Raw genomic sequence first — 115343 nt, 5'->3', positions numbered from 1 at the left:
TAGCTGGAGTTAGTAGAGGTTACATACTTATAACCATGAGAAGTCTGGTACTTGTTGAAGTATGTATTCATATCATCCATACGGCTGAAGAAACCACCGTAAGAATTCAATACATCGCTCAGCGTAGTAGGACGGTTATGAGTGTAGTTGTTATTGAAAGTAGAAATGATGTCTAAAGTTACTTTCTTGTGCAGTTTCAGCGTAGCGTTCAGGTTAAAGTTATTCTTGTTCAGGTTAGATCCTGGGGTGATAGCTTTATAATCCGTACGGGTATAAGAGAAACGGTAAGAAGCAAATTCGTTTGCGTTAGCAACAGCAGCGTTGAACTGAGAGTTGTAACCAGTCTGGAAGAAATCCTTATAGTTATTCTTGTTCGCTGAATATGGACGGGTAGAACCATCCCAATATTTAACACTTCTGCCATCGAATTTAGGACCGAAAGACTCATACGCTCTGTAGAAAGGACGAAGAGAACCATCAGTGTCAGTAATCCAACCTTCAGCATTTGCACCGGAAGATAAGTTGTAAGCTTCTGCATAACCAGGACCATATTCGTTCTGATAGTCAGGGCTGTTCTGCAGCATCTCAGCAGTGTAAATATAGTTCAGATCAACACCTATACCTCTTGATTTGGTACCTTTCTTGGTAGTGATTACAACTACACCGTTGGTAGCTTCAGAACCATACAGTGCAGATGCAGAAGCACCTTTCAGTACAGTCAGGCTCTCGATATCTTCAGGGTTGATATCCAGTGCACCGTTACCATCGATACGGTTGTTAGTAGTGTTGAAGCTTGATTTGGTAGGATCAGCCATGTTTCTGATAGGCACACCATCCACAACATACAGTGGCTGAGAGTTACCAGATACAGAGGTGATACCTCTCACCTGGATAGATACACCAGAGCTGGCACCACCTGGAGCAGCAACTACCTTTACACCGGCAGCTTTACCGTACAGGGCAGAAGCGAAACTAGGAGAACCAGTTTGAGAGATGTCTTTTGCGCTTACAGTACTTACAGAGTAACCCAGGGAACGGGCTTCTCTTTTAATACCCATCGCGGTTACCACCACTTCGCCCAGATTTTTGTTGTCAGTAGCAAGGGCAACATTAATTGTCGATTGGCCACTTACCGGAATTTCCTGAGTAGCGTAACCTAAAAAGGAAACAACCAGAGTTCCTTCAGGAGCAACAGAGATTTTAAAGGAACCATCCGGAGCAGTCATTGCTCCGTTCTTAGTGCCCTTTTCCAGGATGGTAACTCCTGGAAGAGCCTGTCCTTTGTCATCTTTAACAGTCCCGGACACGACTTTTTTGTTCTGTGCCAAAGCAGTAAAGCAGCAGAACAAAAGAAGCAGTGTGCTTACTAATAGAGATCTTCGCATAGCTTTCTTTTAGTTAGATTTTAAGTATGATAAGTGTTTAGTCACAAGTGTAATTACATACAGATACGCATGGCATAGACCTGCTCCTTTTTTTAAGAAGCTTACAAGCCTATTGTTCCCTGAATGTGATGTTATTTTCTCTTTTAGTCTTGGGTACCTTTACCTGGAATTGTAATCGTTTTTTAGTACACTCCGGTGGTCACCGTTTACGTTTTATTTAACTTTATTGTCGGTATAGGACATTTTAACTCTCTTCTTTAACTGGTGTTATTTTCACCGCTTTGTCCCTCAGTACAAGCCACTCTTCCAAAATGCCATAGTTTTTCTCTACATTCTTTTACTTGACAGCGCCAAACTACCCAAATAATTCTTAGAAACAAAAAAGATTTAACATTTTTTTATCGAATCTTTCATTATCTGTTAACTTCGGTAAATTAGCACACCTCCACGAGAAAATACTATCGGAGAAATACACTCAAATTGAAGAAATCGTAATATGAATTCCATTCATGCCCCAAGACTTTACGAAAATTTAATAATGGAAATTTATCCGTAATGCGATGATAGAAGATATTTCGCTCTTTTCATGGTATAATGATTTCCTGTTATAAAAAAGCAGATTATGGGTTCTAGGCATTTTCACAGTTTCCCGGCATAGGTCATTTTTTGCAACTTATAGAAAGTTTTCATTATGAGCAAATTATATTTGTATGGGCGGTAATATTTAGGGCTAAAAAAATCGCTTCTGCTTGCGGCAAAAGCGATTATAAAATGTAAAAAAATTAGGTAAACGATTACATCATGCCTTCGTTAACTGCTTATCCGGCATGGACGATTCACGTTCTCTCAGTTCCAGTGGCAGTACTACCTGTTGCGGCCCTTCTGCTGTTTCATCCAGTTCCGCCATCAGGATCCTGATCAGCATTCTCCCTATCTCTTCTACCGGCTGGGCTACGCAGGTTACTGCCGGACTTAGCAGACGGAATATGTCGTGGTCATCGAAACTCACCATACCCAGCTCACTACCTATCTGCAATCCGAGGGAGCGAATGCTTTCTATACCACAAATACCGAGGTAGTTGGTGGCAAAGAACACGGCATCCAGTTCCCGGTTGTTCTGCAGGTATTTGGTGATCTCCTGAGTATACCCGGGCCTATCCAGGTCAAAAGGCAGCCGTTTGATCACATTCTTACCCGATGGCAGGCCATGTTTCTTCAGGGCAGCTGTAAAGCCTTCCAAACGCTGTTGCATCTGTATCTGGTGCGAGGTAGTGGTAATGATTCCAATATGCTTATAGCCCTTTGCCACCAGATGATCGACCGCAGTGACAGCCCCCTGGAAGTTGTCTACTACCACATAAGACAAGTCTTTGACGTTCGGAAAATAACGGTCCATGAGTACGACGGGCTTTGCCAGGGAGGCAATGTCCTTGTCCAGGTTGAGGGTGGGCGTAATGATATACCCGTCTACCTGGCGGTATCGGAGCACCTCCAACAGGCCACGGGCCTTTTCTTCATTGTCTTCGGTGCTGCCGAAGAGTACTTTGTAGCCGTACTTGTCGGCTTCGTCTTCTACTACTTTCGCTACGTTGGCAAAGAAATTATTGGCAATGTCTTCTACGATTAACCCGATTGTTTTGGTTTTACCAGTGCGTAAACCACGTGCCAGTTGGTTAGGTTTATACTTTAGCTTGCCGGCAATCTTCAAAATACGTTTGCTTACCTGTTCGCTTATTCTTTTTTCTTTTCCTTTACCATTGAGAACGAAAGAAACGGTGGTTGGAGAAACGCCGGCCTGCTGGGCGATATCTTTAATCGATATTCCTTTCACGTGATTCAGATTTGGTTTGATTCTTTAGAAAATTATAATCTTAGTAGCAAACGACCAAATTAATTCCAGCAGAGACTGTCCGGGAACGAATGATACGTATCATCCCCCGTTAACCCGCCCGGATGGGCGTTTCAACAGGAAATAAATGATATTTACTAAAAAATGATGTTTTTTTAACCAAAATTTGATAATTTGGCACTTTCACAGGAAAAGTTTTGTCAGGGGGAATGTATAGAAGACTGCATATCCATTTGGGACACAGTCATGGAATATTACTATATAAATTGAATTGTTTCGGGAAGATAATGTCCCGTCTGGGGCTAGAAGACGAATCATCATCACAACGGAGCTAGAATAAAAACAGCTTAAACTTATACTACATGAAACCCATTCTGATTAAAGTGGGGGCGTTTGCCGACAATCAGATCACCATCATTGAGAGAAGTGATCCTTATTTCAATACTCCATTCCATTTTCACCCGGAATGTGAGCTGGTATACGTTACGGAGAGCAACGGTAAAAGAATTGTAGGCGACAGCATTGAGAGTTTTGATGTAGGAGATATGGTGTTTCTGGGACCACACATTCCACATGTATGGTACAATGATGAAAGCTACTACAAGAACAACGAAGCGCTGAAAGCAAGATCTGTGGTAATTTATTTTCCGAAAGACATTTTCGGGGATAAGTTCTATGGATTGCCTGAGACAAAGGCATTGACTGACTTATTTCATCGTGCACAACGTGGAATGAAGATTATAGGCCCTACCTATGATCTGTTGAAAGATCAGATCCTGCAGCTACCAAAGAAAGAAGGACTGGAAAGGATCATTTCATTGCTGAGTATCCTGAAAGTATTGACAGAGACAAAGGATGTACAATACCTGGCAAGTACAGGTTATTCACATGCTTTCAATGCGAAGGATAATCATAAAATTGATGAAGTATTCAAATATGTAATGAGTAACTTCAGCAAGGAGATCTCTTTGCAGGATGTGGCAAGTATTACGAATTTGTCTCCGCAGTCTTTTTGCCGGTTCTTTAAGAACAGAACAAAGAAGTCGTTTGTGCAGTTTTTGAATGAGGTGAGAATTGGGCATGCGTGTAAGAGATTGACAGAAGAGGATTGGTCAATAGCGGAGATTGCTTATTCGTGTGGCTTTAAGAATTTGTCGAATTTTAACAGGTTTTTTAAGGAAATAGTAGGTAAAACACCTAAAGAGTATAAGAATGAATTGCGATTGAAGGAGGCTTAAATAAGCGCTTACTGCTTCAGGCATTTAAGCCTGCCACAGGCCCCGCTTCCAAAAACAAACGCTTCTGTCTATGGCAGAAGCGTTTGTTTTTGGGGAATTGACATTGAATGGAAAATGCTTTCTTTTGCTTTTTGGTATTATCAATAAATGTGGTAATTTCCCTTCATATATACGCTTGTTGAGAACCTTAACCAAATCTATGTCACGACTGTAATCCATGTATAGTAATTACTCAGACACCCAATTACTTTCATTGCTTCAGGAAGATAACATAATGGCCTTCAACGCTATCTACGCACGTTATAGCCAGCCCTTATACCTCTATATCCTGAGCAAGATTGAACCTGCCGAAGCAGGCAAGGATGTATTACAGGAACTCTTTACCTCCCTCTGGGAAAGAAGACACACGCTGAGCGTCAACGAATCGTTGAAATCGTACCTCTACCAGTCGGCCCGACATAAGATCATAGACATTTACCGCAAGAACAATACTTACCGCAAATACCTGCAACAACTCATCGAACACTTTGATGTGCAACCCGGTAGTATCACAGAACTACTGGATAGCAAAACACGTACAGAAGATGTGTTTGAAACCATCAACCAACTCCCTGAACGAATGAAGGAGATCTTCATCCTGAGCAGGGTAGAACACCAAACGGTGGAACAGATAGCCATACGCCTTGGACTGTCTCAGCAAACGGTTAAAAACCAGATTACCAAGGCATTAAAAATCCTGCGTACCAACCATGCCCAGACAGACATCGTTTTGCTGCTGCTGACCGCCGCTTTTTTTTACAATTGATGGTACTTGTTGCAACTTGAAACGACACCATTAAGAGCATCACTAACGTTAGGGACAAACATTGATACATTAGGACATTATTTTAAATTACAACGCTGTGAACCTTGATCAGATAAAGCACATACTGGAACGTTATAACGAAGGACAGTCCACAGCCGGGGAAAAACAGTTGATAGAAGAGTGGTTTGAAGGGATACAACAGCCTGTTTCGCACATTCCAGAAACTGTCATCCAGCAGGACCTCGCAGATGTACAAGCTGCACTGCACAAAAATATCAACGTGCCCCGCCGGCGCTCATTGCGCCCGTGGTATTATGCCGCAGCCGCTATCACTATGCTGGTAGCTGCCGCCAGCTGGTTTTTCCAGCACTATACCCGCTCCGCAATACCTGCGGACAATGCCGCTATGGCCAAAGTTGACAACCATAAAGAAATTATCAACGGATGCTATATCGTCACTACCGTAAAAGGTAAAACCGAACACCTGAAACTGGAAGATGGCAGCACCGTCGTGCTCAATGCCGGCAGCCGCCTCAGATATCCCATACACTTCAGCGAAAGTCGCGACCTCTACCTCGAAGACGGAGAAGCCTTCTTTGACGTAGCCCCCGACCCCGCACACCATTTCACCGTACACAGCGGAGGTCTCAGTACAACAGCGCTGGGCACCTCTTTCAATATACGCGCTTACCGCAACGAACAGAAAATCACCGTGGCCCTGCTAAGTGGCAAAGTAAAGGTATCCGCCACCGGCACTAAGCCTGTAGTACTTGAATCCAGTGAACAGTTGAGTTATGACCTGCAAAGCCTGAAAGTGACCAGAACGACCTTTAGCACCCCGGAAGCCACCGGATGGCAACAAGGTACCCTGGTCTTCAAAGATGCCTCGTATGAACAAGTGCGCAATGCCATTGAAAACACCTTTGCCGTAACCGTCATCAACCAAAGCGACAAAAAAGCATGGACCTATACCGGTAGCTTCCGGCAGGAAACCCTGCAAAATGTGCTGGAAACAATCTGTCTGACTGAATCACTGTCCTGGTCGATAGCGCGCGACACTGTAATTTTAAAAAATAAGAAATAATTTATGGGGTTAGCCCCGGCACTACAATCAGGTGGCCGTATACACATGTAACGGCCCTTTAACATCTAACACGTTTTGGTACTATCACAAAGGTTCCTCCCGTAAAACGGAGGACCCCCAGCTATTTTATAATTCGCTCCCCAGAGCATTCCTGCATGTAGTATTTGGGTAGCCCCATAAATGTTTATTGCTGCTTTACTATGTTAAAATCACCGGGGCTGAAATGAAGGGAAGATCATACTTAATGAAAGTATGTATTGTCGTAATATTCCTGTTAATATCACTATTACCAGGCAGGAAAGCTATTGCCCAGATCAGCATTTCACTTCACAACAAACCCGTCACGGAAATTATGGATGCCATTGCCACCAGGCAACACATTAGTTTCCACTATGATAAAGCCACCGTTGATGTGGATAAACCCGTTTCTTTCAATTGTAACAATCTTACCCTTACACAGGCACTGGACCAGCTGTCTGCATTGACTGGTTTTCAATTTACACTCAGAGGTGAGAATGTGATTGTAAGCGCTGTACCAGAAAATATACAGCTGCATAACCCCCTTGCATTGCAAAAGGAAATCAGTGGCAGAGTGCTGTCTTTGCATGGTTCACCACTACCCGGTGTGACCGTCATAATTAAAAACACCACAAGAGGTGTGAAGACGGATGATGCAGGGTATTACGCAATTAATACCGGTTTGAGCGACGTGCTCATCTTCCGCTCTGTAGGTTATATCAACAGAGAAATAATGGTGCCCGTAGCGACTACCACACTCGATATCACACTTACTGAAAATATCAAAGGCCTGAATGAACTCATCGTGACCGCACTGGGTATTCCTAAAAACAATAAAGAACTCCCCTACTCTACCGGCTTACTCAACAGCGATGATATCTCTACCGTAAAAGATGCCAATGTGATCAATAACCTCTCAGGCAGAATAGCCGGTGTGATGGTCAACAGAAGTGCTTCTGGTATTGGCGGCTCTGCAAGAGTAGTATTGAGAGGGAATAAATCTACCCGCGAGAATCAACCTTTGTATATCATCGATGGCGTACCAATGGCTAACTTCACCCCTTCTCAACCTACTGACATCTGGGGTGAATCATCGGGTATCACTGGCAATGGTGGCCGTGATGGCGGTGATGGGATCTCGAACCTGAACCCCGATGATATTGAAAGCATCAGTGTATTAAAAAGCGCCTCCGCGGCAGCCTTGTATGGTAGCCAGGCAGCGAATGGCGTGATCATGATTACGACTAAAAAAGGTCATTCAGGCAAAGGGCATATTGAAGTATCTTCTGACCTTACGGCCGAAATACCTTTACTCCTGCCCGCCCTGCAATATCGCTATGCACAAACTACACCTCCTTATACTGATGAAAAGCAAGCCGGTTCTGCCGATAGCTGGGGTGCACCTATTCATGCCAAAGACCATGTGAAACCATTCTTCAACACTGGACGGACTTCTATGAATGGATTATCTATCAGTGGCGGGATTGAAAAAACACAGTATTACATATCGTATTCTAATACCATGAACAGGGGCATCATGCCCATCAACAGACTACAAAAACATAGCTTCAATATGCGCGTCACCAGCGACCTGCTCAAGAATAAACTGCATATTGATGCAAATATCTCTTACCTGGTACAATACGCTGTAAACAGGCCCTCAAGTGGTTTATATTTTAACCCGCTTACTGGTTTATACACATTTCCACGAGGACTGGATTTCAATAGTTACAAAGAGTACCAGTACTTTGACAATAGCAGGAACATGTATATGCAGAACTGGTGGAATATCAACAACAGCCTGGGATGGACCGGACAGGATGATCAGCAGAACCCCTATTGGATCCAGAAAAGAGATGAGCGGGAAGATAACCGCCACAGAGGACTGGCTTCTCTCTCCGCCAGGTACCGTTTCAATGACTGGCTCTCATTACAGGGCAGAACTAACTTTGATAAGAGCGACGACCAATACGAAATGAAAGCCTATGCAGGTACCCAACAGGTGCTCTCTCCACCCAATGGCAGGTATACCCTTGAAAAAGAAAGTAACAAACAGTTCTATGCAGATATGATGCTGACCGCTGCCAGACAGGTATCCCCTTCCTGGAAACTACAAGGCATGCTGGGTGCCAGCATCACCGATATCAGGGCACACGACAGAAGCCTGATCAGCACGAATGCCACAGCGGCGGAAGGATTGATCGTAGCCAATAAATTCTCTGTAAAAAACATTGCATCCAATGCACTGGATGCACAGCAAAGTGTAGAACGAAAACAACTACAGGCGCTGTTTGGGAGTGCACAGGTGCACTTTAAAAACAGCATCTTTTTAGACCTTACAGGGCGTAATGACTGGAGCAGCACATTTGCTTTTACTCCTATCAAAGACAAAGGTTACTTTTATTATTCCTCAGGTATCAGTACCATTATCAGTGAACTGGTAAAACTACCTGCTATCATCAGCTTCGCGAAGGTACGGCTTTCGTATGCAAAGGCAGGGAATGACATTGCTCCTTATTCCTCCCGGCCTGCAAGGTTTATCTTACAAACCACTGCTGGTGTATCAAGAGTGAATTTCAATACACGTACACCTTATCCCGGTATTTACCTGAAACCGGAAGATAACCGTTCGCTGGAAGCCGGTACGGAGATCAGATTACTGAAAGACAGGATCAGCCTTGACTTTACCTGGTATAAGAACAATAACTATCAACAATACATGGAAGTGCGTGCACCTTCCGGTTCCGGTTATCTCTACTACTATCTGAACCTTGGAAACATCCAGAACAAAGGTGTGGAGGCCACGCTTACCATAGTGCCTGTACAACATAGTAATATCCGCTGGTCTACGACCATCAACTGTACAGTAAACTGTAACAGGGTAAAGCAGCTAAGCAGCAATACCATTCCCGGTGCTGGCCCTGACAACTACTATATCCTCACTGACTTCAATACCAACATGTATGGCTCCTTTATCAAAGAAGGTGGCAGCTGGGGTGATATTTATACCAACAAAGAACTGTATAAAAACGAGAAAGGTCAGTATGTGATAGATGATCAGGGCAACCTCGTGACGAGAAATGTATTCAAAAAAGTAGGCAACCCCAATCCACGCCTGATCACCGGTTGGAGCAATACCCTCGAATACAGACACTTTACACTCAGCTGTCTCATAGACGGCCGCTTTGGAGGCGAAGTGATGAGTGTGACCAGCTCTGTGCTGGACAATTACGGAGTAAGTGAACGTAGTGCCAAAGCCAGAGACAACGGTGGTGTGGCGCTGAATGCGGTGTACGAAAATGGAGTGCCTCTCACCGTACCATACGATGCCCGTAAGTTCTTCTCCACCATCGGAGGCAGAGCCGGCATCGGAGAAATGTATATGTATGATGCTACCAATATAAGATTAAGAGAACTGTCATTGACTTATGAAGTACCTGTCAAAAATAAGTACATCAACCGCCTGCAAATAGGATTGTTGGGAAAAAACCTGTGCTTCTTTAAACTGAAAGCCCCCTTTGATCCGGAAGTGGCAATGAGCAGTGGAAATGGTTTGCAGGGCATAGATGTATTTGGGGTATCGGCTACAAGAAGTATTGGCATACATGTGAAGGCCGCATTTTAAAACGATTCTATGCGTAACATGATTCTGGTGTGTATGGTGGTTCTGCTGCATACTGCCTGCACACGAAATTTTGAAGAGATCAATACGAATCCTTATGACCTGTATGACGATGAGCTGAAAGGAGATTTTAAACTACTGGGCGATCCGCTTACCCAATCCATGCTGAATATATTATCCAGCAGTGATGTAAGTGTGGCGCAATTACAGCAGAACCTGATGGGTGATGTATTCTCAGGATACATGATGACACCTAATCCCTTTCAGGACAACAGGAACAATATGACATATGACCTGCTGGATAGCTGGAATGACGATGCATGGCTCACTGCTTATGGCAGCGTAATGCCTAACTGCAAATTTGTGATGGACAATGCACGGGGGAAGTATATAGACTTTTATGCATGGGCACAGCTATTGAAAGTGATTGCCATGCACCGCATCAGTGATATCTATGGACCGGTGATCTATACACATTATGCTATGATCAATGACGATCATAGTATTGATTACGATTCTCAGCAGGATGCTTATACAGCCTTCTTTCACGATTTGGATTCTGCCATTACAACGCTCTCCAATTTTGCAGATAGTACAGGTACAAGGCGGTTTGCCGACTTCGATCTGTCATATAAAGGGGATTATAAGAAGTGGGTGAAACTCGCAAATACATTGCGCTTGCGGCTGGCGATCCGTATTTCCAAAGTAGATCCTGTCAAGGCACAGGAAGAAGGTGAAGCAGCCCTCTCTCACCCTTATGGATTGATCAGTACAGTGGCAGATAATTTCAATATTGATATCAGTCCGGCTACGCACCCGGTGAATGTGATTTGTAATTCCTGGAATGATATCAGGATGGGTGCGCCAATGGAATCTATATTGACAGGGTATCATGATCCCCGGTTGCCATATTATTTCAATTCTACAGAAGCAAAGGATTCTGTTTATCATGGCATCAGGAATGGGATTGCTATTCCCGGTAAAGACGTGTATATAGGCTTTTCAAAGCTGGCATTGCTGCCATCGCATATTCAGTTATTAACAGCAGCAGAAGCTTATTTTTTAAAAGCAGAAGCCGCCTTGTATGGATGGAAAGGTGCTGGCGATGTACAGGACAATTATGAACAGGGTGTGTATATGTCTTTCCAGCAATATGGAATTACAGCAGCTTATAATGAATATATCCACAATAGTACTTACGTACCTAAGGCTTATGTTGACCCTCAAAATGCATTGAATAATGTTGACTCTCCTTTAAGTAAAATTACTATTCAGTGGGCCCCCAATGCAACGACGTCCTGTAAACTGGAAAGGATCATTACACAGAAATGGATTGCTATGTTTCCTGATGGACAGGAGGCGTGGTCCGAGTTTCGGCGTACGGGGTATCCGAAGTTATTTCCCATTGTGGTAAATAATAGTAGTGGAAAGATACCGACGGAAACGTTTATAAGAAGGATACCTTTTATACAATTTGAATATACCACGAATCAGGCGGGGGTGAACAGAGCGGTAGCAACATTGAAGGGAGCAGATAATGGAGGAACAAGATTATGGTGGGATCTGCCATAAATTTACTTTTATAAAAACCTTCATGAAAGAGGGAATTCACCAACGGGGAATGAAAACCACTTTCAGAAAAAAAGGCCGCAGCCAGATCAAAATATTTTTTTCTCACACGATGGTACTATTTTAATTTCCACACGACACCTCATTATGCACCTGAAAAAATTCCTGTAGACACTAAGGGGGAATCAGGGCAGCACGTATTGAACATGTTAGTAAAACATCGCAATGGTATAGGTGAAATGCGCAGTTAACGGCGCATTGTATCACATTATTTTATTTCTGCTACACGGGCCCATAGCTGAAAAGATTATGTTATACTGCTTATCAACCAGAATCTAAAATCGACAATCAAAATTCACTAACAGTTACGTTGGAATTGCCAGGATGTACTACATCCTCTGGCATTCCTATGGGAAACAACATCCATTTAGGTCAATTTTTAAAGGCAGTATCTATGAAACGTACACTACGCTTGACAAAAGCATGCAGTGCCACAGGCATTGTGCTGGGCCTCATGCTCGCAACCGGCATACAGACCGCCGTTGCAGCTCCTTCTCTTTCAACTTATGCTGCAAGGCAACAAAGAGACATTACGGGTATTGTGCGTGACGTTCAGGGCAACCCTTTGCCTGGTGTGACCGTAACGCTCAAAAATAGTAACAGGGGTACTAAAACAGATGTCAGCGGCACTTACCGCATTGCCGCAGGGACAGGCGATGTACTGGTATTTTCTTACGTTGGCTTTACCTCTAAGGAAATCACTGTAGGTGCTGAAACTACCGTCAGCATTGTTCTGGAAGAAACTGTAAAAGGTCTTAATGAACTGGTAGTAACTGCACTTGGTATACGAAGAGAAGCCCGTAGTCAGGGTTATGCCGTATCCAAAGTACAAGGTGCAGATATGACCAAAGCCCGCGAAATCAGCGTGGCCAATGCACTGGAAGGACGCGTAGCCGGTGTGAACAGCACCCCTCCTTCCACAGGTCCAGGTGGCTCATCACGCGTGACCATCAGAGGTAACTCCTCTTTGAGTGGCAACAACCAGCCGCTCTATGTAATAGATGGTATCCCCATGAACAATGCGAACCTCGGTTCTGCTACCATGTGGGGTGGCGCTGACCTTGGCGATGGTATATCCAGCATCAACCCTGATGACATCGAAGATATGACCATCCTGAAAGGCGCTGCTGCCTCTGCCCTCTATGGCCAGCGTGGTGTAAACGGTGTGATCCTCATCACTACCAAATCAGGTAAAGCCGGTCAGCTGGCAGTAGAACTGAACAGCAATATCACGGTGGATAAAGTGAACGACTTCCTCGATTTTCAGGATGTATACGGACAGGGTATTCAGGGGGCACATCCTACCGATAAACAGTCTGCCCTGAACAGTGGTCTTTCCAGTTGGGGTACCAAACTGGATGGCTCTGCAGTGACTCTCTTCGATGGACTGACACACCCTTACTCCAAACAAGGTAACCACTTAAAAGATTTCTATAAAACAGGAAATACGCTCAGCAACACCATTTCTGTAGCTGGTGGTAATGATAAAACCACCTATCGCGTAGCTCTCGGAGACCTGCGTAGCAACGGTATCTATCCGAATACACAGTACATCCGCGACAACGTGAACCTGGACCTCAATTACAAAATGTCTGACAAATGGAGCGGACAAACCAACATCACATACGCCAAAGAATTGACCAACAATCGTTCTAACCTGAGTGATGCACCTGGCAATGGTAACTATGCCATCGCCTTCCTGCCAGCGAATGTGAAAGCGTCTTATCTGGCACCAGGCTATGATGCACAGGGCAACGAAACCGTGTTTAGCAGTGACCTGTTCAGCACCAATCCTTACTTTGCCGCCTACCGCTTTATTAACAATACGAAGAAGGACCGCGTGATTGGTATGACCAGTTTACGCTATGCGCCTACTTCCTGGTTGTACATACAGGGTCGTGTGGCAAATGACTTCTTCAGTTTCAATGCCACCTCTATTACGCCGACTGGTACCGCTTACCGCCCTAAGGGTAGCTTAGACCTGGAGCGTAACAGACAGTTCAACGAAATGAATGCAGACGTGCTGATTGGGGTGAATAAAAACATCACCCGCAACCTGAGCATGAACCTGAATGCCGGTGCAAACCTCCTGCAAAAAAATGATAAGGTCAACGATGTGACAGCGTCTAACTTCGCTTTCCCATTCGTGTACAATCCATCTACTGCAGGTACGAAGAACAGCACTATCGTTGAATACAAAAAAGAAGTACACTCTGTGTATGGTGCGCTGGAATTGGCTTACAGCAATTTCCTCTACCTGAACCTGACAGATCGTAATGACTGGAGCAGTACCCTGCCAGCGGCAAACAACTCCTACAATTATCCATCTGCTACTATCTCTTATGTTTTCTCTGAAAATGTAAAAGCAAACTGGCTCAACTTCGGTAAACTCCGCGCAGGTTTTGCACAGGTAGGTGGTGATGCGGATGAATATAAAACGGCATTGTACTACAGCACGCTGGGTAGCACCATCAACGGCGCTCCGATCGGTGACATTGACAACAAAATTCCTAACAAGGCGCTGAAACCACTGAAAGTAAAAGAACTGGAAGTGGGTGCTGAATTCAAGTTGTTCAACAACCGTGTGTTTGGTGACTTCAGTTATTATAACAAGAAAGCAACGAACGATATCGTGACTGCGACCGTATCATTAGGGTCTGGGTATTCCAGCGCACTCGTGAATGTGGGTGAACTGCAGAACCAGGGTATTGAGTTAATGATTGGTGGTACGCCAATAAAATCCGGTGCATTGACATGGACCACAACATTCAACTTTGCCCATAACCAAAACAAGGTGATTCAGCTGGCACCCGGTCAGAATGAAATGGTGGTAGAAAACGGGGAATCCCGCACAGAAGCTGCCTTCATAGAACATGTGGTAGGTAAACCATATGCGCAGATCATGGTGTACGATTATAAGAAAGATGCGAAAGGCAACCTGGTGGTGAATGCTTCAGGTCTGCCACAACGAACAGATGCACTGGTGAGTGCAGGTACAGGTGTAGCGCCTTTCAGCGGTGGATGGAGCAATGATCTGGCTTATAAGCAATTCCATCTCTCCTTCCTCATCGACTTCAAATCAGGTGGTCATATTTACTCAGGTACAAATGCGAACGCTTACGGATATGGGCTGCAGAAAGAAACATTGCCAGGTCGTGAGACGGGAGTTACTGTAACAGGTGTAGATGATTCCGGTGCACCGGTAACCACCAACATCAGTGCACAGACTTATTATAGCCAGCTGGCAACGATCTCAGCCCTGCATGTATATAAGACAGACTTCATCAAGTTCCGTTCTGTAAGCCTTACATACGACTTCAGCACCAGCGCCCTGCACAACAAACTGCATGGTGTGAGTGTATCGCTGGTAGGACGCAACCTGTTCTACTTCAAGAAGTCTACACCTAATATTGACCCTGAATCCAACTATAGCAATAGTAATGCGCAGGGTCTTGAATATGCCGGTCTGCCTACTAGCAAATCCTTTGGCGTTAACCTGAATGTTAAATTCTAAAACCAGCTGCAATGAACGCTCTATATAAAAAGATAATTGCTTTTTCTTTTTCTGCTATCATGCTGTTGCCAGCTTGTACCAAGAACTTTGAAAGCATTAATACAGATAAGAATAAATCCAGTGAGAACACCGGTGTACCTGAGTACAACTTTACCCGTGCACTGCTGGAATATACTGGTAACAGTGATTACAGTTATGATACCTGGCGTGTGAACATCATCTATTGTGCGATGATGATGCAACAGTTGTCAAACGTATCCTGGTATGCAGGTGATAAGTATATGCAGAATGATGCATGGTCCAATGCCTTGTTTGATAAGGCATACACCGACCAGGTGAAATACATCACGGATGTAATACGCCTCACGAAGGATGATACATACTATAGCAACCAGTATAACATGGCGCGTATTGCCAGGGTAATGATCTTCCAGCGCCTGACAGACGTGTATGGAGATATTCCTTATTCTGAAGCAGGTGAAGGTTATAGTGACCAGAACTATGCACCTAAGTACGATGCGCAGCAGGACATCTATACGAATATGGTGACAGAACTGGACGAAGCGGCCAAAGCCTTGGATGCCACGAAAGCCATACCTGGACAGGGCGACCTCATTTACAATAAAGGAGGTAGTTCCACTGCAACAGTAGTGGTAAAGAACTGGCAAAAACTGGCTTATTCACTCATGCTGAGAATAGGGATGCGCCTTACAAAGGCAGATGTAGCCACTGCACAACAGGTAGTAGAGAAAGCTTATGCCGGTGGTGTGATAGCTGACAATAGTGAGAATGCCTATATCCTGCACGATGCAGCAGGTGGCAGAACCACTGTGAACAGAAACAGTAACATCCTCTCTGGTGAGTGGAATGCAATCGGCAATGCAGGTGAAGCAAGTTTAGGCACAACTTTCATTGATTTTCTACGCAATAACAATGATCCACGTCTTGCATACATCGGTACAGTGCCTGCTACAGGTAGTACGGCAGCGGCAGATCAGCTGGGTATGCCGAATGGGTTTGATACAAACGGAGCATCAAGTGCTACAGATATTACGAAAGCGCCGAATTATCCCGGTGATCTGAAAAAGTATTCAGTACTGAATAAGAACGTATTTCTGAAACTGGATGGACCTACTTTTTTAATTACTTATGCACAGGTAGAACTGCTGTTGGCAGAAGCTGCTAAAAGAGGCTGGAATGTGGGAGCAAATGCCGCGACACATTATGCCAATGGGGTGAGCGCTGCAATGGGTCAGCTGGCGCAGTACGATGCGTCAGCGGCCATCAACAGTACGACTATTCAAACTTACCTGACAGCACATCCATATAATGATGCTGATGGCTACAACCAAATTAATACGCAGTATTGGGCCGCAAGTATGCTGGATTGGTATGAAGTGTGGGCTAACTGGAGGAGGAGTGGATATCCGGAATTAACGCCGGTGAATTATGTAGGGAATGCAACTGGTGGACAGATTCCAAGGAGGATGTTGTATCCTGCATCAGAGGCGGCGAGCAATGCAACGAATTACCAGGAGGCGATTGCAAGGCAGGGTAGTAATTCGTTGATGACGAAAGTGTGGTGGGATAAGTGATGAACTAACTTATGTATAGCCATCTATACCGCTATAAAAAGCAGCAATAACAAGCCGGACCTGTTCAGGTCCGGCTTTTATTTATTTACTTGAGTAACCACATTGATCCATTGATATCATCACTGCTAAATCCCTGATTGCTCAACGCTGCTTTCCAGTTCGCTGCATTCAGGTTCTGTTCCGAACTTGGATACCCCCATCTCTTTGGAATCACCCCATTATTCCCGATACCAGTTCCTTCATCAAAAACAGGTACTCCTGTTCTGCGATAGTTAAAATAAGCCTCCCAGCCGGAGTTCTGGAACATGGCAATGTACTTCTGTGTCAGGATCTGTGTCAATCCTGCATCAGCACCTGCATACTTCACGGAAGACTGGGCTAAATATGTACTTAAATTGAACGTAAAGGCATAAGAGGTATAATCACCCAGTGAACTACCAAACTTCAGGAAATAAGCTGTATAACTGGTCTGTGAAGCGGTAATACCATAGAACTTCATAGACTCTGTAATACCTGTATTATACCAGGTCTCCGCATCACCACTGATCCAGCCTCTGTTGATCGCCTCTGCAATGTTGAAACACATTTCTTTGTAACCTACCAATACATCCGGCTCACCAGTGTAAGTATCATAATAATGCTTACGATTGATCAGGGAAAGGTTACCAGCGATGGCATCAGAATACATGTTCGCAATGGATTCACCTGTGCTCGCACCTACAAATGAACGATAGTCTACCGCGCTGTAACCTTTTGTAGCAATGATATTCCATGCCGGCTCACAGGTGATGAACACACGTGCATCGTTCAGATCAGTGAGGTTATGCACATATGTATTCGCCATGTTGTAACGCTGTGCATCAGATCCAAAGTTGTTTGGACTCTGTGGATAAACATTATAGGTTTCTACATAAGTGAATTTGAAATCATCATCTACACTGGTGAAGATCGGATAAGTTGAAGGATTATTGATAATAGTGGCAAACTGAGATATCACATTCAGTTCATCGTCAGACGTCTTATTACTCAGACTGATCAGCACACGGAGCTTGAAGGTATTTGCCAGCTTGCGCCATTTGGTCAGATCACCTGCATAATAGATATCCTGTGTAGAACCGTCGATAGTATTATCACCAGCATTAATCAGTGTAGTCAGGTGGTTATTTACAGTATCCAATGTATTCAGCACAAAGGTAAATACATCTTTCTGTGAAGCATAAGCCGGGGTAAGATTATCCGTACCCTGCACTGCACCATCCAAAGGAATATCACCCATCATGGAGGTCATATTGTAATAGTAGTATGCACGTACAAATTTACCAATCGACTCATAAGGATTGATTGAATCTGCACCACGGGTAGCAGCTTCTTTCTCCATCTGTACTACGTTTTTCAATACGATGTAGCTGTCAAAGCTACCACTTGACCAGCCATACTGGTTATCACCATAATATTCATAGTTACGGCAATAGTACTGGTTCCAGCGATGTACGGCGCCCCATGATCCATAGTCTTCCAGTGCACCATCATCCTGCGTACCCGACATATCAGTCAATACAGCGCCCAGCAGTAACTCTGCCGTCACACTACCCGGCTCGTTCGGATTGGCCTGTAGTTCTTCAATCTTTTTATTACAAGCTGCCATCATCAGACAACTCAATGCGATGATTAATATATATTGATATCTTCTCATTGTGTTTGGGTATTAAAAGGTAATATTCAGGTTCACACCATAACTGCGAGTCGTAGGCGTCTGCAGACCGGAACCACTATCCTGTGTGTACTGGTCAACGTCCATATCCTTGTAACGACTCGGGAAGAAGTACAACAGGTTACGACCTACCAAAGACACGGATGCATTCTGGAACACAGTCCGCTTACCAAAAAGGTCGGCAGGCAGGCGGTAAGTAAGCGTTACTTCTCTCAGCTTGGCATAGGTCTTCTTGATATTGTTCAGGTCATGAATAGAAGCCATCCTGGTTACATACTGCTGTACAGATGTCTTTGTCGCATTTTTAGATACAGTCAATTCATCTTCATTAGTGATCTTACCTGTGATCGGATCCAACGAAATGGTTCCACCCGTTAGGTTTACACCTTCACCCACATAAGAGAAACCAGTAGATCCAAGTGCGTCGTCAGGGCGTGCTTCACCAAATTTACCCTGTGTACTTTCGATATGACGGCCACCCTGCAGGGATTTCTGACGTACGTAGTCGTGTACCACACCACCTACCATACCATCGAATCTGAAGCGGAAAGAGAAGTTCTTGTAGCTGAAAGTATTGGTAATCCCCCACTGCCAGTCAGGATCTGAGTGACCAAACACTTTCTTGGCGTTTACACCCAGGTCAGTATAACGCAGCAGCAAACCAGATGACTGGTCGATGACTAACTGGCCACCAGAAGTTCGAACGAATGCATTGTCATACACCAGGTCAGTACGGGTACCGCTATGTACCCAGTTGTCACCACTTGGGTTATCAATCCATTTGCGTACGAATTTGAACCAGTTTACATTCACATCCCAGTTCAGACCAGTCTTGTTGCGGATAGGAGAACCACCCAATGTTACTTCCCAACCGTCATTCTGTGTCTTACCCTGGTTCTTGATTAACTGTGAATAACCTGTTGATTCAGAAACATCCGCTGTATAAATCAGGTCGTCTCTGTAACGGTAACGGGTTACATCCAGGCTCAGCCTGTTTTCGAGGAAACGTACATCCAGACCTGCTTCGTAAGCTTTTCTTTCAGCAGTTCTGATATTGTTACCCACCAGTGTATTGGTATAGGAAGCGCTGTTTTGATTGCTATAGTAAGGCTGCAGGGTGTAAGTCTGTGAGAAATCGTATCCCGGACCATCGTATGGAGAATAGTAAGTATATCCATAACCACCACCTGCCAGGTTAGATACATTTGGCGCAAAATAGGTATCAGTACCACCCGACTTACTGCTGGCAAATGAACCACGTACTTTCAGGAAAGAAATACCTTTTGGTAACTTCACATAATCAGAGATCACAGTAGCCAGGTTGAACGAAGGATAGAAATAAGTATTGTTTTCAGCCGGTAGTGTGGAAGACTTATCGAAACGGCCGGTAATGTTGGCAGTCACATAAGATTTGTAACCCAGATCCAGTGAATAATAACCACTCAGCACCAACATTTCAGCATTATAAGAAGCTGCCTGTACAGAGTTAAGTGAGTTAGAAAATGAATATACACCAGGTACATTCAAATAGTTGGTAGTAGTATACTCTGAATTGAAACGGAAAGTTCTGGCATTACCACCAAACATGCCCTGTACATCGAGGAAACCAAGGATAGCGTTTCTATGGTACTTAGCCTGAAACTCTACGTTCGATTCGAAAAGAGAACGGTTATCCACACGGTAGTCACCTTTATGCTCAGGTCTGTCGTATACTGTAGCAGAATAAGGCAGTTTCTCTGTATTGGTAAAGTTGTAAGTAGTTATGCTAGGACGTAAAGTCAGATCAATGTTGTTATTAACATTATAGTTCAACGCTGCATAACCATTTACGTTATTTACGTAGTGACCTCTCAGCCACTCGTAACTCATGAACCATGGTATTCAGCGTATTTCTGCTGTACACCTACTTTACCTGGCTGCCAGTAATCACGCATATCGTCTACGCTCCAATCCGCACCACCCCACAGGATCATATTGTAGATGATACTGTTAGGACCATAGTTTACATCCGGAATGTTCGGCGTAGACTGGCGGCTGTAGTTGATATAGGTCTGGATGGAGAAACGCTTTGTAAATTTATACCCAATGCTGGCAGAAGCATTGAAGTTGTTCAGTTGTGTATTGGGTACGATGCCTTTCTGGTAACTGTTACCCATAGAGAAACGCAGGTCAGCTTTGTCGGTAGAAGAGCTGAGTGCCACGCTGGTGCTGTTCAGGATACCAGTTTGCAAAAAGCGTTTCAGGTTATCCTTACCACGCGCCGTCCAGGCAGTTGGTTTGATATGACCCTGAAAAGATGTACCATCTTCGAAGTTGGTAGTATAAGTAGTGTTTGCATCATATTCACCATCATACTGTGGCAGCATACGGCCATCCAGCTTAGGGCCCCATATGTCGTAGTCATAGTCGTTTACACCCCCACCCTGGCCATCGCCAAATGCATATTTACCATATTCACCTGCACCATATTCATCCTGGTATTTAGGGAGCGCAATGAAACCACCATTCCACTGTGTACTGTTGTTTACATCAATGGTATAGCCACGTTTATTTTTAGTACCTTTTTTAGTGTTGATTATGATCACACCATTTTTACCTCTGAAGCCGTATAATGCCGCAGCACTAGGGCCTTTCAGCACAGTGAAACTTTCGATATCATCCGGGTTAATGTTGTAAGTATCAGAGCTTAATGGTACCCCATCTACCACATACATTGGGCTACCATCGCCACGCATAATTACGCCGGGTGAGTGACCAATTTCAGGTGTGATATTGATAGAGAGACCCGCCACATTTCCTTTCAGTGAATTGAGTACACTGGGTTCGCGTGCCTGTGTCAGATCATTGGCTTTTACATCCTGGATAGCGTATCCAAGGCGTTTTACCTCTTTCTTTACCCCGGTAGCAGTTACCACTACTTCATTGAGGTCTTTGGTACTGGCATCAACCGTGATCGTGATGTCCTCACCATTTATAATAAATTCAGATGGTGTGATACCGAGACCAGAGATAGCTAAAATATCTCCTTTTTGAGCCCTGATCGCAAAACTGCCATCTACATTGGTTACTGTTCCATTTTTTGTGCCTTTTACAATGACCGTCGCACTAGGGATGGGCGTCTGGTCTGATTTAGCCAGTACATGGCCGTTTATTAGTTTTTGCGCAAGGGAGGAAAAAGGTAACAATAGCATTACCATTAACATCCATGCGAATGCATTACATCTTTTTGGCATAACTGTTTTTTAGTTGATGTGAATTACTATAAAGCGATTTAATTGATTTAGACTCTTTTTGATAACTATCTACTCCAATCCCTGTGATGATGGGTACAAAGATCTAAAAGGAGTTTTAACAATTTGTTTAGTATACCTTAACTAATTGTTAAGTATTTATAAATAGGGATAAACAAAAAAAGCGCTTTTGCCGGTGGCAAAAGCGCTTTTTTATTATACGTTACAACTACTATTTACGAGCCTGTTGCATTGGATTACCACCTGTGGAGGTGCCTCTTACCGCCTGTTCACTGCGGAACAACTCAAACCTGGTTGGTGTCAGTGCCCTTGGCCAGCTGTTATTGGCTTCGTCTATATCACCTGTCTCTCTTTGTGGATCCAGTTTAATTGATACGACTTCCTTATCTTTTGCAAATACCTTGGTCACATGGTTTTCATCATGACGCCAGATGTAAGCTGAAATACGCTCTGTTTCCTTCGTACCATCTACATATGTCCACTCTATAATTAGTGGCATTACCAGCCCACCTACATTCGTGAATGATACCTGGTAGAAGTTCTTTTTGCTGTCATACAATCTCTTTTCTTCAGGGCTCAGGCCTGCATAGTAATTACCATATGTCTTTTTATCTTCTTCACTTACATCAAAACGATTCCATTTATAATAGAAATCCTGTAATGCAGTATCCTGTTCTGCTACGAATTTCATGCCCTCTGCTTTGTTGCGTGCGCGGGAAATATGGTCTGCATTGCGATCATATTTTGCTTTCGCTTCTGCTTTTTCTACCTGTGGTTCTTTCGTATCCAAACGGAACATCTTCACACTATCGATAGAGATATCCACCGGATCAATACCATAGAACCATCCTCTCCAGAACCAATCCAGGTCTACTGCAGATGCATCTTCCATCGTACGGAAAAAGTCGGCAGGTGTAGGATGCCTGAATGCCCAGCGACGTGCATATTCACGGAAAGCAAAGTCAAACAGTTCACGCCCCATCACGGTTTCACGCAGTATGTTCAGTGCTGTACTTGGTTTAGCATAGGCGTTCGGACCAAACTGCTCAATGTTTTCAGAGTTGGTCATAATCGGTTCCAGCTGATCCTTCGGCATGCGCATATAATCTGCAATCTTGTAGGCAGGTCCACGGTTGGAAGGGAAGTTGTTATCCCACTCCTGCTCTGCCAGGAACTGGCAGAAAGTATTTAGACCTTCATCCATCCATGTCCATTGTCTTTCGTCAGAGTTTATGATCATAGGGAAGAAGTTGTGGCCTACTTCGTGGGTGATCACACCGATCATACCATTCTTCACTGCTTCTGAATAGGTACCGTCTTTTTCAGTACGGCCATAGTTAAAGCAGATCATTGGGTATTCCATACCATTGGCAGCTTCTACTGAAATCGCTACTGGGTAAGGGTATGGAATCGTATGTTTAGAATATACTCTCAGGGTATTTGCCACTACCTTCGTTGAATAGCGTTTCCACAGCGGGTAAGCTTCAGGACCATAGTAAGACATGGCCATTACTTTCTTGCCTTCTACATTTGTCGCCATGGCATCCCATACCAGGCGGCGGGAAGATACCAGTGCAAAGTCACGCACATTTTCTGCGTTATACACCCATGTTTTACGGGCGATGGCATGGCTGCCCATGTTACTCTTCATTTCATCAGGCGTCACGATTTCCAGCGGTTCTTTTGCACTCTGTGCCTGTTGCCAGCGCTGGTACTGTGCACCTGTCAGCACTTCTTTGTAGTTCTGACATTCGCCAGTAGCACCTACGATGTGGTCAGCAGGTACATTCATGCTTACATGGAAATTGCCAAAAGTAAGTGCGAACTCACCCCGACCGGTGAACTGATGGTTCTGCCAACCCTGGAAGTCAGAATATACAGCCAGGCGGGGATACCATTGCGTGATCGTGTAGAGGTAGTTTTTATCTTCAGGGAAGTACTCGTATCCACCACGACCACCTTCGATCATACGATCGGAGATGTTGTACCACCATTCCACCTTGAACCGGAACTTCTGGCCGGGTTGCAGGGTTTGTGGCAGGTCCATACGCAGCATGGTCTGGTTAATGGTATACGGAATCTCTTTCCCGCTTTCGTCGGTGATCTTTACGATGTTGGTACCGAAACCAGGGCGTGGGCCAAGGATCTGGTTTACATCCCTCATCGTCATTCTGCTCTTAATGGCGCTACCGTCAAAGCTATTGTTATCGCTTTTCGGATTGTGCTCATTTTCATCCAGTTGCAACCAGATGTACGTCAGCGGATCGGGAGAGTTGTTGTAATAAGTTACGGTCTCCTTCCCTGTCAGCTTTTGCTTGTCATCGTCCAGGGTAGCGGAGATGTCGTAATCGGCTCTTTGTTGCCAATACTTAGGACCTGGGGCACCGGATGCAGAACGGTATTCGTTAGGCGTCTGGAGAATGGTTCCTAATTGCTCAAACTTATTACCATGGTTAGAGCCGGTAGGTGGTAAGGATTGTGCGCTGGCGCCGGCAGTGATACAACAGGCCGCCAGAGCCAATTTGATTGCTTTTTTTCTCATAAAAAAACCTGGTGACAGTTGGTTGTCCCTGTCTATTTTGTTATAAATTCTTTACATCTTTCAATGGTTATCAGAACGGCTACGCCAAAGATGGCAGCAGAGAGGTAAATATTCCAGTCCCTGCGTTTTACCCCTGTAACATTTACAATAATACCGGCCAGTAATAATACGCCTGCTACGACCATCATCTGCCCTACTTCCAGCCCCAGATTGAAAGCCAGCAAGGGTGTAAGGATGTTTTCCTGTGTGCCGATCAGACTCTTCAGGTAGGCAGAGAAGGCCATACCATGAACAAGGCCGAAAAACAATGCGAACAGATAGTTCAGTTGGACTCTTTGTGGCGACAGCTCTTTTTTAAACATATTGAAAAGAGCGGTAATCCAGATAGTGATTGGTATGAGCAGTTCTATCAGACTGCTTTGGATATATACGACGTTTGCGACACTTAAAGCCAGTGTGATGGCGTGACCAATTGTAAAAGCTGTGACAAGAACAAGCACTTTTCTCCAGTCCTGCAGCATATAAATAGCTGACAACGCCATGATAAACAGGATGTGATCGTAGCCATCCCAGGCAATGATATGCTGCCACCCCATTTGAAAATACATCCCGAATTCGGTGCTCACAATTTCCTATTTTTGGTAATTATACAAGGATACTGCTAATATTTAAAATTTTTTAGGCAAGTGGGTTTAATATTATATAAATGGTTATTGGGGTCTTTTTTCGCATTTCACCCATTCTATGTGAGTGTCACTGAGATCGAGCATGTAAAGACTAAAAACGAGGTCCAGGTCAGCTGCCGGATCTTTGCCGACGACCTGGAAAATGTACTGAAAAAGGAATCAAAACTCCCGCTGGACATCATCCACCCAACCAATAAGGCACAAATGGATAGCCTCATCGCCGGCTATATCAATAAACATTTATATATCAATGTGGATGGAAAAGCCGTAAAGCTTACCTATCTCGGCTATAAAATTGAAGAAGAAGCGGCCTGGTGCTTTTTGGTGGCACAGAACATCACTCCTTTCAAACAGGTGAAAGTCAAAGACGATATCCTTTATAGCGAGCATCCCAACCAGATCAACATGATCCATGTGATCCGGGATGGCGTGAGAAAAAGCAATAAACTGGATAATCCGAAAGCCGCGGTATCTGTGAGCTTTTAACCGCGGTTATCCACAAATTTCACGGGTTTGCGTAGCCCTTCAGGCATCAGCATCTTCATGATCTCCGTTTGCCCTACATACCTGATCTGAGGTATTACCCTCAGTTTGGCTTGTAGGTAAGAACGGATCTTTCTGTCTATATCTTCTGATTCCTGTATTGGCCACAGATGCAGTAAGATCTCGTCTGTGCCTATTTCGTTGGAGAATACTTCTACTACAAACTCTCTCACTTCTTCCATATCATTCAGCAGGTCAAACAGCGCAGGTGGATACAACGTGGTACCCTTGTACTTGATCATCTGTTTACGACGGCCTATCACAGGTGATAAACGCTTCGTCTGGCGACCACAGGAACATGGTTCTTCAAAGTAACGGCAGATGTCTCCTGTCTTGTAGCGCAGCAATGGCATCCCTTCTACACCGAGTGTCGTAATCGTCACTTCGCCATCCTGGCCAGGGCCTACAGGTTGATTATTATCATCCAGCAGTTCTACATACAGCAACTCAGGATGGTGGTGCCCGCCATGACCTGCATTACACTCTGTAAATGCCGTCTGCATTTCTGTACTGGCATAGGTAGAATAAAGCTTGATATCCCATTGCTCTGTAATCCTCTTGCCCAATACATTGTAAGTGAAATCCGCATTACGGATATTCTCTCCTATACACACCGCCTTTTTTACTGAAGACGAGTTAATATCGATATTATGTTCTTTTGCAAATGCAATCAGCTTCACGATAAATGAAGGTACTGCTACTATTGTGGTTGGCTGTATCCGCTGTATATTCTCCCATTGCAGAGAAGGTACACCCGGCCCCACACGTAGCACACCGGCCCCTAACTTGCGGATACCATTATAATATGCCATCCCCGCCATAAACTGTCTGTCCAGCGTAAGCATCAGCTGAAAGATATCATTCTCCGTACCATCAGCACAGCAAAAAGAAATGTATTCATTATACGCCAGCCGATCCTGATCTTTCTGTGTCAAAGCAATGATCACTGGTCTGCCCAGCGTACCGGAGGTAGTGGTATATTCTGCAATCTTGCTTTTATCTACGCACAGAAAATCCCAGTTCTGTTCCTGCAGGTGCTCCTTCGTGACAGGTGGAATACGCCAGAGGTCATCCAGCGATTTTACGTCGGAAGGCTGTATGCCATGTTCGGCAAACCAACTCCGGTAAAAAGGTGAAAACTCCCGCAGGTAACCCAGCAGGTGAAGGACTTCTTTTTCCTGAAATGCCCTGATGGAAGTAGCGGGCTGCAATTCAATATTGGGTATGTACATGGTATCAGGTTTTCAGACTTCAATGATCACAGTCGCCACCGCAGTGGTGTTAATGTGTGACAATGAAACCAAAATCTGTTTGATCTGTAGCTGTTCGTAGTAGGAGCGGGCATTACCTATCAGCTCTAGCAATGGCTTGCCGGTAGCATCATTGGTAATCTCTATTTCATTGAAATGTACCCCGCCATGCATGTAACCGGTACCCAGTGCTTTCAACAGGGCTTCCTTGGCTGCAAACCGGGCGGCATAGTGCTCTTCGCTATGTACCTGCTGCTCGCAATAGGCGATCTCGTGAGGGGTGAACACAAGTTCCTTAAAACCAATTCCCTTGGCTATTTTGGCGCCTATGCGTGCCACGTCAACGATATCTGTTCCTATGCCGTAGATCATGATTTTTTATTACACAATTCTATTTGTTTCCGGATATGGATCTCTTCTGATTTGTTCGCGATCACCTTAGTGAGCGCTCTTTCATAAAATACTTTTGCTCTTTGAAGGTCACCATGCCTGAATGCATAATCACCAGCCACTACATAAGCATGGTAAAATTCAGGATCCAGCGCTGGTATCATGCCAGGATCCAGGTCCACTCCTGCTTGTGCAGCAACTTTTAAAGAACGATATACTTTAAAATTAGTAAAGGCTTTTGTTTGCATGAATGGATCAGGTGCTATCATGCGGCTACTATCGTACACCTCATGATCCGTTTGTAAACCATGCATGCTAAAAATGGAATCCAGGTTGTAGCATACATACTCTCCCAGCTGCCATGGCGCTGTAGATACCCATACCAGCTTCTTCTTTGGTTCAAATACTACGGAGTGATGTGCAATGAACTGGTTGATTGCTTTCTCATTACCTACACCAATATCTTTACCATGCAGACCAAAACGGTCGCGCAGAATATCGACAGTGTTTTGAACTGTATTCGGACCTTTCTCTTTTAGCAGTTCGGTCAGGCGCTCAAAGCGGTAACCGGAAGCTGTTTCATCTCTCTGCCTGATATTTTCAGGCGTCGCTTTAAAGTTCTCACCCTGAAAGTGATTGGTGCAGGTGATGAAGTTCTTTTTAGGATCATACAACTCCATGCTGTCCGGTGTCTTTTCAATGATGGCGGCACGGTTGTCAAATGCTGAACCAATCAGGAAAGACTCAGATACGAACATGGTATGCTTCTTTGCGATCGCATATGCTTCGTCGATGTTCTTTGCATACTGCAGGATCTCTCTCGCGACCAGCGATACAGGCGTTGCTGAACCGGTAGGGATCTTACTCTTATCTGCATTGATGGTCACTGTCAAACCTGCCTGGTTCATACCTGATGCACAACCGGTGAAACCAGCCCAGGTCACAATCATAAAGTTGAACCCTTTGTCAGGATGATAGAAGGCTATCACTTTGTCTTCTGCAAACTTATCGCCTACATAAAAGTCGAAGTTACGGCCTATGATCAGGCTACTATCAGCAGAAGCGTCATTCCAGGTAGCGAAGCTGGTACAACCCACCAGTGCCATATTCTGCAATGCGTGACCAATGTCGTGTGCAGCGTGGTAGTTGAGCAAGCGCTCATAGTTAGTGCCAATGAAATCGTATTTGTCAGAAGCAGAGAAAGAGATCCCGTATATTTCTTCCTTATTCTCTTCTTCAATATTATTAGCCAGGTTACGGTTGAAGAATCCTACGAAGTAGCGCAGGAACTTCAGATACGACTGGGAAGGGATCATCTTCTTGATCTGATCCGTGAAGTTGTCTTCCTGTCTTTTTACCAGTTCTGCAGAGAGCTTGCCATAGATCACTCCTCTGTCAAAAGGCTTTCCTTCTATATACATTTCATACAGACCACTGTTGCTCTTACGGAACCAGTTGTTGCCAATGGTATACGCCGTTGAATCCAGTGGTTTACGCTCCAGTTTCAGTGCACGCTTGTCAGCAATATCCGGTGGATGGATATGACCTACGCTCACTACATAAATGATCAGCGCTATCAGCAGCAATAAAAAGCTACCAAAAATAAATAACAGCGCTCTCCCCAATTTGCGCCATCCGCTCCGTTTTTTCCCCTTATTCATATATAATTTCTTAACTCTTATTTATCTCTTCCACGATGGTTTCAATATCTACTAACCCCGCACAGGTCAGCACCGCACTCATCGTTACACCCAAAATACCATGTAAGTTCAGATTTTGGCCTGTAAGATACAAATTAGGTATTCTGGTTGCTGCAGGAATCATAGACTTTAACGGTTCTCTAGCATCTTTGACTACGCCGTACATACTACCTTCCGGAATGTTCAGGTAGTCGCGGTACGTGAGTGGTGTGGCCACATACATGGAATGGATGCAGCTACGCAGGTGTGGATATTGCTCCGAGACCATATCCAGCAGCTTTTCAGCTTTCTCCGTTTTAAATTCCTGGTAACTGGCATCCCGTTCGTGTGGCTTATCATCAGTATTAAAGGTATCATGCCATTGCGCCACATCTTCGTAACGCATATAGGTCATAATAGACAGGTTATCAGCATATTCCTCGTGACCGTTACTCGCCGATACGAACATGGCGTAAGTCAGCGGCCAGTTGTCCGCTGTATAATTAATGCCATCCCATGCATTGGAAGTGGCGTGATGATATATGTTGTGATTCAGGTATGGGAAAGTATTGGGCTTCAGTACCACATTGATCATAAAGGTACCGGGCGTATTTTCCAGTGAGTTAATGCGGGACTTGTAAGCATTACGCAATCCGTCACCTTTTAACATACCGATGGTACGGGCAGGGTGCAGACCGGAAATGAAATACTTTCCTTCTATTTCCTTACCGTCTTCCAGTACGATATGGCTCACCTTCCCATCTTTCTCTACGATTTCCTTTACTTCCGTATTGCGAATGATGTCACCACCCTGTGCACGGATCGTCTTGTTCAGGCTACGGGCAATGATGGAACCACCGTCTATACATTTCCAGGCACTTTCTATATAGCTGTGTTGTACCAGGGCGTGTACATACAACGGTGTTTTTTCAGGAAAACCGGCATAGAGCATGTTATTCCCGGCAAGTACATGTTGCAGGCGTTCATCATCCGTGATACTTCGCAGAAATGCGCAGACCTCTTCGCCCATTACACTTTCCTTTTCAGCGGCACTACCCATTCTCAGGTTAAAGAGTGGGAATTTGCCACATACTTCTTCCAGTTTGTTTACATAGGCATGCAAGGCATCCTTTTCTTTTGGAAAAGATGTTAACAGTTGCTGAATAAAGTTATCACGTCCCTGGGCTATTTTGTACACCTGCGGCTCGTTGCCGAAATGGATATGATCGAAACCATCCATCTCCATACGAAGCAGCTTCATGTTGTTCAGTACACCCAGGTACCTGAACACTTTGTGAAGGGTTTGTCCATCTTCCAGGCCACCCAGATAGTGTACACCGGAATCAATAATTGCCTTGTCGCGCGAATAAGTTTGCAGACATCCACCTATCTGCCTGTTCTTTTCATATAAACAAACGCGATAACCATACTTGCCGAGGATGACTCCGCAAACTAAACTGCCCAGGCCACTTCCGATAATTATGACATCATATTGCTGCATCTTCAGGGGGTAACTTTTTGATAATAAAAATAACATTCGAGGTATAACGCGTGTTATCAATTTTCTCCATCACGGCGCCATTAGCTGCTACAATGTTGGCGATTGCGGATGAGGAGAAGAAAGACAAGGGTTTATCTTTTGTCTTGTTGAACCCAAGCAGTTTGGTAGAAAAGAATTCAGTGAGACGGGTACCTTCATGCCTTTCGGTGAGGTCACTATCTCCATCCCTTACTATGATCACGCCACCCGGTTCCAGTTGATTGATGCACGCTGACAGTACTTTTGCCTGCTCGTCCGCTTGCAGGTAGTGCAATACATCTGTAATTACAAATGCATCGTACCTGTCAAATGTATAATTGGTTACGTCTACGCATTCAAATGACAGCTGCTCTCCTTTCAGGTAGCCATGCTGTGCAGTGATGATCTTATCTTCATCATAATCAATACCCTTAATCACTCTGTCAGGCGACATCCAGTGGAGCATATAACTCAGGAATCCATATCCACAGCCTACATCCAGTATACGCCCTTTCTTTGGCAACAGCTCATCGAACAGTTCATAGTTACCTTCCAGTTTGGTTTTGATACGCATGTACCATTCCAATACCGGGCCTTTGTAGATATAGTTATAGATCATCTGCTCACGATAGTAGGCAGGCGTTTCTATGGACTGACGCAGCACTTCGTACTCTGCTTTGAAATAACGGCTCACCTCCTTGGTACGTGCAGCATAGCTATCGCCGGGTGCAATACGGGGCAGGTATTTCACCGTGATATGACCATCCTTGAGCAGGAAGTCATTCTTACTCATGGTGTAACCCGTGCCATGAATAATGATTGGTAAAATATCAAGTCCTAACTGTTCTGCAATATAGAAAGCACCTTTGTGGAAGCGTTTCATTTTACCGTCAGGAGAGCGGGTACCTTCAGGATATACTACTATAGAGTAGCCATTGTCTACCTGTTCTTTCAGTTTCTCAATACTACCTTCTGCACCATCTGCCACCGGGTAGTAATCAGCCATTCTCACCACTGCACCAAATACAGGTGAGTTCCATACCCACTTACTGGTGAGCAGCACCACATTCGGATGCAGCATAGTAGACACCAGGATATCGAGGAATGACGTATGATTACTGATGATGACAGCTGGCTTATCCAGCTTTTCACCCAAAGGATTGATGATCTTCTTTTTTACATTGCCCATGATGTATATCACAGACCATGTGTATTTTGATAATACGCGATGATATAATTGCTTACCAACTTTTCTATTGAATGGATTGACACGGAGCAGGAACCATCCTATCACCGTCATAAGCAGACAACCGAATACAAAATAAGTGAAAGAAAATACTGACTTCAGCCAGCCATGCAGTGTCCACGGCGCCCTGCCTTTATTGACCCTGTTGGTAATGAGCCAGTTGAACAGGAACGGAATCAATACCTGTGATACCAACACTACAGAGGTGATACCAATGATAGAGATCAATGCCAGCGACTTCAGGGAAGGGTGTTTTGCAAAGATCATCACCCCCAGACCTATGATAGTAGTGATCGCTGACAGGAAAATGGAAGAACGGAATGAAGACAGATTCTCTTCTTTCCCTGTCTTGTATCGTTGCAATAACCCATCCATGGTAAAGATGCTGTAATCGTCACCCAGACCAAAGATGAATGTACTGAGAATAATATTCACAATATTGAAACGGATACCAAACAGCCCCATGATACCCAATATCCACACCCAGCTGATGGCCATGGGGATAAAGGTGATGATGGTGAGTTCTATACGACCGTATGAGAGTAACAATGCAAAGAATACCAGCAATGAAGTCATCCAGGCAATGCTGCTGAATTCATTTTGTAATACGACCACTAAACGGTTCGTTACATATTGCTTGTCGAGAATGGTGGTATTGGGATCGTGTTCCAACTTTTCGTAGACTGTCTTTTTCTGTGCAGGATCTACTTTCAGCAGCGTTACGAGCGATATTTCGCCATGCTTTTCTGTGATAAAATCGCCTAATGACCCTGTACGCAGATTCTGTAAGGTCGCATCCGGTATATGTTCGAAGTGCTGGGTGAGCCAGTGTGCAAATGGTTCGAAGGCAGCGGGTTTAAAACCTACAGCAGGACCATGCTGTTGCAGATACGCAATGACCTGTTGTTTCTTCTCAGGTGTCCAGTATGCGTTCCATCTTTGGATACGACGTTGTTGTTCCTGATTCGAAAGTAACAATACATTCACACCAGTATACTTTTTCACAACACCCTGTTGTTGTAACTGATCCACCTTTGGCAGCAATGCTTCGCTGCGTTGCAAGGCGGTTTCCAGGTCGGGACCTTCGGTGATCAGGTATACGGATTGCGCAGTGTAAGCATTGACCTTATTGAGGGTAGCTTCTGCTTCTTTCAGCTCAGGACGCATAAAGTTCATACGCATCATATCGCTTTCAAAAGCTACATTCTTCATAGTAAAGAAGAAGATCACCGTCAACACAAGAATAGCACCTACCAGCCATTTATTTTTCTCCGGTTTATAAGTAGAGATCTTATCTAACCAGGTGTCATGATGAGCTACTTCTTCTCTCTTCCCTAATACAATCAGATGCGGTAAGAAAATAAGGGAGAATAATGCAGCCCCTATCAGACTGAATGCAGCAAAGATGCCCACATCCTGCAAAATAGGAGATGCTATGAACTGTAAACAAAAGAAACCACCGATCGTTGTAAAGCTACCGATCGTCATCGGTGTCGCAAGGTCATTGATCACCTCACGGATATCGGGGAAATGTCGGTAATGGTTAAATACATGCAGGGAGTAGTTGATCGCAATCCCCAATACCACCGCACCTACACCCAATGCAATACCAGAGATGCTACCCTGTACCAGCCAGATGCAGGCCAGTGAAAATAAGCCACCGAATACTACCGGCAGCATCAGTAATACCGCTGCTCTCTTCTTACGGAAATACAGTGGAATCAGTATCACAAATACAACAATGGTAATGCTCAGTGTAAGCACCAGGTCCTTTTTCAACTGTATCGCATTACCTGCTGATACAGCCGTTCCTCCAAAATAAGAAGCGGTCGTAAATGAATGATATCCCTGCAATGAATCGATCTGCGCCTGTAGTTCATCTAAGAAAACAGTGTTCTTTCCCGTTGCACTGGGAGGATACCTGGGAGTGATAAACATTAAGATGTGCTGATGGTCTTTCGTCATGATGTAACCATCATACAGCTCAAAATGGTCGTCGTATTGTAAGTGTTGTAATTTCTTGATACCCAGCCAGGACATGCCGGTAGGATCCACGCCGATCACTTTTTTCACCACCAGTCCTGCCGGTGAGATCAGGGTGTTATAATTGCTTTGCAATGATTGCTGTAATCGCTCAGGTGTGATGAGTGAATCGATACGTGCATAATCCTGTTCTTCCAGGAATACAGGCAGATGATCCTGCATTACCTGCATCATATCCAGCACGGTACTATCCTGTACCTGTGCCTGGATCTGGTTCATCCAGGGAGCCAGGTGTATTTTTGCACTATCGGCAAGTTCACCGGCAAATGCAGTAAGACTATCAGGTTGTGCAGCAGCAGTACTGTCTTTTTGTGAAATAGTGATGACCAGCTTATCAGCAAAGTGTGAATCATTGAACACCTGCTGTAGCTTATCGAGGGTTTTATCCTGGGGCAGAATACGGGTAATATCCTCTTCCAGCCGGATCTGCCATGCCCCTACGCCTACCAGTACAAAACTGAATAGCATACAGGCCCAGCACCATGCTTTGTGACGATCAAAGAAATTGTATATGCCTACGAATAATTTGCCCATACTGATAATGCTTAACTAAATTGGCTGGTCTTGTTTTACAGGATCGTTCCTGAATATAGAAAGTAATGCATACACTATCAATCCTGCCAGCAAGCCGGCCACGATCGAAAGCGTAATACTACCATAGAGATATTGTTCAAAGTTCAGCTTCACCGTTTCAAAGCTCAGTTGCTTGCTAAAGTTGATGGTCATACTGCCATTTTTCATCCAGAACTTACCTGTTGCAAAGCTGACAAAGATGATAAAAGGGATCATGGGCGGTACGCTGATATTACATGCTATCAGTACCAAAGCCTTGTTGAGTTTTAATCTCGCTGCCAGCAGGTAAGCGCTCAGTAGCTGAAAACCCCAGATGGGTACGATACCCAGGAACACCCCCAACGCGATGGCTGCTGCCTTCTTCGCATTGGATTCATTCCTGTTCAGAATATGATCATTCCAGATACTCTTCCAGCTCTCCTTTTTGAAGAGGTAGCGGATAAAGTCACGTGGCTTGATATACAGAAAAGTGATCAGCACCAATACCGTGTTCAATACACTGATACGGGAAAAATCACGCAGCGGGCGGAAGTGAGAAACCCGCTCTTCTGCTGGCGGATAATATACCTTTACAGGCGCTGAATCGATGCCTATACCCTTCCAGGCACTGCGCACCATTACTTCTATTTCAAATTCATATTTTGTACACCAGAAGTGCATGCCCTTCATGGCATATATTGGATACAGGCGATAACCGGATTGTGTGTCCGGCATTTTCAACCCTGTTTCCACATAGAACCAGAAGTTGGAAAACTTGTTGGCAAATGTATTTTTGCCGGGCATGTTTTCCTGTTGCAAATTACGTGCACCAATCACGATGGACTTAGGATGCGTGCTCACCATGTCCAACATCACCGGCAGGTCTGAAGCAAAGTGCTGCCCATCAGCATCCATAGTGATCACATAATCATACCCCTGCTGCATGGCGTACTTAAAGCCTCTGCGCAGGGCAATACCTTTTCCTTTGTTAGGCGTGTACTCCACCCGTTGAAGGTGCGGAAACTCATCCAGGATAGCAGTAGTACTATCCGTGCTGCCATCGTTCACAACAATCACGTGGTGAGTATAGGATAATACATCCTGTAGCACAGCTTTGAGTGTGCCGGCATTGTTGTAGGTAGGAATCAATACGGCTACTTTGCGTGCCGAAAACTGATCGTTGTATATTGGCTGTTCCGTCATGAAGCGGTTACGAATGATCCCTGAAATTTCATAAATGTGAGCACATCAAACTTCAGCGAGGCTGTCACTTTGATTTCTCCTTCCTGTTCCTTGTGCTGAATAGTCACGTCCACCTGCGGGTTTGCATTTGGATCGATCATGTTCAGGAACTTCATCTGGCTGGCTTTTTTCAGCACCACCTTCTGCTGTAACTTGCCTTCCAGTAGTTCCTGGATGGTTTGAATCATCGTTACACCAGGTACCACAGGGCGCCCGGGGAAATGGCCTTCAAATACAGGATGCTGCGCATTCAGCACGATACGATAAGTGGCGCTGTCTGCTGCCTCCTGTAATGTCTGTTCCAGTGTATATAATTTTCCTGCTAACATTATTTCTGTACGCGTTGTAGTGAAATATTAAATTTGAATCCCTGATGTCTGATCAGGATTGTATCCGGCACACCATTTTTATAATCCGTGAGCCAGGCTTTTACTACCGGTTTGCGGGAAGATGATTTTTCAACCCTTTCCAGCTTTGTACAGGTAGTGTCGGTGATATAATAGTTGTTCCCTTTTGCTGTAGGCACGACTACATAGCGAAACTTATCATCCTTCTTAACTGTTGCCTGCCGTAAATCAGGATGTAATAATACCAGCTCAAAATCCCCTCTCAACGTCTTCACGACCGCCTTCTTATCCATCTTTTCCATCATGTAATGCTTGATGAACTGTCCGTCTTTTGTAAACTCAAAGTCGAAGAATTTAAAGCCCATCTCATTTGCAAACACCACCCGCTGACTGCTATCCGGCATTTGCTTGAAAAACAGTAAACCACTCAGGTGATGTTTCATCACATCTACCTGTGTGCTGTACAATGTATTGTCAAACTGTGGTCTGAACTGCGTAATGCAGGCAGGATCGCCCGTTGTCTGTCGCAGGTCTTTGTATACATTGGTACAGCTGGTCAGTATGCATAGTAGCAACAGACTATTTAGCAGCAAAAGTCGCATCCGGTATATTTACATTCAGTTGTTTGTGCAGAAAGCTGATGGTGGTATTGTCTCCACCGGCTTCGTACATCTCAATCTTATTCACAGTCAGATCTTTCTTGTCTACCAGCAGTACGATCGTCTTGAAGTACTGTGCCAGCTGTTTGTTCACTGGTGTCATTTCCAGCAGGTAACCAGCGGTGCTTTCAAGGATGGTGGTTTTAAAATCTGCATTGTCCACTACATTCCCCTGTACACAATCCACAGTGATCTTGTTGATCTGCTCGAACAGTTTGTTGCCCTTTGTAGATACATGACTTTCTTTCTGACCATCTTTAGTTTTGATGTCTTTGCCATTCATCACCAGCAGGTAGTACGATGGAGTGGTATACTCCATTCTTACCTTATTTTCTTTCTTGAACCAGAACTTACCTTTGGAAGTGATCTTGTCTGCCAACATGCTCAGGTTCTTTTCCTGCACGAAATCACATTGTATAGACTGCGTCTGACGGGAGGCTGTGGCAAACTGCTGCTTGAAACCAGCTATGTCTGCTACCGGTTTATATCCCTGATGCTGTTGGGCATTTGCCTGCACCACACCACACATCATTATCAATGCTATTATCCATCTACGCATATGCGGGTATATTTAGTAATTGATCAATTCTTTTAATAGTATATCCCTGTTCACGGATGTGCGCGATCAATGCCGGCAGTATTTCTACTGTGAGGGGGATTGAATCATGCATGAGAATGACAGCACCAGGTTTCAAACCAGACAAAATCCTGTTCATCAGTTCATCTGCCTGTTTGGCCACTGTATCCAGCGAACGGATATTCCAGCCAATGGCCGTGTATTTTCCTCTCTGTACAGCCCTGCGTACATTCGGATTTGTCACACCATAGGGTGGGCGGAAGAGGCGGGGCCTTTTGCCTGTCACCTGTTCAATAGCGGAATCTACCTGTTGTAATTCTGCCAGCATTTTCTTTGCAGGAAACAGGTCAAACCAGAAGTGATGGGAGAAGCTGTGATTCCCGATCACATGTCCTTCTGCATCTATTCTATTCAGCAAAGCTTCCTGTCCTGCTATCCTGTTGCCAATGCAAAAGAAAGCAGCAGGTGCCTGTGCTTTGTGTAAAATATCGAGTATCTGTGGGGTAAATTCAGTGAGTGGACCATCGTCAAATGTCAGGGCCACTACTTTCTCTGAGGTCTCTGCAGCACATACTGCTTTCAGAAAAAAGCCCGACTGAATCTGCATGGCGCCCCATACGAGTGCGCCTGAATAAGGAATAAACAGCAATACAAATGCCCACCATGGCAATGACAGCCATAGAAACAGTGCAATAAGTGCAATCAGGACGATATTTGTATTCCGGTGTGTCAGCATATTGATAAGAGGATCATCGAATGATGCGTAGCATCATGATGATTGTACAACAATACCTTCTTTATCGATGATGGCGCATTTCCCTTGAATAATACAGCAGGTGAAACTTCCTGGCTGGCAATGATTCTGCTGGCCATCCAGGTACCGAATGCATTGGCAGTAGGATACTCTCCGCACAGATGTTTAAAATGCGCCACAGGCAACTCACTAAATAACTTATTCTCCACATGCTCATACCACGCATCCCCTGCCGGGTCACCGTTACGACCTGTAATAACCAGGTCTACATCTTCCTGACTACAATTATGTGCGGCAAGAAAACCAACGATATCAGCAGCCACTTCTTCAAAAGAATCCGGTTTATACAACACAGACACTCCTTTCAGTTTCGCAATGGCATTCGGCCCCTGCTTTGTGCTGAGCACAAAGCAGGCGGCGCCTTCTCCGGCATGCGCATGTTTAAATAAATTGAAACGGGAAAGGATATTAAAGCTGTGATTCGTCAGCTCATCCATCGCCCCTGCCAGTATGTTGGATATCTTTCCTTCGCGCAGCTGCATGATACTATCTATGAGTGCATGTTCGAAAGAAAAGCCCTTGTGTACAAAAGTATTATTATAAGCATGGCATTCCAGTAGAAGAGCTATCTGTCCAGCCACTGTATTGTGGGTAGACTGTATGAATGCCGTTGGTGTCAGCATTTCTTCGTTCTGGTTAACCATTTTGGTGAGGAACACACCTGTATCATCCAGGCAACCATATGCAGTGCCTGTGATGATGCCTTCCGGTTTGGAAATCCCAGCTTCCTGAAGACTCAATTGTGCTGCAGCTACGCCCATTTTAATGACACGGCTCATCCTGCGGATCATCTTGATGTCGATCCATTGCTTGTAATCAGGTTCTGCCGCTTTGAGACGGATATTGTCGTACAAAGGCGCGGCCGATGGCAAACGCCCTTCTATCGCTGTTTCCAGCGGCGAGACACAACCCGTTCCATTTATGTAAATGTTCATAGTTCCTAACTATTTTCCTTCGAGAAGACAAGGCTGGAACAGTTTCCGCCGAATCCAAAAGAGTTTGACATGACATTGTTGATCACATTGCCTTCTGAAAATTTTGTCACCGGCGAAAAGTTCAGTTCCTTCATCTGATGGCTGAATTGTGCATTGGGGTAAAGATAACCCTCTTTCACTGCCAGTGCAGCAAATACAGCTTCTATACCACCACTGGCACCCAATGTGTGACCGGTGAACGATTTGGTGCTGCTGGCCGGAGGCACGGCATTCCCAAATAAACGCTGAATGGCAGTACCTTCTGACAGATCATTGTTGAGTGTACCTGTACCATGCAGGTTGATATAACTCATGTCCTCAGTAGTGATGCCTGCCATTTCCATCGCTTGCTGCATAGCCAGGTAGTTACCAATACCATCAGGCGAAGAAGCCGTTTGGTGGTAAGCATCATTGGCATTGGCATAACCCGTCAGTTTACACCATGGCTGGATGTCCATCTTTTGTGCAATGGCATCGCTGACCATTACGATGTAGCCGGCGCCTTCTCCAAGGTTCAGACCAGTGCGGGTATCGTCAAATGGACGACAGGCTTTCTGATCGAGGATCATGAGGGTGTTAAATCCATTGAGGGTGAAGCGGGTCAGGGCATCCGTACCTCCTGCAATCACAACGTCGACCAGGTTGTTTTTGAGCAATCTGGCGCCATACATAATCGCATTTGCAGAGGAAGAACAAGCTGTACTGATAGTAGATACATGATGGCGGATGCCCAGCATATCGGCTACCAGTTCAGTGATGCTGCCACATTCGTGGTTGACTACATCGCGCAATCTGCCGGATTGATTATCCTGCAGGTATTCGGCGAAGAAGTCTTCCGTTTTGTCCATACCCCCTACGGTATTGGCTGAGACGAGACCTACCCGGTATTCGCGGATATTGCCCAGCCTTGCGCTCTCCCATGCTTCCTTTACAGCAACGGCACTGAGCAGTGCTGTTCTACTGATGTGGGCAGGGAGACCTGACTTTGCTGCCAGCGTAGCGTTGTCAGCCTTTACTTCTACTACCGGAAAGCTGTCGCGATGTGTAGAGGTCAGGTATTGCATAGTGGTCATGCCCGGCTTCATTTGCCGGAAAGCCGCAATACACTCCGGTACGTTGTTACCAATACCGCAAATGACGCCACCACCTAATACCCAAACATCGTTTCCGCCCATGGTCTATTGATTTTGTTGCTGATGTGCTGTGATGAAATTGGCAATAGAGCGTACGGAATGAAAGATTTCAGGTCCCTGCTCAGGGTTGGCAATACGAATACGATAATGCTGCTGTAGCAGAACGATCAGTTCCAGTGCATCGATGGAATCCAGTCCCAGTCCGTCTTTGAACAGGGGGGTATCGTCGCCGATATCCTCCGGTTTTACTTCCTGCAGGTTCAGTTGCTCTATGATCTGGGCTTTGAGTGTAGCCATCAAATTTTCCATGATATTTTTATTTTAAACGGCGTGCCCCACTGTGTGGGCCACGGAAAGAAATTATTTTTCTATCTGATGAAGGATCACTTCGTACTCACTTCCCATCACCTCTACCCATCCGCACAATACGGCACTTACCGCTCCTTCTGTCAGTAACTGTTTTGTATAATCCATGAGCAGCACCTCATCATAAAGATCCGAAGTAAAGAACGCATTCTCTCCTTTGAATCCATGACGGATGCTGATCTCCCCCATTACTATATTGGCCAGCGTGTATACAAACAACGCCGGACTGGGAAATTCCTTTATTGAATCAAAATAGCGCAGGTCTGTATCCAGACTGGCGCTACGATTGGCTAATATCAATCCGACCTGCTCAGGTGCATACCTGGTAAACGGTCGGTGCTGTAACAGGACTTCTGCCGCCAGCCATCCCAGCTTGCTGAGATGATCCATCTTATGAAATTTGGGATACTGCCCTGAAATATGATCATACGCCGCCCGCAAAAAGTCAGGCAATGGCTGATTTTCAGGTGTCTCCCAGATCACCTCATTATTCCTGTAGATCCGGTTGTTCCGGATCACCACACTTCCTGTTATATTTAGCCCGGTGCTATCCAAATCTTCGCTATTAAATGATACTATGCAAGGTTTTTACCTTCTTCCTCAATCTTTTCCATCAGTTCGATGGTACGTGCCAGACGTTGCAATCCTTTTTCATGGTTCTTTACATATGGATTGGTTTCATCCCATACATAACCTGCCAGTACTGAACATATCTGGTTTTTCATATCCTGCTGAATATTCTTTGCAAAGAAGATCTTGTCCAGGGTACCTTCATACCATGCCATCACATAAGAGCGGAAGGTGTTCACCCCCTGCATAGTGGGTTGCATGTATTCCTTTTCCCAATCTACAGCTTCGCCTTTCAGCTTACGAATCACCAGTTTAGATGCCGTCTGTGCAGATACACAAGCCAAAGTTACGCCAGATGAGAAGATCGGATCAAGGAATTCGGTCACATTACCTGTTAATACAAATCCTTCTCCATAGAACTTATCTGTGGTGGCTGACCATGATTCCAGTACACGTGGTTCAAACACCAGGTCTACGTCTTTGAAGCGCTCTCTGGTATATGGTTCTGCTGCCAGCATAGCCCGGAACTGCTCTTCTGGTGTACCTGAAAACTCATTATGGAAAGATGGATCACTTACAAAACCTACCGAAGTATTGCCGGAACTGAATGGAATAATCCAGATCCAGGTTCCTGGACGGTGCACCACCGCTGTAATACGGTTAGGCTCGTCATATTGCAACCTGTTTACATCCACTGTGTGGGCAAACAGTGCCTTACGAGGTTGTAAGTTAGAGTTCTTTTCGAGATTGAAGAGGCGTGGAATCACACGACCATAGCCACTTCCATCTACTATAAAACGGGCTTCGATCTCATACTGTTTACCTTCTGCTTCTTCTACAGTAGTAACAGAACCGGAGCCATTAAATTCGATATTGGTCACAGTGGTATTGTAGCATACCGGCACACCCATTGCTTCTACAGCATCTGCCAGTGCTTTATCAAAATCGGCCCTGGTTACCTGCCAGGTCCAATCCCACCCCTCTGTAAATTGCTCTTTAAAAGTAAAATCACAGATCTTGTCGCCCTTTACGAACTTGGCGCCAAACTTCTGCTGAAATCCCTGAGCAGTAACTGCATCAATGAATTTGGCTTCATGCAGGGCTTCCATACAACGGGGCAACAAACTCTCCCCGATCACAAAGCGGGGGAATTGTAATTTCTCGACGATTTTCACAGAATAACCTGCCTGCTTAATGATAGAAGCAGCTACAGTTCCTGAAGGACCGGCACCAATGACCAGGACGTCTACTTTTTGTCTCATTTTTGACACTTTAAGAGGGTATAATTTAAGCCCATTTGGTTGTTTTCCTCTACGATACGCAGACCTGCATCAGCAATGCATTTGAAGAAATCGTCAGTGTGGTACATCTGACTGTTTCCATTGGCCATAGCGGTAAAGTAAAGGCTGGTCTGCTGCAGACTGAATGCCGCTGACTTAAAACGCTGCCTGTTCCAGAATGGTTCCAGGATATAGATAGTACCGTTTTCGGTCAGCGCTTCACGGCAACGTTTCAGGATAGATACAATTTGCTCTTCGGAGAAGCAGTCGAGGAACTGACTCATCCAGATCGCATCGAATCCCTGTGGAAAAGGCAGGCTTTCATCCAGGATATTCGCTTCGTGGAAAGATACACGATCTGCTACACCCTCATCTTTCATCTTTTGCGCAGCAATTTCAATTTCACCAGGCAGGTCAAACATGGTCACACGAACATCGGCGTCATGTTTTGTACATGCCAGTGTCCATTTGCCGGTATTACCGCCAATGTCAAGCAGGGTGCGTGGTTTATTGGCAAATACGATCTGTAATGCCTGTGGAAAGGCCAGATCGGAATAATAATGGTCAAAGTCGAACCAGCTCTTGCCAATTTCAGGTGGCAGGAGTGGTAAACCCGGGTAAATGGTATCCCATGGACCCAGTTCTTTCAGACCTGCAGGGCGGCCTTCTTCCAGACTTTCCTTCAGGTGGTTCATACCCAGGTAACAGATATCCTGGGAGAAATCCATATTGATGCGGGTCAGTCTGTCGTGTTGAATAAAGTAACCTGTCTTGGTCAGGGCATACTTCTTCTCTTCACTTACAATCAGCAATTCCATACCGAGCCCCGCCTCCAGCAATACACGTACAGCATAACGAGACAGTTTTACTTTCTCTAATACTTCTTCAATCGTCAATCCCTCAGGACCACTGTTGCTGATCACTTCCAAAATGCCAAAGTCACGCAGTGCGCGGGTGGCCTGAAATGCGATCGGCGCAAATGCCAGTCTCAGGGCTGCTTCCTGTGCCTGTAGGGCTGTCTTTGTTTCTTTACTAAAAAGCTCCATGCTGTATGTATATCTATTTAGAAAATACCATTGCAGCATTACACCCTCCAAATCCCGACACTGTTTTCAGGAAATGCTGCATTGGTTTATGTGTTATCTGATTACTAACCAACACTGGCTGACTTACACCCAGTGTTTCAAATCCCAGTGTAGGTATCACTGTATCCTGCTGTAGCGCCTGCATACCAATGATAGCTTCTATCAGGCCGGCGGCACCCAGGGTATGTCCATAGTATCCTTTCAGACTGTTCACTGGTGTTTCCAGCAAACCTGCCAGGTGTAAGGCTTTGGACTCCATCTCATCGTTGTACATTGTAGCAGTACCATGTGCGGATACAAATCCTATATCCGATGGCGTTAATCCCGTTCCTTTCAGTGCCTGCAACATCGCATAACTCAGTTCTGCACCTGTACGGCTCGGACCAGAAATGTGATTGGCATCGTTTGTGACAGCGCCCGCACCCACACGAATGCCCATTTCGCGAACAGTCAACAACACGGTGGCGGCTCCTTCTCCCAATGTCACACCTTTGCGCGCTGCATCAAAAGGACGACAAGCTTCAGGACTTACAGCCTGGAATGACTGGAAACCGGATAATACAAACTTCGTCAGCACATCTGCTCCCGTTACAATTGCCTGGTCATACCTGCCTGAGAGGATCAGTCTTCTGGCGGTGAGTATCGCCAATAATCCGGAGATGCAGGCATTGCTTACCACAATCGGATCAGCTGTATAACCAAAGTGAGTGGCTACCTTGCGGGCAGTATGGAATAGTTCCATCTCTGCCATCACTGGGTTTTCCTGTTCTTCCAGCAGTTCTATATTACCCTTTGTAGTGGATACGATGAAAGCAGTACGCCCATCGTTTATATCAATATTGGTTTGGTCCAGTACCTGCTGTACAGAACGGATGAGCATCTGTTCAAAACGTGTATGGGCAGTCATCTTCAGCTCTCTGGGTGCAAACATGGCAGCATGAAAAGGACCCGGTGAAAAGGCCGGATCATCATGCAGGCGAATGCCGCTCTGCCCATTGCATACCTGTGCAAAATTTTCAGCTGTCGTACTACCCAGCGGAGAAAAGATATTATCTGCCGCTACATACACATTCCTCATGTCCGCTCATTTATTTAGTCTGCTCGAGCTGACCATGCTCCCTTTTCCATTCCTCGAAAAAGGGAGGCAGGGTCAGTTGCAATGAATTTGTCTCAATGTCCAGAAATACCTGCATGGAACTACCGTCCGCCACCAGTTCTCCGGTGGCAGCATTGTATAGTTTATACTCAAACTTCAGTTTGGCTGCCCGGGTATTTACATAGGTGGTTTCCACAATGACACGGTCTCCGTAGCGTAAAGAGCGTTTGTAATTACAATCTACCTTTACAACCGGCACCGAATATCCGTGATTATATATATCGAGGTAACGGAACCCATACTTTTCTCCAAAGGCTTCGCGGCCGTCTTCAAAATAGCGTATGTAGTGACCATGCCATACTATTCCCAGTGGATCTGCTTCATTAAACTTTACCAGTATATTGGCCTTTTCCGTTAGTGTCGGGTACATATATTCATCAGTTTTATCACACGGCCTTCTTGCCTTTCTTGACGGCTTTCGGCTTTGCTGTATCAGCTTTTGGTGCTTCTGCTACCTTTTCTTCAGGAGCTGATGCAGCGGTTTTTGCCCAGTCTTTATATTTATCGGAACTAATTGTGTGCAGTACTTTGTACACGGTATATGCCCAGTAGTTGCGGAAACCGAAACCCTGTGCCTTACCGGTTATTTTTTCTGTGAGCAGCACTTTCTTTGTGCTCAGGTTAATCAGGGTCGCATACATTGCTGCTTCCTTGTTTGTTTTGCTCATGCCATCCATGATGAATACCAGCCCAATACCAGTCTTACCACTTAGGTTATACACCTTTACGTGCTTGCTGATGTCGTCAGGTGTCAATGTGCCCAGATCGCTCACATTATCAGTCTTCATTTTGGTCACATTCGCGTCTCCATTTACTTTGTTTACCGCATCAGGGTAATTAATAACAGCTGCAGCTCTTTTGAAAGAGCCTGTTACGTCATATTTTTTTGCTTCAGTAATGATGACAGAATTAATAGGTTCAAATTTTGTGCTGATTTCCGTTGGAGTAGCAGCCTCTCCCTGAATCTTCGTCAATGAAAAGTCTACGCCCAGATAGGTTAGCGGAGTAGCAGTGTTGGCGAAAAATTCTTTTAAGGTTTGTGCATAACTGGTTATGGTTGCACTACATAACAGGAACAATGTCAGCAGAAGAAAAGGTTGTTTTCTAACATGCATCATAAAGAATGGTTTTAAGTGATTAGGGGTTTATAAATATTTTGAGCTCACACTGAGCCATCACTTTTCCGTTTAACTGAACTTTGGCAGCTACCATGGTAGCATTGAACACCTGGCTCACGATCTCCGTGGTAGTTTCGATAAAGGAGCCTGCAGGTGGAAATTCAAACACTTCAAAATCTTTTACCGCACCGATAAAACCGATTGGGACCGGGGTATTTTCCTGTTGTGCCACATAACCTACTCTGGCAGCAGCAGTCTGTGCCATATTCTCCAGCAGACCTGGAGTTTTGAGTACACCATCTTCTACAAACAGGTTGTCCGGCGCTATCTGAAGGCCGGTACGGGTGATATTATCTTTTACTTCCAGGATACCACTGATCATCACGATCGGTGCACGCTGCGGAATATATGCTGTAATGTCGTCAGTATGGATGAACATCTTTTTTAATTGTTTTTAGGCTGTTCCCAGAAATCGTAATAATTAAACCATTGCTCCGGATACTTTTTTACCATACCCTCCAGCTCCTGCACAAAATCCTGTACAGCCAGTTCTACCCCCTGCCGGCGCCTGCCATGATATTCATGTGGTGGCGTAGCATAGAGGTGGTAATGGGTATTTGTCTCCTTAAATGCAAAAACCAGTGATACCGGTACCCTGAAGGTGGCTGCCAGCAGGAATGGTCCTGCAGGAAAACTGGCTTCCTGCCCCATAAAGGTAGCATTCACCGTTTTGTTGCCTGTCAGAAACCGGTCCGCATGCATGCATACCAGCTCCTGATTGCTCAGCGCTTCATTAATGGCGTAAATGTGCGACAAATCATCCTTAATAACAATGATATTCACATTACGCTCTCCCGTTATACTGGATAAATAATTTTTGATCCTTTCATGCTCCCCGTCAAACATCACAATATTAATGCGGGTCTCCAACCTTGTAAACAGGTGACCTGCTACCTCCCAGTTACCCAGGTGGGCACTGAGCATGATTCCGCCCTTACCTGCTGTGGTAATTTCTCTGAGGTATTGTTCCCCTTCAAACTCAAAGGTAAATTTATTTGACAATCCGGACATGACAATGACCTTATCGATCAGTACCTGTCCGAATACATAGTAATTCCTGTACACACTCCACAATGACTTCCACCAGCCATAACCTACCTTCGTATGAAAATATTGAAAAATAGGGCGAGATGAACTATAGGAAAATAAGAAATAATATGCGGCTACAAACCTTAATAAAATGTAGGCAGGCAAAACGCCTCCATAACGTAATGTCCCAATGAAGATGCTGTACCCCAGTTTATTCCCTTTCGACTTTCCCTCCCAGGAAGCCATTATACCAGTTCTTTTTGTTTAAGACGATTGGCTACGTAGTCATAAAAGTCCTGGAAGGTAACAATACCCTGGAAATCTTCAGGGTTTACCTTGAAACCAAAATTATTTTCAATTACAACTACCAGATCGATGTAGTCCAGGCTATCCAGATCCAGGGTAGCTTTCAGGTTAGCATCAGGCGTCAGGGAAGCCAGATCAGCCTCAAATTCCTCTACAAGGAATGCATTCGTCGTTTGTATAATCTCTTTCTTATCCATAATCAAGTGTAAACTAACTCAGATATAGGTTGTGTGTTTAAAAATTGGTTTGAAATAGTTCGCGTCACCTAATCGTCTTTAGTATTCCTTTATCTGTCTGTACCCTTCTTAATGTTGTGCGTTGATCTTTGCCTCAAAGTTATAATAAATACTCTAAAGTGCTGACAGTTAACAACAAGCTATTCATTATTCCACTTGCGGACTATCAAAGAACTGTTGGTTCCCCCAAATCCAAAAGAATTAGACAAAAATATATTAAAATCTTTATTAATGGTAGTATCAGCTATATTTAATCTGGCTGCCGCCCCATCAGGGTTTTCCAGGTTAATATTCGGCGCTATAAAGCCATTTTGCATCATCAGCATGGAGTATACAATCTCACTGGCCCCCGCCATCCAGCACTCATGCCCCGTCATTGATTTGGTGGAGCTCACATGCGGTCTGCTCTCGCCAAATACCTGATCGATGGCGGCCGCTTCGCTGGCATCACCGGCAATGGTACTGGTAGCATGTGCATTGATGTATTCCACATCTGACGGTTTTAAACCAGCATCTTTCAAAGCGATTTCCAAAGAACGCACCGGCCCTTCGATAGTCGGGTTAGAAATGTGCGCACCATTTGATGAAAACCCGTAACCAATCACCTCCCCCAGGATCGTTGCCCCACGGCGCTGTGCCGATTCCATACTTTCCAGTATCACAGTTGCCCCACCACCACTTGGTACCAGGCCATCTCTGTCTTTATCGAACGGACGGCTGGCCTTTGCAGGATCATTTTCCCTTACTGAAAAGGCGGCAATACCGTCAAAGTTGCCCATGGAATAAATATTGATTTCCTGTGCTCCCCCACAGATCACACAGTCCTGCATACCGTTGCGGATGAACATGTACCCCAGTCCAATAGCATGGGAACCACTGGCACAAGCCGCACTCACACTGAAGTTGATGCCTTTCAGTTTGAAAATGGTGGCCAGGTTCATATTGATGGTAGAATTCATGGTCTGGAACACAGAACCCGAACCAACCAGCATGGTATCTTTCTTTTCGCGCATAATGTCTGTCGCCTCTATCACTGGCTTGGAAGAACTGTCATTACCAAACAACAGGCCCACTTCCTTCTTTTCCAGATAATCCTGATCCAGTCCCGCCATAGCCAGGGCTTCGCGGGTACTCATGTAGGCAAACTCCGCCTGCTCCGGCATCATGAGACGGGAACGGCGATCCAGCATACCTTTCAGGTCCGGACGGTCTACATAACCCGTCAGCCCTGAGCGATACCCAAACGCTTTCCTGGCAGGATCCAGGATAATACCGGACTTACCTTTATATAATGAGTCTCTTACAGCTTCCAGGTTTTTTCCAATACACGAATAAATACCCAATCCGGTGATCACAACTCTGTTCATGATAGCAAATTTTTAGAGCAGCCTATATGCGAAAATATAAAAGTATACGGGTTTTCTACCCGTTTAGCAGGCAGGTTGATTATGAGTGGGTGTGTGACAGTAAGGTACATTGATCTACAATGAATTATACTTTTATCAGGTGTACAGGCCACCATTGATGGACAGTACTTCACCTGTGATATAAGCAGATGCTTTGCCAGCAAAAAATGCCACTGCTTCTGCTACTTCCTCGGGGGTTCCGAACCTGTTCATAGGTACCTGGGCGGCCAGTTCCTTTTCATTCAGTTCAGCTGTCATATCTGTTTTGATAAAACCGGGCGCAACTGCATTCACAGTCACACCACGTTTGGCCACTTCCTGCGCCAAAGCCTTGGTAGCACCAATTACCCCTGCTTTTGCTGCAGAATAATTGGTCTGACCAGGCAATCCTTTGATTCCTGATAAGGATACAATATTAATGATACGTCCGTAACGTTTCATCAACATGTTGTTCAATACCTGCTTGGTTACATAGAAAAATCCATCCAGGCTTGTGTTTACCACATTGCGCCATTGGGTGGAATTCATCCAGAACATCAGGTTATCTTCACGGATACCGGCATTGTTTACCAGTATTTCGATTTGTTTTTCTTTATTGGCTTCTACCCATCCTCCCAGTACTGCCTGTACTTCCTGCTCGTTGGCTACGTCAAACTGTAAAACTTCTCCGTTACTTCCTTTCGCACGTACTGCTTCCAGCGTTTCATTGGCAGCAGCCTCGTTTCCTTTATAGTTAACAATCACATAGTAACCCATTTCGGCCATCTTCACACATATCGCTCTGCCTATACCCCTGGAGCCACCTGTTATTAAAGCACATTTCATCCTTTAGTATTTTAATCCTTTTAGATATTCACTTTTGGTTCGTGCTGCTGCAGGTATTCCTTAATCCTTTTAGCATCCTTGTATTTAGGGCTGTCCTGGATAAATTTAGGGAAAATTGCCCTTACTTCCTGGTAGATCAGGTGTGAGAAGGATGACAGTTTATCCTGACAATTCAGGTAATCCACTGCCTGGAGCATCGTCATCACCTGGATAGCCAATACCTCGAAGGTGTTGTCTATTATCTTCTGCGTCAGGAGCGCTGAGTTCGTACCCATGCTCACAATATCCTGGTTATCATTATTGTTAGGAATACTATGCACATACATCGGGAATGACAGCGTCTGGTTCTCCGCTACAGTAGAGGTAGCAGTGAACTGAATACCCTGCATACCGAAGTTGAGACCCAGTTTACCCAGGTTCATGAATGGCGGGAACTTGTGATTCAGCTTGTCGTTCATCAGGTAGTTCAGCTGCCTTTCAGAGAGCATGGACAGTTTGGTGATCGCAATCTTCACCTTATCCATTTCCAGGGATATATAATCACCGTGGAAGTTACCACCATGAAATACGTTCTGCTGATGATGATCCACTACCGGGTTGTCGCTCACGGAGTTCAGTTCCTGTACCACGATCTGCTCAGCATGTGCCAGCGTATCGTAAACCGGACCCAGCACCTGTGGTACACAACGCAGGGAGTAGTACTCCTGTACTTTATCTTTAAAGATCTCTTCTTCCAGTTCTTTGTAGAAGTGGTCTGGACGGTGCCTTACCATCTTACTATCTTTCAGAATATCGCGCATAGCGGCCGCCACTTTGTTCTGGCCGGCATGTTTCTTTACGGCATTCAGTTCGGCAGAAAGGTGGTCGTCAAATGCTTCCACCACTTCATTGATCATAGCAGACAGGATCAAACTCCATCCCAGCAGTTTCTTTGCCTGGATGATGTTCACCAGACCAATACCAGTCATGGTAGAAGTACCGTTAATCACTGCCAACCCTTCACGTACATGCACACCCATTGGCTTGATGCCAAGTTGCGCAAATACTTCAGCTGTAGGGCGCAGCTGGCCTTCATATACTACTTCTCCTTCACCGATCAGTACCAGGCCCAGGTGAGCCAACTGAACCAGGTCGCCGCTGGCACCTACTCCACCATGCTCATATACACAAGGGGAAACGTTTTTATTGATCAGGTCTCTCAGTAATATCACTAACTCAGGATGTACGCCTGAATGTGCCTGCATAAAACTGCTGAGACGTGCTATCATCAAACTTTTGGTCAGTACAGGATTCAGATAGTTACCAGCTCCTGAACTATGGCTGCGAATTAGATTGTACTGCAATTGAGTTGTATCGCTTTCGCTGATGCGGTATTGTGCCATAGGGCCAAAACCGGTATTGATACCATAGATCAGTTTTTTGGCGGAAAACTGTTTTAAGAATGTAAAATTCTCCTCTACCTGTTGTAAAGCCGCTGTATCAAGGGATAACTCCTCCCCATTGAACAAGATCCGGTGCACTTCTTCCAAAGAAAGCTCTTTACTTCCTAATACGACCATTGTATTGTATTAAATTAAATTATTTACTTATGTAAAAGAGAGCGCAAAATTAATAAATTCACTCAATTATCCCCTCCCCCCTGGGAGTTAACTCATTTTTTGCATTCAAGGTTATCCTTCCTCCACTTCTGGCGACGGGGCAGCTACAAGTACTTTATCAATTCTGTGGGCATCCATGTCAACTATCTCAAAGGTAAATCCTCTCCACTCGAACTTCTCCCCTACTTTAGGAATGTGTTCCTGGTGATGCAGGATAAAGCCGGCCATCGTGTCAAATTCCTGCTCAAACTCCGTCATCCAGCCCTCTTTGTCAAACTTGCTGAGGAAGTCATAAAACGGGATCTGGGCGTCTACCAGGAAACTGCCATCCTCACGTTCCACAATCTCCCAATCATCGTTCTGACCTGTTTCAGGCATGTCGCCCACGATCGCTTCAAGGATATCGTTCAGGGTGATCATACCCAGGAAGGTACCGTATTCATCTACAATAAAGGCTGCACGGCTTTGGGTTTCCTTAAATTTTTCCAATACCTGATAAGCTGAGTTGTTCTCCGGAACAAACAGGGGCTTTCTCAGAATGGTACTCAGGGAATAATTATTGGAAGCGGCAGCCATGTAGAGATCCTTAATCTTAATGATACCTACGATGTGGTCTACCTGTCCTTCACATACAGGGTATACTGAGTGAGGACTGTCAAATATTTTCTTCCTCACAACCTCTTTATTATCATGGATGTCCAGCCATTCAATATCTGTACGGTGGGTCATGAGAGAGGTAATATTCCGGTCTCCGAGGTGAAAAACACGCTCGATGATCTCCTGCTCGGTTTCTTCAATCGCGTCTGATTCTGTGATCAGGGCCTTGATTTCATCTTCCGTGAGGTTATTGTCTGATGGCTTCACATTGAAGATCTTTACCAGCAGATTGGTGGAGATTCCCAGAAACCAGATAAAAGGATACGTGATTCTGGATAACAGGATCATAGGCCTGGCTACGCTCTTCGCAATACCTTCCGGACGCGCCATTCCCACCCTTTTGGGCAGTAGTTCTCCCAGCACCAGGGTCACATAGGACACTACAACCACGATAATCGTGATGGCAATGCCATTGCTGTATGGGCTAAGCAGTGGTGATCTTGAGATAATGTCGACGAGTGTCGCTCTTAGGAAAATACCAGATAGAAGTCCAATGGCAATACTTGTTAGGGTAATGCCGACCTGTACTGTGGACAAAAATCTGTCCTGATTGTTTGCAAGCTTTAATGCTGCTTTTGCTTTTTCATCCCCTTTATTGGCAAGGTATTCCAGCCTGGCCTTCCTCGAATATTCCATAGCTATTTCTGCCATGGAGAAGAGACCATTCAGTAAAATAAGGATGAAGATAATGACGACGACTTCCATATTAAAAGCCTAAAAATAAAGAATTATTCAAATATTAAAGTAAGAAATGCTAAAAGGAGTCCTGCCATTATGGCCAACACCTTCCGCTTGCTCAATTCATGATGACGTGTACCACTTTCATAGAAAATGGTTGTGGATATATGCAAAAACGCTCCGATCACCAACGCTACCAGGTAAACGATAATGTTTGTAATATACACGGAGTGACTGCCCAGAACGGCTGCCAGTATTGCGGCGGCCGGAGTGACGGCCGAAAAGATAAGAAGAATACGCCATAGTTTCGCTCCATGCTGATGACTATGCATCATAACAGTGATCAAAGTCATCGCCTCCGGCAACTTGTGGGCAGCTACCCCTATCACCAGCGAAGACAGTGCTGCAGGGTCTGCGAACTGAAACCCCAGTGGAATTCCTTCCATAAATGCATGTACGGAAAGTCCCAGCAATAAAGGGGTAATAGACACATGATCATGATCCCCCTGTGGCAGGTGGGTATGCCCATGCTCTGTACCATGTGATAATTGTTGTAAAGCTACCTGAAGAAAAAAACCGGCTACTATATAAATACCAGCCTTGTGCCCCAGTTCGTGATACACTTCCGGCACCAGGTGCAGGATAGTGATGCCGAAGAGGCAGGCGCCGGACATTGCCAGCAGGTAAATGGGCAGGTTGGGATTTGCCTTCCTGACCACCATTGGAATAATACCACCACCTATTGTAGCAGCAAATATGATGATTAATAAAAGCCAGTTCATGTCGTTAGTTCAGGTTCCAGTCGGATACGGCGCTGGAAAAAGCTGCCGCTCATTACTCCTAAAAATATCCCTAATATGGCACCGCCAGCTACATCAAACGGATAATGCACCCCTACGTATACCTGAGCATAGCAAATAGCAAGTGCCCACAGGAAAAACAGGGAAGCCAACCATTTGTTGATATGGCGAAAAGTTAAAAAACAAAAGGTACCCAGGGCAAAGTGATTAGCTGCATGGTTGGAAGTAAAGCTACCACTCTGTGGGCAATAACTCACCAGAATGCGCACGGTACCCGCCAGGTCCGGATTACGGCAGGGCCTTACCCTGTCGAAAAAGTCCTTAATGTGCAGACTGCCCTGGTCCGAAAGACCAAAAGTGAGCAGGAAAAAGGCAATCCACCAGAAACCTCTCCAACCAAAGTTGATAGTGACAAACAGACCGAGGAAAAGGTATAATGGCGCCCACATAAAGGGTTCCCTTAGCATGGGAATGAAGGCATCCATCCACGGCGTATGCCATTGGCCATTGATCAGGTTGAACAACTGATGGTCCAGGTGAAGCAATGCTTGTTTCATGTCTAAGGTTTTGTAGCAATAATGATCAGTCTGGGTGACAATTGCTCATTATAAGCATTGAAATGATAGTCACCAAACACCTCAGTTATCTGTAAACCCTGACGGGCGAACATCTCTTCAAAGTCGGCTAAAGTATAGGCGCATACGCTTTCGGTGAAGGAAGCACGCTGCAGGCGGGCACGATCCAGGATATTGATCTGCTTGTGGAAGTGACCGTCTACCAGCTCACGCTGTATGTCGAAGACTACATCGTCCACTTCCTTTATCTCGCTGCCTACCAGGTGCTTAGCTACATAAGTGCTGTTCAGGTAGTCCAGAACGAGTTTTCCTCCCGGTTTGAGGGCGTTTTTAATGGTGCGGAGCGCATTGTCGTTTTCCCTCTGGGACTCGAAGTAGCCAAAACTGGTAAAGAAGTTGAAAACCTGGTCGAAGTAGTTGACCCAGAATGGGAGACGCATATCGTGCTGGAAAAAGGTCAGGTGATCATTTTCCAGTTTTTTGGCAATATTGATACTGTTGATGGACAGGTCGATGCCTGTAACGAAGAAGCCCTTGTCCGCAAGATAGCGGGAGTGACGGCCACGGCCGCAGGCTACATCCAGCATGGTTGCGCTGGCGGTTGGTTGCAGGTATTCCAGCAACTTGTCGATAAATGAGGCAGCTTCTTTATTATCCCTGTTGTTGTACAGCAGGTGATAATAGGGAGAATTGAACCAATCTTTGAACCACTGTTTTTGTACTTCCACGTCCGTATCGTTATATGCTTCTAGTATCATAATTGGGAGTGCAAGATACTAAATATCCGGTTGGAGTTTGCTTTCACAAACGTCAACCGGATATTAAATACAGAGGTGGATGACAATGTCATCCACCTCTGGTGCTATTTAGCGTTTGGTTTCTTATTATTAAACATCAGATACCTCGTACTCTCATACATCGCCTTCGCCAGCCTGTCCAGCCCTTTTGCCGTATCCGGCAGCTCCTTCACCACATTCTTCATGGGATCTTTGGATTTCAGGTCATATAGCGCCGGTTCCCCGGTCTTCATATTTATCTCGTACTGGTATTGATCCCCGATCACTGCCATATGCGTCATCAGGTTCTTGGCATATACACTGAGTATATACCTGGTTTTAATGGTAGAATCCAGCATATCCCTACCCATGGTGTAGTTCTTCACTGGCATACCTACCAGCTTCGCCATAGTTGGATATACATCCACCAGGCTCACCGGGTAATTAATCTTCGCAGGTTGTATCGTACCCGGCGCATATATAAAGCAGGTGGCATGTACCCCACCGCTACCCAGTTCATATTCCGGTACCGGCATGAAGTGGTAAGGGTTGAGGCTACAGTTATGGTCGCCGAACATGATAAAAATGGTATTGTCCAGGTAGCCGTTTTTGCGCGCCTGATCTATCAGGTGGCCTACGTTGTAATCTTCATAACGGAGCGCATTGAACTGATCGATGGATACAAAACCGGCTTCTTTAAACTTCGCCATGTCGATATCCTTCTCTGTTACCTTTTTAAATCCGCCACCACCTGTAGTAGTGGTGTATGGAGGATGATTATCGGCCAGTTGCAGAAAAGCAATGAACGGCTGCTTTCTGTTATTGGCATCCTTGAACAATTTATCGGCCTCATTGACCAGGTCATAGTCAGCAATTCCCCACACATCAGCCTTGGGTGCATTGTACATCCCTTCTTCATACACTTTTACGCCTGCCACATTGTTGGTAAACACGGCACGTATATTTGCCCAGTTGGTATTTCCTCCTAACAGATAGTATTTTTCATACCCCTTGAACTGGTCCATGATCACCCGCTGGTCTACCATCCGGGGATGCCGGCTGGCTGTTTGGGTGATTGTCACATCCGGCACACCCGTTGTCACTCCATACACCGTACGGGCGGTGCTGATAGCTGGTACATAGAAATGATTGAAGAGAATTCCACTGTCTGCCAGGGCCTTCATATTCGGTGTAGCCTGCATGGGGTTGCCATACATGCTGGTGATACAGGCCCCTGTTGATTCCAGCATGACCAGTACCACGTTCATTTTCTTCTTCTCGTCCGATCCGGGAATTTCCCGCTCAAAGTTCAGGTTATTCACATCCGGGTGGTCTATACCCAGGTAATCCACAATAGTCGGGTATAATTCCTTCGTCTTTTTCTCGTCAAAGGTGTCGACCTGTACACTCAGGTTCGATATGTAATATAAAACCGGGTTCAATCCTAAGCTGGTAATACCATTGTCTCTGCTAAACATAGCCTGGCTCCAGCGCAATGGGAAGTAAGCCACATTGCCATAAATGCCGGCGGCAAATAACAGGATGATACCCACTGTCCAGCTGGTATAACGGCCTGCCTTCAGGTAAACCGGCGATTCTTTGCTCAGACGGCGGTACAGCCCTTTGTACTGACGGCCCATGAGCCACATAAAGAGGCAAACGGCGATCACCACCCTTACAATAGGATAAGTTTCCCACAGCATGGTCGCATTATCCCCCCTTTCCCCGTCAGACAGGAAGCGCATCACCGATGGTTCTATTCTCAGACCGAGGTAGGCATAATGCCCCAGGTCAAAGATGTACATCCATACCAGGACCAAATAGATAATAAAAAGGTAGATAAACGTGAATCTCCTTATCCAGGTCTTTGTAAAAAAGGAATTCCGGGAGATCAGGGCAATGATCAACAACGGTACCATGACATAGAGTGCCAGGCGAATGTCGAAGCGCAAACCAAAATTCCAGGCTTTAGCAATGGCTCCATTATCGTGAACGGTTGATTTAAAGAAGAAAAAATAAAATATCAACCGAAACAGCAATGTTAAAAGGTAGAGGAATATGGCCTGAACAATCACAAATCGAATATACTTAGGTATATTCTTCCAAAATGATTTCATGTAATGTGGTGCATTTTAGTACTTGAGAATGCATAAATTATTAACAATAATTTAAACAGGGGGCAAATATACCAAATTCCGAATGTCGAGATCGAAGGATAAGTTTAAAATCCCATTAAAAGGTAGTAACCAATAATATAGTTTTTAAAACTTGCTGAGTATGCTAAATGGCCACAAATTGATGAAATTTTACCTTATATATAATATATAGTAACGGAAAGAGAGAATTCAGCCATCTAATGGATATAATTTTTGTACACTTTACAAAAATTGCTTGTATATACGCAAAGGGTTGGAAATATGGAATTTGTCATTTGAGAATTGGAACTTTATCTTTGGCCTTCTCTAATTAAATTGAAATTCGTGGCACTGATCAAATCTATTTCTGGTATTCGCGGAACCATCGGAGGAAAACCCGGCGAAGGGCTTTCTCCTCTTGATGTGGTAAAATTTACAGCAGCATTCGGGACCTGGCTCACACAACAATCTGACAACAAAAAAGTAGTTATTGGCCGTGACGGACGTATTTCCGGTGAAATGGTCAAGCAACTGGTTGTTGCCACCCTGAATGGTTTGGGACTGGACGTGGTAGACCTCGACCTTTCCACTACCCCTACGGTAGAAATTGCGGTAAAAATGGAAAATGCTGCCGGAGGTATCATCCTGACTGCCAGCCATAATCCAAAGGAATGGAACGCTCTGAAGCTATTGAACGGCGATGGCGAATTCATTTCCGGCGAGGATGGTGCAGTCGTACTGGACCTTGCAGCCCGCGAAGACTTTACCTTTGCTGATGTCAACAAGCTGGGGACTTATGAAAGGAACGATACCTATATGCAGAAGCATATAGATATGGTCCTGAATTACCCGCTGGTAGACGTTGCGGCTATCAAAGCGCGCAACTTTAAAGTAGTGGTGGATGCGGTAAACTCTACTGGTGCTACCTTCATTCCGGCTTTGCTGAAAGCACTGGGTGTGGAGGATGTAACAGTACTGTTTGGTGAAGTGAATGGCCGGTTCAGTCACAATCCCGAGCCTCTGCCGGAGAACCTGACTGCGCTGAGCAACGAAGTAAACAAGTCACAGGCAGATCTGGGTATCGCCGTAGATCCGGATGTGGATCGTCTTTGCTTTGTTTGCGAAGATGGCAGCATGTTCGGTGAAGAGTATACCCTGGTTGCAGTTGCTGACTATATCCTGAAGCACCGGAAAGGTAATACCGTTTCCAACCTGTCTTCTACTCAGGCACTGAAAGATGTGACCCTGAAAGCTGGTGGGGAGTATCACCCTTCAGCTGTAGGCGAGGTGAACGTGGTAAGGAAGATGAAGGAAGTAAATGCTGTGATCGGTGGTGAAGGTAACGGTGGTATCATCGTTCCGGACCTGCACTATGGTCGGGATGCGCTGATCGGTATTGGTTTGTTCCTGAGCCATGTGGCACATACAAAGAAGAACCTGAAGGCCATCAGAAACAGCTATCCTGATTACTTCATTTCAAAGAATAAGATCGAGCTGGATAAGGGTGTGGATGTGAAGACGATTTTTGAAAAGATCAAGGGTAAGTATAAGAACCAGCCGGTGAATACCGAAGATGGTCTGAAGATTGAGTTCGACAAGGATTGGGTTCACCTGAGAACTTCCAATACTGAGCCAATCATCAGGATTTACTCTGAAAGTCAGAATGAAACGACTGCAGATAACATCGCTAAAAGAATAATGCAGGATATCAGAGAATTCATGCATTGAAAATAGCGACGCAGGCAATCGCCAGCCGAAAAAAAACGCTTTTGCCTACGCGGCAAAAGCGTTTTTTTTGGTGGGTATGCGCCAAAGAAATCGGTGCTGTTTTATTAAAAAAAGTTGGACATTTGTACCCGCCAATGGCGTTTTATCAGATCAAAAACCACCTAACCACCTTGAACAGAATTTATTTTGACAACGCAGCGACCACGCCGCTTGACCAGGATGTGCTGGATGTGATGCTGCCTTTCATGACGGAAAAGTTTGGAAATCCTTCTTCCATCTATTCCTATGGCCGGGAGTCACGCCTCGCCATTGAGAATGCGCGCAAGTCAGTAGCCAAAATACTGAATGCCCATCCGGGAGAGATCTTCTTTACTTCAGGCGGTACGGAATCCAGCAATACCGCTATCAGCGCTGCCATCCATAACCTCGGCTGCCTACATATCATCAGTTCTGAGATCGAACACCATGCCACCCTCCACTCTGTAGAGCACCTGCATGTACGTGACAATATCAAACTGAGCTATGTAAAGCTGCTGCCAAATGGACATGTAGACATGAACCACCTGCGTGAACTCCTCTCTACCTCCAAAGAGCGCTGCCTGGTCACACTCATGCATGCGAACAACGAGATCGGCAACCTGCTGGATATGCATGCTGTTGGTAACCTCTGCAAAGAGTTTGACGCCATCTTCCACTCAGATACAGTACAGACAGTGGGTCACTACCCTTTTGACCTGCGCAATACCCCTGTTCACTTTATCAATGGTGCAGGACATAAGTTCCATGGCCCTAAAGGCGTGGGTATCCTATATATAAACGAGAATGTGAAAATCACCCCGTTCATACAGGGAGGTTCACAGGAAAGGAATATGCGCGCCGGTACAGAAAATCTGTATGGTATAGTAGGTTTTGCCAGGGCATTGGAATTGGCTACTGCTCATCATGAAGAACATAAAGAGTATATCAACGGATTGCGTATGTATATGGCTGAGAAGCTGAAAACAGAGATTCCAGGTGTAGACTTCAATGGAGATCTGTATGGCCGTAGCCTGTATACAGTGTTAAATGTAAGCTTCCCTAAAACGGAGAAGAGTGAGATGCTGCTGTTCAACCTGGATATAAATGGTATTTGTGCTTCTGGTGGTAGTGCGTGTACATCCGGTGCGGATGCAGGTTCTCATGTGATCCGTGCCATTAGCAGCAACCCAAATATGATTGCAGTGAGGTTCTCCTTTAGTAAGCACAATACGAAGGAGGAAGTAGACCGGGTAGTAGCTAAACTGAAAGAAATCATCTAAATAAATCCAAAAAGCTTTTGCCTTCGGAAAGCTTTTTAGGGGTCTAAATAAAAATGGCCTTTGCTACCGCAAAGGCCATTTTTATTTAGCTATTTCTATTTATCACATCATAAAACTTCTCTCTATACCCATCACTGATCGGAATACTCTGATTCGCGATCATTACCGTATTCTTCTCCACAGAGTTAATCTTATTTAAAGACACCACATAAGAGCGGTGTACCCTGATAAACTTGTCCGATGGCAATCTTGTCTCAAACGACTTTAAACTACGTAAAGTCAATACTGGTTGAAAAGGTGTATAAATCTTCGTATAATCTTTCAGTGCTTCTATGAAGAGAATATCTTCCAGGTTGATCTTAATGATCTTGTACTCTGTCTTAATGAAGATATAATCACTCACATGATTGTTATTGTTATCATTATTCTTTTGCTGCGACATCGTCTGCAGTTCCAGTGCCTTGGTAGCTGCCCTGAGGAATCGCTCAAATGGTACCGGCTTTAACAGGTAATCCACGACTTCCAGATCAAAGCCTTCCAGCGCATATTCTCCATACGCCGTTGTAAACACCACCATAGGCGGATACTTCAACGACTTCATGAATTGTATACCCGTAATGTCAGGCATTTTAATATCCAGGAACAACAGGTCTACCCGATCCTCCTGTAAAAAGCGCAATGCTTCTGCAGCATTTTCAAATGTACCCACCAGCTGAAGAAAGGGTATTTTCTTCGCAAAGTCTGTAATAATTTCCAATGCCAGTGGTTCATCATCCACCGCTATACACCTGATCATTTTTCAGCTCGATTTTAAGATCAACAATAAATTGGTTTTCAGCTTCTGTTATTTCAAGCTCGTGGTCTTCAGTATAGAGTAATTCCAATCTCTTTTTTACATTTTGTAAACCAATCCCCCCTTTTTCGGCCATCCGCTGTCTGAAAACAGCATTTTCCACCACCAGTCGTACCTGATTCCTTTCAATCGCCACCGCAATGGCAATAAAAGAAGGCTCCGCATAACTGATACCGTGCTTAAATGCATTCTCTACGAATGGGACCAGGAGCATGGGTTCAATACGTAATCCTGCCGGATTGCCCTGTACTGCATAATCCACGACGATATCCTCTGGCAGCCTAAGTCTCTGAATATCAATATAATCTTCCAGATATTGCAGTTCCTGTTGTAGCTGTACCTTGTCCTCATTTGACTCATAAATCATGTACCGCAGGATGGTCGAGAGCTTAATAATAGCATGCTCGGTCTGTGCAGAATGTTTATGTGCCAGTGAGTAGATAGTGTTTAGACAGTTAAAAAGGAAGTGAGGATTAATCTGAGACTTTAAAAATTTTAATTCGGCGTTTAAATTCTCCAGTTTAAGGGCTTCACGCTGCTGTTCAGACTTAAACCACTCCTGGGCAATCTTGATAAAACCACTCATAAACAACATGAGCAGGGCAGCAAAAACCGTCTTTCGCAGTATTTCTGGAAACAAAATATCGTCCAGAAAGGTTGGGATCTTTCCATTTACCGACCCGTCGTCAAATGCCAGCGGAGGTCTTTCCCGGAAATCTACTCCTCCATGTGGCCGGTCATGATAATAATGGTACATGGGCGGTGGCATAAGCCCCTCCTGCCCCGACTGGTGTAAGGCTGCGTCTTCTTTCGCATACACTTTCCAGAACACATATTCGGAAACTGCCTGCTGCATAATCACAAAAACCAGTACCATGACCACAAAGGACAGGTAATAGACAATTTTCTTGATGGTAAAAAAGCGGGGAATAAGGAAGTAAAAATTGAGGTAAAACACCCCTATCAGAAAGAGGTTATCCACAATTTCACGTACAAAGAACCAAGGATGCTGAATCCTGATCCTATAGATAAAAAAGGGAAAGAACAGGAAACAGGTCCATACTGCAATATGTAAACCAATATTGAATAGTCTGTTCCTATAGAGTTGTTTTAAATTTATCATGTGCCAAAAAGCACGATAAACATACACTCAATTCCTGTAAAATCTGCTAAGTGTGCTGAAAAGAATCGTTAAAATTTGGGGTATAGGAATGTCCATGTGGCCAGATACAGTACTGCGGCCAGTATTAATATAAGTTTCCATATGTCTGCAAAACTGCTCTTAGCGCTCAGTTTGCTCATTATTTTAAAGAAAACCGACCTGCGGGACAAGCCGGTTTTCCTCAAAGGTGATTATTTCACACCTGCAATATGCATGTCCAGCAGTTCCTGACGGGTAATGTCCGGGAAACCTGTATGCTGGGTTCTCATTTTCTGAGCCATATTCTCTCCTACCTTCAGGGCGTCCTCTTTAGTCGCAAATGGTATACGACCCAGTATCACAGGAATGAACTCCTGGTGAATCCGGGTCTTGGGTCCGATTTTAATATCGAAGCCCCAGCCACCACCTTCTGGTTGAAAAGGCACTACCGTAATGTCCTGTTCGGACGTTACGGTAGCGTTTATAGTATCTCTGCTTTTCAGTTTGTTATCGCCGGAATGGCCTTTGTTCTCCTGACAGGCAACAACCCCAGTAGCCATTAAAGCTACGAGTGCTAATTGCTTAGTTGTCATTCGTATCGTTTTCTGCGGTTGGATCAAATACGCGGAGATCATCCAGACCAGAAGAACCGTTCAAACCAGTAGCAATATAACCGTTACCTTTTACGGTGAAACCTACTGCACCGGTACGGCTGGTACCATCAAATGCAGTTTTCTCGTCCCAACGGTCAGTAACCGGGTTATATTCCCATGTGTTCAGAACAGAACCTGTAGCTAAATAAGCTTTGTTGTTGATGGTGAAAGCAACGGCCTGTGTACGTGCGATGGTTGTATAATCATCATCGTAAGAATAATCGGTCGCGTTTTTGATCTGGCTCTTTTCTCTCCACTCATCCTTGCTTCTGTCATACACATACATGTAGTAAGCACTGCTACCAGAAGAACCGGTACCGGATACTACGTATGCACTGTCATTGATTACGAAAGAAACTGCGTTCTTTCTTTTATCCTTCAGAGAAGTGATTGCATCCCATGTGTCGTTGATTGGGTCATATCTGTAGAAGTCGCTCAGGATAGTGCTGGAAGAACCAGTAGTACCAGTACCAACATAACCGGAATCACCAATTGCGAAACCTACTGCATAATAGCGCGCAACGCCTGGGAAGCTTGCTTTTGAACTCCAGGAGTTTGCAGTTGGATCATATGCCCAGGTATCATTCAGAGAGTTAAATGAACTGTCGCAACCAGTTACCACATATCCTTTACCAGCAACCGCGAATGCAGAAGCACCGGTACGTCCCAGGTTTTTGAAAGGATCGGTAGGATCCTGCATAGATGCAATTACTGACCAGTTGTCTTTACTAGGATCATATTTATAGAATGTACTTAATCTCGCACCTTTGTTGGGTCCTCCATAACCAGTTCCTACATACGCTGTATCTCCGATCACGAAAGCCACAGCTTCATACCTTGCATCACCTGCATAGTCAGCTTTTTTAATCCAGTTACCCAGCTTTGTGGAGTCATCGCTCGATGAACAGGAGGCTAACATCAAGACGGCTGCTAAACCCAGAAAACATACATTTAAATAGCGCATAGATAATTTTTACTTTATTAATAGCTGCCAAAATTATCTGCCTTTGTTTTGGCGTAATCGGAAAATAGACTATTCAGGTATTTTTGCCAGACGAATCAAGACATTTTATCTACCAACGGGATTTTTAGCTTACCTAAAGGGCTACTACCCCAGCAGTAATATAGAGACCTTCATCGAGCATTCGTCGATAAAATATGCCAATTGGCATATTAAATAACCGGGAAGTTGGCCGTCTGTCTAAAATTGCGCTCCATGAATAAAAATATCCGTGCCAAAATGGCTTATAAATACCTGGTTTGTGCAATATTAGTGGCAGGCGCTGCAGCTTGCGACAAGGAAGGCTTTAATTATAGTAATGAAGTTGAAACTAGTGGTACCGAGTACCTGGTAACGGATTCTATTACAATGAATGTAAGCACTGCTTACATTGACTCCATTCCTACTTCCGATCAGAGCGTAGCCCTCGTAGGCACCGCTGTTGATCCTTACTTCGGTACCATCTCTTCCAGCACTTATTTCAAGGTGAAGGCGCTGAGCACCTCCACCTCCCTTGAAGATCTGGCTGTGTATGACTCCCTGGTACTCGTTATCCATCCTAAGACTTATTATTATGGAGATACCACCAAGTCTCAGCACTTTGAGGTTTACAAAGTGACGCAGACCATCCAGAAAACAACTGGTACTTCCTATTATTATAGTGGTATGTCATTTACCACCGACCCGTCACCTATCGGTTCCCTGCAGATCTCACACATTCGTCCAACCCTGGATAGCGTGTACGGTATCAAAATCGATGATGCCATCGGTGAGGACTTCTTCAACAAGGTAAACTACAGACTGCCTGCTATCACCAGCCAGGATCAGTTCACCCAGTGGTTCCCGGGCCTTTGCATCAGACCAGGTGCTAACAGCCAGGTTATTACACCGCTGAGAGCTGATGACTCCCTGTCTCTCCGCTTATATTATCACGTGAATTCTTCTTCTTATGAGTGGAAATCTGTGGATTTTGCCATGTATGATGCAACTTCCCAGTTCAATCACGTAGACTTTACCCGTCCTGTAGGTTCACCACTGGCAAATCTGACACCTAACTCAGAACTGAGCACAAACAAATTGCTGGCTGAGAATGCTGATAACCTCACTTATGTGCAGCCACTGACCAACCTGGTAACAAGAATTGACTTCCCTTATCTGAGACAATTCTCCCAGACGGCCAAATTCTATAAGATCATGCGGGCTACACTGACGGTGAAACCTTACATAGATACTTATGTATATCCGTACGAACTGCCGTCTAAACTGACGCTGGTAAGACTGAACAGTGGTAACGCAGTATCTGACTCCGTTACCAATCCAAGTACCGGTGCTGTACAAACAGGCAGCCTGGTCACCGATTATGTATATAACCTTGGCACTGAATATACTTACGATGTAACCAACTATGTGATTAACGAGATTTCCAGCACTGACAATACAACCAGGGCTTTGGGCCTCATGACGCCAGGTACTACCGGCCTCACTCACTTCGATCGTCTTGTACTAGGCGGACCTTACAATAAGTCCAACCCGATCGAGTTGAAGGTATATTATCTGCTGTATAAATAATGCAAGCTAGAACAGACTACATGAAGCGAATAAAATATACAACAGGCTTATGCGGCTTAATGATGCTCTTGATGGGATCAAAGGCACTGGCACAGCATGGCATTAATTCCCTTTACTCGGCATACGCCATTGGCGATCTGGAAGAAAGGGACTATAGCCGAAATTTTGGTGTAGGTAGCAGTGGTGTTGCCCGCCGCTCAGATTATTTTCTGAACGAGCTGAACCCCGCCTCCTATTCCGCTATCCCACGGCAGCATTTTATGTTCGACGTGTCCCTCAGGGGTCAGATCGTTGGTTATAAAAACAGCAGCAGTCTGAACCAGACTGCCGGAGACCTCTCTGTAAGACGCCTTGCTATTGGCTTCAAAGCGAACAATCGCTGGGGTATTAGCGCAGGTTTCTCTCCTTACAGCTCTGTGAATTATAAGTTAATCTCCACCACTTATATAGATAACACTGCTCAAACCACTACTACGACTGGCGATGGAGGTCTCAATAAAGGATACATCACCAACTCAGTAAGGCTGAACAAGAACTTCTCTGTTGGTGTAGCTACCAATTTCCTTTTTGGACCTATCAATACCGTTGAAAACGTAGGAGGCGATACTGTCTCTACCAAGCTGCAACGCTACGCTTTCAACGTGAACCTCAATACAGGTATACAATATGCCGGTAAGATCGGTACCAAATGGGTAATTGGTTTAGGGGCTACTTACCGCTTCAAGACCAATATGAACTTCGATAAGAAGCTCATTATACAGAACAGCAGCGAAACCACTGTTTACTCATATGATCTGGCTAAGGAAAAATACACCTTACCGGAAATGTATACAGGCGGTATCTCCCTCACCAATGGTACAGTTACCTGGCTGGCTGACTGGAAACACCAGAAATGGAGTCAGTACGGACAGAAAGGTACACACTACCAGCTGGTAGATGCAGACCGCTACTCTACCGGTCTGGAATATTCTTTCAGACGTACTTATGGTGATTTGCGTGTAGAAGGTATCGTGGTGCAGGCTGGTTTTGCATATAATAATTCTTACCTGCAGGTGTATGGTGAGCAGTTGAAAGATGTATCAGGTACTGCGGGCATCTCCATCCCTAGTAAAAGTGGTTCTATCCGCTACTACATTGGTCTGGAAGCCGGACAACGTGGATCTTATAACAGTGGGTTGATTAAGGAAACGTATTTGAATGCGGTATTCCACTTCTCACTGAGAGATATCTGGTTCATCCGCAGAACTTACGATTGATCGCAAGACAGATGGTTTAATATTATTGAGGTCGTTCCCTACGGGAACGACCTTTTTTCATTTATCATGCAGGAAATCCTGGAACCATAACCCCGAGTCTTTCAGGGTGCGCACCTGTGTATCGAGATCTACATGCGCTAATCCAAAACGGGCGCGGTACCCTTCCGCCCACTCAAAGTTGTCTGTAAGCGTCCACACAAAGTAGCCATCCAGTGGCACCCCTTCGTTCTTTGCCTTCAGAATCGCTTCCAGGTAGGTGATAAAGTAGTTAATCCTGTCTGTGTCGTGAATACGCCCCTCTGTCAATACATCGTTGAAAGCCGCCCCGTTTTCAGTAACAATCAGCCTGGGGATATTCGGATAGGCAGCAAACTGTTTCAGGATATTATATATCCCTTCTCCACTAATCTCCCACCCCATTGCAGTCACCGGTACCTTGCGGTAACGTGGCTTTACTTCCGATACGCCAACGATAGGCATAAACGGATTCCGACGGATTACCAGCGGGAAATAATTCTGTACCCCTATAAAGTCGTAGTCGAAGGACAGGTTATCGCGATCCCGCCAGAGGGCATAGCGGCGCTCTATTTTGCCCAGTAAAGGGAAATCAGCTACAGGATAGCCCATACCCAGGATAGGCTCCAGAAAGATCCGGTTGAATAGCGCATCTGCCTTGCGGGCCGCCTGGATATCTGCCTGACTTTGGGTATTGGGTAAAATATAAGAGCAGGATAATGCAATCCCGATATTTGCACCTTTTACTACCTCACGGATCACCTTGGCGCCGGCCGCCTGTGCCAGTAAAGCATGGTGCACTGCCGGGAAGAAATAAGATAATCCAAATTTGCCCGGAGCGTGTACTCCTAACATATAGCCCAGCGATGTAAAACCAAACGGCTCATTCATCACCACCCAGTTTTTCACTTTATCTCCGTAAGCTTCTACACAGATCCGCACATATTCTTCAAAAGCGAAGATGATACCTCTGTGACACCAGCCTCCTTTATGCTCTAATGCCAGCGGCAGGTCCCAGTGATATAAAGTCACATAAGGAACCATGTCCAGTTCCAGGCAGGTATCTATAATGCGGTGATAAAAGTCAATGCCGGCAGGATTGATGGCCCCGGTACCATTAGGCAAAATACGTGGCCATGCTATAGAAAAACGGAATATTTTAAACCCCATAGATTTGGCGAGAAAAATATCATCCCGGTATCTGTTGTAGAAATCCGTTGTGACCTGTGCATGGGTGCCATCTTTGATCTTACCCTTGCGGGCTGTAAAATCATCCCAGATGGAAGCGCCTTTTCCGTCATGATCATGTGCACCTTCATTCTGAAATGCAGAAATAGTGATGCCCCAGAGGAAATGCGCTCCAAAATCGTGGCGGTGGAAGGGTGCTGAAAATTGTTCCATATGTTAAGCTGATGCAGTTTACAACAGTTTCGCAGAAGTAGCGATTATTTTAGTGTTAATTTTTCACCATATGTAATGTTTTCAGAAAAATAAAAATGATTGCGTCCTTGCTGCCGCAGGCTAATATTTCATGAAATAATTCCGAACTTGTGAGATATGTTTCGTTATATGCCACTCTACCTGCTGGCAGGAGCCATATCGCTCAATGCCTGCCAAAGCAGTGAAAAGAAGATACCCGGCAATGACCGTGTGCTGACCACAACGGCGGATACCGCCAACCATATGATACTGATACCCGGCGGTACCTTTATAATGGGTGCTAACGATGCGGAAGCCCGTCAGGATGAGCAACCCAGGCACAGGGTCACTGTCGATAGTTTCCGGATAGATGAACATGAAGTGACCAATGCAGAGTTTGCCGCCTTTGTGAAAGCTACAGGATACGTCACTACAGCTGAAAAGCCTATCAGCAAAGAAGAGTTGATGCAACAATTGCCTCCCGGTTCACCGGAGCCTGACAGCAGCATGCTGTTACCAGGTGCACTGGTGTTCACACCTCCTGATCATGCTGTACCGCTGGACGATGTATCTCAATGGTGGACGTTTACACTGGGTGCCAGCTGGCAACATCCACAGGGCCCGGGCAGTGATATCAAAGGCAAGGAAAACCTGCCTGTGGTGCAGGTGTCATGGGATGATGCACAGGCATATGCCCGCTGGGCAGGTAAGCGACTACCTACAGAAGCAGAATGGGAGTTTGCAGCAAGGGGTGGGTTGAATGATCAACCTTATTCATGGGGCAGCGATCCGATCACTTCCGGCAAACCAAAAGCCAATACATGGAGTGGCAATTTCCCTTATCAGAATACAGCAGTAGATGGGTTTACGGGATTGGCACCCGTGAGGTCTTTCCCTCCTAACGGCTACGGACTCTATGATATGGCGGGGAATGCATGGGAATGGGTAGCCGACTGGTATGATGTGGATTATTACAAACATGCAGATCATCTGCATAATCCAAAAGGGCCTGCAAAAGGGAATGATCCGGATGATCCTGCAGTGGCAAAACATACCATCAGAGGTGGTTCTTTTATGTGTACTGATCAGTATTGTTCAGGATATAGGGTCACAGCGAGAATGAAGTCATCGCCGGAGTCAGGGTTGGAGAATCTTGGTTTCAGGTGTGTAAGATAGAACGGGTTGATAAGAACCCAAAAAGAAGAGAGTGTATCAAAAATAAATAAACCTACTCAGAAGTCCTTAAAGGACTACCTATCTCCATTAGGTATCCGAATAAAACGAGGCCGTATCTTATTGCTGATACGGCCTCTTCTTTTTTTCTATGGATGCGCAGAATTTTGAAATTCTGCTTTTTTACCGTCTTTTGATTCGACTATTATTTTCTTCGCTTCCACTGTCACCACCTCTGCTTTAGGGAGTGTCGGGCCCTGGGGTCCGGTATAATCTTTTGTGTAAATAAAGATTAAGCCATTCTTCCGGCCATCTTCTCCATATTCAGCAGGTACACTGTCGCCTTTCCATACATATACAGATTCAATATCGTTATTGTTATACCCTGATGCGACAGACATTCCCTTACCCTTGTATTCATTATTGATATAAACCAATGGCTCTCCTTGCGGATTAAGAGATCCCTTTCCATTTATGGAACGCAGGATCACTACATGATTTGAATCCGGTACTGGCGGGGGAGGAGGAGGTGGTGGTGGCGGCACCACAGGCTTTGGATCATCTGCTCTTATTGAAAATACTGCTGGTGCAGGCGGTGGCGGTGGTGGAGTCTTCGCTGACTTTGGCGACTTCGGAGACTTCGGTGCCGGTGGCGGAGGAGGTGGCGCTACATCTTTAACAATAACCGGATCTTCCCGTACTATTGGTGCTTTAGGATCTGCCGGTGATGGGGTCACAGTCGTATCACCCCGCAGCGCTTTCTTTACAGTAACAGTGATAGCTGCCCGGGAATAATTCAGCGACACAAGCGCAATGATCATTAGGCTCCCCAGTACTAAGTACCTTACCAGATTATATTTTGATGACCGTTGTTTATTCATCATCATAATCCTTTGTTTTAAGTGTGAAAAATTGAAATTGTTTGCGATGGCCGTCGCATATGGGATCCCACTTACTTTTAAAAGACTGTATTGATAAACTTTAATATCTGTACCCTGCCGTAGCATGTACCTGTCGGTAATGAACTCCAGGTTTTCCCTGATGGCAGTGCTGATGAGCCATGCACCGGGGTTAAACCAGTAGAAAATCTTGTTCAGTTCTCCCAGCAATACATCCAGTGTATGCCATTGCCGCACATGGACCTGCTCGTGCCGCATAATGGCGGAGAGTTCTGCTGGACTGTGCATATCAGGGTTGATGTATATATTATGTAAGAATGAAAAAGGTTGTAATGATTTGTCAGTCACCCTTACCTGCTGGTCAAAAAGTTTATCCTTGCTGGTAGTTCTGTGCAGGGCCCAGAGAGAGCTGAGTTGCAGGAGCATTCTCAATGTCATGACGATCACGCCTGCCCAGAAGATATATATAAGCACCACATTGATCCAGGGGGTAGCCGGCTGGCGGAGGTCATTGAAGTCAATGACATAAGCGATGGCTGCACCCGTCAGTGGACGATTGTGGCGGAAAATGGTTTCCGGGTTGATGAATGGGCAAACAGCGGCACAAATGATGGCCAGCAGAAGAAAGGCACGGTTTAAAGTATAGAATGTAAGGCGACGCAGACCAAAGCGGTAGGCCAGGTAGAATAACGTGAGGGCTATATTAGCCTTGAGCAGAAAGAGCAACATAATTATTGATTTTTCTCGATCATTTTTACGATTTCTTTGAGTTCTTCAGGGCTGATCTTTTTCTCTTTGGCGAAAAAGGTGACGAGGTTTTTATATGAGTTTTCAAAGTAGTCTTTGACAAACCCACTCATGAATTTTTGCTTATACTCGTTTTCCGGTATGATGGGCTGGTATTCATATACGTTACCAATCTTCCGGCTTTGTAAATAACCTTTCTTCTCCAGGTTTTTGACTGTAGATGCCAGGGTTGTATATGGTGGCTGTGGAGCCGGATGAGCTTCGAGGAAATCCTTCACAAATCCACCTGATATTTTCCAGATGGCAAGCATGGCATTTTCTTCTTGTTGAGTTAGTTTCTCCATAACTACGATTGTTTCGTAAATCTACGAAAGTTTCGTAAACCACCAAATTAATTTCCTAAAAACCGAAATGGTTCTGGTGGCTTTCGCCACCAGAACCATTTCGCCTCCAAATCAAAAAGGTTTTGCCAGAGGCAAAACCTTTTTGATTTGGCCTATTTAATTACTTCTTCTAATTTCTTTTCGAGTGCATCCCCACGAAGATTCTTAGCTATAATCACCCCCTTCGGATCCAACAGCAAATTCTGGGGAATCGCCCTGATCCCATACTGCTCTGCCACCACATTCTTCCACCCTTTCAAATCACTTACATGTGTCCATGGCAGGTTATCTGCCTGCACAGCCGCCAGCCACTTATCCTTTTTATCATCCAGGCTCACGCCTAAAATGTCAAACCCTTTATCTTTAAACCGGCTATAAGCCTTCACTACATTCGGATTTTCAGCACGGCAAGGACCACACCAGCTCGCCCAGAAATCAACCAACACATACTTACCTTTATATGAAGCCAGACTAATCTGCTTGCCATCGGCATCAGGCTGACTAAAGTCCATCGCTGGCTGCCCTATCGCGGTTTTACGGGCAGATTCCAGTCTTGTTGCAAATTCTTTTCCGGAAGGGCTTGTGCGCAATGTCTTACTCAGCTTATTATATACAGGCGTGATCTCGGTAGGGTTTATTTCATAACCAGCATACTGGTTCAGTACAAACAATGCTATCGGGGAACTACTATTACTTTTGAGGTAATCGCCCAGAATCGTCTTCTGGTTAGCTTCCAGTTCATCAAATTTAGGCTCCAGCTTCTTCATTCCCTCTTCATCCTTCGCCATATACAACTGCCGGTACTGCTGTTGTAATTCCTGCATCTGGCTGCTTACATCTTTCAGGTTCTCATTCAGCTGCTTAAAATCGTCGTTCGCTTTGGAACCAGTCACGGTCGCTTTACTGATAGAATCCTGTGCAGAGATGTTCATCTTTCCCTTATCCAGGAATACGGTCAGGATATCCTTTTTTACCGGTCCTGTGAGCTCGGGTGCCGACGGATCCTGTACTTTTAGCAGCAGGCTGGCCATCATCGGCTCTTCCAAACTACCTGTAAAGGAGAATTTACCATCTTTTACTTCTGCACTATCCAGTTTATTCTTACTTGAATTACGGATACTCAGATAAACTTTAGCTGGCTTTTGCAGTTGCGCGACAGATCCCTCAATGGTAAAGGGTTGCTCATTTTTCTTGTCCTGCGCAACTAAGACCACGGGCGACAATAGCGCCGCGGCCAATATTACTGACTTCATTAGTTTCTGATTTTATAACAAAAATCCCGATTACCATCAGGATAATCAAAGGTATTGTGATAAGCGGCCTAAAAACGCAAAAAGCCCGCAGAGCGGGCTTCAGCTATTATCTTTCTTACTTACTTATTTCAGTATCTGGGCGAGCTTCTCTTCCAGCGCCGCCCCTCTCAGGTTGCGGGCTATGATCCGACCCTTTGGATCTATAAGCAGGTTCGCAGGGATCCCGTTGATGTTGTACAACCGGGCAGCTTCGTTACCCCATCCCTTCAGGTCCGATACCTGTGTCCAGTCCAGGTTATCATGCTTGATAGCAGCTACCCAACTTTCCTTATCCTGGTCCAGAGACACCCCAAGTATAGTGAAGTTCTTGTCTTTGAATTTGTTATAAGCTTTTACCACATTCGGGTTTTCCTGGCGGCAAGGTCCACACCAGCTGGCCCAGAAATCTACCAACACATATTTACCTCTGAAAGAAGACAGCTTTACTTTGTTGCCATTTACATCGGTCTGTTCAAAGTCTTCTGCTTCAACCACTTCTGTTTCACCTTTCAGATCATGCAGGTACTTACCCGCTGATTTGCCATACTTGGTTTCTTTCAGCCCCGCGTCGAGAGAAGTATATAATGCTTCAAAGTCTTCAGGAGATAAACGGCTACGCAACTCATTCATTAATACCCAGATGCTGGCTATTTCCTTTGGATGGTCTTTTACCAGCTTCTTTCCGGTGGCAATTACTTCATCGCTGAATTTACCTGCTTTATCACGAAAAGCCTGCTTGGCAGCTTCATCGTCAGGATTAATGCCTTTGGCTTCTGCATTCAGTTCTCCCGCACGTTTCAGCAAGGGAGCAAAGGCCTTCTGGTATTCCTGCATGGCTTTGTCATCCGCACTACCCTTCATAGAAGTCGCAATCGGGAAGTCAGCAGCCGTGAGCACATAAGAAGTCTTCTCTTTACCTGTTACAAACAACAGGGGATTATTCACAGATTCCAGTACCAGGGCGTTCACCGCTGGTGCTTTGGTCGCATCGGTATTAAAGGTAAACTTGCCATCTTCTTTAATGACGAGGGAATCCTTCGGATTGTTGTCGTCATCACTATAGAGATACAGCTTTTTGCCCTCCGCTCCCTTCAGGGAACCGGATACCTGCTGTGCAGTGATGGAAAGTGAGCATAGTACGCCTGCGGCGCAGATAACAGTAAGTCTTTTCACGCCCTAATATATGAAATATTTGTGTTACTTATGTCTTTGCTGCAATATCCCCAGTACGTCAGACAGTTGGTAGCCTTTGGCACTGAGCAATACCAGGTAATGGAACAGCAGATCGGCTGATTCATTCAGGAACAGTTCTTCACTGTCATCCTTTGCTTCGATCACCACTTCTACCGCTTCTTCCCCTACCTTCTGGGCAATCTTATTGATACCCCTGGCGAAGAGTTTGGAAGTATAAGAGCTGTCAGAAGGGTTGTTCTTCCGGTCGTTGATGACGGTTTCCAGTTTGGACAGAAAATCGTTGGAGATATTCTTTTCATCCCAACAGGTGTCCGCACCTGTATGGCATACTACACCCGCAGGGTTTACCTTGATAAGAAGAGTATCGTTGTCGCAGTCTACCCGCAGGTCTACGAGCGTGAGGAAGTTACCACTCTCCTCTCCTTTTGTCCACAGCCTTTGTTTTGAACGGCTGAAGAAGGTGACTTTCCCTTCCTGCAGGGTTTTGTCCAGGGATTCCTGGTTCATATAACCCAGCATCAGAACTTTGTGAGTAGCGGCATCCTGTATGATGGCAGGTACCAGTCCGTCTGCTGATTTTTGAAAATCTATCTGCTTGTAATTATACATTTGGTGCGCTCTTTAAAATTGACTTTAGCAGTGCAAAAGTAGCTATTTATTAGAACCTGATGTTCACACCTTTTTGATAAAGATATGTCTTCAGGGCCGGGATCTCGATTTCCTTATAGTGAAAAATACTTGCCGCCAATGCTGCATCGGCCTGGGCAATTTCGAACACATCCGTAAAGTGCTCCATGGTACCTGCGCCACCGGAGGCAATGATCGGTACATTCAGGTTCTGAGAAAGCTTGCCGGTGATGTCCAATGCAAAACCCTGCTTGGTACCATCGTTGTTCATAGAAGTGAGCAGAATCTCGCCCGCTCCTCTTGACACCGCTTCCTTAGCCCAGTCATAGCATTTTACATCCGTTTTCACACGGCCGCCATTCAGGTATACATACCAATCCCCGTCTTCAAAACGGGTATCGATCGCCAGTACCACACACTGACTGCCAAATTCCCTTGCCAGTTCATCGACCAGCTCAGGACGCCTGAAAGCAGACGTATTTACGGAGATCTTGTCAGCACCATTCTGCAGCAATACACTTACGTCTTCTACAGATGAGATGCCCCCTCCTACTGTAAACGGTATGTTCACATGCCTGGCAATACTTCTCACAAGTTCAGAGAGGGTCTTACGACGCTCGTTGGTAGCAGTGATGTCCAGGAATACCAGTTCATCCGCTCCCTGTTGCGCATACAGGGCACCCAATTCAATCGGATCCCCCGCATCGCGGATATTTTCAAAGTTCACCCCTTTTACTGTGCGGCCATCTTTGATGTCCAGACAAGGTATGATACGTTTTGTCAACATGGCTTGTGTTGTTTACTTCATTAATTGTTTCAACTCTTCCATTGAGATCTTTCCTTCATAGATCGCTTTCCCTACGATCACACCATTGCAACCTGCTTCCTGCAGTGCATAGATATCATCCATATTGCTCACACCACCGCTGGCTACAAAGTCAATGTTGGGAAAACGCTCCAGGATCTTTTTGTACAGTGGGATGGAAGGCCCCTGCAGCAAACCGTCTTTCGCGATATCTGTACAGAAGATGTGATGCACACCTTCTTTGATATTAGATTCCAGGAAATCGTAAATAGTCAGGTCAGTCGTTTCCAGCCAACCGCCTACGGCGATCTTTTCTTCCTTTACATCTGCACCCAGGAAAATCTTGTCTGCACCATACGCTTTCACCCAGCTAAAAAACAGCTCAGGTTCCTTTACAGCGATAGAACCGATAGTAGCCAGTGCTGCACCGTTTTCATACACAATGCGGAGGTCGTCTTCTGTCTTGATACCTCCCCCAAAGTCTACTACCAGGCTGGTATGGCCAGCGATCGCTTCCAGCACTTTCCAGTTGACCACACTCCCCTTCTTAGCCCCATCCAGGTCTACCAGGTGCAGGCGGGTCACGCCAATGCTTTCAAACTCTTTCGCCACTTCCAGCGGATGTTCATTATACACTTTCTTCTGTGCATAATCTCCCTGTGTGAGGCGTACACATTTACCATCTATAATATCGATTGCCGGAATCACGCTGAATTTTTGTGCGGATGCCTGACCAAGTTCAATTTTCATTTTGCGAAATGTATTATTCCCTTTTTTAAAAGGCGCACTGTCGTATACATAGCCTCTCTTTTCATAGAAGCCAAATGCCGAATTGCGGGCATCGCACCACAGTGAAGGAATGCGTTCCCGGCGACAAAAGTCTTCCACATGAGCTAACAATATGCTGCCATAACCTTTTCCCTGACAAGCCGGAGAAATAGCCAGCTTTCGGAAACGGGCACTTGCCCGCTCCAGGAACAAAGAAATGACACCGACTAGTGTAGATTGTTCAAACAATCCAAAGTGCAGGCCATCATCATCACCTTCTACCTTCACGGCATCCAGCGACTGATCAGGATACAACACATCCCTGCGCAGGGTGAGTGTATCGACTGTATTGATTCTTCTTACCTGCATTGTTTATTGGATCTTCAGGAAGTTTTCCAGAATTTGCTGTCCTCCATCTGCTGACTTTTCCGGGTGGAACTGTACCGCATAGAAATTATCTTTCTGCAGGGCACTGCTGTAGTTGATCACATAGTTTGTAGTCGCTACGGTATCCGCGCACAAGGCCGCATAGTAGCTGTGTACAAAATACATGTAACTGTTTTCACCCACATGCTCAAATATAGAGCTGTACAATCCTGTAATATTGTTCCAGCCGATCTGAGGGATCTTCAGCAGGTTATCTACCGGTGACTGGAATTTCTTTACTTCCACATCGAAAATGCCGAGGCAGGGTGTATTATTTTCTTCTGAGTGTTTACACATCAGCTGCATACCCAGGCAAATGCCCAGTGTAGGCTGCTTCAGGTCCTTGATGAGGAGGTCGAGCTTTCTTTCTTTCAGGTAGTTCATGGCGGTGCTCGCCTCTCCTACTCCTGGAAAGATCACCCTGTCTGCAGCACGGATTTCCTCCGGGTTATCTGTTACCACACCTTCCACGCCAATGCGGTCCAGTGCAAATAATACAGAGCGGATATTACCGGCGTTGTACTTGATGATTACCGTTTTCATAAAAACTATTTTACGCTGCTGATAAAGTCTTTGACAGCAGTGTCGATGTTGGTCGCATTTTCTATAGCGCGGATAAAGGCAGTACCTATAATTGCACCATTGCTGTGTGCACAGGCCGCCGCAAAGGTAGCTTTATCTTTGACACCAAACCCGATCAATACAGGGTTCTTTAACTGCAACTTTTCAAGTCTTTCAAAATATGCCTGCTGGTGGCCCATATTCTTGTCTGTACCAGTGGTAGAAGAAGAAGATACAGCGTAAATAAATCCTTTGCTCAGGCTGTCGATCTTACGGATGCGTGCTTCGCTCGTCTCTGGTGTCACCAGGAAGATCAGGTGCAAACCGTAGTGTTCAAAGACCGCTTTATATTCATTTTCGTACTCGTCCATTGGCAGGTCAGGCAGGATCAGACCATCTACCCCTACTTCCGCACATTTCTGGCAGAAAGCTTCAATGCCGTATAGCAATACCGGGTTCAGGTACCCCATGAGGACCACAGGTACATGAATGCTTTTCCTGAAGTCTTTCAATTGCTCCAACAATACACGGAGGCCCATCCCATTTTTAATAGCACGGCTGCTGCTCTCCTGTATCACCGGACCATCGGCCAGTGGATCGGAGAAAGGCATGCCCAGTTCTATCAGGTCTGCACCATGCTGTTGCAGCGCCGTCATCACTGGCAGTGTATCATTCAATTCCGGGAAACCCGCTGTGCAGTATATATTGAGAATGCCATTTTTTTTACCGGCAAATAACTGATCTATACGATTGCTCATAAAATAATTTATTTATTGGGCAGATTACGAATGTATGTTTCCATATCCTTGTCACCACGACCACTCAGACATACGACTACAACGTCTGATGGTTTGAAAGGAATTTCACCCAGTTTCGCCAGTGCGTGACTGGATTCCAGTGCAGGGATAATACCTTCCAGTCTGGTCAGCTCGTAAGCTGCCTGCAGGGCTTCATCATCTGTTGCCGCCAGGAAAGTACCACGGCCGGTCTCATACAAATGTGCATGCAATGGACCGATACCAGGATAGTCCAGACCTGCGGAAATGGAATATGGTTCAGTGATCTGTCCGTCGTCTGTCTGCATCAGCAGTGTTTTCGCTGCATGGATGATACCCAGTTTACCCAGTTGCGTAGTAGCTGCAGAGTGGCCGGAATGAACTCCTTTGCCCGCAGCTTCCACAGCAATGATCTTCACATCCGGTTCGTTCAGGAAGTGGTAATAAGTACCGGCAGCATTGCTACCCCCACCTATACAGGCCACTACATAATTCGGATTCGGATTGCCGGTTTTTTCTTCCAGCTGTTTGCGGATCTCTTCGCTGATCACGGATTGAAAACGGGTCACCATATCAGGATATGGATGAGGACCAGCTGCTGTACCCAGTATGTAATGGGTAGTGACAGGGTTATTGATCCAGTCACGAATAGCTTCGTTACACGCATCTTTCAGCGTTTGACTACCACTGGTTGCAGCTACTACTGTAGCACCCAGCATTTTCATACGTGCTACGTTCGGCGCCTGGCGCTGGATGTCGATGCTACCCATGTAGATCACACATTCCATATTCATCAGGGCACACACTGTAGCTGTCGCTACCCCGTGCTGACCTGCACCGGTTTCAGCGATGATGCGGGTTTTGCCCAGTCGCTTTGCCAGCAGTATCTGACCAATTGTATTGTTTACCTTATGTGCACCTGTATGATTCAGGTCTTCCCTTTTCAGGTAGATCTGTGCACCATATTTTTCAGAGAGGCGCTTTGCAAAATATAAAGGAGAAGGACGGCCTACATAATCCCGCAGCAATTGTTCAAACTCCTGCTGGAAGCTCGGTTCACGCAGAATTTCCAGGTACCTTTTCTGTAACTCATCCACGTTGGGGAAGAGCATCTCTGGCACATAGGCACCGCCAAAGCGGCCGTAGAAGCCTTTTTCATCTACATGATAGGGTAAGCCCAGCGTATTGTCAGCGATCTTCATGCTTGATTATTTTAAATAAGTTTATAAAATCTTTGTGGAGAACTGCTGCACGCTCACCATATCTTTCACTCCCGGTGCAGTCTCAAATTTACTGTTCACATCAGCTGCAAACAATGCCGGGTGTTCAAATGCCAGCAGGTCTTCCAGCTGCTCAGGGCCAATGCCGCCACTGAGGAAGAACGGATGATCGAACGGATAGGTATGCAGCAACTCCCAGTTAAATAATTTACCTGTACCACCGTACGCCTTACCGGCAGCGGTATCGAACAGGAAGTAGTTGGTCACAGGTACATACGCTGCCAGTGTATCCCAGTTCACATCCTCACCAATCCTGAAAGCCCTGATCACAGGAACCAATGCCTGCAATGCTGCACAGTATGCAGGATCTTCGTCGCCATGCAATTGTACCAGGTGCAGTCCATAACTGCCGATGAGCTGTTTTACCTGCTCCAATGGTGCATTTACAAACACACCTACCTTCAGGATCCCCTTCGTTTCCCGCACGGTGCGGGCATCCAGTTTATTCCCTACAAAGCGGGGCGATTTCTCATAAAAGATAAAGCCGGCGTAGTGTACACCCAGTTCGACCAGTTTGTCCAGGTCCTCTTTTCTGGTGATACCGCATACTTTCAGTTGCATCATTTATCCTTTCAGTTTACCGGACAGCTCCGTTACAAAGTTTTCAAATGCCCTTGCAGGATTTTCTGTCTTCATGAAGTGTTCGCCGATGAGGAAACCGTTAAAACCGGCTTTCTTCAGCGTCACAATATTATCCGTGTTGCTGATACCGCTCTCCGCTACCTTACATTTGCCGGCAGGGATCTGTGACGCCAGTTCGCAGCTGCGGTTGAAATCAACCCTGAAAGTAGTGAGGTCACGGTTGTTCACACCTACGTTCTGAATATGATCTGTCACCTTGTCCAGCTGATCACCACTGTGTACTTCCAGCAATACTTCCAGTCCTAAATTGTGTGCAAAGGCGGCTAATCTTGCTACTTCTTCTTTAGTCAGACATTCTGCTATCAGCAAAATAACATCTGCACCGATCGCTTTTGCTTCCAGGATCTGGTATTCATCGATCACAAAATCCTTTCTCAGCACAGGAATATTATTCGCTGCACGCGCCTGTACCAGATCGTCTGAGCTACCACCAAAGAACTGCTCATCTGTCAATACTGACAGGCCAGAAGCCCCATAGCGGGTATAGGCCATGGTCACATCATGTACAGTGGCGGTGCCATTGATCAGCCCCTTTGAAGGAGACTTCCTTTTGAATTCTGCGATGATGCCTGTTTTCTCAGGGTTCAGCAGAAAGCTGGACAATGACAAAGGCTCACGTTTGAAAGTGGATGACTGTTCAAGCTCGGCTACCGGGCGTTGCAGTTTACGAGCGGCCACTTCCACGTGTTTATGTGCGACTATTTCAGTAAGGATATTTTTCATGACTGCAAACTTATCAACTTCTTAAAAGAATTGTGTGCGGCACCGGATTCCAGCGACTCTACAGCTGCCAGGAAACATTCTTCATACGTCGGGTACTTGCCCAGCGTATGCAGGCCCATAGCGGCATTCGCCATGACTACTGCATTTTGTGCCCAGGTACCTTCGCCCTTTAAAATTTTCATAAAGATTTTGGCGGCTTCTTCAATAGAGTTGCCTCCGTAGATATCTTCAGGAAAAACCTTGCGCTTACCCAGCTGCTCAGGGGTCCAGTCACGCTCACCTTTGTTGGTGATGACACGGGTATCCGAGGTCAGCGAGATTTCATCATATCCGTCCAGGCTATGCACGATGGCATATTGCTTGTCCGTCTGCTGAAACAGGTAGTTATACACACGGGCCAGTTCCAGGCTATATACTCCAATCAACTGGTGCTGTGCAAAAGCAGGATTCACCAATGGACCGAGTACGTTGAAGAAGGTGCGCACACCCAGCTGGCGACGTACACCTGCTACATTTTTCAGTGCAGGGTGGAAAAGCGGTGCATGCAGAAAACAAACACCGGATTCTTCCAGTTCCGTACGCAGCTTCGCATCGTCGTTCTTAAATTTATAACCAGCAGTCTCCATCAGGTTAGAGGCGCCGCTGATCGTAGATACACCTACGTTACCATGCTTGGCCACTTTACCACCTGCACCTGCTACGATAAAGCAGGAGAGGGTACTGATGTTAAAAGAATTTTTACCATCGCCACCTGTACCTACGATGTCCAGTACATTGTAGCCATTCAGGTTGACAGGGATGCAGAGTTCCAGCAGGGCATCGCGGAAGCCGAGCAGTTCCTCTACAGTGATGCTGCGCATGAGGTATACGGTCATGAAAGCAGCAAGTTCGCTTTCATTGTACATCCCCTTGGAAATACCGATCAGTATCTCCTTGGCTGCGCTGCGGGTGAATGTTTTATGTTCAAAAAGGTAATTCAGTATCTTTTTCATAATCCCGGGATTTATGCATTTAACCAGTTACGGATGATCTTTTCCCCTTCCGGTGTGAGTACACTTTCAGGGTGAAACTGTACGCCGCTCACATCATATTGCTGATGTTGCAGTGCCATAATATAGCCGTTGTCGTCCTTTGCAGTAACGGTAAGGCTGGATGGCAATGTTTTTTCATCTACTACCCAGGAGTGGTATCTGCCAACTTCGAGTTGGTCGGGGAGGCCGTTGAATAATCTGCCTTCCCTGCTGATGATGTTTACAGGAGTGGCTACGCCGTGGTATACATCTTTCAGGTTGATCAGACTGGCGCCAAAAGCTTCGCCAATGGCCTGCTGGCCAAGGCATACGCCGAATATGGATTTGGTAGCTGCATATTCTTTGATCAGGGGCAGCAGCATACCTGCTTCTTCCGGAATACCAGGACCGGGAGAGAGAATGATCTTATCATAGTCTTTTACTTTCTCTAATGGAATTTCATCATTACGGAATACACTGACTTTGCCGTTGATGATCTTTTCCACCAGGTGTACCAGGTTATATGTAAAAGAGTCGTAGTTATCAAACACAAGAATGTTCATGTCAGATTTTTTGTGCCAACAGAATGGCCTGTTTTAATGCATTCAGTTTATTGTTCACTTCATCTTTTTCCGATTCGGCTACGGACTTTGCAACCACTCCGGCACCTGCCTGATAATACAGGACATTTGATTTGCTCAGGATACTTCGGATCATGATGGCATGGTTAAAGTCACCGTTGAAACCTACGGAACCAATACATCCACCATAAAAACCACGTTGTGTAGGTTCGTATTCGTCAATGATCTGCATAGCCCTGTATTTCGGTGCGCCGGATAGGGTACCTGCAGGGAAAGTAGCTGCCAGCAGGGAGAAAGGATTACCCTTCTGTACCTTGCCGGATACTTCGCTTACCAGGTGGATGACGTGTGAGTAATATTGGATATTGCGGTAAGAGTCTACGACTACATCAGTAGCGAGGCGGCTCAGATCATTACGTGCCAGATCGACCAGCATTACATGTTCTGCATTTTCCTTTGGATCTTCCAGCAGTAATTTTGCCAGTTTACGATCTTCCTCATCATTGCCGGTACGGCGGAAAGTGCCTGCTATCGGGTGAATGGTGGCTTTACCATCTTTGATGATGAGCTGGGCTTCGGGAGAAGAACCCATTAATTTGTAATCGCCGTAATCGAAGAAGAAGAGATAAGGGGAAGGGTTGATGGAGCGGAGTGCGCGGTAGACGTTGAATTCGTCGCCTCTGAAGGATTGGTTGAAAGCCCGGGATAATACTACCTGGAAGACATCTCCTCTGAAGCAGTGTTGTTTACCTTTTTCAACAATTTCCATGTACTGCTCATCGGTCATATTGCTCTGCTCATCTCCTGTAGCTGTGAAGTGGTAGTTCGGTACATCTTTGGAGCGGATCAGTGATTCTATCAGTTCAAAGTCGCTGTCCAGGCCATCTACACTGTTTTCGCAGAGATACAGTTCATCTTTGAAGTGGTTAATGACGATCACGTATTGATAGAAACGATAGCGCATAAGGGGGATGGTGTTCCCGTTTGCTTTATTCTTATTGAATTCTATTGTTTCGAAGAATTGTACGGAGTCGAAAGTACTGTATCCAAATAAGCTGTGAACGACGGGCAGGACTGGTTTGTCAGCGAAAGAGAAGTTGCCGAGGAACTTCTGAAGCTCGTCGAGTACGCTTTGGCGGCTTTTGAGTTGCTTCCTTTCTGGCGGGAGGTTAGGATACTTGAATTCAAAGTCGTTGGTGCTGGTTACTTCGATGCCTGCGATCGGTTTGATACAGATAAAAGAATAGCTGTTTTCACTGGCGCGGTAGTCGGTACTTTCCAGTAGTACGGAGCCAGGGAACCGGTCACGAAGACGCAGGTAGATGCCCACAGGGGTGAATACATCTGCCAGCATTTGCTTTGATCTTGATTTTACTTGAATACTACCCATTTGATTTTGATTAGGTATTAAAACGAAGAAGGCCCGCTGTGTAACAGCGAGCCTTCGAATTATATACGATCACTACGGATCATGGCACTGTAACACATTATCAGGAACTGATATTGTGCCAACGCCAATGATTGTTTGTAATGAATGTGGTCATGATTTGTTTGATTTGCTTTATTTGCGAAACAAATATCTGTCGAATTATTTGAAATTACAAATGTTCTGTCAGATTTTTTTCTGTCTCGCGGATAATTGTCTCGCCGGTGATTTTCCTGTCTCGCGAATGATTTCCTGCCTCCGGCAGGAAATCATTCGCCCGGGAGCGGTTGATGATCCGGCTACCGCCGGATCATCAACCGCGATAATTATATACGGCTTCGATGACTTTAGCCGGATCATCAACCGCGACAATTATATACAGCTTCGATGGCTATAGCCGGATCATCAACCGCGACTATTATTAAAGCAGCCCCTTCGTACTTGGCAATTGCATATTAGATGGATTCCTCTTTACCGCCATCTTAATCGCTTTTGCAAACACCTTGAAGATCGCCTCTATCTTATGATGTTCATTCTCCCCTTCCGCCTTGATATTCAGGTTACTCTTTGACGCATCTGAAAAAGACTTAAAGAAATGGAAGAACATCTCCGTAGGCATCTCTCCTATCTTCTCCCTATTAAACTTAGCATCCCAGACTATCCAGTTCCTTCCTCCAAAATCAATCGCTGCCTGCGCCAGGCAATCATCCATCGGTAAGCAATAACCATAACGCTCTATCCCTCTCTTATCACCTAAACCCTGCGCTACCGCTTCACCCAGTGCAATACCCACATCCTCAATCGTATGATGCTCATCTATGTGCAAATCGCCCTTCGCTTTGATAGTTAGATCAATACTACCATGACGCGCTATCTGATCCAGCATATGATCAAAGAAACCTAAACCAGTTTCGATATCTGCTTTACCAGTACCATCCAGGTTCAGTTCAATATGAATATCAGTTTCTTTAGTAGTACGTGTATGAGATACTTTACGCAATCCTAATTTCAGGAACTCATAGATCTTCTCCCAATCTGTAGACTCCAAAGCAATCACTGATTCCAGCGCCTTCGCATCTGCACTCACTTCCGCACCACCAAGACCAGTACCCTCATTCATCCAGATCGCTTTCGCTCCCAGGTTCTTGGCTAACTGTACATCCGTAATACGATCTCCGATCACAAATGAATTTGCAAGATCATAATCAGCTGTGAAATATTTCGTCAGCATTCCTATACCCGGTTTACGTGTAGGTGCGTTCTCATGAGGGAAGCTGCGATCTATATGATACTCCTTAAAAAATACCCCTTCATTCTCAAACGCACGAACAATAAAGTTTTGCGCCGACCAGAAAGTATCTTCAGGAAAGCTCTCAGTGCCTAATCCATCCTGGTTCGTCACCATCACCAGTTCAAAATCCAGTTCCGCTGCTATACGCGTGAGCCAGGTGAATACCCTGGGATAGAATTCGATTTTGTCAAGTGAATCAATCTGGTAAGTTGGTGGCACCTCTTTGATCAAAGTACCATCGCGATCTATGAAGAGAACTCTTTTCATTATTTGAAATTATTTATAGCATTTACCAATGTCACATTCTCTTCCGGCGTACCTACTGTAATACGCAGGCAGCCTCCACACAATTCTACCTTTGAACGATCACGTACAATGATGCCCTGCTCAACCAGGTTATTGTAAATACCCTTTGCATCTGTGGTCTTCGCCAGCAGGAAGTTCGCATCACTTGGATAGATATACTCTACCTGTGGCAATCCTTCCAGCGCAGCTGCGAGTTTATCTCTTTCTACAACTGCATCTTTGATCCAGTCATTCACCTGACCGATATTGTTCAGTGCTTCTAGTACGAGATCCTGTGCAGACTGGTTAATGTTGTAAGGTGCTTTTACTTTGTTCAGCACATTGATAATATCTTCTCCTGCAAACGCCATCCCTACGCGCAGTGCTGCCAGTCCCCATGCTTTGGAGAGTGTTTGCATCACTACGAGATTTGGATATTCAGTCAGCTCAGAGATAAAAGTTTTCTGACGTGCATAGTTGATATACGCCTCATCTACCACTACAATACCATCAAAATTGTTCAGGATCATTTCGATATCTGAACGGTCAATGGAATTACCTGTAGGGTTGTTTGGAGAACAGATAAAGATCAGTTTTGTATGCTCATCCACTGCTTCCTGCAACGCCGGCATATCTATCTGGAAAGTATCAGGTGTAAGAGATACTTTACGTACGATCACATCATTGATATTCGCACTCACTTCATACATACCATAGGTAGGCGGAAACAGTACTACATTATCAATTCCGGGACGGCAGAAGGAACGATACAATACATCGATCACTTCATCACTCCCATTTCCCAGGAAAATATTCTGTGGGGGTACACCCTTGATCTCCGCCAGTTTGTACTTCACCTTCCACTGCATCGGATCAGGATAACGGTTATAATTCACCGGCAATGGTGAACCATAACTATTTTCATTTGCATCCAGGAAAATGGATGCTTCGCCTTTGAACTCATCTCTCGCTGTAGAATAAGGAACGAGGCGTTTTATGTTGTCGCGTAATAAGCTATTTAAATCGAACATACGATAAGATTAAATTATTTCAGACGGAGGGTCACCGCATTCTTGTGTGCATCCAACCCTTCTGCCGCAGCCATGATTTCGATGGTACTACCTATATTTTGCAAGCCTTCTTTGGTCAGGCGCTGGTAGGTGATCTTCTTGACGAAGCTATCCAGCGATACACCACTGTAAGCAGTGGCATAACCATTCGTAGGCAATGTATGGTTGGTACCCGAAGCATAGTCGCCGGCGCTCTCAGGAGAATAGTTACCCAGGAATACAGAACCGGCATTCACCACCGCATCTGCAATGGAGATATCATCTTTGCAGGCCACGATCAGGTGCTCTGGTGCATATTCATTCAGCAGTGCCATCGCTTCTTCATTGTCACGGACCAGTATGATACGGCTGTTTTCCAATGCTTTTGCAGCGATATCTTTGCGTGGTAATTGCGCCAGCTGCGCAGCTACCTGTTCCTGTACAGGTTTGATAATATCAGCAGTGGTGGTCACCAGCAATACCTGGCTATCAGGGCCGTGTTCTGCCTGTGACAACAGATCGGCCGCTACGAAAGCAGGTACACAGGTTTCATCTGCCAGTACTGCTACTTCCGAAGGTCCAGCCGGCATATCGATGGCTACACCATCTTTGTTGATGAGCTGTTTTGCACAGGTTACATATTGATTGCCCGGACCAAAGATCTTGTGTACACGGGGAATGCTTTCTGTACCATATGCCATGGCAGCAATCGCCTGCACACCGCCTATCTTATATACGCGGTCCAATCCAATCTGCTCTGCTGTGTACAGCACTGCAGGGTGTACTTCACCTTTTGCATTGGAAGGAGTGCAGAGAATAATTTCCTTACATCCTGCTATCATCGCCGGAATACCGAGCATAAGGATGGTAGAAAACAGCGGTGCAGAACCACCCGGAATATATAATCCTACTTTCTCTATTGCCACCGGTTTGCGCCAGCATTGTACCCCAGGCATGGTTTCGATCACCTTGCCGGATTCCTGCTGTGCTTTGTGGAAAACCTCTATATTTTGTTTAGCCTGTAAGATGGCTTTTTTCAATGCGGGATCGAGGGTAGCAGCTGCCTGTGCAAACTCCGCAGGTGTGACTGCGAGTGCATCCAGCTGTACCTTATCAAATTGCTGCGCATACTTGCGAACGGCTGCATCTCCATTCTGGCGTACATCCGCGAGGATGTTGCCGACACTGGTTTCCAGTGCAGTGTTGTCAAATACCGGGCGACGCAGCAGCTCCGGCCATTGTGAACGTTCTGGATATTCGAATACCAACATATGACAGCGATATTAAATGATCATCTTTTCAATTGGAACTACCAGTATACCCTGTGCACCTGCTTCTTTCAGGCTTTCAATGATATCCCAGAATTCATTTTCATTCAGCACTGAGTGTACGGAACTCCAACCTTCTTCTGCCAGTGGCAATACGGTGGGACTCTTCATACCTGGCAACAGGGCGATGATTTCTTTCAGTTTATCATTTGGTGCATTCAGCAAAATGTACTTGGTGTTCTTCGCTTTCTTCACTGCCTGGATGCGGAATTGCAGCTTGCGGAGAATAGCTTGCTGCTCCGGAGTGAGACTACCGTTAGAGATCAGTACTGCCTCAGATTTCAGGATCACTTCTACTTCTTTCAGACCGTTCATAAACAGGGTGGAACCACTGCTTACCAGGTCACAGATAGCGTCTGCCAGACCAATGCCGGGAGCGATTTCCACGGAACCACTGATTTCATGAATATCTGCAGTCAGGCCATGTTCCTGCAGGAACTTTTCGAGGATCACCGGGTAGCTGGTCGCGATGCGCAGCTTGTCCATGTCTTTTACGCCATTGTATTCCACTGATTTGGAAACAGCGAGGGAGAGGCGGCATTTGCCAAAACCCAGTTTCTCAACTGTTGTTACAGGGCGGTTCTTTTCCAGTACCACATTTTCACCAACGATGCCCAGGTCTGCTACGCCATCTTCCACGTATTGCGGAATATCATCATCGCGCAGGAAGAATACTTCCAGCGGGAAGTTACTGGCTTCTGTTTTCAGCTTATTAACACCATTATTGATGTCGATACCGCATTCTTTCAACAGCTTAATGGAATCGTCGTGTAAACGTCCTGATTTCTGAATGGCAATTCTCAGTTTCATGTTCTTGTTAATGTTCCGTGAAAACAAAAAAGGGGCTTACCGTTTGGTAAGCCCCTGATGATGTTCTAATATCTTGATAGTACATATAGTCATCCCAGCCTACCTGCGTGGTAAGAAATGATGGTGATGATGTGTATGTACGTTTGCGTTCATGTTTGAATTTATAACGGGGCAAAGTTAGGAAGTATTTTTTAAAATAAAATTAAAATTTTAAGGCTGTTATTGAATCATTTCAAAGATAAGGTCAAAGATAAGGCAACCATATGGGTAACCCGACCTTTTCCCGTACATAAGCTATACCTAAGCCGCCCATAAGCCGTACATAACCCGCCTCTATATAGATGCGGGTTATGTACGGCTTATGGGCGGGATATAGGCGGCTTATAGGCGGGTTACCTCCGGGAAAAACCTAAGGAAGTGCTATAGAAGCCCCGAATAAAAAAAGGGCTAGCCGGTATGGCTAGCCCTTTTTTTATACCTGTCAATATTGTATTAAGGTACTAATGCGAAGTCTGCAGACTGTGTATCGCGGCTGTTTCCACCCACAAATACAGAGAAATCACCTGGTTCAGACACATATTTCAGGTCTTTATTATAGAATTTCAGGTCATTTACGCTCAGTTCAAAGGTCACTGTCCGGGTTTCTCCTTTCTTCAGGAAGATCTTTTTGAAGTTTTTCAGCTCCTTTACCGGGCGGGTTACGCTTGCTACTTTGTCACGAATGTACAGCTGTACTACCTCTTCCCCATCATAATTACCACTGTTGGTCACTGCTACACTTACTTTCACATTGCCGGTTGCTGACTGCTTCAGCTGGTTTTTATCCAGCTGTACAGGACCGTAAGTAAATTTGGTATAGCTCAGACCATAACCAAATGGATACAGCGGTTCATTGGTGATATCCAGGTATTTGCTGGAATATTTATTGGCTGGATCCTCCGGACGACCGGTATTCTTATGATTGTAGTAGATAGGGATCTGACCTACGCTGCGGGGGAAGGTCATAGTCAGTTTACCGGCTGGGTTGTAATCGCCAAACAGTACGTCGGCAATGGAGTTACCAGCTTCGGTACCCAGGAACCATGTTTCCACGATAGCAGGGATGTGGGCGTCTTCCCATTCCAGGGTCAGCGGACGGCCATTCATCAGCACCAGAACTACTGGTTTGCCGGTAGCATATACAGCTCTCAGCAGTTTTTCCTGGTTTTCAGGAATGCTGATGTTAGAACGGCTGGCAGCTTCACCACTCATACCATATGATTCACCCAGAGCCAGTACCACGATGTCTGATTGCTGTGCCAGGGCAACAGCTTCAGCCAGCATACCTGCGCTGTTGGCTGTATCTTCGGCTGTCAGCACAGCTTTCTGCAATGCTCTTTTCAGCAGCGTTGTATCGTTTGTATAGTGTGCTCCACGCAGGTAAGTGACATTACCTGCACCTCCGAGTTTCTGTTTGATACCTTCCAGCAGGGTGATTGATTTGGTATAATCACCAGCTGCGGACCAGTTACCGATCATATCACGTTTGCTGTCTGCCAGCGGGCCGATCAGGGCAATTTTCGCCCCTTTCTTCAGTGGCAGCAGTTCCTGCTGGTTTTTCAGGAGCACGATAGAGCGGGCGCCGATTTCGCGGGCGGTAGCACGGTTTTCAGGCGTCAGGATCTCTTTGGCAGGTCTTTCGTTGTCGCAATATAAATAGGGGTCTTTGAAGAGGCCCAGATCATATTTAGCAGAGAGAATACGGTATACGCAGGTATCAACCTGTGCCATGGTGATCTTTTTATCGGCCACCAGCTTTGCCAGCTGCCTGGTATATACGCTACCCTGCATATCCATGTCTACACCGGCATTCAGTGCCAGTTCGCCTACCTTGTATTCATCACCTACACCATGTGCCATCATTTCATTAATAGCCGTGTAGTCTGTCACGACAAAGCCTTTGAAGCCCCATTGCCTGCGCAGCAGGTCGGTCATCAGCCATTTGTTGCCAGTAGCAGGGATACCGTCTACTTCGTTGAAGGAAGTCATCACAGTCGCTACACCTGCATCTACAGCAGCTTTGTAAGGAGGCAGGTAGTACTCGTACATTTTCTGGCGGCTCATGTCTACAGTGTTGTAGTCACGACCGGCTTCCACAGCACCATAGAGGGCAAAGTGTTTTACACAGGCCAGAATGGTATTGTTCAGAGAGAGGTCGGTACCCTGATAGCCTTTTACTTTTGCTTTGGCTACCTGTACGCCGTACCAGGTGTCTTCACCTACTCCTTCGGCTACACGTCCCCAGCGGGGGTCACGTGCAATGTCCACCATTGGAGAGTACGTCCATTGCAGACCGTCCGCGCTGGCTTCTACAGCAGCAATGCGGGCGCTCTTTTCCATGAGGGCCATATCCCAGGTACAGGCTTCTCCCAATGGAATAGGGAAGATGGTCTTGTGACCATGAATTACGTCATATCCGAATAATAAAGGAATCTTAAGACGGGTTTTCATTGCCATGTCCTGTAACTGGCGGGTGTACTGAGGAGTGTACGCATTGAAGATGGAGCCACAGCGGCCGTCTTCGATGTCTTTTTTATATCCCGCATTCATAAACGGGCCGGTTACGTCCATTTCGCTGGTGAGAAGGTTTAATTGCCCGATTTTCTCCTCCAGCGTCATTTTTTTGATCAGGTTATTAATAAACGCCTGTTTACCATTCTGATTTGTCTTAGTCTGTGCAGTTGTTGTACCGCCTGCTATGCTTAACGCCAGCAAGCCGGTAAGGATTCGTTTACGGCTGTTCATAACATGTGTGTTTTTTGTTCGTATCAGAGTGGCGAAGATACAAAAATGCGATTGGTCTTATCATGATAAAAGTTAGGTAATTGCAGAACGGGGCACTTCCGCCTTCGCAGAAGTGCCCCGTTCCGGGCGTAGGCCTGCGGCCGGCTTAGAGTGCCAGCATTACGGATTTCAGCTTTTTGCCCCTGTATTTTTCTACATTATCTACAAATATGATGAATCCTTTGCTTTTGTAATTCCAGTTGATTGTGATCAGGTGACCATGATAAGGAATATTGGATAGCTGAAACCATTTCCATGGCACCATCGGATCGATGGTTACTTTATTATCTAATGATGGCCGGATACCTATCAGGTCATTAATGACGAGATCACAGAAACCGGAATGATTGTAATAACTACTACGGGGATTATCTCCCTTTAACCAATATCCGTTCTTTTCATCCTGGTACTCTCCCAGGTAAGGCTGTCCGTTTTTCTGATGAGAACGGGCATAGGTCCTTAGCATCTCATAGTAAATAGCGGGCGTCATGCCGCCTTTATAATGATAATCACGGAGCAGATTGGATAAGGCTTTCAAGGTCTGAGTAGTGGCAAACGGCCACAACGCGCCATCCCATTCACAGCCACCCGTACCATGACTACGAAAAGCAGGATGTCTTCTCTCTGCTGTTGTAATACCCCAGGGTGCATTAAAACCGGTTGTATCGATCAATTGCTGCCAAGCACGGGCATAGAATGCCTGATCGTCGGGCAAATTAAAATACCAGGGGATAAAACCGATTTCTTCACGCGCATCTGACAATCCTCCTTTTGCCAGGCGGACTTTAAAAAAATCAGCTTTGCTATCCCACATACTATCTTGTGTCAATGATTTTATTTTTGCTACATCAGCTACGTATTTTTTAAACAGCGTGTCATTGTGTGCCAGCTTTGCCATGGCTGCCATCGCCACCGCATTGCCATACATGTAGCTGTTAATGGTAGGGCGGATATTTTTCTCTTTCCTGCTACCACTGATAGATTCTTCCATACCATCTTTTACATCAAACTGCCAGAAGAGTCCATCAGGAAGGCGCCTTTCCTTTTCCCATAAATGATAATCCGCATCCATATATGGGAGCAGATCTATTGCCAATGCAGGGTCTCCGCTTACTTTGATGTTTTCATACACTGCCCATTCCGCCCAACTACTAAACTGGTGAAACTTCGGCGCCTTTTGCTGTGCATCTGCAATAAACCAATAGCGGATATCCTGGTTGATGTACTGAGTATCTCTCAGCCACCGGCCTTCATTGATGTGATGCCCTAAGGCACAACTCAGCGCATTGTACCTGCCTGCATGTTTTACCGGTAAGATAAATTCAGTAAATATGAACCCATCCGGCGTCTCTTTCAGGTGTTTTCTAAATGTCCACCAGCGGTAGTAATAGGTCTTTTCAATAATGCTATCCGGACATTCCAGCAAAGGAATGTTTTTATTCAACCATTCATAAGCCTGTGCATTATTCACATAGTTCTGCACGGTTTCACTGTCTACAGCATTGAACTGGTGTACATAACGCTGCAAGGGGCTTTGCGCAAACACGCCTTGCATTCCTAATAAAAAAATTATAACTAAAGTCGTACGGTTGGATCCCACGCATTCAGAATTTTAGTGATTGTAATCGCTTTCGCCTCCGGCTTACTCAATTGCTTAGACCAGCTCACACGTTGGCTGGTGCCGGCTCCCGGGCCATTATTGTTATACTCCCTGTATCTGGCGGTCTGTTCATTCTCTGTCTTATCCCAGTTATGCCAGCCCACAGGCAGGATATGTTTACCCAATGTGCACTCCATAAACAATGTAGCGGCATAAGGTCGCCATGGCCGCCCCAGGTACACTTTCGTAGCCGTATCTGCAGCGATCAGGTTACAATGCATGAATACAAAACCATAGGGCTGGTTGGCGGTCGTAGAGGCAGCTGTGACATAGGAATTCCTGATACTGAAAATGGTGCAATCCTTAAACACCACCGTGGCCGCACCAAATATGAAATCTGTAGTGCCTTCTATATAACAACTATCATAAAACTGCCGGCTATCTTCTTTTCCGGCATATAGTGTATCCTGGTTGCCCAGCAATTTACAATTCCGGAATATACACCTGTCTCCTTCCACATGGAGTGCGACTCCCTGTCCTACCTGACCAGCTGCATTTACAATTGTTAAATTCCGGAGGATCACATCATTCCCCTGTACCAAAACGGTATAAGATGTAAATGTGCTGTACTTGTCCCTTCCATTTATATCTTTACCACCGGGATATGGTTTCCCTGAAAAATCACTATTGGTAATAATGGTACTATCCCGGGATTCACCGATCAGCGTAATCCCCGTCTTCCAGGAAGGGATGACCAGTTTCTCATGATAAGTTCCTTTCTTTATAAAAATGGTCACTCTCCAATACTGAAAGTCCCGTACGGCATTCACCGCATCCTGGATATTGGAGAAATCTCCGCTCCCATCGTGGGCTACGACTAACAGTTTTTTCTCCTGGGCGGAGCTGGAAAACGCAACAAATAGCAAGCATAAATAAACAAGGTGCTTCATAACAGGAATTTATAGCAGGCGGAAGCTATAAAAATCCGCTTATTTACCGAAGGTTTATTTACGCAATCGTTACCGGAAATAAATAGCGTCTTTTATGTAATTTTATCGTCGATGCACCACCCGGATGACATAGCACTAGTGAATAAGCTGGCAGGCAATGATGAAGTAGCCTTCGAGGCGCTTTTCCATAAGTACAAGGATAAACTATATTCATTCCTCCTACACCTTGGCAACTCCCCTACAGCGGCAGAAGACGTACTACAGGACGTCTTTATGAAGCTATGGACACGCCGTGCTCAGCTGGGTGAAATCGATAATTTCAACGCCTATTTGTTCCGCATGGCTGCCAATCAGGCTATTAACCTGATGCGCAGGCAAAGCCGGGAAATCAGGATCCTCGATGAGCTACAATTGTATACCATCGATGAAAACGGCACCGCACAGGCCATGTCGGAGAAAGAAGTGCAGGAAGTACTGGCCAAAGCGCTGGCAACCCTGCCGCAACAGCAATATAAGGTGTTTATGCTCAGCCGTGAACACGGACTCAAGTATGAAGAAATTGCGGCTGAAATGGGCATCTCTGCCGCCACGGTCCGCAATCATATGGTGCAGGCGCTCAAAAAGATCAGAACGTACCTGGAGTCTTCACATATTATCAGCATTATTTATCTGTACATCATATTAGCAGAGAAGATGAAATAAACATTGTTCCTTAGAACTCCCTCTTTAAAAATATTTTAAATTTTTTTTCGGATCGACTAGACCGAAAGTTTCAGTTGTTTGTCTTATACGTAAGGGACAAACATTTTTTAAGAAAATCAGCCACATGTCGATAGACAGGATCACAGCATTATTGGAGAAATTAACATCCAACACCTGCACCTGGCAGGAGAAAAAAGAGCTATTCACGCTCATCGAAAGCGTGGACGATCCGCAGCTAAAAGCTGTACTGGAAGCTGCGTGGCTACAATATAACCAGCCAGTTCATAACCTATCCGACTATTCCTCAAGAGTCATTCTTGACAACATTTTACAACGGAAACAGCCAATTAGAGTTCTATTTATCCAAAAATGGCGCGCTGCGGCTGTAGCAGCCGCAGCTGCGCTATTAATTGGAATCAGCATTTACAAATTTACAGGCACTCCTTCCGCCACAAAGGAACCAATTGCCAGCGTATCAGATATTAAAGCCCCTGTCACACACAAGGCCACCATCACATTATCTAATGGACAACAGGTGCCGGCAGACAGTATCTCCGCTCATCAACTGGTCATGCAGGGTCAAACCAAAGTAGTCAGACTTGCCAACGGAGAGATTGTTTACCAACCACAGGGACAACACGACGAAATTTTACTCAATACGCTTACGAATCCAAAAGGAAGTCAGGTGACTTCGATCACGTTATCTGATGGAAGCCGGGTATGGCTCAATGCAGGTACTTCCCTCACCTACCCTGTAGCCTTTTCAGGCCGCGAAAGGAAAGTGACTGTATCAGGGGAGGCCTACTTTGAAGTAGCGGCAGCAGGTGACCACAAAATTCCTTTTTCAGTAAATATTAAAACCAACCAAAGAGATAGCAGTCTTGTTACTGTGCTGGGTACACATTTTAATATCAAAGCTTATGAAGATGAAGCAGACACGAGAGTAACGCTATTACAAGGTAGCGTACAGGTAGATCATCAGCAACAGGGCCTCCGGATTGTACCCGGACAACAGGCTACCTATGCTGACGGCCAAAAGATCAATGTAAGTACACCATCTACTGATGATGTAGTAGCGTGGAAAGAAGGGCTTTTCGCTTATCAGAACAACAGTATCGCACAGGTACTGCGCGATGCCGCCCGCTGGTATGATATAGATGTTGTGTATGCAGGCAAGGTACCTGGTGACACCTTCACAGGTGAGATACCGCGTACGGCTACGCTGACTGAGCTATTACAAATTTTACAAATGAGCCGGGTCCACTTCCGGTTAGAAGGCAGACGGCTTACTGTACTAAATTAAAATCATACACCACCTATACCAGGATCATGTGACTAGATACGAAAACGCCCCGAATGGGGGTTCGGGGCGCGAAAAATCTGAGTCACTTATCATAAATAGTCAAGCCAGACTAACTTATTTTATTACCGTCTGAACGGAGTCCATCCGGGATGACTCAAATCCAGCCAAATCTATGCTGTTAAATGCAAACGGCAAAACATTGCCGTGTCTGTCATCAACCAAACTTCTGTTGATTATGAAATTCACAGTCGTATTTGTATTGGTCGCTTGTTTACAGGTTAAGGCCAGCACTTATGCACAGAATGTGTCATTGAATGTTCGAAACGCTTCCCTGGAGCTGGTATTTAAAGAATTTAAGAAGCAAACAGGGTACAATTTCTTTTACAATGATGCGATGGTCCGCACAGGTATTCCTGTGACCGTAGACCTGAAATCCATGCCGCTTGAGGAAGCTTTAAAGCAGGCATTGCTCAATCAGCCGCTTACCTTTTCTATTGTGAACAAAACAGTAGTGCTGAAAGATAAGATGGCCACACCTGATTTTACATCTGTGCCAGCGCCGCCGGAAGATCTGCATGGCCGTGTGGCCGATTCCCTGGGAAATCCGCTGATTGGCGCCACTGTCCGTGTGAAAGGAACTAAGGAAGTGGTGATTACTGACGGTAGTGGTATGTTTATTCTCAAAAATGTTGATGACAAACAAACCCTGATCGTCTCCTTTACAGGTTATGTCACGAAAGAAGTACCTGTAAAAGAAGGTAGTTCAAGAGTCTACATGATCAGGCTGTTACGCTCCAACAACCCGCTGGATGAAGTGCAGGTGATCGCTTACGGTACCAATACCAGACGTTTTAACGTGGGTAATGTGGCGACCCTGAATTCGGCTGATATCAAAAGTTCAGGTGCTACCAACATTACCAATGCCCTCAATGGTCGTGTACCAGGTCTGGAAGTAAATGTATTTAGCGGTGTTCCGGGTGCAAGACAAACGTTCCAGTCCAGAGGGCAGAATACACTGTCCAGCTCTGCGACAGCCATTGCATACGATCAGCCCCTCATCATCGTAGATGGAATTCCATTGCCTACACAGAACAATGACATCTCGATGTTGCTGAACAGCTTCAACTCCGGCGGTGGCGCCAGTGGCTTCAGTGCATTGAATGGCGTGAACCCTTCAGATATCGAAAGTATCAGTGTGCTGAAAGATGCAGATGCTACTTCTATATATGGTTCTCAGGGTGCGAATGGTGTAGTGGTGATCACGACCAAAAAAGGGAAGCCAGGCAGAAACAGGGTGAATGTAAGTGTGGTAACTGGTCCCAGCAAGATTTCCCGCGGACTGGATATGATGGATACAAAGCAATATCTGCGTATGCGTCATCAGGCAATCACCATGGATAGTATTACGACCTTCCCTACAGATCAGAGTTATTTCAAAGACCTGTTTGTATATGATACTACCATGTATACTGATTTTGTTAAGAAATATTATGGTGGTACAGCTAACAGTACAGATGCACACCTGAGCATGTCAGGAGGCGCTGCGAATAGCACCTATATGGTGTCTGCCGGTTATACCAGACAGTCTTATAATATGCCGGGCGATTTTTCAGATAAGCGCTACACGCTGCATAGTGCATTGAGCACACATTCTTCAAATAACAAGATCAGGGCTGATTTTGGCAGTGATGTGTCTTACGAAACCAATAATTCTTCAGGCAGCACCACCCTGGGTAAAGCCATGATGACTGTGCCTGACCATCCGGATATGCTGGATGCAAGAGGTAACCTGGTTTGGACATACAAAGGGCAGGATGTAAGTTCTGATCAGTTGCTGGCGGAGCAAAAAAAGCCATACAATATCAACAGCTACCTGTTTAATAATTACCTCCGTTTAACTTACGAAATAATTCCAGGATTGAACATTGCTGCAAATGCAGGCTGGGCTATGAACATGACCAAACAATATAGCGCCACCCCGCTTGCGGCCGTGAAACCGGGTAATGGTACAACTGCCAGTGCCAACTTTGGCCAGAGTAATGACCAGACGATCAACCTGGAGCCACAGGTCGATTACAGAAAGACCATCGGAGATGGTGAACTAACAATATTGGCAGGCGGTACCTACAGAAAAGTAACATCCAGTTTTAATCAGCAGCTGGGTACTGGTTACACAGACGATGGATTATTAGGAACCATCATGGCGGCAACTGGTATCAGTGTATCAGATGGCGCTGATATCTCCAAATATGTAGCAGGGTTTGGCCGTGTTAACTATGTCTATAAGGAAAAGTACATCATCAACCTGACCGGTCGTCGCGATGGTTCCAGCAATTTTGGACCTGGCCGCCGTTTTGGTAACTTTGGTGCAGTTGGTATCGGTTGGATCATCTCCGAAGAACGATTCATGGAATCATTCAAACCTGTGCTTAGCTTTGTAAAGATCTCCGGTAACTATGGTACCAATGGTTCCGACGGTGTAGCCCCCTATAAATATCAGCCATACTGGAAAGTAGCGTCCACAACATCTACGCAGACCTTTGACAGTACCCGTCCTTACACAGCCAGCAATCTTTACAATCCGGATTATAGCTGGGCTTCCAAACATTCCATTAACCTGGGACTGGACCTCGGCTTTATTGATGATAAGATCCTGTTGAACCTGGCTTATTACCGTAGCAGAACCGGTAACCAGCTTACAGGTTATACACTGCCTACACAAACTGGTTTCAACAGTGTAGTGAAAAATATGGATGCTGTGCTGCAGGATGCAGGTCTCGAATTGTCCATTACGACCCGCAATATCACCACAAAAGATTTCAGATGGACTACATCTTTCAATATCTCCGGCAACAGGAATAAACTGATTTCCTTCCCTGGTTTAGCAACATCTGCTTATGCAGCTACCTATGCAGTTGGGAAATCTACTTCCATGATATATGGATTCAAATATGCAGGTGTGAACGACACAACCGGTGTATTCCAATATTATAAGGCGAATGGCACCATTACTTCTGCACCAGCTACTACCAATATCGCCAAGGGTGGAGATATGCAGGCAATTGCCAATGCACAGACTGATTTCTATGGTGGTCTGAACAACACTTTCTCCTATAAGAACTGGAACCTGAGCCTGTTCTTCAAATTCTCCAGGGCGATGGCCAAAAACTACCTGGCAGGTATTAATTATGCATCTCCGTTACCTGGCGGCCAGATCAATCTGCCTGCATTTATGCAGGATATGTTCTGGACCAAACCGGGTGATCATGCACAATTACAGCGCCTGACCACAGGTTATTATGGTGCTGCCAGAAACGGACAACTGGCACAACGTTACGGTAGTTACTTCACCAGTTCTGATGCTGTGTATAGTAACAATACTTACCTGCGTCTGAAAAGCCTCATGCTGTCTTATTCACTGCCAGCAGCTACTGTGAAAAAAATGGGTATCCAGGGTTGTTCATTCAATGTCACTGCACAGAACCTGTTCACTATTACCAACTATAAGTTTGGTGATCCTGAAATGCCTGGTACGCTTTATACAGTGCCTATGCAGCTGATCGTAACTGGTGGTTTCAACCTGGAGTTCTAATTGTTTAAAATGTATCTATCATGAAGAAGAATCGTTCTATATATATAATTGCGGCGGCAGCCCTGTTCGCCATGTCCTGTAACAAGCTGGTTGATATTCCTGCTCATCCAATTGATCAGATTACAGAAGGCACCGTTTTTAGCGACAGTGCAGATATCATGTCTGCTGTAGCTGGTGTCTATTCCAACTTTAAAGCAAATGCTTCCGGTGGTTCTATTGGCGCTACTATAGTGACTGTCAATGGAGGCCAGGCTGCCGATGAACTGATATATGCCTATAGTTCTACTTATGTAAACAACGCCTACCTGGCAGACGATGGAACTGCATCCACTTTGTGGAATTCAGCATACACCAATATTTACCAGATGAACAGCTGTATAGCTGGCATTAGCGGTACTTCTGCTATCAGTGACTCACTTAAACGTGCACTCGTAGCTGAGATGAAATTTGACCGTGCCTTTTATTACTTCCAGATGGTAAACCTGTTTGGTGGTGTACCTTTGGTCACCGTTACCGATTATAACGTGACCGCTACCCAACCAAGAGTAACTGTAGATGAAGTGTATAAACTGATCCTAGCAGATCTGGCAGAAGCCCGTTCCCTGCTCAAGGCAAAATATCCGTCTACTTCCGGCACCAAATACCGTCCAAACCTGTACACAGCGATGGCACTTTCTGCCAAGGTATTCTTATACCGCCAGCAATGGGATAGTGCAGCGCAGATGGTAAATCAGATCTTAGCCTCCGGTCTTTATGCAATGGCATCCACGCCATCCACTGTATTTTATCAGTCCAGCAATGAAGTCATCTGGAACCTGCCCGGTAGCATTGTGAGCACTTCTAACTTTCAGACGGGTGAAGGTTATACCTTACTGCCATCTTCTATCTACTCTGCTCCAGCTTACCAGGTAAATCCTATCCTGGTGAATGCATTTGAAGCAAATGACCTCCGTAAGGCCACCTGGATCACGCAAACTACATTATATGGAACCACATATAATTACCCGACAAAATACAAGAACCGGACATATGATGCAGCTAACAGGGAGGCATATGTAATGTTCCGCCTCGCTGATATGTACCTGGTACTGGCAGAAGCGCAGGCACACCTGGGCAATACCTCAGATGCGATTACGAATCTGAATATCGTAAGATCAAGAGCGGGTCTCGCTGGCTACGCTGGTACTGACGAAGATCTGCTGACTGCCATCTACCACGAACGCCAGGTTGAAATGGCATTCGAGTGGGGCAACCGCTGGTACGATCTGAAACGTACAGGCACTATTGATGCAGTACTGGGTGCTGAGAAATCTTCCTGGAAATCTACTGCTGCACTGCTTCCTATTCCTTCTACACAGATACAGGCAAATCCCAACCTTATTCAGAATGATGGTTACTAGAAATAAATAACAAAATTCAAACAAATCATGCTAAAAAGCCAACGTTCAACGATAGCCATCGCCATAGGAGTTTCTCTTATGGCGGTGACCACCGTTCATGGTCAGATCTTTAGACACAAGAAGAAACAACAGCCCACCGCACAGAAAGGCGCCACACCTGCTGACACAACCAAGAAACCCACCAGCATACCTGTTAAACCATACAAGGATGTGATCACTGCTGATATGAAGTCCAGCAAGGGTTTTATTACTGTACACCAGAAAGATGAAAAGTACTTCTTCGAGGTTCCTAACAAAATGATGGGTAGAGACATTCTCATCGTGAGCCGTATTTCAAAAGCATCTGCCGAAATGCGCAATGGTAGCTCAGGTTATTCAGGCGATCAGATTGGTGAAACTGTGTTCAGGTTTGAACTGGGTCCTGCTAAAAAATTATTACTCCGCCGTATCTCTTTCAGAGAATATAGTGATGACAGTACCAAATCAATGTTCGCCAGCGTACAAAAGAACAATGTACAGGCAATTGCCATGGCTTTTACGATCGCTGCTTACGCCCCTGATTCCAGCGGTGTTGTATTCGATGCGACAGACTTTGTAAACAGCGACAACGAAGTATTGTACTTCCAGAAAAAAGCGCTCAAAGACAAAGCTGGCATGGGTGCACAGGCAAACGACCGCAGCTTTGTAGATTATGTACGTGCATTTGCTTCCAATGTAGAGGTTCATGCCGTAAAGACTTACAATGCGGGTCTGAACCCTACCTCTTCTTCCTATACCGTAGAGCTGAACTCTTCTATGGTCCTGCTGCCTGAAAAGCCAATGAAACCAAGAGCGATGGATGGCCGCGTAGGTTACTTCGCCGTAGGTCATATTGACTTCGATGCAGATCCACAGGGAGTAAAAGAAAAGATCTATGTAAAACGCTGGAGACTGGAACCAAAACCGGAAGATGTAGAGAAATACAAACGTGGTGAACTGGTAGAACCAGCTAAACCAATCGTATACTACATTGATCCTACTACCCCTAAGAAATGGGTACCTTACCTGATGCAGGGTGTAAACGACTGGCAGAAAGCCTTTGAAAAGATCGGTTTCAAAAATGCTGTATATGCACGCATTGCACCTACCAAAGAAGAAGACAGCACCTGGAGCATTGACGATGCCACTCACTCTGCTATCATCTATCGTCCATCTGTGATTGCCAATGCAATGGGTCCAAGCGTATCTGACCCTCGTAGCGGTGAGATCATCGAGAGCCACATCTTCTGGTATCACAACGTAATGAGCCTGCTGCAACGCTGGTATATGGCACAATGTGGTGCTGTTGATCCGCGTGCACTGAACAATGAACTGCCAGATTCTCTGATGGGTCAGCTCATCCGTTTCGTATCTTCTCATGAAGTAGGTCACACACTGGGTCTGCTGCACAACTTCGGTTCAAGCTCCACTGTACCTGTTGAGAAACTGCGCGACAAAGCATGGGTGGAAGCACATGGTCATACACCTTCTATCATGGACTATGCACGTTTCAACTACGTAGCACAGCCTGAAGATCATATTGGTGAAGCCGGTTTATTCCCACGTATAAATGACTACGATTTCTGGGCCATTCAATGGGGATATGATATGCACAAGGAATACAAAACTGCTGAAGAAGAAAAAACAGCCCTGTCCAAAATGGTGAGCGATAGCCTTGCTGCTAACCACCGCCTGTACTTCGGCAGCGAAGTGAACTTCACAGATGCCCGTTGTCAGAACGAAGACCTCGGCGACGATGCAGTAAAAGCGGGTGAATATGGTATCAAAAATCTGAAAAGATTAATGCCGGGTGTACTGAGTTGGGCTGGTGAGAAAGGGGAAGATTTTGATAAGCCAATGGAGCAGATCAAAACCCTGTACAGCCAGTTCTTCATGTACATGGGTCATGCTGTGGCAAACATCGGTAGCGTATACGTGACTGAAAATATGGTGGGCGATGCAGGCAACAGCAACGTAGAGCCAGCTCCATATGAAAAGCAGAAAGCAGCAATGGCATTTATCAACAAGCAATTGTTTGAAACGCCAACCTGGTTGAACAGTGAGCTGCTGAACAGAACCACAATGAACTTTGCTACTGAGATTAACGATGCACAGCGCGATATGCTGAACGCTATACTGGGCCGTGCACGTTTCAGCCGTCTCTTATGGTCTGAGCAGGTGTATGCAGCACAGAAGCATGTAAAAGTATATACACTGACAGAAATGTTAGGTGACCTGAACAAAGGCATCTTTACAGAGGCTTATGCAGGTAAGAATGTAGATATGTACCGCCGTGCTTTGCAAAAAGGATATGTAGCCAGATTGATGCAGCAGGTATTTGCAAACCAGGGCGAAGGTAATATCAGCGATCAGGTCATGCCGTTTGGTTTCAACTTTGAGAAATCAGATGAAAGAGCAATGGTGAAAGACAACCTGATGACCGTATTAGCTTTGTGTAAAAAACAAGCGGCAAATGCGGGACTGGACAAGCTGACTAAGTTACACTATGATGATATGGTAACGAAGATCAACGCGCAGTTAGCTGCAGAAAAACAAGGATTGATAAAGTAAAGATAAAATGAACACAACCCCACCTATCCTTAAGAACCCTATTTAAAAAAAACGTCCGCTTTCGCGGACGTTTTTTTATTTAAGTATTTTGAGAGAATACCTTATTTCCATTCTTCATTTTGTGTCAGATTCTTATTCGCATCCAGTTCATTCTGCGGCAGTGGCCAGATGTAATACTTGGTTGTGAAAGTTACACCCTGAATATTTGCAGCGCTGGTCGCATCTACAAATACATTGTTTGGCAGATCATAGATCATATGTGTACGTTGTATATCGAAGTAGGCTTTGTCTTCGAAGGCCAGTTCATGATAACGCTCTTTGTACACCTGCTGGCGGAAATCAGCCTGGCTCAGACCAGACAGAGGCGCCAGATTTGCCCTTGCACGGATCGCATTGATCTGTGTATAGGCTTTATCAGTAGGGCCGCTTACTTCATTGCTGGCTTCTGCATAGATCAGCATGATCTCTGGCAAACGGAACAGTGTCCAGTTCTCATCTGAGTTTGCATCGCCGGTAGTTGGATTCGCGGCTTCTTCCAGCCAGTATTTATACAGTGCATATTCACCGAAATCTCTGCCGTTGTAATTCGTGAAGAAGAATTGTTTTTCTTCTGTACGTTTATCGCCGGTTTCGTATGAATTTACAAACTGGTTGTATGGCATGAGCGCACCATATTCATCACCGAACTTAGAGATACCGATCTTTTCAGGAATGATCAGACGGGCAATATTGTTAGAAACAATACTTCCGGAATACTGTACCTGCAGGATGAACTCACTGCCGTTTTTATGTGCCCTGTCATGCAGGTAAGCATAACTGGTGAACAGTTCATAGCCACCACCATCTATTACTTCGGCAGCTTTATCGGCAGCCAGCTGATAGTAGGAACTACCTTTCTGCAATGGATACCCTGCCATGGTCAGGTATACGCTGGACAGCAGAGATTTTACTGCCATTACAGATACACGGCCGGTCACGTCAGTCGTTGGCAAAGAAGAGGCTTCTGCCAGCTGCAGGTCTTTTACGATCTGGTCATATACATCAGCAGCAGCGGTACGACTTGGGTACAGATCAGGACTGTTGGCGCTTACAGCTGTCAGTACCAGTGGAACATCACCATACAATCTTACCAGATGGTAGTAGTAGAATGCACGCAGGAAATATAATTGTCCCATCAGGTTGCTCTTCTGGGACTCATCCATACTTACATCCGGGATGTGCTGGATGGCCACGTTACAATTGGAGATACCATTGTAAAACCCTTTCCATACAGACATGAATACAGGATCGCTGGTACCTGCGGTGTGTTTGATCATGCTACTGTTGTAGGTACTCTGTCCCAGTGTTTTGGCATGTCCTACCAACATTTCCATAGAGATCCATGGTGTTTCGCCATAGCCGTCTCCGTTCTGGAATACTCTCAGTTGTTCGTAAGCACCATCCACGGCTGATTGTGCCTGGGTGGCATTTTTATAATAATTATCCGTTGTAATAGATGAAGGATTCTTTTCTTCCAGGAATTTACTACAGCCTGTCATTCCCATCAGGGAGAGGCTTAATAATACTATTATACTGCGGTTCATAATGTGCATTTAAAAGGTCCGTGATTAGAAAGTTACATTCAGTCCAAGCATGACAGTTCTTGCTTTGGGATAGTCATGGAACTGCATGCCCTGTGCAAAGGTGTCGTCCCATGTAGTCGTTTCCGGATCATAACCTATGTATTTGGTAATCAGGAAGAAGTTCTGTGCAGCGACATATACACGTGCATTGCTTACCCCCAGGCGCTTACAGGTAAGTGCTGCCAGGTTATAACCAAAGCTGATGTTCTTGCCCCTGATAAAAGAGCCGTTTTCCACTTTGTGGTTATCCAATTTACTGGTGTAACCGGCAGCAGTAGGCCTGATCTGGGCAATAGGTGTATTCTGGTGCTCAGGTGTCCATGCATTCAGTACGGTGGCAAAGCTGTTTGCAATACCAGTTCTGTCTTCTGAAGAGTGTTCTGAGAGTTTGAATACGTCATTACCATAGGAATATTGTAATTCCAGCAGGAAGTCAAATTGTTTGTAGCGGAAAGTGTTGGACAATGTACCATACCAGTCAGGAATACCTTTACCGATGATGGTGCGGTCCTGGCTGTTGATCTGGCCATCGTCGTTCATGTCTTTGAACTTCAGGTCACCGGGTTTGGCTCCATACTTGGTGGCTTCTGTTTCTTCAGCTGTACCCCAGGTACCTTCACGTACGTAACCATAGAAGGAACTTACAGATTTACCCACACGCAGGATGTTGGTATAATCCAGGAAGTTCGGGTTCATGTAAATATCTTCATTGTTGCTTCCAAGTGCAGTGATTTTGTTTTTCAGTGTGGAAAAGTTGAGCGTAGTATTCCAGGAGAAATTCTTACGATCGATGTTCACAGCATTCACACTGAACTCAAAACCGGAGTTCTGCAGGCTACCGATGTTACGGGTCAGTGTAGTATAACCGCTGGAAGCAGGTACTGGCGCATCGAGCAACAGGTCTTTGGTATTCTTTTTATAATAATCTGCAGCGATGTTCAGCCGGCTATCGAAGAGAGAGACGTCAAAACCCACATCCACCTGTCTGGTTTTTTCCCATTTCAGGTCAGGGTTTGCCATGGTACTGATCACAGTACCGGCAGCACGGCTACCGTTGAAGATCAGGGTATTCGAAGTCATGTTTGCCAGTGACTTATACTGACCAATTTCAGAGTTACCGGTCAGACCATAGCTGGCACGCAGTTTCAGGTTATTGACAGTTGGATTGTCTTTCAGGAAAGGTTCTTCAGACACACGCCAGCCTACTGCCGCAGATGGGAAGAAGGCAAACTTATTGTCTGCACCAAAGCGGGAGCTACCATCGTAACGACCGGTGAATGTGACCAGATAACGATCTTTGTATGCATAGTTCGCTCTGGCAAAGAAGGAAGCCATTGCCCATGTGTAAGCTTCAGACGATGGTGTGTTCACCGTTGAGGCAGAGCCCAGGTTATTCCATTCGTAGTAGTCATCACTCAGACTTTGAACAGCTACCACATATTTCAGGTAGTCTAACTTCTGTATTTCCTGACCTGCGGTTGCACTGATGCGATGGTCTTTACCGATTGTCTTATTGTACGAGAAGTGGTTTTCCCACTGGTAGAAAGTAGAGCGGTAAGAGGTGATCTCCGCATAGTTTTTACCATATTCATTGGCCAGGTTGGACAAGGTACTGTTGAAATAAGGATCGTACTCATCACGCACGTTGGCACCCACGGTACTGGTAAATGTCAGGTCTTTGTACAGCCGGATATTTGCATATGCGTTACCGTTAAATACGTTGTTATTATACAGACGGTTGTCTTCATACAACTGGGAGAGCGGGTTATCGCCTGATTCCATGCCTTCATAATCGCCTCTTTTACCGTAAGTACCGTCAGGATATTTGAAAGGAACGATAGGAATCATTTCAATCATCTGGCGGGTCACGTTGTTACCACCAGTGGTTGCATCCTGTCTTTTTTCCTTGTTTACCACATAACCGATGCTACCACCTACTTTCAGCCAGTCATTCATTTGACGGTCGATAGTAGCGCGGGCAGTATATCTTTTAGCATAAGAATTTTTAATCACCCCCTGTTCATCGTTATAGCCAAGAAATAAACCATAAGTAGATTTTTCATCGCCGCCTGTGAAAGACAGGTTATGTCCCTGGCTGATAGCGGTACGGGTTACGGCATCCTGCCAGTCTACATCATAGAGTGGATTGAGGTTGTCGTCGAAGAGTGTACCTATATATTGAGCACGTTTTACTTTAGGATCTTTGTATGCGCCATTTGCGAAACCGGTAGGATCGTATTTGGCAGCGTTGGCATAGGCCAAGTCTTCAGTAGCGAGGAATTCTTTTGAATTCAGCACATCCTGTTTACGTGCCATTTTACCGGCGCTAACATAACCGGAGTAGCTCACCTGACCTCCTTTTTTACTACCTTTTTTAGTAGTGATCATGATTACACCGTTCGCACCACGGGTACCATAGATAGCGGTAGCAGATGCATCTTTGAGGATGTCCATGCTTTCGATATCATTTGGGTTGATGGTAGAGATATCAGCAGGATATACGATACCATCTACTACATACAGCGGATCGTTGGTAGCCTTGATGGAACCAAAACCGCGGATACGTACGTTGGTACGGCCACCGGGGCGACCTGAGTTGGTATTGACGTTTACACCGGCTACTTTACCTGCCATGGCTTGTTGCAGGGTAAGGGAGGGTCTTTCCATCAGCTCATCGGCGTTCACGCTACCCACACTACCTGTGAGGTCCTGCCGTTTGGTAGTACCATAACCGACTACGACCACTTCGCTCAGATCACTGGCAGATGAGGTGAGTACAATATTCAGGTTTGTCTGATCGCCTACAGGTACTTCTTTTGTTTCCATGCCTACATAGCGAACTACAAGTACAGCGCTGGAATTGGGTACTGAAATAGTGAACTGTCCTTTGTCATCTGTGTATGCACCTATAGTGGTGCCCTTTATCTGCACGGATACATTTGTGAGGGGTCCTTCCTTACCTGAGACCTGCCCTGTGACCTTTTTTTGCTGGGCCATCAGGGTATGAAAGTGCAGCATGGTTAACAGGAATAGCAATCCTGTACAACGCATGAAATGGTTGTTTCTTTTCATCATGGAACTAATTTGTATGTGATCTGATTACTCTTTTATGGACATATGATACAGCCCCGAACACCGTTCAGTGCAAGGGTTAATAAGTAAATCGTTTTAGTTTAATTAAATAAAGATGGTTGCTACGTCTATTTTTTGGTTCAGCAATAAGTTTTAAGTGAAAAAAATAACACACTGGATTAATCAAATAACTAACACACTGGATTAATCAATAAATGCCATAACGTGATCTTGTAATTACACAAGGTTGAGTAACAAATCTAAAAAAATTTTATAAACGTGCGCCAACTTTTTATATTTTTTTTAACAGTGCGGTATTAAATCACTGTAAATAAGTATTGACCTGAGGTTATCCTGATAATAGCTCTGCCGTTTTCGTAGTGTGTGGGCTTGACAGGCTCACTCATTTGGGTAATGTGCTGGGTGGGGGTGGCAGGGATCTTTATAGTTGCATTTGTGTTTGGAGGAATGTTTACATATAACTTAAAAAGTTGACCTTTTTCCCATTGGCTGACGATTGTACCGTTGTGTGTGTTGTAAGTACCTTTCGCGTAGGTGACATCCCCTACTATTTCGGGACAGATGATAATATCGCGGTAGGCGATGGAGTTTTCTGATTGCTGGATACCGGCGAGGCCACTGAAGAACCATTCCATGATGTGGCCGAGCATGAGGTGGTTGTTGGAGACTTCAGCGAGGGCGGGCCATGATTCGGTGAGGGCGGTGGCGCCTTTGGCGATCTGGTAGCCGTAGCCGGGCACGTCGTTACGACAGTTCATGTCGTAGATGATCCGGGAAGCGTTTCCCTGGTGGAAAGCTTGTATCAGGAAGTGAAACCCGATATCGCCGGCGGTGAGTTTATTATTGTTGGTTGTGATGCTGTCTATGAGGTTTTTGAAAACTTTGGTCTTGTTTACTTCATCTACGAGACCTACGCACAGGGGCATGGCCATGGCAGTTTGACTGCCGGTGGCGTACATGTTGGTTTGTTTGTTGAAAAAGGTGTTGTTAAAACTTTGTTTGATGTTTATGGCTTGTTTTTGATAAGTTTTGGCTTCTTTCTTTTTTAAGATGGTGGCTATGTCGGCGAGTAGCTTGCAATCGTAGTAATAGATAGCAGTGGCTGTCAGTTCTTTGGGGGTTAATTGTGCTACGCCGGGACGGGCAGGACCATAGTCAAACCAGTCGCCAAGACCGTAGGATAAGATGTGATTGTTTGCCTTACTTTCTAAGTAAGCAATGTAACGTTGCATCATAGGGTAGGCGTTTTGCATGGTTGTGCTATCACCATACCATTTGTAGAGGAGCCATGGCAGGATCACGCAGGCACTGCCCCATTCAGGAGAGTCGCGGAAGCCGAAGCCTTTGTCATCGAAGAAGACATATTCGGGAGCGATGTCGGGAACGAGGCCTTCAGGTGTTTGTGCATCGATCATGTCGTTGACTAACTTTTGATAGAGCAGGCGGATGTCGTAATTATATTGAATAGAATTGCCCATGAGGTAATCCTGTTCCAGCCAGCCGAGTTTTTCGCGATGTGGGCAGTCGGTGACTACGCTTTGGAGGTTGCTTTTGATAGCCCATTTGATCAGGGTGTAGATTTGATTGAACAAGGGGTTGGAGCATTCGAAGGTACCGTTTTCAGGAGAGGAGTTACGGTTGTGTAATAGTTTCAGGTCGAGGATCTGATTGGGGGTAGCGCCTTCTATTTGTACATAACGAAAGCCGTAGTAGGTGAACCGGGGTTGCCATTCTTCTACTTCATCACTTTTTAGGGTATAGGAGTAGTAATAAGGTTTGCCGGTGGCGCGCTGGTTGGCGAGGCCGGTGGGGGTGAGTAATTCGGAAGGGGTGAGTTTGATGGTTTGGCCTTTGTGGCCTTTTATTTTTAGGGCGATGATGCCGGAGGCGTTTTGGCCGAAATCGTAGATGGTGGGGGATTGGAGGGAGGGATTGGAGGGGGTCCGGAGGAAGTTGTTGGTGGGGGATTTGATGGAAGTATCGGGGGAGTCCTGGCTGTTGTTGATTGATTTTACGGAAGTATTGGAGGAGTCCTGGGTTAAATTAGGGATACTGTTGATTGATTTTACGGATATAGTATCGGCGAGGGTGACCGGGTAGTCTTTTTCTTCTTGCAGTTTGCCAGTGGGGGCCTTTACCAATAAAACGTTTTTCCAGTTGCTGTCATCAAAGCCGGGACGGTCCCAGCCATCCTGTTCCAGTCTGGCATCGTAGTCTTCACCGCCGTAAATGCTGGTGAAAGTAATGGGTGAGGGTGATGTTTTCCAGCTTTGATCAGATACAATAGTAGTAGTGGTACCATCGGTGTAGGTGATGTGTAACTGGCAGTACATTTTTGGGTAGCCGAAGGCAGTGAGGAGTTTATGATATCTTTCTTTGTTGATGTAGTAGAAGCCATTACCGACGATGACGCCGAGTACGTTTTCACCTTTTTGAAGGTAATTGGCAATGTCGTAGGTGTTGTAAAAAACACGTTTGTCGTAGTTTGTCCAGCCGGGGGCGAGGAAGGAATTAACCGGTTTCCTGCCATTGATGGTGAACTCGTAATGACCGAGGCCGGTGATGGTGAGTTTGGCGGTTGCTATTGGTTTGTTGGTGGTGAAGGATTTACGGAATAAGGGAGTAATGGCCCGCTGTTGCGCTTTGGTTTTGTCATTGGGGAGACCTGGAACGAGCCTGAGGCTGTCGGGCATTTCTTCATAGCCGATCCATTGGGGGGAAGATTGTTTATTTTTAACAATGGTATTGGCTGGTTGTGAGATTGGACTGGTGACCAGAGGATTTTCCTGATTATTGAAGGTAATCTCAGCAGGTTGCAGATTTGGAGTGCTGGCAATGAGGCGGATAGCTCCGGGTGTTTTGCCTGCTTTGATGATGACAAGCGCACGGCCATGGAAGGCTTTTCTTTGTGCGATCTGATTGTTTTGTAATGCCTGACTGCTTTGTAAGGACTGATTACTTTCCAGACTACGTGGATCTGCATTGCCTACACCTACGATAGTGGCAGGGCCTTCTAATTTGAAATTGATTAATACCGTATCATCTGGATTAAGATGACCTGCACTATCCAGTAAATTGACAGTGATATAAGCAAGATCCTGATTATTAGGTGCAAGCTGTAATGTATCCGCTTGTAATTGCAGGCGAACACTTTTCCCGGTTGTAGAAAGAGATACTTTCTTTTTCCCGGCAGTAGCGGTAAGAATACCTGCTGTATAGGGTACCTGCCAGCTGGCAGTATGATCTTTTACTGCTTTTTTACCCAGTGATTTACCATTGAGGAATAATTCTACCTGATCATAAGAGCTATAGGCTACTACTTCGAATGGTTTCCCTTCATTACCCGGCCAGTTCCAGCTATCGGTCACATCCTGCCATTCCCAGCGGCTCCAGTCTACTTTGTCTGGGTTGGTTGGATAAGTAGGTTGTGGTGGGTGCACAAAAAGGGATAACTGATCCGGCATCCAGAGAGCATCGCGATAATAAGATTGCGGACGTTTCCAGCCACAGATATCAATATCCCCACAATAAGCAAGGTTCCATGGGTAAAAACCCTGATGCTGCATGTAACCAAGCCAACCGATGCTGGCTTCGCCAATATAGTCGAAAGCCGTCCAGACGAAATCACCAATTACCCAGGGGTGTTTAATCACACCTTCCCAGTAAGCACCTGCATCCAGCGGGAAAGATTCTGTAGCCATGATGACACGGTTGGGGACCCGGGCATGATCAGGTTCGTATTTATCCAAAGCATAATTATACCCTGCCACATCTAGGGCAGAGAGGAAAGTGTCTTTATCAGGAGCAATGCCATTGACGCCACAGGTAATAAGGCGGGTGCTATCCAACTGTAAAAGGTATTGACGCAGGGTGTGAGCGACGACGGCAACTGCCGGTTTTTCCCTGTGAGGGATTTCATTGCCTATGCTCCACATGATGACAGAAGGGTGATTTCTATCCCTGTTTACCATGCTTTCAATGTCCCGCTGCCACCAGTCGTTGAAGAATACATGGTAGTCTTCGGGGTTTTTAGGGTCTTCCCAGGTGTCAAATGCTTCGTCGATCACCAACACACCAAAACGGTCGCAAGCGTCTAAAAAGGCAGGAGAAGGGGGATTATGGGCACAACGGATGGCGTTGTATCCACTTGCTTTTAGTAGAGCGACTTTTCTCTCTTCTGCCCGATCGTATGCTTTGGCACCGAGAGGGCCATTGTCGTGGTGAACGCAGCCGCCTTTTAGTTTGATGGGGAGACCGTTCAGCCGGGCACCGTTTACGGCATCAGCGGTGAAGGTGCGGATACCGAAAGTAGTGCGAATGGTATCGCCGTCAATAATTGTGATGGCGGTGTATAAGTTGGGAGTGTCTACTGACCAGAGGGATGGTTTGGAGATCTGGAATTGCTGATCGGTAGACAGGGAAGATGAGTTAGATGGGTTAAATGAGCTCGATGAGTTGGATGAACTGGATGGGTTGGATGGGTTGTGTGGGTTAGATGACTTAGATGGGTTAGATGACTTAGATGGGTTGGATGAGCTGGACATTATGGATGGTGAAGTTGTTGTAATCAATGTTCCCTTTTGATTGTAAATACGGGTAGTACACGGCTTTTCCGTATGAATAGCAACAGTAGCTAAACTTCTATTTACAACTGATGTAGTAATAGCAATCTTGTATTGATTGCTTTTTAACCATACATGCCTGTAAATTCCGGAACCAGCATACCATCGGCTATTCTCTCCTTCATTCCGAACAAGTACAGCCAGTACATTCTCTTTTCCGGGAATGATCTTATCTGTGATATCAAAACTAAAGGTGGTATAACCATATGGATGTTTGCCAAGTTTCTTCCCATTGAGCCATACAGTTGCATTCATGTAAACCCCATCAAATTGCAGGATGACGGGCTTTTTATCCGCCTGCAGCGTAAAATGCTTACGATACCAACCAGTACCACCTGTTGTAAACCCTCCGCTTACCTGACTGATTGCCCCCTGACTAAAAGGAGAGTTGGTACCGGGCAGGTCTTCTATACTCCAATCATGTGGCAGGTCGATTTTTCTCCATTCCTGATCATTGAATGAAGGATTTTCAGCGCCTTGTGCATTGCCTCTATAGAATAACCAATCGTCATCAAATAGCTGCTGCGCGCTGGCTGGAAACAGGAAACCTAAACAGATGCTGATGAGTATAATCCGGATCATAATTTACAATTCAGTTAAGAATCTATTTTAACATTTCAGTTAGCAATTGAGCATGACCTCATTTAGTAACCCAGTCACGATTTCTGTCAGCAATTGAGTAAGACTCTACTTAATAATTCAATTTACTTTTCCCTTTATCCACTGAAGTCGCCACCGCTATCCCCCTATGACCCGCCTTATCTACCGCACAATAATAATGATACACAACTCCCTTCCACTTTACAACAAAAGATTTGTGCGCAAATAGATTATCATAAGCTTCAGAAGAATTAATAAGATCCGCCCCTTTCCAATCTGTCCAATGCACGAGATCATAAGAACAGGCAAAACGGTTAAAGGCTTCTTTTGGCTTATCTTTCCAGAATGCACCATAGTAGAACATGACATAGAGACTATCCATTTGCTGAATCACCGCATCCCCTGTAATACCTGTATAATGATCCAGCAAAGGATCCTTTCCCCACCTTACCCAATGTTCCATATCATCAGATACCGCCATGCCGATGCGTTCCTTACCTCGCTTAGGTTTCATGCTATCCCCTTTTGCATTGTAATACATCACAAAAGAATGACCCGTTAATTTTTTATCATCCCGGATGACGGAGCTTTTGTAAATAGTATTGTTTTCCCACCAGCCAGCATCTGTATCAGTAGCTTTCAACACGGGATGTGGCATTCGCTGCCATTCATGTGGTCTGGTAATATCTTTATTTGTGTAAGCAATACCAATGGATAACAAACCTGCTTCATAACCTGTACTTGCACCTCCAAAGTAAGATAACCAATATTTCCCTTTGTAGGGAGTCCACTCGTAATTACCACCCCATTTGTAATCCTGTAAGGCCGTGTAACCCGCTTTCTGATTCGCATCCCAGTTTGTACTGTCAGAGAAAGACATCATTTTGCCAAGGGTTTGCCAGTTAAGAAGGTCTTTACTTTTGGCGAGCCAGGTTTCGTAACCCCGACCGTCAAACACAATATAGACCATGTACCACTGGTTGTTTTTCCTAAAGATAGTCGGGCAGTCCATTTTGAGGGTATCATTCGCAGGGACCATCACAAGACCATATTTGTAAGGAGTTTTGACTTCGTTGTAGACGCGTTCCATCACAGTGTCTGCTACCTGATAATCGGTGAGGAGTCTTACAGGCCCCAATAAACCTGCGGGGAGTAAATGATCACCGGCCTGCTTGTCTGAAAAAACAGTGTAGGTTTCTTTGAGTTGACTACTATCTCCGGATCGGTTGCTGGCAGCAGTTTGAATTCTGTCTCCAATTATACGATTGGCCCATGTGTTTGTAACAGCTATGTCTATTTTATTCAGACCTGAATGCACGGCTTTAGAAATATCCACTCTATAAGGTGGCGTCCAGATGATGCCACAGTCAATATCATTTACCTTTACAGCAGCGATATTGGCAATATTACCAGCATCTAACAAAATTGTAGACGGGGGATTTGGCAAATGCACATTCTGAATATAATGAGCGGTACCAGAAAAGTATTTGATCTTCTCTGATGCATGCTGGCTCCAATCCGTGAGCTTTTCAAATAACACAGTATCGTTGGGTGCAAAGCTTACCTTCCATGGATTATCTAGTGTCTGAAAGGGTGCATAATAGGTTTGTTTATGCACATTATCCATTGGTTTGTCTGTGAATAAAACAAACATAGCGCCGTTTGGAGGAAGAGACAATGTCAGCGATGTTCTATCTGCATTTGTTTTAAAAGCCTCCGGTTGCAAATAAGCATCATTAACAGCATCATACAATACAGGAGTTTTGCCTTTTACCCGGAAGGACAATTGCAAGTGACGCTCCTTTTCCTGTTGATTAGAAACAAAATAGATCTCCTTATCAGGTGCAGAACGATGTGTCCATGCAATACCCTGTTCTCCTGAAATGAAATCAGGAGGAATATCAATATGCTTTAAAGTATCCGTGAGTTTGAGCGATATACGGTATCTCGCACTATCGCTCAACTTATTGTAAGAGTCATAAGCATATCCATGCAAAGGATCTATCCAGTCTTCCGCCTTTGAGATATTTGCACTTGCAGTCACACCCGCAGGCATCTCTCTGGTTGGCTCACCTACATTCGCCAATCTTCTCTTTTCTCTTTGTACAGTGCTGTCTCCAAATAGCGTGGGTAGTAATGGTACCAGACGCTCTGGCAAAACAGCTCTTTTAGGTAGGTTATCCCCTGTATACACACCAATATCCACAACGGGTTTCCCCTGTTGTAATAAGTGCTGGCACCGGGTCACATAATTCACCATCGCTGATACATAAGGCCACCATGTCTGATCTCTCTGAAAATAAAGCCCGATCCCATTCAGGGTCATGCCCGGCTTTTTGTCCATCCATGGATTATGTGCAAACACATGAAAGACTAATTTATTGATTCCTAATGCAAAGTTGCGATCAATGCCTGTTTTCAACATGCCTGGATATTCGTCCCAGCTATTACGCAACTCTGTAAATGCTTCTGCCTGAATAATTTGTTTATCATAGACATGCGCACCGGAAATGGCATCGAGCATGTCATTGGGCTTATCGTGGGTGGGACTTCTCAACCAAAATTCACCCATTGGATAATCAACAGCATGGTAATGCTCCATGCCATCCCCGGTGATCATAGGCGCTGTACTTTCAGCACTGAAAGCAACACCATTTGTATGTGCCAATGCACTTAAAGTATCGTAGAAGTTAACCTGAATTAAATTATTGATTGTACGACGAATATCTAATAAGAATTGCTCAGAGGCAGCAGCGTTATCCACAGGTATACCTGCCATTGCAGGGAGCCATTTAAGCAGGTCATATCCATGTTGCTTTTTGAAGGCGGCGCTGAATACAGGCGACCAGTTTTGACTTCCACATTCCCAACTATCTACATGTAATA

At 45.3% G+C, this 115343-nt stretch carries 86 protein-coding genes (2 of these 86 cut by a window edge); 18 read left to right on the top strand and 68 right to left on the bottom strand.

The genetic code is table 11. The annotated features are described in order from the left end of the window. Nucleotides 1–1385, bottom strand: the start of a protein-coding gene (locus BW716_RS04800) for a SusC/RagA family TonB-linked outer membrane protein (RefSeq protein ID WP_083721385.1). 1912 nt of this gene lie to the left of the window's left edge; 1385 of the gene's 3297 nt are visible here — the first part of the coding sequence; its start codon is at nucleotides 1383–1385; its stop codon lies off the left edge, out of view. A gap of 799 nt (nucleotides 1386–2184) precedes the next feature. Continuing rightward, nucleotides 2185–3216, bottom strand: coding sequence for a LacI family DNA-binding transcriptional regulator (locus BW716_RS04795; protein WP_083721384.1), 1032 nt, complete (start codon nucleotides 3214–3216; stop codon nucleotides 2185–2187). A gap of 380 nt (nucleotides 3217–3596) precedes the next feature. Between BW716_RS04795 and BW716_RS04790 the strand changes: the two genes are divergently transcribed. The 7 genes from BW716_RS04790 to BW716_RS04755 all read left to right on the top strand — a co-directional run bounded on the left by BW716_RS04790 (nucleotide 3597) and on the right by BW716_RS04755 (nucleotide 16739). Beyond that, entirely contained in the window at nucleotides 3597–4472 is an 876-nt protein-coding gene (locus BW716_RS04790; protein ID WP_083721383.1) for an AraC family transcriptional regulator, read from the top strand. Nucleotides 4473–4689: 217 nt separating this feature from the next. Then, complete coding sequence (locus BW716_RS04780) at nucleotides 4690–5277, top strand: RNA polymerase sigma factor (RefSeq protein ID WP_083721381.1); 588 nt, start codon at nucleotides 4690–4692, stop codon at nucleotides 5275–5277. Between the two features lie 97 nt (nucleotides 5278–5374). After that, entirely contained in the window at nucleotides 5375–6361 is a 987-nt protein-coding gene (locus BW716_RS04775; protein WP_083721380.1) for a FecR family protein, read from the top strand. 223 nt (nucleotides 6362–6584) lie between these two features. Beyond that, entirely contained in the window at nucleotides 6585–10004 is a 3420-nt protein-coding gene (locus BW716_RS04770) for a SusC/RagA family TonB-linked outer membrane protein (RefSeq protein WP_083721379.1), read from the top strand. A 9-nt stretch (nucleotides 10005–10013) separates the two neighbouring features. Continuing rightward, entirely contained in the window at nucleotides 10014–11573 is a 1560-nt protein-coding gene (locus BW716_RS04765; RefSeq protein WP_083721378.1) for a RagB/SusD family nutrient uptake outer membrane protein, read from the top strand. Nucleotides 11574–12024: 451 nt separating this feature from the next. Continuing rightward, nucleotides 12025–15144, top strand: a complete 3120-nt coding sequence (locus BW716_RS04760; RefSeq protein WP_179090992.1) for a SusC/RagA family TonB-linked outer membrane protein — start codon at nucleotides 12025–12027, stop codon at nucleotides 15142–15144. An 11-nt stretch (nucleotides 15145–15155) separates the two neighbouring features. Further along, a complete protein-coding gene (locus BW716_RS04755; protein ID WP_083721376.1) occupies nucleotides 15156–16739 on the top strand; it encodes a SusD/RagB family nutrient-binding outer membrane lipoprotein in 1584 nt (527 codons plus the stop codon). A gap of 85 nt (nucleotides 16740–16824) precedes the next feature. On the opposite strand, the gene BW716_RS04750 is transcribed toward BW716_RS04755, so the two are convergent. The 5 genes from BW716_RS04750 to BW716_RS04730 all read right to left on the bottom strand — a co-directional run bounded on the left by BW716_RS04750 (nucleotide 16825) and on the right by BW716_RS04730 (nucleotide 24869). Further along, on the bottom strand, nucleotides 16825–18432 hold the full coding sequence (locus BW716_RS04750; RefSeq protein ID WP_083721375.1) for a SusD/RagB family nutrient-binding outer membrane lipoprotein: 1608 nt from the start codon (nucleotides 18430–18432) through the stop codon (nucleotides 16825–16827). Between the two features lie 12 nt (nucleotides 18433–18444). Beyond that, complete coding sequence (locus tag BW716_RS04745) at nucleotides 18445–20319, bottom strand: TonB-dependent receptor (RefSeq protein ID WP_083721374.1); 1875 nt, start codon at nucleotides 20317–20319, stop codon at nucleotides 18445–18447. Further along, nucleotides 20316–21683 (bottom strand): carboxypeptidase-like regulatory domain-containing protein, encoded by a 1368-nt coding sequence (locus BW716_RS04740; protein WP_083721373.1) that lies wholly within the window; start codon nucleotides 21681–21683, stop codon nucleotides 20316–20318. The genes BW716_RS04745 and BW716_RS04740 overlap by 4 nt, the downstream gene beginning before the upstream one ends. Nucleotides 21684–21912: 229 nt before the next feature. Beyond that, entirely contained in the window at nucleotides 21913–24243 is a 2331-nt protein-coding gene (locus tag BW716_RS04735; protein ID WP_083721372.1) for a M1 family metallopeptidase, read from the bottom strand. 32 nt (nucleotides 24244–24275) lie between these two features. Further along, a complete protein-coding gene (locus BW716_RS04730; RefSeq protein ID WP_235643476.1) occupies nucleotides 24276–24869 on the bottom strand; it encodes a HupE/UreJ family protein in 594 nt (197 codons plus the stop codon). 60 nt (nucleotides 24870–24929) lie between these two features. On the opposite strand from BW716_RS04730, the gene BW716_RS04725 reads away from it, so the two are divergent. Beyond that, nucleotides 24930–25415, top strand: a complete 486-nt coding sequence (locus BW716_RS04725; protein ID WP_083721370.1) for a DUF6702 family protein — start codon at nucleotides 24930–24932, stop codon at nucleotides 25413–25415. Here the strand turns inward: BW716_RS04725 and BW716_RS04720 are convergent. The 30 genes from BW716_RS04720 to BW716_RS04575 form a co-directional block, all read right to left on the bottom strand. Continuing rightward, nucleotides 25412–26704: a phenylacetate--CoA ligase family protein gene (locus BW716_RS04720; RefSeq protein ID WP_083721369.1), complete on the bottom strand. Its 1293-nt coding sequence runs from the start codon at nucleotides 26702–26704 to the stop codon at nucleotides 25412–25414. The genes BW716_RS04725 and BW716_RS04720 overlap by 4 nt on opposite strands. Nucleotides 26705–26716: 12 nt before the next feature. Beyond that, entirely contained in the window at nucleotides 26717–27094 is a 378-nt protein-coding gene (acpS, locus tag BW716_RS04715; RefSeq protein WP_083721368.1) for a holo-ACP synthase, read from the bottom strand. Then, nucleotides 27091–28773, bottom strand: coding sequence for a C45 family peptidase (locus tag BW716_RS04710; protein ID WP_083721367.1), 1683 nt, complete (start codon nucleotides 28771–28773; stop codon nucleotides 27091–27093). The genes acpS and BW716_RS04710 overlap by 4 nt, the downstream gene beginning before the upstream one ends. A 10-nt stretch (nucleotides 28774–28783) precedes the next feature. Beyond that, nucleotides 28784–30292, bottom strand: a complete 1509-nt coding sequence (locus tag BW716_RS04705; RefSeq protein WP_083721366.1) for an NAD(P)/FAD-dependent oxidoreductase — start codon at nucleotides 30290–30292, stop codon at nucleotides 28784–28786. After that, nucleotides 30279–34133, bottom strand: coding sequence for a trifunctional MMPL family transporter/lysophospholipid acyltransferase/class I SAM-dependent methyltransferase (locus BW716_RS04700; RefSeq protein ID WP_083721365.1), 3855 nt, complete (start codon nucleotides 34131–34133; stop codon nucleotides 30279–30281). The genes BW716_RS04705 and BW716_RS04700 overlap by 14 nt, the downstream gene beginning before the upstream one ends. A 15-nt stretch (nucleotides 34134–34148) precedes the next feature. Then, the gene (locus BW716_RS04695; protein WP_083721364.1) at nucleotides 34149–35354 is read right to left on the bottom strand and encodes a DUF2062 domain-containing protein; all 1206 of its coding nucleotides are present in this window, start codon (nucleotides 35352–35354) and stop codon (nucleotides 34149–34151) included. Then, nucleotides 35351–35722 carry a hypothetical protein gene (locus tag BW716_RS04690; protein WP_083721363.1) on the bottom strand — a complete coding sequence of 124 codons (372 nt, stop codon included), beginning with the start codon at nucleotides 35720–35722 and terminating at the stop codon, nucleotides 35351–35353. The genes BW716_RS04695 and BW716_RS04690 overlap by 4 nt, the downstream gene beginning before the upstream one ends. After that, nucleotides 35722–36342 (bottom strand): hypothetical protein, encoded by a 621-nt coding sequence (locus BW716_RS04685; protein WP_083721362.1) that lies wholly within the window; start codon nucleotides 36340–36342, stop codon nucleotides 35722–35724. Before BW716_RS04685 ends, BW716_RS04690 begins: the two co-directional genes overlap by 1 nt. Then, nucleotides 36320–36958 (bottom strand): outer membrane lipoprotein carrier protein LolA, encoded by a 639-nt coding sequence (locus BW716_RS04680; protein ID WP_083721361.1) that lies wholly within the window; start codon nucleotides 36956–36958, stop codon nucleotides 36320–36322. The genes BW716_RS04685 and BW716_RS04680 overlap by 23 nt, the downstream gene beginning before the upstream one ends. Beyond that, nucleotides 36951–37712, bottom strand: a complete 762-nt coding sequence (locus tag BW716_RS04675) for a polysaccharide deacetylase family protein (RefSeq protein ID WP_083721360.1) — start codon at nucleotides 37710–37712, stop codon at nucleotides 36951–36953. Before BW716_RS04675 ends, BW716_RS04680 begins: the two co-directional genes overlap by 8 nt. Continuing rightward, a complete protein-coding gene (locus tag BW716_RS04670; RefSeq protein ID WP_083721359.1) occupies nucleotides 37706–38725 on the bottom strand; it encodes a beta-ketoacyl synthase chain length factor in 1020 nt (339 codons plus the stop codon). The genes BW716_RS04675 and BW716_RS04670 overlap by 7 nt, the downstream gene beginning before the upstream one ends. Before the next feature lie 5 nt (nucleotides 38726–38730). Then, the gene (locus BW716_RS04665) at nucleotides 38731–39939 is read right to left on the bottom strand and encodes a beta-ketoacyl-[acyl-carrier-protein] synthase family protein (RefSeq protein WP_083721358.1); all 1209 of its coding nucleotides are present in this window, start codon (nucleotides 39937–39939) and stop codon (nucleotides 38731–38733) included. A 3-nt stretch (nucleotides 39940–39942) separates the two neighbouring features. Then, nucleotides 39943–40206 carry a phosphopantetheine-binding protein gene (locus BW716_RS04660; RefSeq protein WP_083721357.1) on the bottom strand — a complete coding sequence of 88 codons (264 nt, stop codon included), beginning with the start codon at nucleotides 40204–40206 and terminating at the stop codon, nucleotides 39943–39945. 51 nt (nucleotides 40207–40257) lie between these two features. Next, nucleotides 40258–40818 (bottom strand): hypothetical protein, encoded by a 561-nt coding sequence (locus BW716_RS04655; protein ID WP_220388712.1) that lies wholly within the window; start codon nucleotides 40816–40818, stop codon nucleotides 40258–40260. A gap of 20 nt (nucleotides 40819–40838) precedes the next feature. Beyond that, nucleotides 40839–42095 carry an NAD(P)/FAD-dependent oxidoreductase gene (locus BW716_RS04650; RefSeq protein ID WP_083721356.1) on the bottom strand — a complete coding sequence of 419 codons (1257 nt, stop codon included), beginning with the start codon at nucleotides 42093–42095 and terminating at the stop codon, nucleotides 40839–40841. Then, nucleotides 42092–43159, bottom strand: a complete 1068-nt coding sequence (locus BW716_RS04645; protein ID WP_083721355.1) for a methyltransferase — start codon at nucleotides 43157–43159, stop codon at nucleotides 42092–42094. Before BW716_RS04645 ends, BW716_RS04650 begins: the two co-directional genes overlap by 4 nt. Before the next feature lie 13 nt (nucleotides 43160–43172). Continuing rightward, nucleotides 43173–44276, bottom strand: a complete 1104-nt coding sequence (locus BW716_RS04640; protein WP_083721354.1) for a beta-ketoacyl synthase — start codon at nucleotides 44274–44276, stop codon at nucleotides 43173–43175. Between the two features lie 10 nt (nucleotides 44277–44286). Beyond that, nucleotides 44287–44724 (bottom strand): thioesterase family protein, encoded by a 438-nt coding sequence (locus tag BW716_RS04635; protein WP_083721353.1) that lies wholly within the window; start codon nucleotides 44722–44724, stop codon nucleotides 44287–44289. Nucleotides 44725–44740: 16 nt separating this feature from the next. Then, a complete protein-coding gene (locus tag BW716_RS04630) occupies nucleotides 44741–45472 on the bottom strand; it encodes a hypothetical protein (RefSeq protein ID WP_083721352.1) in 732 nt (243 codons plus the stop codon). A gap of 19 nt (nucleotides 45473–45491) precedes the next feature. Continuing rightward, a complete protein-coding gene (locus tag BW716_RS04625; RefSeq protein WP_083721351.1) occupies nucleotides 45492–45911 on the bottom strand; it encodes a hypothetical protein in 420 nt (139 codons plus the stop codon). Nucleotides 45912–45916: 5 nt separating this feature from the next. Further along, nucleotides 45917–46807 carry a lipid A biosynthesis acyltransferase gene (locus BW716_RS04620; RefSeq protein ID WP_083721350.1) on the bottom strand — a complete coding sequence of 297 codons (891 nt, stop codon included), beginning with the start codon at nucleotides 46805–46807 and terminating at the stop codon, nucleotides 45917–45919. Next, the gene (locus tag BW716_RS04615) at nucleotides 46807–47064 is read right to left on the bottom strand and encodes a phosphopantetheine-binding protein (protein WP_083721349.1); all 258 of its coding nucleotides are present in this window, start codon (nucleotides 47062–47064) and stop codon (nucleotides 46807–46809) included. Before BW716_RS04615 ends, BW716_RS04620 begins: the two co-directional genes overlap by 1 nt. A 179-nt stretch (nucleotides 47065–47243) precedes the next feature. Beyond that, nucleotides 47244–48470, bottom strand: coding sequence for a beta-ketoacyl synthase (locus tag BW716_RS04610; RefSeq protein WP_083721348.1), 1227 nt, complete (start codon nucleotides 48468–48470; stop codon nucleotides 47244–47246). A 135-nt stretch (nucleotides 48471–48605) separates the two neighbouring features. After that, nucleotides 48606–49334, bottom strand: coding sequence for a 3-oxoacyl-ACP reductase FabG (fabG, locus tag BW716_RS04605; protein WP_083721347.1), 729 nt, complete (start codon nucleotides 49332–49334; stop codon nucleotides 48606–48608). Between the two features lie 20 nt (nucleotides 49335–49354). Further along, on the bottom strand, nucleotides 49355–50893 hold the full coding sequence (gene hutH, locus BW716_RS04600) for a histidine ammonia-lyase (protein ID WP_083721346.1): 1539 nt from the start codon (nucleotides 50891–50893) through the stop codon (nucleotides 49355–49357). Between the two features lie 111 nt (nucleotides 50894–51004). Continuing rightward, nucleotides 51005–52294 (bottom strand): hemolysin family protein, encoded by a 1290-nt coding sequence (locus BW716_RS04595; protein WP_083721345.1) that lies wholly within the window; start codon nucleotides 52292–52294, stop codon nucleotides 51005–51007. 23 nt (nucleotides 52295–52317) lie between these two features. Continuing rightward, a complete protein-coding gene (locus BW716_RS04590; protein WP_083721344.1) occupies nucleotides 52318–53049 on the bottom strand; it encodes a ZIP family metal transporter in 732 nt (243 codons plus the stop codon). Continuing rightward, nucleotides 53046–53624 carry a phosphatase PAP2 family protein gene (locus tag BW716_RS04585; protein ID WP_083721343.1) on the bottom strand — a complete coding sequence of 193 codons (579 nt, stop codon included), beginning with the start codon at nucleotides 53622–53624 and terminating at the stop codon, nucleotides 53046–53048. The genes BW716_RS04590 and BW716_RS04585 overlap by 4 nt, the downstream gene beginning before the upstream one ends. 2 nt (nucleotides 53625–53626) lie before the next feature. Beyond that, nucleotides 53627–54400: a bifunctional 2-polyprenyl-6-hydroxyphenol methylase/3-demethylubiquinol 3-O-methyltransferase UbiG gene (locus BW716_RS04580; protein ID WP_083721342.1), complete on the bottom strand. Its 774-nt coding sequence runs from the start codon at nucleotides 54398–54400 to the stop codon at nucleotides 53627–53629. 104 nt (nucleotides 54401–54504) lie between these two features. Beyond that, on the bottom strand, nucleotides 54505–56535 hold the full coding sequence (locus tag BW716_RS04575) for an LTA synthase family protein (protein ID WP_083721341.1): 2031 nt from the start codon (nucleotides 56533–56535) through the stop codon (nucleotides 54505–54507). Between the two features lie 363 nt (nucleotides 56536–56898). Between BW716_RS04575 and glmM the strand changes: the two genes are divergently transcribed. Together glmM and BW716_RS04565 are read left to right on the top strand one after the other, a co-directional pair. After that, entirely contained in the window at nucleotides 56899–58281 is a 1383-nt protein-coding gene (glmM, locus tag BW716_RS04570; RefSeq protein ID WP_083721427.1) for a phosphoglucosamine mutase, read from the top strand. Nucleotides 58282–58451: 170 nt separating this feature from the next. Further along, nucleotides 58452–59579, top strand: coding sequence for a cysteine desulfurase family protein (locus BW716_RS04565; RefSeq protein ID WP_083721426.1), 1128 nt, complete (start codon nucleotides 58452–58454; stop codon nucleotides 59577–59579). A gap of 85 nt (nucleotides 59580–59664) precedes the next feature. Here BW716_RS04565 and BW716_RS04560 read toward each other — a convergent pair whose 3' ends face one another. The 4 genes from BW716_RS04560 to BW716_RS04545 form a co-directional block, all read right to left on the bottom strand. Beyond that, nucleotides 59665–60375: a LytTR family DNA-binding domain-containing protein gene (locus tag BW716_RS04560; RefSeq protein WP_083721340.1), complete on the bottom strand. Its 711-nt coding sequence runs from the start codon at nucleotides 60373–60375 to the stop codon at nucleotides 59665–59667. After that, nucleotides 60350–61555, bottom strand: coding sequence for a sensor histidine kinase (locus BW716_RS04555; RefSeq protein WP_083721339.1), 1206 nt, complete (start codon nucleotides 61553–61555; stop codon nucleotides 60350–60352). The genes BW716_RS04560 and BW716_RS04555 overlap by 26 nt, the downstream gene beginning before the upstream one ends. A gap of 230 nt (nucleotides 61556–61785) precedes the next feature. Continuing rightward, on the bottom strand, nucleotides 61786–62166 hold the full coding sequence (locus tag BW716_RS04550) for a DUF4907 domain-containing protein (RefSeq protein WP_179090991.1): 381 nt from the start codon (nucleotides 62164–62166) through the stop codon (nucleotides 61786–61788). Continuing rightward, complete coding sequence (locus BW716_RS04545) at nucleotides 62156–63190, bottom strand: kelch repeat-containing protein (protein ID WP_083721337.1); 1035 nt, start codon at nucleotides 63188–63190, stop codon at nucleotides 62156–62158. The genes BW716_RS04550 and BW716_RS04545 overlap by 11 nt, the downstream gene beginning before the upstream one ends. 252 nt (nucleotides 63191–63442) lie before the next feature. Here BW716_RS04545 and BW716_RS04540 point away from each other — a divergent pair, with 252 nt between their 5' ends. Then, the gene (locus BW716_RS04540; RefSeq protein WP_083721336.1) at nucleotides 63443–64795 is read left to right on the top strand and encodes a DUF4270 family protein; all 1353 of its coding nucleotides are present in this window, start codon (nucleotides 63443–63445) and stop codon (nucleotides 64793–64795) included. Between the two features lie 20 nt (nucleotides 64796–64815). Beyond that, nucleotides 64816–66051 carry a hypothetical protein gene (locus tag BW716_RS04535; RefSeq protein WP_220388711.1) on the top strand — a complete coding sequence of 412 codons (1236 nt, stop codon included), beginning with the start codon at nucleotides 64816–64818 and terminating at the stop codon, nucleotides 66049–66051. Nucleotides 66052–66108: 57 nt separating this feature from the next. On the opposite strand, the gene BW716_RS04530 is transcribed toward BW716_RS04535, so the two are convergent. Continuing rightward, entirely contained in the window at nucleotides 66109–67467 is a 1359-nt protein-coding gene (locus BW716_RS04530) for a GH1 family beta-glucosidase (RefSeq protein ID WP_083721334.1), read from the bottom strand. A gap of 156 nt (nucleotides 67468–67623) precedes the next feature. Between BW716_RS04530 and BW716_RS04525 the strand changes: the two genes are divergently transcribed. Further along, on the top strand, nucleotides 67624–68661 hold the full coding sequence (locus BW716_RS04525; protein WP_083721333.1) for a formylglycine-generating enzyme family protein: 1038 nt from the start codon (nucleotides 67624–67626) through the stop codon (nucleotides 68659–68661). 146 nt (nucleotides 68662–68807) lie between these two features. Here BW716_RS04525 and BW716_RS04520 read toward each other — a convergent pair whose 3' ends face one another. The 22 genes from BW716_RS04520 to BW716_RS04415 all read right to left on the bottom strand — a co-directional run bounded on the left by BW716_RS04520 (nucleotide 68808) and on the right by BW716_RS04415 (nucleotide 92934). Then, the gene (locus BW716_RS04520) at nucleotides 68808–70286 is read right to left on the bottom strand and encodes a M56 family metallopeptidase (RefSeq protein WP_083721332.1); all 1479 of its coding nucleotides are present in this window, start codon (nucleotides 70284–70286) and stop codon (nucleotides 68808–68810) included. Between the two features lie 2 nt (nucleotides 70287–70288). Next, nucleotides 70289–70648 (bottom strand): BlaI/MecI/CopY family transcriptional regulator, encoded by a 360-nt coding sequence (locus BW716_RS04515; RefSeq protein ID WP_083721331.1) that lies wholly within the window; start codon nucleotides 70646–70648, stop codon nucleotides 70289–70291. Between the two features lie 152 nt (nucleotides 70649–70800). Continuing rightward, nucleotides 70801–71940: a TlpA disulfide reductase family protein gene (locus BW716_RS04510; protein WP_083721330.1), complete on the bottom strand. Its 1140-nt coding sequence runs from the start codon at nucleotides 71938–71940 to the stop codon at nucleotides 70801–70803. A 123-nt stretch (nucleotides 71941–72063) separates the two neighbouring features. Beyond that, nucleotides 72064–73152: a TlpA disulfide reductase family protein gene (locus tag BW716_RS04505; RefSeq protein ID WP_083721329.1), complete on the bottom strand. Its 1089-nt coding sequence runs from the start codon at nucleotides 73150–73152 to the stop codon at nucleotides 72064–72066. A gap of 24 nt (nucleotides 73153–73176) precedes the next feature. Then, nucleotides 73177–73782: a bifunctional phosphoribosyl-AMP cyclohydrolase/phosphoribosyl-ATP diphosphatase HisIE gene (hisIE, locus tag BW716_RS04500; protein WP_083721328.1), complete on the bottom strand. Its 606-nt coding sequence runs from the start codon at nucleotides 73780–73782 to the stop codon at nucleotides 73177–73179. 49 nt (nucleotides 73783–73831) lie between these two features. Next, complete coding sequence (hisF, locus tag BW716_RS04495; RefSeq protein WP_083721327.1) at nucleotides 73832–74587, bottom strand: imidazole glycerol phosphate synthase subunit HisF; 756 nt, start codon at nucleotides 74585–74587, stop codon at nucleotides 73832–73834. Between the two features lie 12 nt (nucleotides 74588–74599). Next, entirely contained in the window at nucleotides 74600–75742 is a 1143-nt protein-coding gene (gene hisA, locus BW716_RS04490) for a 1-(5-phosphoribosyl)-5-[(5-phosphoribosylamino)methylideneamino]imidazole-4-carboxamide isomerase (RefSeq protein ID WP_083721326.1), read from the bottom strand. A 3-nt stretch (nucleotides 75743–75745) separates the two neighbouring features. Further along, nucleotides 75746–76342: an imidazole glycerol phosphate synthase subunit HisH gene (gene hisH, locus BW716_RS04485; RefSeq protein ID WP_083721325.1), complete on the bottom strand. Its 597-nt coding sequence runs from the start codon at nucleotides 76340–76342 to the stop codon at nucleotides 75746–75748. Nucleotides 76343–76347: 5 nt separating this feature from the next. Continuing rightward, nucleotides 76348–77118 carry a tryptophan synthase subunit alpha gene (trpA, locus tag BW716_RS04480; RefSeq protein WP_083721324.1) on the bottom strand — a complete coding sequence of 257 codons (771 nt, stop codon included), beginning with the start codon at nucleotides 77116–77118 and terminating at the stop codon, nucleotides 76348–76350. Nucleotides 77119–77126: 8 nt separating this feature from the next. After that, on the bottom strand, nucleotides 77127–78338 hold the full coding sequence (gene trpB / locus BW716_RS04475) for a tryptophan synthase subunit beta (protein WP_083721323.1): 1212 nt from the start codon (nucleotides 78336–78338) through the stop codon (nucleotides 77127–77129). 21 nt (nucleotides 78339–78359) lie between these two features. Continuing rightward, nucleotides 78360–78980 (bottom strand): phosphoribosylanthranilate isomerase, encoded by a 621-nt coding sequence (locus tag BW716_RS04470; protein WP_083721322.1) that lies wholly within the window; start codon nucleotides 78978–78980, stop codon nucleotides 78360–78362. Continuing rightward, nucleotides 78981–79781: an indole-3-glycerol phosphate synthase TrpC gene (trpC, locus tag BW716_RS04465; RefSeq protein WP_083721321.1), complete on the bottom strand. Its 801-nt coding sequence runs from the start codon at nucleotides 79779–79781 to the stop codon at nucleotides 78981–78983. Continuing rightward, a complete protein-coding gene (trpD, locus tag BW716_RS04460) occupies nucleotides 79778–80773 on the bottom strand; it encodes an anthranilate phosphoribosyltransferase (RefSeq protein WP_083721320.1) in 996 nt (331 codons plus the stop codon). Before trpD ends, trpC begins: the two co-directional genes overlap by 4 nt. An 11-nt stretch (nucleotides 80774–80784) precedes the next feature. Continuing rightward, a complete protein-coding gene (locus BW716_RS04455; RefSeq protein WP_083721319.1) occupies nucleotides 80785–81354 on the bottom strand; it encodes an aminodeoxychorismate/anthranilate synthase component II in 570 nt (189 codons plus the stop codon). Between the two features lies 1 nt (nucleotide 81355). Then, nucleotides 81356–82762: an anthranilate synthase component I family protein gene (locus BW716_RS04450; RefSeq protein ID WP_083721318.1), complete on the bottom strand. Its 1407-nt coding sequence runs from the start codon at nucleotides 82760–82762 to the stop codon at nucleotides 81356–81358. A gap of 457 nt (nucleotides 82763–83219) precedes the next feature. Beyond that, complete coding sequence (hisB, locus tag BW716_RS04445) at nucleotides 83220–84356, bottom strand: bifunctional histidinol-phosphatase/imidazoleglycerol-phosphate dehydratase HisB (RefSeq protein ID WP_083721317.1); 1137 nt, start codon at nucleotides 84354–84356, stop codon at nucleotides 83220–83222. Then, nucleotides 84356–85405, bottom strand: coding sequence for a histidinol-phosphate transaminase (gene hisC, locus BW716_RS04440; RefSeq protein ID WP_083721316.1), 1050 nt, complete (start codon nucleotides 85403–85405; stop codon nucleotides 84356–84358). Before hisC ends, hisB begins: the two co-directional genes overlap by 1 nt. Before the next feature lie 14 nt (nucleotides 85406–85419). After that, nucleotides 85420–86694 (bottom strand): histidinol dehydrogenase, encoded by a 1275-nt coding sequence (hisD, locus tag BW716_RS04435; RefSeq protein ID WP_083721315.1) that lies wholly within the window; start codon nucleotides 86692–86694, stop codon nucleotides 85420–85422. Nucleotides 86695–86706: 12 nt separating this feature from the next. Continuing rightward, nucleotides 86707–87561, bottom strand: coding sequence for an ATP phosphoribosyltransferase (gene hisG / locus BW716_RS04430; protein WP_083721314.1), 855 nt, complete (start codon nucleotides 87559–87561; stop codon nucleotides 86707–86709). Nucleotides 87562–88053: 492 nt separating this feature from the next. Then, entirely contained in the window at nucleotides 88054–90345 is a 2292-nt protein-coding gene (gene bglX / locus BW716_RS04425; protein WP_083721313.1) for a beta-glucosidase BglX, read from the bottom strand. 145 nt (nucleotides 90346–90490) lie between these two features. Next, nucleotides 90491–91939 (bottom strand): glycoside hydrolase, encoded by a 1449-nt coding sequence (locus BW716_RS04420; protein ID WP_083721312.1) that lies wholly within the window; start codon nucleotides 91937–91939, stop codon nucleotides 90491–90493. A gap of 20 nt (nucleotides 91940–91959) precedes the next feature. Beyond that, nucleotides 91960–92934 (bottom strand): pectinesterase family protein, encoded by a 975-nt coding sequence (locus BW716_RS04415; RefSeq protein WP_083721311.1) that lies wholly within the window; start codon nucleotides 92932–92934, stop codon nucleotides 91960–91962. Between the two features lie 111 nt (nucleotides 92935–93045). Here BW716_RS04415 and BW716_RS04410 point away from each other — a divergent pair, with 111 nt between their 5' ends. From BW716_RS04410 to BW716_RS04390, 5 genes are all read left to right on the top strand, one after another. Then, complete coding sequence (locus tag BW716_RS04410) at nucleotides 93046–93636, top strand: RNA polymerase sigma factor (protein ID WP_083721310.1); 591 nt, start codon at nucleotides 93046–93048, stop codon at nucleotides 93634–93636. Between the two features lie 124 nt (nucleotides 93637–93760). Further along, complete coding sequence (locus BW716_RS04405) at nucleotides 93761–94939, top strand: FecR family protein (protein WP_083721309.1); 1179 nt, start codon at nucleotides 93761–93763, stop codon at nucleotides 94937–94939. A 235-nt stretch (nucleotides 94940–95174) separates the two neighbouring features. Next, the gene (locus tag BW716_RS04400; protein ID WP_179090990.1) at nucleotides 95175–98531 is read left to right on the top strand and encodes a SusC/RagA family TonB-linked outer membrane protein; all 3357 of its coding nucleotides are present in this window, start codon (nucleotides 95175–95177) and stop codon (nucleotides 98529–98531) included. A 20-nt stretch (nucleotides 98532–98551) separates the two neighbouring features. Next, nucleotides 98552–99931, top strand: coding sequence for a RagB/SusD family nutrient uptake outer membrane protein (locus tag BW716_RS04395; protein ID WP_083721307.1), 1380 nt, complete (start codon nucleotides 98552–98554; stop codon nucleotides 99929–99931). 27 nt (nucleotides 99932–99958) lie between these two features. Further along, nucleotides 99959–102520, top strand: a complete 2562-nt coding sequence (locus BW716_RS04390) for a zinc-dependent metalloprotease (RefSeq protein ID WP_083721306.1) — start codon at nucleotides 99959–99961, stop codon at nucleotides 102518–102520. Between the two features lie 101 nt (nucleotides 102521–102621). Here BW716_RS04390 and BW716_RS04385 read toward each other — a convergent pair whose 3' ends face one another. The 4 genes from BW716_RS04385 to BW716_RS37470 form a co-directional block, all read right to left on the bottom strand. Then, nucleotides 102622–104103 (bottom strand): RagB/SusD family nutrient uptake outer membrane protein, encoded by a 1482-nt coding sequence (locus BW716_RS04385; protein WP_083721425.1) that lies wholly within the window; start codon nucleotides 104101–104103, stop codon nucleotides 102622–102624. Between the two features lie 24 nt (nucleotides 104104–104127). Further along, nucleotides 104128–107217, bottom strand: a complete 3090-nt coding sequence (locus BW716_RS04380; RefSeq protein ID WP_083721305.1) for a TonB-dependent receptor — start codon at nucleotides 107215–107217, stop codon at nucleotides 104128–104130. A 314-nt stretch (nucleotides 107218–107531) separates the two neighbouring features. Then, a complete protein-coding gene (locus BW716_RS37475) occupies nucleotides 107532–112439 on the bottom strand; it encodes a family 78 glycoside hydrolase catalytic domain (protein ID WP_083721304.1) in 4908 nt (1635 codons plus the stop codon). A gap of 109 nt (nucleotides 112440–112548) precedes the next feature. After that, nucleotides 112549–115343, bottom strand: the 3' portion of a protein-coding gene (locus BW716_RS37470; RefSeq protein ID WP_083721303.1) for a glycosyl hydrolase. It continues 1606 nt past the right edge of the window; 2795 of the gene's 4401 nt are visible here — the last part of the coding sequence; the start codon falls outside the window, past its right edge — the gene reads right to left on this strand; it ends in the stop codon at nucleotides 112549–112551.

Origin of the sequence: [Flexibacter] sp. ATCC 35208 (assembly GCF_001975825.1) — a bacterium.
In the GTDB taxonomy this organism is placed as follows: Bacteria; Bacteroidota; Bacteroidia; order Chitinophagales; family Chitinophagaceae; genus Chitinophaga.
This window is presented reverse-complemented; position numbering and strand designations above follow the sequence as displayed.

What these genes read in the sequence shown, in the direction of transcription:
- BW716_RS04755 (WP_083721376.1), top strand. Translation starts at nt 15,156, where the DNA reads ATGAACGCTCTATATAAAAAGATAATTGCTTTTTCTTTTTCTGCTATC.
- BW716_RS04780 (WP_083721381.1), top strand. Translation starts at nt 4,690, where the DNA reads ATGTATAGTAATTACTCAGACACCCAATTACTTTCATTGCTTCAGGAA.
- hisIE (WP_083721328.1), bottom strand. Translation starts at nt 73,782, where the DNA reads ATGTATAATTACAAGCAGATAGATTTTCAAAAATCAGCAGACGGACTG.
- BW716_RS04405 (WP_083721309.1), top strand. Translation starts at nt 93,761, where the DNA reads ATGTCGATAGACAGGATCACAGCATTATTGGAGAAATTAACATCCAAC.
- hisC (WP_083721316.1), bottom strand. Translation starts at nt 85,405, where the DNA reads ATGTTCGATTTAAATAGCTTATTACGCGACAACATAAAACGCCTCGTT.
- BW716_RS04650 (WP_083721356.1), bottom strand. Translation starts at nt 42,095, where the DNA reads ATGAGACAAAAAGTAGACGTCCTGGTCATTGGTGCCGGTCCTTCAGGA.
- BW716_RS04695 (WP_083721364.1), bottom strand. Translation starts at nt 35,354, where the DNA reads ATGACGGAACAGCCAATATACAACGATCAGTTTTCGGCACGCAAAGTA.
- BW716_RS04720 (WP_083721369.1), bottom strand. Translation starts at nt 26,704, where the DNA reads ATGTACATACCCAATATTGAATTGCAGCCCGCTACTTCCATCAGGGCA.
- BW716_RS04635 (WP_083721353.1), bottom strand. Translation starts at nt 44,724, where the DNA reads ATGTACCCGACACTAACGGAAAAGGCCAATATACTGGTAAAGTTTAAT.
- BW716_RS04530 (WP_083721334.1), bottom strand. Translation starts at nt 67,467, where the DNA reads ATGGAACAATTTTCAGCACCCTTCCACCGCCACGATTTTGGAGCGCAT.
- BW716_RS04525 (WP_083721333.1), top strand. Translation starts at nt 67,624, where the DNA reads ATGTTTCGTTATATGCCACTCTACCTGCTGGCAGGAGCCATATCGCTC.
- BW716_RS04690 (WP_083721363.1), bottom strand. Translation starts at nt 35,722, where the DNA reads ATGTTAGCAGGAAAATTATATACACTGGAACAGACATTACAGGAGGCA.
- hisB (WP_083721317.1), bottom strand. Translation starts at nt 84,356, where the DNA reads ATGAAAAGAGTTCTCTTCATAGATCGCGATGGTACTTTGATCAAAGAG.
- BW716_RS04630 (WP_083721352.1), bottom strand. Translation starts at nt 45,472, where the DNA reads ATGATGCATGTTAGAAAACAACCTTTTCTTCTGCTGACATTGTTCCTG.
- BW716_RS04625 (WP_083721351.1), bottom strand. Translation starts at nt 45,911, where the DNA reads ATGTTCATCCATACTGACGACATTACAGCATATATTCCGCAGCGTGCA.
- hisF (WP_083721327.1), bottom strand. Translation starts at nt 74,587, where the DNA reads ATGTTGACAAAACGTATCATACCTTGTCTGGACATCAAAGATGGCCGC.
- BW716_RS04580 (WP_083721342.1), bottom strand. Translation starts at nt 54,400, where the DNA reads ATGATACTAGAAGCATATAACGATACGGACGTGGAAGTACAAAAACAG.
- BW716_RS04670 (WP_083721359.1), bottom strand. Translation starts at nt 38,725, where the DNA reads ATGAACATTTACATAAATGGAACGGGTTGTGTCTCGCCGCTGGAAACA.
- trpA (WP_083721324.1), bottom strand. Translation starts at nt 77,118, where the DNA reads ATGAGCAATCGTATAGATCAGTTATTTGCCGGTAAAAAAAATGGCATT.
- BW716_RS04585 (WP_083721343.1), bottom strand. Translation starts at nt 53,624, where the DNA reads ATGAAACAAGCATTGCTTCACCTGGACCATCAGTTGTTCAACCTGATC.
- bglX (WP_083721313.1), bottom strand. Translation starts at nt 90,345, where the DNA reads ATGAACAGCCGTAAACGAATCCTTACCGGCTTGCTGGCGTTAAGCATA.
- BW716_RS04410 (WP_083721310.1), top strand. Translation starts at nt 93,046, where the DNA reads ATGCACCACCCGGATGACATAGCACTAGTGAATAAGCTGGCAGGCAAT.
- BW716_RS04675 (WP_083721360.1), bottom strand. Translation starts at nt 37,712, where the DNA reads ATGCTGACACACCGGAATACAAATATCGTCCTGATTGCACTTATTGCA.
- BW716_RS04765 (WP_083721378.1), top strand. Translation starts at nt 10,014, where the DNA reads ATGCGTAACATGATTCTGGTGTGTATGGTGGTTCTGCTGCATACTGCC.
- fabG (WP_083721347.1), bottom strand. Translation starts at nt 49,334, where the DNA reads ATGAAATGTGCTTTAATAACAGGTGGCTCCAGGGGTATAGGCAGAGCG.
- BW716_RS04575 (WP_083721341.1), bottom strand. Translation starts at nt 56,535, where the DNA reads ATGAAATCATTTTGGAAGAATATACCTAAGTATATTCGATTTGTGATT.
- trpB (WP_083721323.1), bottom strand. Translation starts at nt 78,338, where the DNA reads ATGAAGATCGCTGACAATACGCTGGGCTTACCCTATCATGTAGATGAA.
- trpD (WP_083721320.1), bottom strand. Translation starts at nt 80,773, where the DNA reads ATGAAAAAGATACTGAATTACCTTTTTGAACATAAAACATTCACCCGC.
- BW716_RS04420 (WP_083721312.1), bottom strand. Translation starts at nt 91,939, where the DNA reads ATGCAAGGCGTGTTTGCGCAAAGCCCCTTGCAGCGTTATGTACACCAG.
- BW716_RS04645 (WP_083721355.1), bottom strand. Translation starts at nt 43,159, where the DNA reads ATGGAGCTTTTTAGTAAAGAAACAAAGACAGCCCTACAGGCACAGGAA.
- acpS (WP_083721368.1), bottom strand. Translation starts at nt 27,094, where the DNA reads ATGATCTACGGCATAGGAACAGATATCGTTGACGTGGCACGCATAGGC.
- BW716_RS04380 (WP_083721305.1), bottom strand. Translation starts at nt 107,217, where the DNA reads ATGATGAAAAGAAACAACCATTTCATGCGTTGTACAGGATTGCTATTC.
- BW716_RS04660 (WP_083721357.1), bottom strand. Translation starts at nt 40,206, where the DNA reads ATGGAAAATTTGATGGCTACACTCAAAGCCCAGATCATAGAGCAACTG.
- BW716_RS04740 (WP_083721373.1), bottom strand. Translation starts at nt 21,683, where the DNA reads ATGCCAAAAAGATGTAATGCATTCGCATGGATGTTAATGGTAATGCTA.
- BW716_RS04595 (WP_083721345.1), bottom strand. Translation starts at nt 52,294, where the DNA reads ATGGAAGTCGTCGTCATTATCTTCATCCTTATTTTACTGAATGGTCTC.
- BW716_RS04700 (WP_083721365.1), bottom strand. Translation starts at nt 34,133, where the DNA reads ATGGGCAAATTATTCGTAGGCATATACAATTTCTTTGATCGTCACAAA.
- BW716_RS04590 (WP_083721344.1), bottom strand. Translation starts at nt 53,049, where the DNA reads ATGAACTGGCTTTTATTAATCATCATATTTGCTGCTACAATAGGTGGT.
- BW716_RS04415 (WP_083721311.1), bottom strand. Translation starts at nt 92,934, where the DNA reads ATGAAGCACCTTGTTTATTTATGCTTGCTATTTGTTGCGTTTTCCAGC.
- BW716_RS04535 (WP_220388711.1), top strand. Translation starts at nt 64,816, where the DNA reads ATGAAGCGAATAAAATATACAACAGGCTTATGCGGCTTAATGATGCTC.
- BW716_RS04400 (WP_179090990.1), top strand. Translation starts at nt 95,175, where the DNA reads ATGAAATTCACAGTCGTATTTGTATTGGTCGCTTGTTTACAGGTTAAG.
- hutH (WP_083721346.1), bottom strand. Translation starts at nt 50,893, where the DNA reads ATGGTCGTATTAGGAAGTAAAGAGCTTTCTTTGGAAGAAGTGCACCGG.
- BW716_RS04550 (WP_179090991.1), bottom strand. Translation starts at nt 62,166, where the DNA reads ATGACAACTAAGCAATTAGCACTCGTAGCTTTAATGGCTACTGGGGTT.
- BW716_RS04470 (WP_083721322.1), bottom strand. Translation starts at nt 78,980, where the DNA reads ATGATGCAACTGAAAGTATGCGGTATCACCAGAAAAGAGGACCTGGAC.
- BW716_RS04555 (WP_083721339.1), bottom strand. Translation starts at nt 61,555, where the DNA reads ATGATAAATTTAAAACAACTCTATAGGAACAGACTATTCAATATTGGT.
- BW716_RS04710 (WP_083721367.1), bottom strand. Translation starts at nt 28,773, where the DNA reads ATGAATAAGGGGAAAAAACGGAGCGGATGGCGCAAATTGGGGAGAGCG.
- BW716_RS04510 (WP_083721330.1), bottom strand. Translation starts at nt 71,940, where the DNA reads ATGAAGTCAGTAATATTGGCCGCGGCGCTATTGTCGCCCGTGGTCTTA.
- BW716_RS04735 (WP_083721372.1), bottom strand. Translation starts at nt 24,243, where the DNA reads ATGAGAAAAAAAGCAATCAAATTGGCTCTGGCGGCCTGTTGTATCACT.
- hisG (WP_083721314.1), bottom strand. Translation starts at nt 87,561, where the DNA reads ATGAAACTGAGAATTGCCATTCAGAAATCAGGACGTTTACACGACGAT.
- BW716_RS04390 (WP_083721306.1), top strand. Translation starts at nt 99,959, where the DNA reads ATGCTAAAAAGCCAACGTTCAACGATAGCCATCGCCATAGGAGTTTCT.
- BW716_RS04615 (WP_083721349.1), bottom strand. Translation starts at nt 47,064, where the DNA reads ATGGATAAGAAAGAGATTATACAAACGACGAATGCATTCCTTGTAGAG.
- BW716_RS04760 (WP_179090992.1), top strand. Translation starts at nt 12,025, where the DNA reads ATGAAACGTACACTACGCTTGACAAAAGCATGCAGTGCCACAGGCATT.
- BW716_RS04620 (WP_083721350.1), bottom strand. Translation starts at nt 46,807, where the DNA reads ATGGCTTCCTGGGAGGGAAAGTCGAAAGGGAATAAACTGGGGTACAGC.
- BW716_RS04560 (WP_083721340.1), bottom strand. Translation starts at nt 60,375, where the DNA reads ATGATCAGGTGTATAGCGGTGGATGATGAACCACTGGCATTGGAAATT.
- BW716_RS04385 (WP_083721425.1), bottom strand. Translation starts at nt 104,103, where the DNA reads ATGAACCGCAGTATAATAGTATTATTAAGCCTCTCCCTGATGGGAATG.
- BW716_RS04610 (WP_083721348.1), bottom strand. Translation starts at nt 48,470, where the DNA reads ATGAACAGAGTTGTGATCACCGGATTGGGTATTTATTCGTGTATTGGA.
- BW716_RS04545 (WP_083721337.1), bottom strand. Translation starts at nt 63,190, where the DNA reads ATGCGCTATTTAAATGTATGTTTTCTGGGTTTAGCAGCCGTCTTGATG.
- trpC (WP_083721321.1), bottom strand. Translation starts at nt 79,781, where the DNA reads ATGAAAAATATCCTTACTGAAATAGTCGCACATAAACACGTGGAAGTG.
- BW716_RS04450 (WP_083721318.1), bottom strand. Translation starts at nt 82,762, where the DNA reads ATGGGTAGTATTCAAGTAAAATCAAGATCAAAGCAAATGCTGGCAGAT.
- hisH (WP_083721325.1), bottom strand. Translation starts at nt 76,342, where the DNA reads ATGAAAACGGTAATCATCAAGTACAACGCCGGTAATATCCGCTCTGTA.
- BW716_RS04540 (WP_083721336.1), top strand. Translation starts at nt 63,443, where the DNA reads ATGAATAAAAATATCCGTGCCAAAATGGCTTATAAATACCTGGTTTGT.
- BW716_RS04685 (WP_083721362.1), bottom strand. Translation starts at nt 36,342, where the DNA reads ATGCGACTTTTGCTGCTAAATAGTCTGTTGCTACTATGCATACTGACC.
- BW716_RS04455 (WP_083721319.1), bottom strand. Translation starts at nt 81,354, where the DNA reads ATGAACATTCTTGTGTTTGATAACTACGACTCTTTTACATATAACCTG.
- BW716_RS04520 (WP_083721332.1), bottom strand. Translation starts at nt 70,286, where the DNA reads ATGTTGCTCTTTCTGCTCAAGGCTAATATAGCCCTCACGTTATTCTAC.
- BW716_RS04745 (WP_083721374.1), bottom strand. Translation starts at nt 20,319, where the DNA reads ATGAGTTACGAGTGGCTGAGAGGTCACTACGTAAATAACGTAAATGGT.
- BW716_RS04790 (WP_083721383.1), top strand. Translation starts at nt 3,597, where the DNA reads ATGAAACCCATTCTGATTAAAGTGGGGGCGTTTGCCGACAATCAGATC.
- BW716_RS04705 (WP_083721366.1), bottom strand. Translation starts at nt 30,292, where the DNA reads ATGCAGCAATATGATGTCATAATTATCGGAAGTGGCCTGGGCAGTTTA.
- hisD (WP_083721315.1), bottom strand. Translation starts at nt 86,694, where the DNA reads ATGTTGGTATTCGAATATCCAGAACGTTCACAATGGCCGGAGCTGCTG.
- BW716_RS04515 (WP_083721331.1), bottom strand. Translation starts at nt 70,648, where the DNA reads ATGGAGAAACTAACTCAACAAGAAGAAAATGCCATGCTTGCCATCTGG.
- BW716_RS04770 (WP_083721379.1), top strand. Translation starts at nt 6,585, where the DNA reads ATGAAGGGAAGATCATACTTAATGAAAGTATGTATTGTCGTAATATTC.
- BW716_RS04750 (WP_083721375.1), bottom strand. Translation starts at nt 18,432, where the DNA reads ATGAGAAGATATCAATATATATTAATCATCGCATTGAGTTGTCTGATG.
- hisA (WP_083721326.1), bottom strand. Translation starts at nt 75,742, where the DNA reads ATGCAGGTAAGAAGAATCAATACAGTCGATACACTCACCCTGCGCAGG.
- BW716_RS04665 (WP_083721358.1), bottom strand. Translation starts at nt 39,939, where the DNA reads ATGGGCGGAAACGATGTTTGGGTATTAGGTGGTGGCGTCATTTGCGGT.
- BW716_RS04680 (WP_083721361.1), bottom strand. Translation starts at nt 36,958, where the DNA reads ATGCGTAGATGGATAATAGCATTGATAATGATGTGTGGTGTGGTGCAG.
- BW716_RS04395 (WP_083721307.1), top strand. Translation starts at nt 98,552, where the DNA reads ATGAAGAAGAATCGTTCTATATATATAATTGCGGCGGCAGCCCTGTTC.
- BW716_RS37475 (WP_083721304.1), bottom strand. Translation starts at nt 112,439, where the DNA reads ATGATCCGGATTATACTCATCAGCATCTGTTTAGGTTTCCTGTTTCCA.
- BW716_RS04640 (WP_083721354.1), bottom strand. Translation starts at nt 44,276, where the DNA reads ATGAGGAATGTGTATGTAGCGGCAGATAATATCTTTTCTCCGCTGGGT.